Source organism: Actinomadura physcomitrii, assembly GCF_008923205.2.
Taxonomy (GTDB): Bacteria; Actinomycetota; Actinomycetes; order Streptosporangiales; family Streptosporangiaceae; genus Spirillospora; species Spirillospora physcomitrii.
Genome location: NZ_WBMS02000033.1, coordinates 1 through 109,135, shown reverse-complemented (window position 1 = coordinate 109,135; position 109,135 = coordinate 1). Strand labels below are relative to the sequence as shown.

The following is a 109,135-nucleotide window of genomic DNA, read 5'->3' as shown; positions in this document are numbered from 1 at the left end:
CGCCGGCGCCCGGCCGCGCGGCGCCGTCCGCGAGCGGGACGGCGAGCCCGCCGGCGCCCGCGCGGCTCGCGGCCGCGGCGCCCGCGGCGGCGCAGGCCAAGGCCGACGAGCTGGGCCAGGTCCCGGTGATCATGTACCACCGGATCATGGTCAAGCCGCAGCAGTCGCTGGACCGCTCGACCAAGGAGCTGTACGACGAGCTGACGCGGCTCGCCAAGGACGGGTACGTGCCGATCACCGCGGCGGACTTCGTCAAGGGATGGATCGACGTCCCGGCCGGCAAGCACCCCGTCGTGCTCACCTTCGACGACAGCACCCCGGGGCACTTCGGGCTGGACGCGGGGGGCAACCCGAAGCCCGACACGGCGGTGGGCGTCATCGAGCAGGTGGCGCGGGAGAACCCCGGGTTCCGGCCGGTCGCGACGTTCTACCTGAACAAGGACCTGTTCGGGATGAGCGACCTGCAGGCCGCCGCGGGCCTGAAGTGGCTCGCCCAGCACGGGTACGAGATCGCCAACCACACCATGTCGCACCCCGACCTGTCGCACCTGTCCAAGGAGCAGGTGTACAAGGAGATCGGCGGCATGGAGGACGAGATCGTCAAGATGACCGGGACGCACACGACGACGTTCGCGTACCCGTTCGGCGTCGCCCCGCACAAGGCGGCGTGGGCGCAGAAGAAGGACGGCTCGTACGCCTTCCAGGGGATCTTCCTGGCGGGGTGGCGGCCGTCGGTGTCGCCGTTCGACGGGAGGTTCGACCGGTGGGCGATCGACCGGGTACGGTCCGAGGGCAAGATCAAAGAGGACGACTGCAAGCAGTTCTGCTCGACCGCTTGGCTCGATTATCTGGACAAGCACCCCGAGGAGCGGTACACATCTGACGGAGACCCGAACACGGTGACGTTTCCCAATATGTTCGAGGACCGGCTGGGCAAGCCGTACCGGGCCTGGGCGCGGGTCTACTGATGCGGGCCGGCCGGCGGCGTGCCCACCGGATTGACCAGGCGCGCCGCGTCCCATATTCTGATCGCTGCGCTGTGGGCCTGCGCGCGCTTCGGACGGAGCAGGCTCGCGCTCGGTCAGGTCGGCGACATCGGTTCGGTTCACTGACGCGGTCAGCACCGCGTTCCTTCCGGTTCTCGGCAGGGCGGACGGCCCTCCGCGCACAACCCATCACGACTTCCATGTCCGTACCGGAGCCAGCCGACACATGACGAGCAGCACCGAGGCCACCTCGACCACCCCGCAGGTAGCGGTCAACGACATCGGGTCCGAGGAAGCCTTCCTCGCGGCGATCGACGAGACCATCAAGTACTTCAACGACGGCGACATTGTCGAGGGCACTGTCGTCAAGGTCGATCGTGACGAGGTCCTCCTCGACATCGGCTACAAGACCGAGGGCGTCATCCCCTCGCGTGAGCTGTCCATCAAGCACGACGTCGACCCCAACGAGGTCGTCGCCGTGGGCGACCACGTCGAGGCCCTCGTCCTCCAGAAGGAGGACAAGGAAGGCCGTCTGATCCTGTCCAAGAAGCGCGCCCAGTACGAGCGCGCCTGGGGCACGATCGAGAAGATCAAGGACGAGGACGGCATCGTCACCGGCACCGTCATCGAGGTCGTCAAGGGCGGTCTCATCCTCGACATCGGCCTGCGCGGCTTCCTGCCCGCGTCGCTGGTCGAGATGCGCCGCGTCCGCGACCTGCAGCCCTACGTCGGCCGCGAGCTCGAGGCGAAGATCATCGAGCTGGACAAGAACCGCAACAACGTGGTCCTGTCCCGCCGCGCCTGGCTGGAGCAGACGCAGAGCGAGGTCCGCCAGACCTTCCTCAACACCCTGCAGAAGGGCCAGGTCCGCAAGGGCGTCGTCTCCTCGATCGTCAACTTCGGCGCGTTCGTCGACCTCGGCGGCGTCGACGGCCTGGTGCACGTCTCCGAGCTGTCCTGGAAGCACATCGACCACCCGTCCGAGGTCGTCGAGGTCGGCCAGGAGGTCACGGTCGAGGTCCTGGACGTCGACATGGAGCGCGAGCGCGTCTCCCTGTCGCTCAAGGCGACCCAGGAAGACCCGTGGCAGCAGTTCGCCCGCACCCACCAGATCGGGCAGGTCGTGCCGGGCCGCGTCACCAAGCTGGTGCCGTTCGGCGCGTTCGTCCGCGTCGAGGAGGGCATCGAGGGCCTGGTGCACATCTCCGAGCTGGCCGAGCGGCACGTGGAGATCCCCGAGCAGGTCGTCCAGGTCGGCGACGAGATCTTCGTGAAGATCATCGACATCGACCTCGACCGGCGGCGGATCAGCCTGTCGCTCAAGCAGGCCAACGAGGGCGCCGCGGGGATCGAGGAAGAGGACTTCGACCCGACCCTGTACGGCATGCCGGCCGAGTACGACGAGCAGGGCAACTACAAGTACCCCGAGGGCTTCGACGCCGAGACGGGCGAGTGGCTGCCGGGCTTCGACGAGCAGCGCGAGACCTGGGAGCGGCAGTACGCCGAGGCCCGCGCCCGCTTCGACGCGCACCGCAAGCAGATCGAGGAGGCCCGCAAGGCCGAGGCGGAGGCCGAGACCGGCCCCGCGACCGGCGGCGGCGAGACCTCCTACTCCGGCGGCGGCGAGAGCGAGTCGGGCGGCGGCGCGCTGGCGACCGACGAGGCCCTCGCCGCGCTGCGGGAGAAGCTGTCCGGCGGCCAGTGACCGGTCACTGACCCCGCACCGACGGCGGCGGCCCCACGGGCCTGACGACCACGGCCGGAGCGCGATCCCTGGATCGCCTCCGGCCGTGATCGGTTTCCGGGCCCCTGAACCCGGCCGGGCCCGGCGGGGGCGTCCGCGGTGCGGGCGGCGGCCCGACGGGCCGCGTGGCGGGTCTCGCCCGCCCGGCCCGGCGCACCCGCGCCGGGCCGTATGATCGTCCGGCGGGGTGATCGGTTCCGCGCCCGGCGGTTCGGCGCGCACGGCGCCCGCCGGGGCCGTAGAGTCCGCAGGGGCCGCGCAGTGCCGCGTCGCCGTTACCCCCGTAGGTCCGCTCGTCCCCCGGGAGCACTCGTTCAATTGGCCAGCACAGAGGTAGGCACCAAGACCGGCGGCCCGGCAGCGCCGGGACCGTCGATCGTCCCGCAGGGCCCCGCCCGGCTGACGCTCATCGCGATCACGGTCGCGGTGCTCGCGCAGACCCTGCGCTTCTCGCTTCCCCAGCTCGACCACTTCGCCGACGACGCCGGCACCGGCGTGGCCGCGGTCGCCGTGCTGGCGGTCTATCTCGCCGGGTTCGCCGCGCCGCTCGTGCGCCGCGCCGCGGGCCCGAGCGGGCTGCTGCTCGCAGGGGTCGGCGGGCTGTTCGCCGTCCGGCTGCTCGCCCAGGCGATCGGCCCGCAGACCTGGCTGGCGTTCGCCGGCACCGCCATCGGCATGATCGCGGTCGCGGCGCTGTTCGAGGGGGCGCGCGGGCTGTCCGGCGTCGGGTTCGCGACCGCGACCGTCGCGGGCCTGTCCGCCGACACCGCCGTCCGGATGTGCTTCGCCACCTGGGACCCGGTGTGGCGGAGCGGGATCGGGCCGTGGGCGGCGTGCCTGGCGTTCGTGGCGCTCGGCGCCGCCGCCCTCTACCGGGAGCTGTCGTCCGGGCCTGTCGTGGCGCCGGGCCTGTCGTGGCGGGACGCGATGGGCGCCGCCGCGTTGGGGCCGTTCCTCGCGCTGCAGGTGCTGGTGCTGGCCAGCCCCGCGTTCGTCGCCTCGTCCGGCTGGCAGTCGCTGACCGCCGCGCACATCGCGATCGTCGTCGGGCAGGGCCTGGCGCTGGCGTTCCTGGCGTCCGGGCTCGCCGTGCGCGCCGTCCCCGGCGGGGTGTGCGTGCTCGGCGGCACCGTGCTCGGCGTCGGCGCGGGCGCGGTCGCCGGGACGTACGCGGTCACCGGCATCGAGGTGGTGCCGATCGTCGTGCTCGGGCAGGTGCTGTCGGCGTGGCTGCTGGCGGTGGCGTGCCGGGCGCCGCTGCGCCGCGCCGGGACCGGCGGGCCGGTCTGGCGGATCGACGTGGGCGCCGCGCTCGGCGGCTTCCTGATCCTCGTCCTGCTCGTCCCGTACCAGGTGAGCGCCCTGTCGCCGCTGCCGTTCCCGAACAACGTCCTGCCGGGCGTCGCGGGTATCGCGCTCGGCGGGCTCGCCGCCGCCGCGGCGGCCCGCGGCGGCCCGCTGCCCGCGCGGGCGCCGCTGCGCGCCCTGGCCGGCGGCGCCGCCGCGCTCGTCCTGCTGCTCGGCACCGCGGTGTTCACCGTCGCCGCGCCGGACGGGACGGCGAAGGCCGGGCCCGTCCCCGGCCAGGTTCGCCTGCTCAGCTACAACATCGAGGACGCCGTCAACCAGAAGGGCCGCCTCGACCCCGAGGGCGTCGCCCGCACCATCGAGAGGCAGCGCGCCCAGGTCGTCCTGCTGCAGGAGGCGAGCCGCGGGTCGCTGCTGTCGGGCACCGCCGACCTCGGCGTCTACCTGTCGCGGCGGCTCGGCATGAAGCTGATCTGGGGACCGGCGGCCGACGGCCAGTTCGGCAACGCGATCCTGACCTCGCTGCCCGTCCGCAGCTCCGGGACGGGCCGGATGCAGAAGGGCGACTGGTCGCAGATCCGCGGGTACGTGTGGGCGCGGCTGGCCGTCGGCGCGAGCACGATGGACGTGTGGTCGACCCGGCTGCAGGGCGGCGACGGGCAGAGCGGCGAGCGGTCCCGCGAGGTCGCGGCGCTGCTGCGCGCCTGGGGCGGCGCGCCCCGGACCGTCATCGGCGGCGACTTCGGCGCCGGCCCCGGCAGCCCCGAGGTGTCCGACATGACCGACGGAACCGACCTGCGCAACGCCGCGCTCGGCGGCGACGCGTCCCCGACCTCGGCGGACGGCGACCGCACCGACTACGTCTTCGGCTCCGACGGGGTGCTGTTCAGCGACTACGACGTCCCGCGCTCGGGGGCGTCCGGCCACTATCCGGTCGCGGTGACGCTCCGGATCGGGAAGTGAGGCGGCCATGGACGACACGGCGGCGGGCACGGCGGCGGGCACCGCGGCGGTCGAGCCGGCGGTCCCCGCCGACGCGGGCGAGCTGCTGACGCTGCAGCGCGCCGCCTACGTCAGCGAGGCGCAGCTGTACGGCGACCCGTTCATCCCGCCGCTGGTCGAGTCGCTGGAGCAGATGCGCAAGCTGCTGGAGGGCGACGCGGTGGTGCTGAAGGCGGTGCTCGGCGGCCGGATCGCCGGCGCCGTCCGCGCCCAGTTCAGCGACCACACCTGCCTGGTCGGGCGGCTCGTCGTCGCGCCCGACCTGCAGGGCCGCGGGATCGGCGGGCGGCTGATGCGGGCGCTGGAGGAGGCCGTCGCGGGCCGCGCCGACGCGTGCGTGCTGTTCACCGGGCACCTCAGCGAGGGCAACCTGCGCCTGTACCGGCGGCTCGGCTACACCGAGACGCACCGCGAGCGGGTCGCCGCGCACCTGACGCTCGTGCACATGCGCAAGGCCCTCGTGCCCGCCGGGACCCCCTGAGACCCGCGCCCGCTAGGGTGGGCGCGTGCTGAAAGTGGGACTCACCGGCGGAATCGGGTCGGGCAAGAGCGAGGTGTCCGCGCGGCTGGCCGAGCGCGGCGCGGTGGTCATCGACGCGGACAAGATCGCCCGCGAGGTGGTCGAGCCGGGCACCCCGGGCCTCGCCGCGGTCGTCGCCGAGTTCGGCGACGGCGTGCTGCTGCCGTCCGGCGCCCTCGACCGGGAGAAGGTCGGCAGGATCGTGTTCGCCGACGCCGACCGGCTCGCCGCCCTCAACGCGATCGTCCACCCGCTGGTGGGGGAGCGGATGCAGGAGCTGATGGACGCCGCCCCCGCCGACGCGATCGTCGTCTACGACGTCCCGCTGCTGGCCGAGAACGGCCTCGCCGGCGCCTACGACGCGGTGGTGGTCGTGGACGCGCCCGAGGAGACCCAGCTGGACCGCCTCACCTCCCGCCGCGGCATGACCGAGGAGGATGCCCGCGCCCGGATGGCGAACCAGGCCACCCGCGAGCAGCGCCGCGCCGTCGCCACCCACGTCATCGACAACTCCGGCACCCTCGACGACCTGAAGTCCCAGGTCGACGCCCTCTGGGAGACCCTCACCCGCCAGGCCGCCGCCAGTTGATCACCGACGAATAACTGTCGGTGATCAACCGAACGCTCAGGGTGGTCGCGTGTGGGAGACTGGAGACCCGCCGAAGGGCGGTCCCCCACGACGACGAGAGGTAACATGACCATCATGGCTTCGAAGCCCCTCGAACAGGTGACCCTGGCCGACCTGGTCACGAAGGACGATCTGAAGGACCTGGTCACCAAGGATCACCTTGATCGGGAGCTGGGGCTGGTCAGGCAGGAGTTCCGGCAGGAGCTCAGGCAGGAGCTCGGATCGGCCGTCAACCTGATCATGGGCGAGCTCGGGAAGATGGCCGCTCGCCAGGAGGAGATGGCCGGGGTCCTGGCCCGCCTGGTGGCACGGTCGGAAGGCGTCACGCGGTAGTTTTCCGACGCGCACGGCGAGCCCCCTGGAAACCCAGGGGGCTTTCGTAGTGCCTCAGAAGGACGCATCCATGGGGAGCTGGCGGACTTCGGGGAGGTAGGTGTCGAGTTCGCCGGGTTCGAAGCGGCACATGCCGACGGCGTACCAGAACTCGGCGGTGGCGTTGCCCTCCCACTTGTAGCGGCCGTCGGGGGCGAGGGCGGCCCAGCCCTCGGCGAGGCCGAGGAGGGTGGCGCGGCGGGCGGGCGCGGCGCGGTCGGAGACGTCCCACAGGATGACGGCGCCGTCGTCGCCGGCGGTGGCGAGCCGCGTCCCGTCGGGGCTGAACGCCGCCGACCAGACGCGGCGGGTGTGGCCGGTGAGGGTGTGCAGCGGGCGGCCGGTGGCGGGGTCCCACAGCCGGACGACGAGGTCGTCGCCGGCGGTGGCGAGCAGCTCCCCGGACGGGTGGAACGCGGCGGTCCACAGGCGTCCGGCGTGGCCGCGCAGCTCGTGCAGGGCGGCGCCGGACGCCGGGTCCCACAGCCGGGCGGTGCCGTCGTTGCTCGCGCTGGCGAGGACGTCGCCGGACGGCGCGAACGCCACCTGGTAGACGCGGTCGGCGTGGCCGCGCAGGGCCCGGACGAGCGCGCCGGTCCCGGGGTCCCAGAGCCGGACGACGCCGTCGTCGCAGCCGGTCGCGACGGCGCCGCCGCCGGGGTGGAAGGCGATCGAGCGGACCCGGCCGCGGTGGTCGGCGAGGTTGACGGTCTCCCGGCCGGTCGTCCAGTACCAGAGCCGGACGCTGTCGTCGTCGTTGGCGGTGGCGAGGACGTCGCCGGACGGTGCGAACGCCTGCGCCCACACGTGGTCGGTCTCGACGTTCAGCTCGCGCTCGAACGTGCCGGTGCCGGCCTGCCACAGGTGGACGCCGCCGTCGTTGGTGGCGGTGGCGAGCCGGCCGTCGCCGGGCGACCAGGCGGCGGAGGTGAGGTTGTCGGCCACGCCGCGCAGCTCCCGGACCATCCGGCCGGTGCGCGGGTCCCAGAGCCGGACGAGGCCGTCGTTGCCGCCGGCGGCGAGCAGGCCGCCGTCCGGGCTGAACGCGACGCCGGTGACGCGGCGGCCGTGGCCGCGCAGCACGGTGCGGCACTGGCCGGTCTCGGCGTCCCACATCCGGGCGGTGCCGTCGTTGCTGCTGGTGGCGAGCTGCCGGCCGTCGGGGCGGAACGCGAACGGCCAGACGGCGCCGCGGTGCCCGGCGAGCTCGAGGCGCTGCCGGCCGGTCTCGGGGTCCCACAGCCGGACGGACCCGGCGCTGTCGGCGGTGGCGAGCCGGCCGCCGTCGGGGCTGAACGCGGCCTGGTAGATGCCGCCGTCGTGGCCGGACAGGGTGGCGCGGTGCCGGCCGTCCGCCCAGAGCCGGACGGACCCGTCGGTGTCGCCGGTGACGAGGAGGTCGCCGCCCGGGTGGAACGCGATGGCGTAGACGCGGCCGGTGTGGCCGAGCAGTTCCCGCCGGATCTCGCCGGTGCGGATGTCCCAGAGCCGGACGACGCCGGCCTCGTCGCCCGCGGCGAGCACGGAGCCGCCGGGGTGGAACACGGCGCGGAACACCGCGCCGCGGTGGCCGGCCAGCTCGCGGTGCAGCGCGCCGGTGGACAGGTCGAACACCCGCAGGGTGCCGCCCGCGTCGCCGGTGACCATGAGGGAGCCGGCGGGGTCGAACACGGCGGTGTAGACGGGCGCGGTGTGGCCGGCGAGGTCGTGCAGGTGCTCGCCGGTCTCGGCGTCCCAGATCCGGATGGTGCCGTCGGCGGCGCCGGCCGCGACGAGGCTGCCGCCGGCGGGCGCGCGGCCGCCGACGACGACGGGCCACACCCCTTCGGGGTGGACGGTGAGGGTGTGCGCGCACCGGCCGGTGGCGAGGTCCCAGATGCGGACGGTGCCGTCCGCGGAGCCGCTGGCGAGGAGGTTCCCGGCGCGGTCGAACGCGACCGCGTAGGCGCGGTCGCGGTGGCCCTGCAGGGTGCGCAGCGGGGTGCCGGTGACGGCGTCGCAGACGAGCACGCCGCCGTCCTCGCTGCCGACGGCGAGGACGGACCCGCCGGGGCTGTAGGCGAGCGGCTGCGGCAGCCGGCTGGTCTGGAAGTGGAAGCCGTAGGGGACGCCGACGGCGGCGGGCGCGACCTGGATGTCGATGGGGCGGCCGGGGGCGATGGCGGCCTCGCGCAGCTCCGGCGCGGCGGCGATCCGGTCGGGCAGGTCGGCGTCGACGAGCGCGGCGCGGGTCCAGCGGCTGCCCTCGACGGCGGCGTCGCGCAGGTCGGCGCGGGCGAGCCGGGCCCGCGACAGGTCGGCGCCGCGCAGGTCCGCGCCGGTGAGCTTCGCCTCGTCGAGCCGCGCGCCGGCGAGCGAGGCGTCCCGCAGCACCGCGCGGGACAGGTTCGCGCCGACGAGCTGGGCGTCGGTAAGGTCGGCGCCGGTCAGGTCGACCTCGTGCAGGTCGCGGTAGGACAGGTCCTCGCCCTGCAGGCGGGCGCCGCGCAGGTCGGTGCGGGCGGGGGTGCGCAGCCGGGTGGTGACGCGGATGGCGTTGGCGCGGGCGGTGTCGTCGGCGCCGGGGTCGGCGAGGACGCCGGCGGCCCAGTCCTGGCAGGCGCGGGCGTCGGCGAGGTCGCACAGGAAGTCGACGGTGAGCTGGGACAGCGCCCGGCGGCTCAGCGCGGCGGGGACGGCGCCGCGGGCGAACTCGGCGGCGATGTGCCGGGCGACGAGCCACTCCATCACCGAGCCGTGGATGAAGCCGAACAGGCCCTCCTCGGTGCGGACGAGCAGGCTGCCCGCGCCGACCGCGTGCGTCACCTGGTGCGGGGACAGGCGCCCGTCGGCGAGGCCGGTGAGGGTGTCGGCGACGTCGGCGAGCTCGGCGAGGCGCAGGAACTGCTCGTTGCCCTCCCACAGCCGCAGGGCGAGGGTGCCGACCGCCTCCCACATGTCGTCGGCGGCGAGCCCGGACGGCCCGCCGGTGCCGCGGACCCGCTCGGCCTCGTACGCCAGCCACGACGACAGGATCTCGTGGTACAGGTCGGCAGGGCTGACCGTGGTGCGGGCCTGCGCGACGGCGCGGAGCCGGTCCTCGGGGAGGTCGGCGATGAAGCTCAGCATCCGCGGGTTGGACGTCAGCGCGAGGAGCTCCTCGATGCCCGACAGCAGGCCGAGGCGGGCGTCGGCGGCGTCCTCGTCGCCGTACCGGTTCACCAGGTAGGAGCGGACCTGCCGGGGGGTGAACTCCTCCAGTCCGAGGACGCGGCGGTGCGGCAGCACCCCGACCTTCTCGCCGAGCGCGGTCAGCACCTGCGCCTGCGACTTGAAGTGCTGGGTGCGGCTCGCCACGACGATCTTCGCCTTGTCCTGCGCGGCCTGCAGCAGCGTGTCGAGGTGGTCGGCGGCCTGGTCGTAGGTGACGCGGGTGACCAGCTCGTCGAACCCGTCGAACAGCAGCACGATGCGGCCCTGCCGCAGCATGTAGTGGAACGCCTTGAGGTCGATCAGCTCCTCGCCGTGGTTCGCCAGGTGCGCGGCGACGAGGCCGTCCACCGAGTGCGCCTTGTCGAGCGCGCGCAGCTCGATGAGGATCGGGACGACGTGCGGCAGCTCCTCGGGGATGCGGCGGGCCAGCTCGCGCAGCGCGAACGTCTTGCCGCGCCCGAAGTCGCCCAGCAGCAGCAGGAACCGGCCGTGGTCGGCGGCCAGCAGCCGCAGCATCTCGCCGACGACGTCCTCCTCGACGCCGACGCCCTCCGCCGGCGAGCCGCCGTCCGCCGCGTCGCCGGACGGCGTGTCCGGGCGGAAGCGGTCGAGCTCCCGGTACCGCTGCGGGACGTACAGCGACGGCGGGTACAGCCCGCCCGTCGACAGCCGCGCGGTCTGCGCGGACACGTACTCCGACAGGTCGAGCAGCCCCTGGAACTCGGTGAGGCTGCGGACCCGGATGCCGCGGCGCAGCGCGTCCTCGCGCAGCGACCGCGGCGGCACCGGGCCGAGGTAGACCAGCTCCGACCCGTGGTCGGCGCCGTCGGCGTGCACGTGCCGGACGAACGCGTCCACGTCCTCCTCGGTCACCTGCCCGACGTGCGCGCCGATCCGGTACTGCCGGACGAACCCGTCCTCCAGGTGGGTGAGGAGCAGGTGCGGCGCGTCGGCGCGGCCGTCCGCGCGGGGCGGCGGGACGACGCGCCGGATCGTCGCGCGCTCGAACCGGGTCTCGCACGCCTCGGTGAGCCGGTCCAGCAGGCGGGCCGTGGGGTCGGGCGCCGGGTCGGACGGACCGTCCGGGGCCGCGCCGGAGCCGAGCCCCGGGACGGGCCCGGCCGGCCCCGCCGGAGCCGCCGCCTCCTTGGGAGGGAACGTTCCCGCCGCCTTCGACCACGCGATGTCGAGGCGCTCCGGGCCGCGCCTGGCGGCCTCCTCGGGGATCCACCGCTCGAGGCCGTCCGGCCGCAGCACCACGGTCTGGTGCCGGCCGGGCCCGAGCGCCGGGACGGACGGGACGCCCGAGTCGAGCAGCGGCACCGCGCCGAAGTCGGACTCGGTGCCCTGGAAGAACAGGTTGACGTGGCCGCCCAGCAGCGTCTCGACCGTCTCGGGGTCGCGCAGCGCCCCCGGCTCGCCCGCGATCGGCGTGTGCTCGACCGCGCCGAGCCGCAGCCATCCCTCGTCCTCGAAGTGGCGGAGCCGCTCGTTGAACCAGGCCGCCTGCGCCTGCCCGACCCGCCCGTACCGGTCCTCCTCGCGGTGCGACTGCGGCAGCGTGGAGTTGAGCCCGGCCACCACGACCTTCAGGTCGGGGACGGGGAACAGCGTCCACGGCTGCGCGCTGTCGAAGATGAGCGAGTCGAGGCCCTGGTAGAACTCCTTGAACAGGTTCGCGAAGTGCCGCCACTTCGGCCAGTAGGGCGGCTGCGGCTCGATGTCGTCGGCCTCGCAGCTGGAGAAGTACGCCTGGCAGGCCGCCCGGGTCACGTCGTGGGTGCCCGGCACCACCACGACGCGCTGCGCCTCCAGGCCGAGCAGGGCGCGCAGGCTCGTCAGGAACGACAGCGCCTCGGCGAACTCCTTGCGGCTGCCGGAATGGGTGAGGTTGCCGGTGACGACCAGCAGGTCGGGGCGCGGGACGCCGGTGTCGGCGAGCCGGGTCACGTCGCTCCAGATGCGGTCCTGCAGCTCCGCCGCCGTCGTCGGCTCGCCCGGCTCGGCGAGCGTCCGGCCGAACCGCGGCCCGGACACGTGCAGCACGCTCAGCCGCTCGCGGGGCCGCTCCGCGCCGTCCGCGGACGGGAACGCCGGCGCCGCCACGGGCGCGCGGCGCACGGGCCGCTCGCCCGTCGGCTCCGGCCGCCCCGGCTCGCCGCTCTCCACGGGCCCGGTGCCCTCCAGGCGGCCCACGATCGCCGCACGGCCGCCCGCGGCCCCCGGGCCGCCGCCGGGGAACCCCGGCCCGTCCGACGGGCGCGCATGGCCGATCAGCGCCTCCTGGATGCGCCGCATCAGCAGCCCGCGCGCCTCGTCGGGGTCGTCGATCCCGACCAGGTCCACGTAGGTGATCGTCGACAGCAGCCCGTCGATCGGGCAGTCCTCGATCCGGACGGTGACGAGCTTGCGGGCCGGGTCGTCCGGGTCGGCCCGCAGCGCCGCCATCCACTCCAGCCGCCCGTACCGCGAACGCAGGTAATTGCGCGACAGCACCGCCACCACGGCCTTGGCCTCCGACAGCCCCCGGTCCATGAAGTCGATGAAGTTCGTGCCGGGCACGAAGTCCCACGCCTGCATCATCGTCCGGTGCCCGGCCGCCTCCAGCTGCCAGGCGATCCAGGACGCCCACCGCTCGTCGGCGGGGGAGTAGCTGATGAAGAAGTCGGTGGGACGCTCCTGCCGTGGACGGCCGCCGGGGGGAGTCATGCCGCCAGTATCGCGCCTGGGACGCCGGGCGGGTTATGGGATCATGGCGCACGTGTCGCCCCCGTCCGAGACCGTCCGCCGCGCGGCGCGCGCGCTGGGCCTTCTCGACTGGATCCGCATCGGCGTCCTCGCGCTCGGCCTGGCCTTCGTCGCCACCGGGGCGCTGCCCGCCGCGACCGCGCGCTCCAGCGTCGGACGCATCGCGCCGCTGCTGCTGTTCCTGTTCGCCATCATCGTGCTCGCGGAGCTGACCAAGGAGGCCGGCGTCTTCGACGCGATCGCGCAGCGGATGGCGCGCGCCGGCCGGGGCCGCTACGCCGCCCTGTTCCTGCTGTGCGTGGCGTTCGCGTCGGTCAACACGGTCTTTCTCAACCTCGACACGACGGCGGTACTGCTCACCCCGGTCATGCTGGCGCTCGCGGCGCGCGCGCGGATCGCGGCCCTGCCGCTCGCCATGACGACCGTGTGGCTCGCCAACACCGCCAGCCTGCTGCTGCCGGTCTCCAACCTGACGAACCTGCTCGCCGCCGACCGGGTCGCCCTGGAGACCTCCGAGTTCGCCGCGCGCATGTGGCTGCCGCAGGCGGCGGTCCTGGCCGTCACCATGGCGCTGCTGTGGGTGTTCTACTGGCGGCGGAGCATGCGCGGCGAGGACGCCTACGACCCGCCCGAGCCCGTCCCCGTGCGCGACCGGGTGCTGTTCTCCGCGACCGGCGTCGCGTGCCTGCTGTTCATCGGCGCGATCCTGGCGGGCGTCCACACCGGGATCCAGCTCGGCATAGCGACCACCGTCGCCGCCGCCGTGGCCGTCGCCGCGTTCGCCGTCCGGGACCGCTCCGCGCTGCGGCCCGCGCTGATCCCCTGGCAGCTGATGGTGTTCGTCACCGGGCTGTTCCTGGTCGTCCCCACCCTGGAGCGCTACGGGCTCGACGACGCGATGCGCGCGCTCGTCGGCACCGACGACGGCGCCGCGGGAGCGTTCCGCGCCGCGTTCTCGGGGGCGGGCCTGTCGAACGTCCTGAACAACCTGCCCGCCTACGTCGCGGGCGAGTCCGCCGTGCCCGCGGCCAACAAGGACCAGCTGCTGTCGCTGCTCGCCGGCACGAACGTGGGGCCCGTCATCACCCCGTGGGGGTCGCTCGCGACGCTGCTGTGGTTCGAGTGGTGCCGCCGGTGGGACGTCCGGGTCCCGATGCGCAAGTTCGTGCTGACCGGGGCGGCCCTGGCGGTCCTCGGCTGCGCCGCCGCCGTCGGGGCGCTGCTGCTGACCCGCTGACCCGCTGACCCGCACTGGGCGGCCCGCTCAAGGCGCCGGGGCGCTCCCCGCGGCGGTCTCCAGCAGGCGGTCGAGCAGCTCCGGACGCGCCGCGACGAAGCTCAGCTCCGCCGGCGGCCGGTCGATGCCCAGCTCGTAGGGCGCGCCGTCCAGGCGGCGCAGTTCCGCGCCCGCCTCCGCCGCCAGCAGCGCCCCCGCCGGAAGATCCACGATCTCCGGCAGGTAGCCGACGAACCCGTCGATGTCGCCGCGCGCCAGCATCGCCCACCCCACCAGCGGCGCCCACAGCTGCAGCATCCGCGCGCACCCGGCCTCCACCCGCGACCGCAGCCGGAACGCCGCGGCGTCGCCCGGCCCCACCTGGTGCCCTTGCGTCCACGCCAGCACCGGGTTGCTCTCCCGGCCGGGACGGGGACGCTCCGGCAGCGTGAGCGGCGCCCCTCCGGGGCCCTGCGCGCCCCCGCCGTTCAGCGCCGACCACGTGCGTCCCGTCACCGGGTCGTGCACGACGCCCAGCACCGGCTCCCCGCGCGCGCACAACGCCAGGCCGACCGCGTACACCGGCATCCCTATGGCGACGTTGTTGGTGCCGTCCAGAGGATCGACGAGCCACACCATCTCCTCGCCCGGCGCGCCCTCCAGGATCCCGGACTCCTCCGCGATGATGCGGTGCCCCGGATACGACGCGCGCAGCCGCTCCAGGATCAGCGACTCGGCCGCCATGTCCAGCTCCGTCACCACGTCCCCGGCGGTGCCCTTGGGACGGACGTCCACCGGGCCGTCCACCCGGGACCGCAGCAGCGTCCCGGCCGCCTCCGCGGCCTCGACCGCGACCCGGCGCGCCTCGGAGAGATCGACCGGGAGGGCCGGTGACGGGGTTCCGGTTCTCATCGGGGCCTCTCCAGTCGTCGAAGGGCCCGCCTACCGGCGGGCCGAGCGGTGCCGGCGCCCGTACGGGCCGGAGGACGGCGGTTCGTCGTCGGGCAGGGGCGAGGCCCCGGCGCGGCCGGGGTGCGCCGCCGCGATCCGGTGCGCCGAGCGCCGCAGCGCCCGCACCGTGTCGCCGGGATCGCACCGGGAGCGCCGCACCCGGTGCGTCGGGACGTCCAGCGGCCCGAGCGACAGGTCGCCGCCGCCGGGCGTCTGCCGCCCCAGCGCCACCGTCGCCGCGTCCAGGCCGTCCTCGATGAGCGTGCTGTGGAACACCCCGGCGGGCAGCGTGTACGACTCCCCGGTGCGGTGCGTCGTCGAAGGGCCGGGACGGTAGCGGACGGCGCGGCCCGTCGCCCGCAGCTCGTCCACCTCGTCCCGGCTCACCACCTCGAACACCTGCCCGGCCCCGTCCGGCGGCTCGTACGGTGCGGCGCTCGGTGCCGTGCCGGGCGCGTCGAGCACGTCCATCCGGACGTTGCGCACCGTCCCGTACAGGACGAAGCTGAGCAGGTCCCAGCTGTGGCAGTGGACCGGCGACGTCGTCGACGGGACGGGCCGCACCTCCGGCGTCCAGATGTGCAGGCACACGCCGAGGTCGCCGCTGCGCTCCACCGGCAGGCACAGGAAGCCCAGCGGGTGGCGCACCGCCGCGACCGGCGAGCGGCCCGCGACGACATCCGCGAGGATCCGCCCGGCCCACGCCGGCAGCGTCCGCGCGGCCCGGCCGGCGCGGATGTCGCCGCGGATCTCCTCGTACCTCATGCCGTCGGGTGTCCCCTCCCGGGCGGCCGGCGGCGCGGCCCGGTCATTCGTACGGGTCCTTCGCGCGCAGCGCCTTGCGGATGATCTCGATGACGTCCCGGTCGGTGTAGGAGGGCGCCAGCTCGATCCCGATCACCTCGAAGAGCTTGCGGACCTCCTCGACGGTCGGCTCGTCGTCCAGCGGCGCCAGCCGCGCCTGCTCCACCGGGACCCGGCGCGCCTGGTCCAGGCTCATCTGCAGCTCCGCGCTCACCCAGCTGTAGTAGAACTTGTCGCTGTCGACCACCAGCGCCTCGCCGCGCGGGTCGTCGCGGGTCACCACCAGCCGCGTCGACGCCAGGTCGTAGCGCAGCGTCGTCATCGTCTGCGCCAGGCCGATGTCGATGTCGAGCATCCCGAAGCGCTGCTTGTGCCAGCACGCCGCCAGGAGCGTCGCGTACGCCTCCTTCCGGGTGCGCTCCAGCGTCCACTTCTCGCCCGTCGCGTCCGGCGCGTCCGATACCGAGCGCCGGTGCCGCGCGTAGGCCTCGCACACCTCCACGTTGGTGGGGTCGATGATCTCCAGCCGGAACAGCAGCGTGCGGCGGTCCCGGCGGGCGGCCCCGACGCACTCGGGCAGCGTCTTGGCGCGGATGTAGGTCCCGGTGCCGCCCTTGAAGAACCACCGGTCGGTGTCGCGGCGCGCCTCCTCCAGCACGTGCGCGACCTGCCCGCCGCCGATCACCCGCACGACCGCCGTCTCGTCCAGCGCCCGCTTGGTGCCGGTCAGGACGCTCTCGAACCGCTCGATGTGCGCCAGCCGGCCGCTCAGCTCCTCCAGCGTGGCGGAGGACGCCCGCAGCGTGTCGCGGACCTCGGCCTCCACCGGGATGCGCCGGCCCCGGTCGCGCAGCACGGAGGTGGCCAGCAGTGCGATCACCGCGAGGACGGCGCTGTTGGTGATCTCGTCCTCGTGCGGCAGGTTCACCCCGAGCCCGAGCACCGCGACCGTGATCGCCAGCACCAGCGCGATGAAGGCGTCGGCGTTCTTCCCGAGCCAGTTGGCGAAGCGGGTCATCGTCTGAAACGGATCATCGTCTGCGGCATCCCCGTCCTAGTCGGCGCCGTCATCGTAACCACAGCACCGGGACGGCGGGAAAGCCCCGCGGGCGGGGCGTGGCGGGCACCCGCGGGCCACACGCCCGTCACCGGACCCGCCACCGGCGCCCCCACCTGGGCCGGGGCCGGGCGGGGGCCGGGCGGGCGGTTCGGGCCCATTACGGCCGGTTCGGGTTTCCTGGCCTGCCTATAGGCTCGTCGCATGCACCTCCGGGGCTGGTGGTCGGCGGCGTGGCCGACGCGGCGTTCACGCGCGCTGGACGTCACCCTGGCCGTGTCGTTCGCGGTCGTCGACGGCCTCTTCCTCTGGTTCTCCCCGCAGCGCTTCTGGCTGCCGCACACCGTCACGTCGGCGTGCAGCGTGATCCTCGGTCTGAGCATCGTCGTGCGCCGCCGGCACCCGGTCGCGCTGGCGGTCTTCGCGACGGCGTTCAGCGCCGCCACCGGGGGCGGCGCGTTCGTCGTCCTGGTGATCCTCTACTCGCTGGCCGCCTACGCGACGTCCCGCCGGGTCGTCCTGGCGGTCGCGGCCATGAACTACGCCGTCGGCCTCGCCTTCCCCGCGCCGACGGCGAGCACCGACAGCTTCCTCGCCCAGGCGATCTTCGGCATCACGTTCACCGTGGTCCCCGTCCTGCTCGGCCTCTACATGGGGGCGCGCAAGCAGCTCCTGGCCTCCCTCCAGGAGCGCACCGCGCGCCTGGAACGCGAGCAGCACCTCCTCGCGGAGCGCGCGCGGGGGGAGGAACGCACCCGCATCGCCCGCGAGATGCACGACGTGGTCGCCAACCGGATCAGCGTCATGGTCGTCCACGCCGGCGCCCTCAAGGCCGTCGCCGCCCGCGACCCCGGCCGGGCCGCCGAGACCGCCGCCGTCATCGGCGACATGGGCCGGCAGGCCCTGGAGGAGCTGCGGCACGTCATCGGCGTCCTGCGGCAGGGCGAGGAGGCGCTCCCGCAGGAGGCCGTCACCCTCGAGCACGTGCGCGAGCTGGTCGGCCAGTCCGGTGCGGCGGGCCTGCGGGTCGTGCTGTCCGTGCGCGGCGTGGAGCGGCCGATGCCCAGCGCGGTCGGGCGGACGCTCTACCGGCTCGTCCAGGAGGCCCTGACCAACGTGCACAAGCACGCGGGCGCCGCCGACACCCGCGTCGACCTCGGCCTGCTCCCCGAGGCGATCGAGGTGGAGATCGCCAACGACCCGCCCACCGCGCCGCCCGCGCACGACCTGCCGAGCGGCGGGCACGGCCTGGTCGGCCTGCGCGAGCGGGTCACCGCGCTCGGCGGCAGCTTCGAGGCCGGGCCGCGCGGCGGCGGCTACGCCGTCAGCGCCCGCCTCCCGCTCCCCGCCTCCTGACCGTTAAACCGGCCTGACCTGGGGAAATATCGGGCGGTCCGCGATTGTCGTACCTGCTGCATAGAGTGGGCGGCAAGCGAACGCGAGACCAGGGGGAGAGGCGATCATGCGGCCGATCACGGACCTGCGGCGCCGCGTGGCGCCGTTCGAGGTCGTCACCGAGATGACGCCGTCGGGCGACCAGCCGCAGGCGATCGCCGGGCTGGCCGAGCGCGTCGCGCGCGGCGACAAGGACTCGGTGCTGCTCGGCGCCACCGGCACCGGCAAGACCGCCACGATCGCGTGGCTGGTCGAAAAGCTCCAGCGGCCCGTCCTGGTCATGCAGCCGAACAAGACGCTGGCCGCGCAGTTCGCCAACGAGCTGCGCGAGATGATGCCCGGCAACGCCGTCGAGTACTTCGTGTCGTACTACGACTACTACCAGCCCGAGGCGTACATCCCGCAGACCGACACCTACATCGAGAAGGACTCCTCGATCAACGACGAGGTCGACCGGCTGCGGCACTCGGCGACCAACTCGCTGCTCACCCGCCGCGACACCGTCGTCGTCGCGTCGGTGTCCTGCATCTACGGCCTCGGCACCCCGCAGGAGTACGTCGACCGGATGGTCCGGCTGCACGTCGGCCAGGAGATCGACCGCGACGACCTGCTCCGGCAGCTCGTCGGCATGCAGTACACCCGCAACGACCTGGCCTTCACCCGCGGCACGTTCCGGGTCCGCGGCGACACCATCGAGATCATCCCGCAGTACGAGGAGCTCGCCGTCCGGATCGAGATGTTCGGCGACGAGATCGAGAAGCTCGCCACCCTGCACCCGCTCACCGGCGAGGTCATCACCGAGGACGAGGAGCTGTACGTCTTCCCCGCCTCCCACTACGTCGCCGGGCCCGAGCGGATGGAGCGCGCCATTCGCGACATCGAGGCCGAGCTCGAGGTGACCCTCGCCGAGATGGAGCGGCAGGGCAAGATGCTGGAGGCGCAGCGGCTGCGTATGCGCACCACCTACGACATCGAGATGATGCGCCAGGTCGGCACCTGCTCCGGCATCGAGAACTACTCCCGGCACATCGACGGCCGCGGCCCCGGCACCGCGCCCAACACCCTCCTCGACTACTTCCCCGAGGACTTCCTCCTCGTCATCGACGAGTCGCACCAGACCGTCCCGCAGATCGGCGCGATGTACGAGGGCGACGCGTCCCGCAAGCGGATGCTGGTCGAGCACGGGTTCCGGCTCCCGTCCGCGATGGACAACCGGCCGCTGAAGTGGGAGGAGTTCCTCGACCGCATCGGCCAGACCGTCTACCTGTCGGCGACGCCCGGCCCCTACGAGATGAACCGGGTCAAGGGCGAGGTCGTCGAGCAGGTCATCCGGCCCACCGGCCTGATCGACCCGGAGATCGTCGTCAAGCCGACCAAGGGCCAGATCGACGACCTCGTCCACGAGATCCGGCTGCGCACCGACCGCGACGAGCGGGTCCTCGTCACCACCCTCACCAAGAAGATGGCCGAGGACCTCACCGACTACCTCCTCGAACTCGGCGTCCAGGTCCGCTACCTGCACAGCGAGGTCGACACCCTGCGCCGCATCGAGCTGCTGCGCGAGCTGCGCGCCGGCGAGTTCGACGTGCTGGTCGGCATCAACCTGCTGCGCGAGGGCCTCGACCTGCCCGAGGTGTCGCTCGTCTCGATCCTGGACGCCGACAAAGAGGGCTTCCTGCGCTCCGAGACGTCCCTCATCCAGACGATCGGCCGCGCGGCCCGCAACGTGTCCGGCCAGGTGCACATGTACGCCGACACCGTCACCCCGTCGATGGAGCGCGCGATCGACGAGACGAACCGGCGCCGCGCCAAGCAGCAGGCCTACAACACCGAGCACGGCATCGAGCCGACGGCGCTGCGCAAGCGGATCGCCGACATCCTCGACTCCCTCGCCCGTGAGGACGCCGACACCGAGACCCTCATCGGCGGCGCCGGGCGCCAGCAGAGCCGCGGCAAGGCCCCTGTCCCCGGCCTGGCGTCCCGCGCGTCCGCCCGTTCGGGGGAGGTCGGCCGGCACGCCGCCGACCTGGTCGGCGACCGCCCCCGCGAGGAGCTGGAGGGCCTGATCGAGTCGATGACGGCGCAGATGCACCAGGCCGCGGCCGACCTGCAGTTCGAGCTCGCCGCCCGGCTCCGCGACGAGATCAAGGAGCTCAAGCGCGAGCTCCGCGAGATGAAGGAGGCCGGCGTCAAGTGAGGCCGGCGCGTCACCAGTACGGCGTGTACGCCGACTCGTAGGACGAGCCGCCCTCCTCGTGGCGCGCGATCGGCAGAAAGTCGGGGACGGTCCGCGCGGCGGCGGCGCGCAGCCGCGCGAGGGCCTGCTCGACCGGCGGCGGCGTGATGCCGAGGAGGGCGATGAGCGCGTCGCGCTCCTCCCGGTCCTCGGCGTACTCCTCTTCCGGCTCCGCCGCGTCGTGGCCGTACCCGAGGTCGCGCCAGTACGGGTAGGAGGCGACGAGCGCGACGGCCTCGACGAGGTCGGCGGCCATCAGGACGGCCTGCCCTTCCGAGTCGGCGTACAGCACCGGCCGCTCCCCGCCCGGCTTCCCGCACAGGAAGTAGGTGCCGCCCGATCCGTCGCCGGCGACGGGTTCCAGCGGCAGTCCGGTCGGCAGCCGCAGCTCCTCCACCGGGTCGCGCCGCTCGATGTCGAAGTCGGCCGGGAACGCCAGCAGCCCGGCCAGCGCGGGCTCGTTCTCGATCCGGCGCAGAAGATCGTCCGATGCGGTCATGCCGGCACCCTAGCCGCCCGATCCCACGCTCCCGGTCGTCCGGGCCCTCCCGGATGAGCACGCGGCGCGTGGGCGCTATTCGCGGGCCGGTACGAACGCCATCTGCACTTCGTCCGCGCCCGGTCGGCCGGGCTGGGTGGCGCCGGTCCGTGCGAAGCCGTGCCGGGCGTAGAGCCGTTCGGCACGGCGGTTGCCGTCGACGACCCACAGCCGCAGTTCGGCGAGGCCGCGCTCGGCCGTCCAGCCCAGCGCGGCACGGATCAGGAGGTCGCCGACGCCGCGGCCGCGCGCGGCGGGCGCCACCCACATGCCGACCAGTTCGGCCGTGCCGTCCTCGGTGGCGAGGACGGTCACGATGCCGCCCGGGCCGTCCTCGGTCTCGGCCATGAAGGTGTTGCGGGCGGCGAGCCGTTCCTGCCAGACGTCCGGGACGAACGCCTTCTCGCGCGCGAGGGTGGAGCTGAACGCCTCGGGGGAGTCGGCCAGCGCGGTCAGCCGGACGGCCCGGTACAGGGCCCAGTCCTCGACATCCAGCAGCCGTACCATCGTCATGCCCGCCACCGTCGCATCGCCCCGGCCGCCGCGGCAACCCGTTTCCGGCCGGAAAAGGGGAGGCCGTGCACCCGCCGCGCGTCCTAGGCTCGCGGGATGCGGTACGACGTACGGCCCGCGCGGCCCGGTGACCTCGCCGGCCTGCCGGCGATCGAGAACTCCGGCGACCGGCTGTTCCATCCGTTCGGGATCGTGTTCCCGCCCGGGCCGACCATCGCCGAGGAGATGATCGCGAAGGGCGCGGAGTTCCTCGTCGCCGGGGACCCGCCGGTCGGGTTCGCGGCGGTCCGGGAGGTGGACGGCGCGGCGCACCTGGAGCAGATCTCCGTCCACGCGGACCTCACCGGCCGCGGGATCGGCTCCCGGCTGCTGCGCGCGGTGCTGGACGCCGCGGCCCGGCGAGGGTCTCCGGGGGTGAGCCTGCTGACGTTCCGGGACGTCCCGTGGAACGGCCCCTGGTACGCCCGGCACGGCTTCGCCGAACTCCCCGAGGACCGCTGGGGGCCGGGCATCCGGGCCTACTGGGACGCGGAGATCGCGGCCGGCCTGCACGGACTCGGACCGCGCACCGTCATGTGGGCGCCGCTGTCGCCGCCCGGAACCGGATGAGGCGCGGCCGCACGTAGAGTTGTTCTCCGGGAACGCGCGACGCCCCGCCCGCGTCCCAGTTCAAGATCTACAACGTAAAGGCGGACGGCGGGAGGCACCCGGCGTCCCGGTCGCGCGAGGAGAACGATGACCCCCGGGTCCTGGCCGCGTCGGTTGCGGGAGCGTCTCGGCGAGCGGGGGCTCGCCGTCCTCGTCCTGGTGGGGCTGCTGGCACTCGCGGTGGTCCCGCTGGTGGCGCTGCCGGCCGCGCGGTGCAAGGCGTTCGGGAGCGGCTGCCCCCGGCCGAAGCCGCCGGTGCGCGCCGACCCGGTCGTGGCGAAGGCCAAGCAGGTCACGGCGGTCGAGGCGGCCACGCGCGGCGCGTACGTCGCGCTCGGCGACTCCTACTCGGCGGGGGTCGGCGCGGAGGCGACGGTCGCCGACCGCAATCCGCTCAACCGCTGCCGCCGGACGTCGAAGGCGTACTACCACGAGGTCTCGACGGCGTTCCGGTTCGCGAAGGGGTCCTCGTTCTGGGCGTGCTCGGGCGCCACGACGGCCGACGTCCTCAAGGGGCGGTACGGCGAGCCGCCGCAGCTCGACCGCGTCAACGCCGGCACCAGCCTGGTGACGATCAGCATCGGCGGCAACGACGTCGGGTTCTCCAAGGTGCTGGGCGGCTGCGTGATCCACCTGCCGTGGAGCCACAGCTGCACCGGCCAGGGCGCGGACATCGCGGGCCGGATGGCGAAGCTGCGCCGGGACCTGCCCGCCCTGCTGGACAAGATCACCGACCGGGCGCCGTCCGCGCGGGTGATCGTGATGGGGTACCCGAAGGCGTTCTCCGAGGTCACGGGCGTCGGCGGGGACAACATCACGGTGTCGGACCAGCGCTGGCTGAACGCCCGCGCCTACGACCTCGGGCAGCTCGTCCGGCAGTCGGCCGCCGAGGCGGACGCGCGGATCGTGGCGCGGCACGGCCGGGGGAGCGTGGAGTTCGTCGACGCCTACAGCGCGTTCGCCGGCCACGAGGCGGGCAGCGCGGACCCGTACATGAACGGCCTGGCGCTGAACCTGTCGGCGCTGGAGGCCGAGCCGCGCAGCTTCCATCCGACGGCCGCCGGGCAGCACGCGCTCGCGCAGCTGTTCCTCGCGCAGATCCGCAAGGGCCCGGGCCGGCCGCTGTCCTGAAACGGCCACCGCGGAGGGCGCGCTCGACGGCGAGGGCCACGAGGGCAACGCGGTCCTTGAGTCCGTGCGCGGCGAGGACGGGATGATCGTCAAGAGCTACCCGGTCGTCGCGGGCGGCGGCTCCCGGGCGGCGCGGGCGCCGGGCATCCGCTGGCCGCGCTCGCCGAACGGTCCGCCGCGCTGCTCGGCGACGACCCCGCTCGCGGGCTCGCGGCCGTCGACCGCCGGCTGGCCGGGGAGCGGGATCCCTGGGGGCGTGCGGCGCTGCGTCGTCCATGCCGGCGACGCTGCCGCAGCCCGCTCACAGATCGCTCACAGCGGCGGGACGGCCGCCGCTGTGAGCGGCCCGGCCGGACTCAGGACGGGTCGGCGCGGCGGAGGGTCCGCAGTCCCCGGCCGGGCCGCCACAGGTCGACGACCATGGCCGGTCCTTCGATCCGGGTGAGGACGGCCTCCCCGATGTCGGCCGTGAAGAAGTGGGAGTCGGCGAAGGAGTCGGGTGGCTGACCAATGCACCCCTCCTGCACATCGCGTACCCAAGACGCGCCCACCCTGCCATCGGGGTCCGACAATCCGGCCCGGCCGCATGATCGACTCCGCGGAATCGCTTCTTCCGCAGGGGGTAGGGGCAGCGTGAGGGGAGGTGCCGATGACCGTCACAGTGGCCCTCGCGGGGGACACGATGCTCGGACGCGGCGTGGCGGAGCGGATCGCCGCGTCCGGCCCGCACGGCCTGTTCGCCCCGGATGTGCGGGCGGTGTTCGACGAGGCCGATCTCGCCGTGCTGAACCTCGAGTGCTGCGTGTCGTCCCGCGGACGCCCCTGGGACGCGCCGGGCAAGCCGTTCCACTTCCGCGCGCCGCCGGACGCCGTCGAGGCGCTCCTCGACCTCGGGGTCGACTGCGTGACCCTCGCCAACAACCACGCGCTCGACTTCGGACCTGACGCCCTGGAGGACACCCTCGCGCACCTCGGCGCCGCGGGCGTGCGCAGCGTCGGTGCGGGCCCGGGGCTCCGCGAGGCGCGCGCGCCGGTGGTGCTGGAGGCGGGCGGGCTGCGCGTCGCCGTCGCCGGCTTCACCGACCACCCCGCCGACTTCGCCGCCGGGCCCGGCCGGCCGGGCGTCGCGCTCGCCGACCTGGAGCGGGGGGTGCCCGGCTGGCTTCGGGAGGAGATCGGCGCGCTCGCCCGGGAGAACGACGCCGTCCTGGTCATGCCGCACTGGGGTCCGAACATGACCGGCGAACCGCTCCGCTACGTGCGGCGGGCGGCGAAGGAGCTGGTGGAGGCGGGCGCGTCGCTCGTCGCGGGCAGCTCCGCGCACGTCTTCCACGGCGTCGCCTGGCCGGTCCTGTTCGACATGGGCGACCTCATCGACGACTACGTGGTGTCCGACCTGCTGCGCAACGATCTCGGCCTGCTGTTCCTGGTCGCCTTCGGGCCGGACGGGCCGTCCCGCGCCGAGGCCGTCCCGCTGCGCCTGGACTTCGCCCGCACCCGCCTCGCCGGCCCCGCCGACCGGGACTGGATCTTCGACCGGTTCACCGCCGCGTGCGCCGATTTCGGCACCGCCGTCACCGTGGCGGACGGCCGGCTCGTCGTGGCGGCGCCGTCCTAGAGCGGGTTGCCGAGCGGGGGCGGTCAGTCGGCGGAGGTGATGGCGTTGAGGCGCTCGACGGCGCCGGCGAACTCCTCGACCATGTCGTAGACGACCCGGCGGGCCGGTTTGACGGTGTTCATCAGGCCGACGCACTGGCCGACGAAGTAGTTGGCGAGCGCGCGGGCGCCGGGGTTGCCGGACTCGGCGACCTTGGTGATCTGCCGCATCGCGCCCTCGGCGACGATCATCTGCAGCGGCATCCCGAGCGGCCCGGGGCTGCCCGGGCCCTCCCACTCGTCGGTCCAGGCGGACCGGAGCTGGCGGGCGGGCTTGCCGGTGCGGGAGCGGGAGCGGACGGTGTCGCGGGACGTCGCGGCGAGCATCTTCGCCTTGACGGCGGGCGCCGTCTCGGCCTCCTCGGTGGTGAGCCAGACCGACCCGCACCAGACGCCGGACGCGCCGAGTGCGAGCGCGGCGGCCATCTGGCGGCCGGTGGCGATGCCGCCGGCGGCGAGGACGGGCACCGGTGCGACGGTGTCGACGACCTCGGGGACCAGCACCATCGTGGAGATCTCGCCGGTGTGCCCGCCGGCCTCGCCGCCCTGAGCGATGACGAGGTCGACGCCGGCGGCGACCTGGCGGCGGGCGTGCTCGGACGTCCCGACGAGCGCGGCGACCGGGATGCCGGCGGCCTTGGCCTTCTCCACCATGATCGGCGGCGGGGTGCCGAGGGCGCTGGCGATGAGCCGGATCGGGTGCGCGAGGGACACCTCGATCAGCTCGGTCGCGCCCTCCTTGGTGACCTGGGTGCCGCCGCGCGCGTTGGACTGCCTGGCCTTCTCGAAGTCCGGCAGCGGGACGTCGTACTTGCCGAACAGGCCGATGAGGAAGTCCCAGTGCTCCTGCGGGACGGCGGCGAGCATGGTGTCGAGGCCGCCCTCGCCGCGTCCGGCGCGCTCCGCGGACTCGTCGATCCGGCCGGGGACGAGCACGTCGACGCCGTAGGGGCGGCCGCCGACGCGGTCGTCGATCCAGCGCAGCTCCTCCTCCAGCCGGTCGGGGGTGTAGGCGACGGCGCCGAGGACGCCGAAGCCGCCGGCGTTGGTGACGGCGGCGACGACGTCGCGGCAGTGGCTGAAGGCGAACAGCGGGAACTCGATCCCGAACGCGGCGCAGACCTCGGTGTTCATGTCCCCGACGCTAACGGGCCGAACGTCATTCGGTCCAGGGCTCAGCCGGCGGGCCGGAACAGCACGTACGACTCGCCCTCGTCCGGGTGCTCGAAACAGGCCCGCAGCGGCAGCCCCTCGCGCAGGTCGCCGCCGGAGACGCCGTCCAGCCGCGCGTACATCCACGGGCCCTCGGCCAGCTCGACCAGCGCCAGGTGCGCCGGCGGCGGGGCGGTGCCGTCCTCGGCGGGCCGGCCGTGGACGGCGGTCCAGGTCACCAGGGTCGCCTCACCGCTCGCGTCCGCCCAGGCCAGATCCTCCTCGCCGCACTCGGGGCAGCCGCCCGCGTCCGGCGCGTACCAGCGCTCGCACGCCTCGCAGCGCCTGATCACGAGCCGGCCGGCGGCGGTGCCGTCGAAGAACGGGTCGGTGCGGCCGTCGCGCCGCAGGACGCCGATGTCCATCGGTCAGGCTCCCTTCGGGTGCGGGCTGACGATCAGGGTCGAGTGGTGGTCGAGGATGCCGCCGTTGCCGCTGACGAGGACGACGTCGCTGCGCGGCGCCTGCCGCTCCCCGCCGTCGCCGCGCGCCTGGATCACGGCCTCCGACAGCGGGGTGAAGCCCCACATGTAGTACGCCGACAGCTGCCCGCCGCCGGTGTTGGTGGGCAGCGACCCGCCGGGGCCGAGGGCGCCGGACGCGGCGAACGCGCCGCCCTCGCCCTTGGCGCAGAACCCGTAGTCCTCCAGGGACACGAGGACGGTGTAGGTGTAGCAGTCGTACAGCTCGCACACGTCCACGTCGGACGGGGTGATCCCGGCCATCTTCATCGCGGTCGCGCCGGAGGACGCGGCGCCGGTGGTCAGGCCGAAGCCGCTGCCGCGCTCCCTGCGGTGCCCGGGGTGGCCCTGCCCCCATCCCCACAGGTGGACGGGCGGCCGGGCGAGGTCGCGGGCGCGGTCGGCGCTCGTCACGATCACGGCGATCGCGCCGTTGGAGACCAGGCAGCAGTCCAGCAGGTGCAGCGGTTCCGACACCCACCGGGACGCCTGGTGGTCGGCGATGGTGATCGGCTCGCGCATCTGCGCGAGGGGGTTGCGGGCCGCCCACTCGCGCGTCGAGACCGCGATGGCGCCGAGCTGCTCGCTCGTCGTCCCGTACCGGGACATGTGGCGCCGCGCGGCGAGCGCGTAGAAGGAGTTGACGCTGCGCAGGCCGAGGGCCGCCGTCATGCCGCCGTATCCGTACCATTCGCGGGCGCTGCGGTCGTAGGCCGAGCCCGCCGACTGCTTCGGCTTCAGCGGAGCGTCGGCGAACACGCACGCGACCGTGGTCGCGGTGCCGCTCGCGACGGCCATCGCGGCGTGCGCCACCATCGCCCCGGCGGTCGCGCCGAAGGCGTTCATCTGGGTCAGCAGCCGCAGGTCCCGCAGGCCGAGCGTGCCGGCCAGCTCGATCCCGGGCGAGCCGCCCATGCCGTGGCTGACCAGCAGGCCGTCCAGGTCGGACAGGCCGAGGCCGGCGTCGGCCGCGGCGAGCCGCACCGCGTCGGCCGCCAGCCGCCGCGGGCTGCGCCCGTACACCCTGCCGAGCTCGGTCATCCCCAGCCCGGCGATCGCAGCGCTCATCCGTCGCATCCCTCCCCGCATCGTCACCGCCACGGTACCGAACAGCATTCGGTAGGTGGGGCGGCGGGGCGGCCGATCACCGCGAGCGCGCGCGGAACGCGCCCCGGTAGGCCAGCGGCGACGCGCCGACCCGGCGCGCGAAGTGCGCGCGCAGCGTCACCGGCGACCCGAACCCCGCTTCGGCGGCCACCCGCTCGACCGGCAGGTCGGTGTCCTCCAGCAGCTGCTGCGCGCGGCGCACCCGCGCGTGCGACAGCCACTGCTGCGGCGTCGTCCCGGCCTGCTCCCGGAACCGCCGGGTCAGCGTCCGGACGCTGCACGACGCCTGCCGCGCGATGTCGTCCAGCACCAGCGGACGGTGCAGGTTCGCCTCCAGCCACGCCAGCGTCGGCTGCAGCGCCGCCCCGCCGTCCGGCGGCTCGTCGTGCCGGATGAACTGCGCCTGCCCGCCGTCGCGCTGGGGCGGCATGACGATCCGCCGCGCCGTCCGCGCCGCCGTCGCCGAGCCGTGGTCGCGGCGGACGATGTGCAGGCACAGGTCCACGCCCGCCGCGACGCCCGCCGACGTGAGCACCTGCCCGTTGTCGACGTACAGCACGGACGGATCGACCTCCACGCGCGGGTACCGCCGCGCAAGAGCGCGCGCGTAGTGCCAGTGCGTCGTCGCGCGGTGCCCGTCCAGCAGGCCCGCCGCCGCGAGGGCGAACGCGCCGACGCAGATCGACGCGATCCGCGCGCCCCGCGCCGTCGCGGACCGCAGCGCGTCCAGGGCCTCGCCCGGCGGATCGTCCGCGACGCCCTCGTGGCCGGGGACGACGATCGTGTCCGCCGCCGCCAGCGCGTCCAGGCCGTACGGGGCGTCCACCCGCATCCGGCCGAGCGCGGCGGAGGTGCGCGCGCCGCCCGGCGGCGTGCAGACCCGGACGTCGTAGAGCGGGGCGAGGTCCGCCGTGGTCGTCGTCCCGAACACCTGGCCCGGCGTCGCGAGGTCGAACGCGACGACCCCGTCCAGCGCGAGCACCGCGACGACATGAGGTGCAGGCATGGCCAGAACGTAGCGCACATCGGCGGTCCGGACACTGGCCGGGCCACCGGACGGCGGCGGACGATCCTGGCGGAGATCGCCCGCGTCCCCGGGGCGACGGGGACGCGGGCGATGCCGAACGGGACCGGCCGCCGCGGGCCGCGCTCAGGAGGCGAGCACCGCCTGCAGGAAGTCGCGGGTGCGCTGCTCGGCGGGCTCGCCGAAGATCCGGTCCGGCGGGCCCTCCTCGACGATCTGCCCCTGGTCGAACATCAGCACCCGGTTGGAGATGTCCTTGGCGAAGTTCATCTCGTGCGTGACGCACAGCATCGTCAGGTCGCTCTCGCGGGCGATGTCGCGCAGCAGGTCCTGCACGCCGACGACGAGCTCCGGGTCCAGCGCGGAGGTCACCTCGTCCAGCAGCAGCACCTTCGGCTGCATGGCGAGCGCCCGCGCGATCGCGACCCGCTGCTGCTGCCCGCCGGACAGCTGCGAGGGGTGCGCGTTCTCCTTGTCGGAGAGCCCGACCATGTCGAGCAGGCCGCGGGCCCGCTCGACCGCCTCGTCCTTGGACGCCCTGAGCACCCGCACCGGCCCCTCGGTGAGGTTGCGCAGCACGTTCATGTTGGGGAACAGGTTGAACTGCTGGAACACCATGCCGACCTGCTTGCGCATCTCGTGCAGGTGCCGCTGGTTCGCCGGGACGCGGCGGCCCCCCTTGTCCATGTGCCACAGGGTGTCGTCGCCGATCCAGATCAGCCCGTCGTCGAGCTTCTCCAGCGTCATCAGCAGCCGCAGGATCGTGGTCTTGCCCGATCCGGACGGCCCGATCAGCGTCACCCGCTCGCCGGGCTCCACGGCGAAGTCCAGCTCGCGCAGCACGACGTTGGAGCCGAACCGCTTGACGACCTTCTCGAAGCGGATGCCCGGCGCGTCGCCGTGCGGCAGCGCGGCCGCCGCGCCGTCGCCGTCCTCCTCGCGGCCGCCCTTCTTCTCCTTGGAGACGCCCGGGGACTCCTCTTCGGGCGTGGGGGCTTCGGGTGCGGTGTCAGTTGGTGGCATAACGCCTCTCCAGGCGGCGGACGAGAATCGAGGAAATGACGCTGACGACGATGAACAGCACGCCCACGAGCGTGATCGGCTCGAGCATCCGGTAGCTCTCCGTGCCGGCCTTGTACGCCGCGAGCAGCATCTCGGTGACCTGGATGACCAGCAGCTGCGGCGAGTCCTTGAACATCGCGATCAGGTAGTTGCCGAGCGTCGGGATCACCCGGCGGATCGCCTGCGGCAGCACCACGTCCAGCCACACCCGCGAGCGCGGCAGGTTCAGCGCCGTGCACGCCTCCCATTGGCCGCGCGGGATGTCGGAGATCCCCGCCCGGTACACCTCGGCGGTGTAGGTCGAGTAGTGGATCCCGAGGGTGATGACGCCGGCGGTGAGCGGGCCGATCGTCAGCCCCCACGACGGCAGCACGTAGTAGACGAAGAACAGCTGCGGGATCAGCGGCGTCGACCGGACGAACTCGGTCACCCAGCGGACCACGCCGTTGAAGACGCGGCTCGGGGAGCGGCGCAGCAGCGTCCACACCATGCCGAGCAGCAGCGCGATCACGTAGCCGAGGAGCGTCGCGACGACCGTGGTGCGCAGGCCGTCCAGCAGGTCGGGGAGGATGTCCCAGGTGTAGTTCCAGTTCCACTGCATCAGGACGCCGCCTTCACTCCGGGCGCCCCGGCGGCCACCGCCGACAGCGACGGCTCGCGGGACGGGCGGCGGCCGAGCATCCGGTCCACCCGGCGCTCGGCGTAGCGGACCAGCAGCTGCAGGATCTGCGCGATCACGAAGTAGAACACCAGCACCGCGAGGAACGGCGCGACGGTCTCACCCGAGAACCCCTGGACGTTCTTCGACACCTTCGTCAGGTCGACCAGGCCGATCGTGTAGACGATCGCCGACCCCTTCATCAGCTCGATGACGAGGTTGCCGAACGGCGGCAGCATCAGCGCGAACGCCTGCGGCAGCAGGACGCGCCGCATCCGCTGGTAGGGCGTGAAGTTCAGCGCGATCACCGCCTCGACCTGCGCCTTCGGCAGCGAGTTGACCGAGCCGCGCACCACCTCGGCGCCGTAGGCGCCGACGTTCAGCCCGAGCGCGAGGACCGCGCACACCAGCTTGGAGTTGATCTGCACGCCGACCAGCGGCAGCGCGTAGAAGAACCAGTACAGCAGCACGAGCGTCGCGGTGCCGCGGAAGAACTCGACGTAGACGCGGTTCAGCGCGCGCAGCCACATGTGGCGCGAGGTGCCCACCAGCCCGAAGACCAGGGCGAGCACCAGCGCCAGCGCGCAGCCGTAGAGCGTGAGCTGCACGGTCAGCCACGCGCCGTGCAGCCACTGCTCCCGGCTGTCGAATACGACCGACACCGATCAGCCCTGGCAGAACTTGGCCGCCGTGTCGCCCGGGCTCGGCATCTCCGCCTGGCTGAACCCGAACTTCTGCACGATCGGCAGCAGCTGGTTGCCCTTCTCCAGCGCGGCGAGCTGGGCGTTCCAGGCGTTCAGCAGGTCGGAGTCGGCCTTGCGGAACACGAACGCGCCGGCGCCGAGCTGCTCCTTGCCGTCGATGACGGGCGTGAACGCCTCGGTCACCTCGTACTTGCCGTCCTGGTGCTTGGACAGCAGGTCGGCCAGCGAGATGCGGGTCAGCCAGATGCAGTCGATGCGCCCGGACTTCAGGCCCTCGTAGGCGCTGGCCTGGTCCTGGAACGTCTTGATCTTGCCCTTGGGGACGCCGCTGCTCTTGGCGTAGCCCTCCTCGACCGCGCCGGTCAGCACGCCGACCGTCACGCCCGCCTTGGCGGGGGAGGTCTGGTCGGTGAGCTTCTTCGGGTTGCCCTTCGGCACCATGAACGCGCTCTTGGCGACGTACTCGGGGTTGGCGAACGCGGCGGACGCGCACCGCTCGGGGGTGATGAACATGCCGGCGGCGATCGCGTCGAACCGCTTGGCGTTCAGGCCGCCGATCAGGCCGGCGAAGTCGACCTGGACGCCCTCGACCTTGTCGATGCCGAGCTTTTTGAAGATGACGCGGGCCAGCTCCGGCGCCTCGCCGGTCAGCTTGCCGTCCTTGTCGGTGTAGCCGTAGGGGGCCTCGTTGGCGAACCCGACCGTGATCTTGCCGGCCTTCTTCGCCTTGTCGAGGGTGCCGCCGCCGGAGACCTCCTTGTCCGGATCCGTCGTGGAGCAGCCCGCCGCGGCCAGGGGGACGGCGGCGGACAGCAGAACGGCGGTGCGGAGGAAGTCGCGTCTCGAGGAAGTCATCGTTGAACTCCTGCAGGGATGGGGGGTGGCCCGCGCCCGCGGGGGGCCGTGGAGCCCCCCGCGGGCGCGGGCCTTTCGTCGGGGGTATCCAGCTGGGAGCGGGGATCGTGCGGCCGGTTCAGTCGCCGACGGGGGTGAAGTCGCGGGCGCCGATGAACGGCGGACGCGGCGCCGGGGCGGAGAACGGCTCGACGCAGGTGTTCTCCACGCTGTTGAACACGACGAACACGTTGGAGCGGGGGAACGGGGTGATGTTCCCGTTCGAGCCGTGCATGCAGTTGCAGTCGAACATGGTGGCCGAGCCCGCGGGCCCGGTGAACAGCTCGATCCCGTGCTTGTCGGCGAGGATCGACAGGCTGTTCGGGTCGGGGGTGCCGATCTCCTGCCCGCGCAGTGACTCCTTGTAGTGGTCGGCCGGGGTCTCCCCGACACAGGCCACGAACGTCTTGTGCGACCCGGGCATGATCATTAGCCCGCCATTGTGCACGAAATTCTCCGTCAGCGCGATCGATATGCTCACCGCGCGCATCCTCGGCATGCCGTCCTCGGCGTGCCAGGTCTCGAAGTCGGAGTGCCAGTAGAAGTCCTTGCCGGTGAAGCCCGGCTTGTAGTTCACCCGGCTCTGGTGCACGTACACGTCGGAGCCGAGGATCTGCCCCGCCCGGCCGACGACGCGCGGGTCGCGGACGAGCTGCCCGAACACCTCGCTGATCTTGTGCACCTCGAAGATGGACCGGACCTCGTCGGAGCCGCGCTCGGTGACGGTGCGCTCGTCGGCGAGGATCTGCGGGTCGGAGGCCAGCCGGCGCAGCTCGGCGCGGTAGTCCTCCACCTCCTCGGGCGCGAGCAGCTGCTCGACGCTCAGGAAGCCGTCGCGGTCGAAGGAGTCGAGGGTGGCGGCGTCGATGGGGCCGTCGCCGGGACCGCCGTACACGACCGGGTCCTGCCGGTACAGCAGCGCCGCCTCGGCGGCCTTGCGGGTGGGGTAGGCGTCGTCGATCGACGGATGGGACTCGATGATGCTCATGCGTCCTCCTCGGTGAGCAGCGGATAGACCCCGTTCTCGTCATGGACCTCCCGACCGGTGCAGGGGGGATTGAACACGCACACGGTCTTGACGTCCGTGTGGGCGCGAAGGGTGTGGTGCTCGTGCCCGTTGAGCAGGTACATCACGCCCGGCTTGATGTGGTGCTTGTCGCCCGTGTCCTCGTTGGTGAGCTCGCCCTCACCCTCGATGCAGTACACGGCCTCGATGTGGTTGGCGTACCACATCTTCGTCTCGGTGCCCGCGTACAGGATCGTCTCGTGCAGCGAGAACCCCACGCCCTCCTTGGCCAGCACGAAGCGGCGGCTGCACCAGGTCGGCGCCTGCACGTCGCGCTCGGTGCCGATGATCTCGTCAAGGGAGCGAACGATCATGAATTCCTCTTTTCCGGTGTGTTACGCGGCGGCGGCCCGGCGGCCGGGTCAGGCCGACACCTTGCTGCGGACGGCCTCGACGGACTCGGCGATGATCGCCAGGCCATGGGACAGCTCGGTCTCGGTGGTGGTGAGCGGCGGCAGCAGCTTGACGACCTCGCCCTCGGGGCCGGAGGTCTCCATCAGCAGGCCGCGGGCGAACGCCTCGCCGCACACCTCCGCCGCGTCCTCGGGATCCTTCATCACCAGGCCCCACGCGAGACCGCGGCCGCGGACGGAGTCGACGGCGCCGGCGTGCGCGAGCGCGATCTCCTCCAGCGCCGTCTGGACCTGCTGGCCCTTCTTCAGCGTCTGCTTCTCCAAGCCCTCGCCGGTCCAGTAGTCCTGCAGCGCGGCGACGGCGGTGACGAACGCGGGGTTGAAGCCGCGGAAGGTGCCGTTGTGCTCGCCCGGCTCCCACACGTCCAGCTCGCGCTTCATCAGCGTGATCGCGAACGGCAGCCCGTAGCCGCTCAGGGACTTGGACAGGCAGACGATGTCGGGGGTGATCCCGGCGTCCTCGAAGCTGAAGAACGGGCCGGTGCGGCCGCAGCCCATCTGCACGTCGTCGACGATCAGCAGGATGTCGTGCCGGTGGCACAGGTCCTGCAGGCCGCGCAGCCACTCGGCGGTGGCGACGTTGATGCCGCCCTCGCCCTGGACCGTCTCGACGATCACGGCGGCGGGCTTGTCCAGGCCGCTGCCGCTGTCGTCCAGCATCGTGTCGAAGAGCAGGAAGTCGGGGGTGCGGCCGTCGAGGTAGTTGTCGTAGGGCATCGCGACGCCGTGCCCGAGCGGCACGCCGGCGCCCGTGCGCTTCATCGAGTTCCCGGTGACCGCCAGCGCGCCCAGCGTCATGCCGTGGAAGGCGTTGGTGAAGCTGACAACGGTCTCCCGGCCGGTGTACTTGCGCGCCAGTTTCAGCGCCGCCTCGACCGAGTTGTTGCCCGCCGGGCCGGGGAACTGGACCTTGTAGTCGAGCCCGCGCGGCTCCAGCACGTACTCATTGAATCGTTCCAGGAACTCGCGCTTGGCCGTGGTGTACATGTCGAGGCTGTGCACAATGGCGTCGCTCGCGAGATAGTCCATCAGCCGGCGTTTCAGCTGAGGGTTGTTGTGCCCGTAGTTGAGGGTTCCCGCGCCGGCGAAGAAATCAAGGTAGGTGCGGCCGTTCTCATCGGTGATGTGGGAGCCCTGGGCGGTGCTGAACACCGTGGGCCAGCTTCGGCAGTAGCCGCGGACTTCCGATTCCATGCGGGCGAAAACATCCATGTTCTGCCTCCGGCGGGTGTCGGGGGTGAGAGCGGTTCGGGCGGGACGCGGTGCCGGGCGGCACCGGTCGGATGCGTACGGGTCGGAGCGGACTCGGAGCGGACTCGGGCGGACTCGGAGCGGTCCGGCCGGCGGCGGTTCCGCCGGCCGCGGGTCAGGTCGCGGGGCCGAACGGGCCGATCCGGAACAGCACCTCGGGCTCGTGCCCGGCGCCCGGGAAGTGCTCCGGGCCGAACAGCGGCTCGCGGCTCAGGTCGCAGCCGCGGGCCCGGGCGAACGAGGCGAACATCGCCTCCGACGCTGTGTTGTCCGGAGTCACGGTGGCCTCCATGAAGCGGAGGCCGCGGGCCGACAGCCGGTCGCCGAGGCGGTCCAGCATGCGGCGTGCCAATCCCTGCCCCCGATGAGCGTCGTCAACCGCGACCTGCCATACGAAGAACGTGTCGGGGCGGGACGGGCGGACGTAGCCGGTGACGAAACCGCACGGGCGGCCGCCGTCGCGGGCGACCACGGAGGTGTCGGCGAAGTCCCGGCACCAGAGGGCGTAGCTGTACGGCGAATTGACGTCCAGGACCTTGGAGTCCCGGGCGATCCGCCACAGTTCGGGGCCGTCGGTGAGGCTCGGCTCCTGGAGTTGCACGTCCTCGCTCGTCTCGTCCGGATCGGGGCGTCGGGTCGGTGATTCCAGGGATTGCGGTGCCATGTCCAGGCAACTTAGCGAATCTCGCCGGATGATCGTTCCGTAATGTTATCGTCAGGATGTTTAGCCCGGCGAGCAGCGGGTATGGCAATACGCTTGCTAAATTCGGGATAATTTCGGCCGACCGTTCTCGGGGCCATGGCGCGCCATTCCCCGCGTTACGCAGGAGGTACTGGCGATTTTGCGGGCGGGTGCGCGGTGCGCGTTCCTGAACGCAACCTTAATGTTCCGCTCTCGCGTGCAGAGCGGTTTTGTGTATCGGTTGTGTGAGGTAAGTCACTAGGATTCGGTGACAACGCGAGGGGTGCGGTCGGCGTCACGCCGCATCGCGCGAGGTCGGGCCGCCTCGCCGGGTCGTGGGGCGGATGGGGGCCAAGGCGTGGACGCGGGCCCTGGGAGCCCCGGGCACCTCACCTTCAAGGGGGAGGTTGCCTTGCCGCGGGGTAAGGCCGGGTTAACGGCACGGCAAGGATCGGGCCCGTCCGGAAGGGGTTTCGGACGCGGCCGGGACCCCGCGCGCCCGCGGAATCCCGGCCCTTTGCGGTCATGCGCCGGACGCGATTCGAGCGCGTCCGGAAGGCGTTCCGGCCGGGCCGGGAGCGAAGCGGCTCAGCCGGACTCCGCGAAACGGTCGGTCGCCTCGATGAGCCGGTGCAGGATCCCCGGCTCGCTGTAGGCGTGGCCCGCGTCGTCCACGATGTGGAACTCCGCCTCCGGCCACGCACGGTGCAGGTCCCACGCCGTCGCGGCGGGCGTGCACATGTCGTAGCGGCCCTGCACGATCACGGCCGGGATGTGCCGGATCCTGCCGACGTCCCTGATCAGCTGCTCGTCCTCGAAGAACCCCTCGTTCACGAAGTAGTGGTTCTCGATCCGCGCGAACGCCACCGCGTAGTCCGGCTCGCCGAACCCCTCCGCCAGCTCCGGGTCCGGGCGCAGCGTCAGCGTCGAGCCCTCCCACGTCGCCCACGCCTTCGCCGCCGCGACCCGCACGTCCCGGTCGGCGGAGTTGAGCCGCTCGTGGAACGCGGAGATCAGGTCCTCGCGCTCGTCCTCGGGGATCGGCTCGACGTACTTCTCCCACAGGTCGGGGAAGATCAGCGACGCGCCCTCCTGGTAGAACCAGTACAGCTCGAACGGCCGCAGCGTGAAGACGCCGCGCAGCACCATCTCGGTCACCCGCTCCGGATGCGTCTGCGCGTACGCCAGCGCCAGCGCGCTGCCCCAGCTCCCGCCGAACACCAGCCACCGCTCGATGCCGAGGTGCTCGCGCAGCCGCTCCATGTCGGCGACGAGATGCCAGGTGGTGTTCGCCTCCAGCGACACCTCCGGGTCCTTGGCGTGCGGCAGGCTCCGGCCGCAGTTGCGCTGGTCGAACAGCACGATCCGGTACCGCTCCGGGTCGAACTGCCGGCGGTGCGCGGGGCTGCACCCGCCGCCCGGCCCGCCGTGCAGCATCACCGCCGGCTTCCCGTCGGGGTTCCCGCAGACCTCCCAGTGGATCCGGTTGCCGTCGCCGACGTCCAGCAGCCCCGAGTCGTAGGGCTCGATCGGCGGATACAGGGTGCGAAGCTCCATGGTGCGGAATCATCCCACCCGGCGGCCGGGTCCGCGCTTTCCCGCGCGGCGCGGTGTGACCCGTGGCACCGTTGAGGGGGCGGCGGGAGGCCCGCACCGGGTGTGACCAGGCGTGCGAGCCCCGTCCGCACCGAGAGGCGAGCACGAAACTAAACCCCAAACTGGGCAAACGTTCCGCTGGTCGGCACTAGAGTGCCTTCAGTGAGCGGAGCGACGAGCCCTCGGGCGAGGAGTGACGCGAGCGCCATGTCCATGACAGCCCCCGCGGAACACGGCCCCCGTACGGAGCCGTCGGCGAGGAGACGTGTGAGCGAAGTGACGAGCCGCGAGGCGAGGAACGCAGCGACCCGAGCGGGCGTCCCGGCGCACCGCTCGACCGTCTCCGGACCACGAGGCGAGGAGACCAGTGAGTGAGCTGAACGGATCGGGTGGTCCGCGCGGAGTCCCGGACGCGGGTTCTCCCTGGCCCGCGATGGGGCGCGACCCGGGCCGCGGGTCCGACGTGCCCGTGCCCGCCGCCCAGCAGCCGATCCAGATGGCCAAGCCCGAGCAGCCCGGCCAGGGCCCGGCCGCCGGACGCCCCGAGGGCGAGCAGCCCGAGGCCCAGCCGTGGGACATCGTCGAGCGGCTGCGCCAGATGGCCGACCTCATCGGCGACGCGCTCGCCGCCGGCGAGCGCAAGGTCACCGAGGCGCAGACCGAGACCGCCTCGCAGGTCGCGGCGATCCAGGCGGAGAAGGAGTCGGCGCAGCGCGACGCCGCGGCCGCCTGGGGCGAGGTCCAGCGCGCCCGCGGCCAGGCCGAGCAGGCCGACCGCCGCGCGGTCGACGCCGAGCGCCGCGTCACCGAGGCGCAGAACGAGGCCGCCACGCAGGTGGCGGCGGTCCAGGCGGAGAAGGAGTCGGCGCAGCGCGACGCGGCCGCCGCCTGGGGCGAGGTCCAGCGCGCCCGCGGCCAGGCCGAGCAGGCCGACCGCCGCGCCGTGGACGCCGAGCGCAAGGTGGCCGAGGCCGAGCGCCGCGCCGGCGAGGTGCAGAACGAGGCCGTCACCCAGATCGCCGCCCTCCAGCAGGAGAAGGAGGCCGCGCAGCGCGACGCCGCGGCCGCCTGGAACCAGGCGCAGCAGGGCCGCGCTCAGGCCGACCAGGCGCGCGGGCAGGCCGAGCAGGCCCGCGTCCAGGCCGACCAGGCGCGCGCGCAGGCCGAGCAGGCCCGCGCCCAGATGGAGCAGGCGCAGGCCCAGGCCGAGCAGGCCGAACGCCGCGTCGCCGAGGCCGAGGCGACCGTCCGGCAGGCCATCCAGCAGCGCGACGCGATGAGCGAGGCCCGCGACGACGCGCTGCGCGCCGTCGAGGACGCCGTCGGCGGCCGCCGCTCCGCCGAGGCCGAGCGCGACCGGGTCGCCGAGCAGGCCGCCGAGCTGTCGCGGGCGCTGGAGGCCGCGCACGGCGAGCTGTCGGCGCTGCGCTCCAAGGTGACCGACGCGGAGATGACCGCGCAGAACCTGCAGCACGCCGTCGTCGCCGCCGGCAAGGAGGCCGACGAGACGCGCCGCCGTGCGCAGGAGTCCGAGCGCCGCGCCCAGGAGAACGAGCGCCGCGCCCAGGAGGCGGAGCGGCGCGCTCAGGACGCCGAGCGCCGCGCGCAGGAGGCGATCACCCGCGCCGAGGCCGCCGAGGCCGAGCGGCAGCAGGCCCTGGACACCGCCGCGCAGTCGCTGGAGGCCGCCAAGAAGGCCGAACGCGAGCGCGACGCCAGCGCCAAGGCGCGCGAGGCCGCCGACCGCACCCGGGAGGCCGCGGTGCAGTCGCAGGCGCGCGCCGAGTCGGAGCTGACCCTCGCCCGGGGCCGCGCCGACCAGGCCGGCCGCGAGCGCGACAAGGCGGTCGCCGGGATGCGGCAGATGGCCGCCGAGCGCGACGCGGTCGCCGAGAAGCTCGCCGAACGCGACCAGTGGGTCGACCAGCTCGCCCAGGCCGTCACCGAGCAGCGCGCGCAGATCGCCGAGCTGTCGCAGGAGCGCGACGCCGCCCGGCAGGCCGCCGACCAGGCCAGGTCCCTGATCGACGAGCTGACCCGGCAGCTGCGCACCATCATGCCGACCGCGGCGACCCCGCGGATCTGACCGTCCCCCCGGCCCGCGGGCCGGGGGCGCGGGCCTCCCCGTCCCATACCCTCTGACCAGCGGGAGCGGGACACGCCCGGGATGGCGCACCCGTGCCCGGCTGTTATCCTGGTGGCCCGTGGACAGTGCGGTACCGAGCACGTCGGAACGCCGCCTCGCAACGACCACGGGAGCGCCTTCTTGCCTTCGGCAGCCACTGGTAGATCACGTCCTACCAAGCACCTCTTCGTCACCGGCGGTGTCGCCTCCAGCCTCGGCAAGGGACTGACGGCCTCCAGCCTGGGGCGGCTTCTCACCCTTCGCGGGCTGCGGGTCACCATGCAGAAGCTGGACCCCTACCTCAACGTCGACCCCGGCACCATGAACCCGTTCCAGCACGGCGAGGTGTTCGTCACCGACGACGGCGCCGAGACCGACCTGGACATCGGCCACTACGAGCGGTTCCTGGACACCGAGCTGCACGGGTCCGCGAACGTCACCACCGGCCAGGTGTACTCCAACGTGATCGCCAAGGAGCGGCGCGGCGAGTACCTCGGCGACACCGTGCAGGTGATCCCGCACATCACCAACGAGATCAAGGACCGCATCCGCGGGATGGCCGACGACACCGAGGTCGACATCGTCATCACCGAGGTCGGCGGGACCGTCGGCGACATCGAGTCGCTGCCGTTCCTGGAGTCGGTGCGGCAGATCCGGCACGAGATCGGCCGCGACAACTGCTTCTTCCTGCACGTCTCGCTGCTGCCCTACATCGGGCCGTCCGGCGAGCTGAAGACCAAGCCGACGCAGCACTCCGTCGCCGCGCTGCGCTCCATCGGCATCCAGCCCGACGCGATCGTGTGCCGCTCGGACCGGCCGATCACCGACGGGCTCAAGCACAAGATCAGCCTGATGTGCGACGTGGACCGCGAGGCCGTGGTGTCCGCGGTCGACGCCGCGTCCATCTACGACATCCCGAAGGTGCTGCACGCCGAGGGCCTGGACGCCTACGTGGTGCGCCGGCTCGGGCTGCCGTTCCGGGACGTCGACTGGGGCGCCTGGGACCGGCTGCTGCGCCGCGTCCACAAGCCCGCCCGCGAGGTCACGATCGCGCTGGTCGGCAAGTACATCGACCTCCCGGACGCCTACCTGTCGGTGACGGAGGCGCTGCGGCACGGCGGCTTCGGCAACGACGCCAAGGTGCACATCCGCTGGGTGAAGAGCGACGACTGCGCGACGCCCGAGGGCGCCGAGCGCGAGCTCGACGGCGTGGACGGCGTGCTGATCCCCGGCGGCTTCGGCGTCCGCGGCATCGAGGGCAAGCTCGGCGCGATCCGGCACGCCCGCGAGCACCGCGTCCCGCTGCTCGGCATCTGCCTCGGCCTGCAGTGCATGGTCATCGAGGCGGCCCGCGACCTCGGCGGGCTCGCCGGCGCCGGCAGCGCCGAGTTCGACGCCGCGACCGCCCACCCGGTGGTCGCGACCATGGCCGACCAGGTCGACGTGGTCGCCGGCGAGCGCGACATGGGCGGCACGATGCGGCTCGGCCTCTACCCGGCCGACCTCGCCGACGGGTCGGTGGTGCGGGAGCTGTACGGGGAGGCGAAGGTCTCCGAGCGGCACCGGCACCGCTACGAGGTCAACAACGCCTACCGCGGCCGGCTGGAGGAGGCGGGGCTGCGGTTCTCCGGCCTGTCGCCGGACGGCCGGCTCGTCGAGTACGTCGAGCTGCCCCGCGAGACCCACCCGTTCTTCGTCGGCACGCAGGCGCACCCGGAGTTCCGGTCCCGGCCGACCCGTCCGCACCCGCTGTTCACCGGGCTGGTCGCCGCGGCGATCGAGTACGCCGGCGCCCGCGCGGCGGACGCCTCGGACGCGTCGTGAGCGCGGGCCCCCCGCCCGGCGCCCCGTCCGGCCCCGGGCTCGGCCCGGACGACGTCCGCGACCGGCCGGAGCGCTGGAAGGTCGTCGAGGAGTCGACCGCGTTCACCGGGCACGTGTTCAACGTCCGCCGCGACCGGGTCGAGATGCCGGCCGGCCCCGGCGGCGGCACCGAGGTCGTCGGCCGCGACGTCATCGAGCACCTCGGCTCCGTCGGCGTCCTCGCCCTCGACGACCGCGACCGGGTGCTGATGCTGCGCCAGTACCGGCACCCCGTCGAGCGGCTGCTGTGGGAGACCCCGGCCGGGCTCCGCGACGTCGCGGGCGAGCCGCTGCACGTGCTCGCCCAGCGGGAGCTGCTGGAGGAGGCCGGATACCGGGCCGCGCGCTGGGACACCCTCGCCGACGTGTTCCCCTCGTCGGGGATGTCGAACGAGCGCTGCCGGATCTTCCTCGCCCGCGACGTCGCGCCGGTGCCCGCGGAGGAGATCGACTTCGAGCGGGTGCACGAGGAGGCCGACATGCCGGCGGTGTGGGTGCCGCTGGACGAGGCCGTCCGCAAGGTCCTCGCCGGCGACGTGCACAACATGATCGCCTGCGTGGGGATCCTCGCGGTGCACGCGGCGCGCGCCGCCGGCTACCGCGACCTGCGCCCCGTCGACGCCCCGGAGGACTGACGCCGGCCCGTCGCCCTGACGCGGAACGCCCCGCCTCCCGGTACGGGACGGCGGGGCGTTCCGCGTGCCTCGGCCGCGTTCGGACTCGGCGCGCCGCCGGCCCGGAGGGCGCCGGTGCGGAACGCGACACGGCGGCACCGCAGACCCCTGCACGACGGGGCTGGAGGGGGCATGATGGGGCACGCCGCGAACCGCCTCGAGCCGACCCCGACCGAGCCGCCCGACCGCCAGAAGAGGTGCCGCACTGTCCCCGAGCACGACCCGCCGGCCCGCCGAGCGGCCCCCCGTCCAGGACGCCCCGTCCGGCCAGGACGCCGCGCCCGTGCAGGACGCCGCGCCCGTGCAGGACGCCGCGCCCGTGCAGGACGCCGCGCCCGTGCAGGACGCCGCGCCCGTGCAGGACGCAGCGCCCGTGCGGGGCGCCGGCTCCGCGCTCGAGGCGGCGGTGCGCACCTACCTCGGGCACCTGGCCGTCGAGCGGGGCCTCGCCGCCAACACCCTGTCGTCCTACCGCCGCGACCTGCTGCGCTACGTCCGGGTGCAGGACGGCCGGGGCCGCACCGGAGTCGGCGACATCACCGAGGACGACGTCCGCGCGTTCCTCGTGGGCCTGCGGGAAGGCGACGAGGAGCATCCGCCGCTGTCGGCGGGGTCGGCTGCGCGCGCGCTCGTGGCCGTCCGCGGCCTGCACCGGTTCGCGCTCCGCGAGGGCCTCGCGTCCGACGACCCCGCGCACGACGTCAAACCGCCGACCCCGCCGCGCCGGCTCCCCAAGGCCATCACGCTCGAGGAGGTCGAGCGGCTGCTCGCCGCCGCCGCGGGACCGTCCGACGGCGACGCCGGCACCGCCCGCGGCCTGCGCGACCGCGCGCTGCTGGAACTCCTGTACGGGTCCGGCGCCCGGATCTCCGAGGCGGTCGGCCTGGACGTCGACGACCTCGACCTCGCCGACGGGTTCGCCCGCGTGGCCGGCAAGGGCGGCAAGGCCCGGGTCGTCCCGATCGGCGACTACGCGGCGCGGGCCGTCGACGCCTACCTCGTCCGCGCGCGCCCCGAGCTCGCCGGGGCCGGACGCGGCGGCCCCGCGCTGTTCCTGAACGCCCGCGGCGGGCGGCTGTCGCGGCAGGGCGCCTGGATGGTGCTGCGCGCCGCCGCCGACCGGGCCCGCCTCACGCAGGTGTCGCCGCACACGCTGCGGCACTCGTTCGCCACCCACCTGCTGGACGGCGGCGCCGACGTGCGCGTCGTGCAGGAGTTGCTCGGACACGCCTCCGTGACGACCACGCAGGTCTACACTCTGGTGACGGTACAGCTGCTGCGAGAGGTGTACGCCACCTCGCATCCGCGCGCCCGGAGCTGAGCGTGCCGCCGCGCCCGCGGGGACGCGCGGCCGCGGCGCCGACAAATCCCGACACTCGGCGCGCGTCGGCTTGAGACCCGGGGGACCTGGCCCTAGAGTCCCCGTTCTGGACGGCATTCCCGGCCGCCGGGGAGGGATCTGGTGACCAGCACGAACGGCGGGCATGGAGTCCTCTCCTCCGCCACCATAGAGACCGATCCGAGTCGGGCCCTCGGCCCGACTCAGCGACCCGTGCCCGTCTTTCCGGAGCCGGAGCCGCTGGCGGAGCACGGACCCGCCCGCATCGTCGCCATCTGCAACCAGAAGGGCGGCGTCGGCAAGACGACCACGACGATCAACCTGGGCGCCGCGCTCGCCGAGTACGGCCGCCGGGTGCTGCTCGTCGACTTCGACCCGCAGGGCGCCCTGTCGGTCGGCCTCGGCAAGGGCGACCCGCGCCAGCTCGACATGACGATCCACAACCTGCTGCTCGAGCGCGACACCGAGTGGGAGGACGTCGTCCTGGACACCGGCGTCGACGGCATGGACCTGCTGCCGAGCAACATCGACCTGTCCGGCGCCGAGGTCCAGCTCGTGCACGAGGTCGGCCGCGAGTACATCCTGCAGGGCGCGCTGAAGTCCGCCGTCCCGCACTACGACTACATCCTGATCGACTGCCAGCCGTCGCTCGGCCTGCTGACCGTGAACGCGCTGGCCGCCAGCGAGGGCGTGCTGATCCCGCTGGAGTGCGAGTACTTCGCGATGCGCGGCGTCGCGCTGCTGATGGAGACCATCGACAAGGTGCAGGGCCGGATCAACCCGGGCCTGGTGATCGACGGCGTGCTCGGCACCATGTACGACTCGCGGACCCTGCACACCCGCGAGGTCCTCGGCCGCATCGTCGAGGCCTTCGGTGACAAGGTCTTCCACACGGTCATCAACCGCACGGTACGGTTTCCTGACGCGACCGTCGCCGGGGAGCCGATCACGTACTTCGACCCGAACTCGATGGGCGCGAACGCATACCGGGGTCTGGCGCGGGAGGTGCTCGGAAGGTGGGCTCACGTCGGGTAAGGCTGCCCGGTGTCGATGAGATCTTCCGGCCCACCGCGCCGCCGCCCGGCCCCGCCCCCGGCGCGTCCGGGTGCCCGCCCGCACCCGGGCGCGCACGCCCGGAGCACGCCGTGCGGGAGTACGCCGCTCCCGAGCCCGCCGGCGCCGAGCGCGCGGTGCCGGGCACCGGCCCGTCCCGGATCACGGCGCCGGCCGCCGGCCGCCGCCCCACCGGCCGCCAGCGCCACGACTCCAAGATCACCGTGTACATCTCCTCCGACGAGCTGCTCGCCCTCGAGCAGCTGAGGCTGCGGCTGCGCGCCGACCACGCCCTGCCGGTCGACCGGGGCCGGCTGGTCCGCGAGGCCGTCGCGGCGATGATCGGCGACTTCGACGCGCTCGGCGAGCACAGCACGCTCGTCCGGCGCCTGCGCGACACGTCCTGACCGCCACCCCCGCCCGGTAGGGATCACCATGGCCCAGCCCCCCGACGAGCCGCCCGAGCCGCCCGAGCCGTTCCGCCCGCCACCGCCGATCTACGCGCCGCCGCCCGCGGACGACGGCCCGCCGCCCCCGCCGTACGCGCCGCCGCCCCAGGGCGCCCCGCCTTCGGCCGGTGCGCCGCCGCCCGGAGCCGCGCCGACCGCTTACCCGCTGCCGGGCGCCGGCGCGCCGTACGGACCGCCCGCACGGACCTCGAGCCGCACGCCGCTGATCATCGGGGCGGTCGCGGGCGCGTTCGTCCTCGTCCTGCTGGCCGCCGGCGTGGCCGTCTACCTGGCGACGCGCGGCGGCGGCGGGTACGACGGCGGGCCGACCGACCTCCGGCAGCCGCTGACGCTCCAGCAGGTCTCGGCGGTCTCCCAGGCGCCCTGCGCCGCCGGGACGCTGCCGGAGGCGTCCGGGACGTCCTGCTACCGGCTCGCCGCGGGCGGCATGACCGTCCGCCGCGTCGAGCACATGAAGGCCGAGCCGCCGTCCGGCGGGACCACCACGTGGACGATCCGGATCGACCTGACCAAGGCGGACGCGCGGGCCTTCGCCGGCCTCACCGGAGCGGCGGCGCAGCAGCCGGCCGAGACGCCCGGGCAGCGGATCGCGATGGTCGTCGGCGGGCGGGTGCTGTCGGCCCCGGCGGTCACCGACGGCCCGATCACCGGCGGATCCGTGCAGATCAGCGGCGCCTTCACCCGCGCGAAGGCCGAGGACCTCGTCGCCCGGATCACCGGGCGCCGCCCGTCCTGACGCCCGCCCCGCCCGCGCCCGGCGGTCGGGCGCCCGCACCCCGCCGGGCGTGGGACGATGTGGCCGGTGAGCATGTTGCCGGGGAGCACGGAGCGGGCGGCGTCCTCCGCTACGGTGACCGATGTGGAGGAGACGGCGCCGGAGCAGGGCGGGAGCGAGGGCGAGGCGCAGGGCGAGGGCGGGGAGCAGGGCTTCCGCGTCCACCTCGACAACTTCGACGGCCCCTTCGACCTGCTGCTCGGGCTGATCTCCAAGCACAAGCTCGACATCACCGAGGTGTCCCTGCACAAGGTCACCGACGACTTCATCGCCCACATCCGCTCCTACGGCCGGGACTGGGACCTCGACCAGGCCAGCCACTTCCTGCTGGTCGCCGCGACCCTGCTGGACCTGAAGGCGGCGCGGCTGCTGCCGTCCGGCGAGGTCGACGACGAGGAGGACCTGGCCCTGCTGGAGGCCCGCGACCTGCTGTTCGCCCGCCTGCTGCAGTACCGCGCGTACAAGGAGGTCGCGCAGGTGCTCGCCGCCCGGATGGCCGACGCGGCGAAGCGCTTCCCGCGCGTGGTGCCGATGGAGCCGAAGTTCGCCAACCTGCTGCCGGAGGTGCTGCTCGGCCTCGGCCCGGAGGAGTTCGCCCGGCTCGCCGCCAAGGCCCTCACCCCGAAGGCGCCGCCGTCGGTGTCGGTCGAGCACATGTACCAGCCGAAGGCGAGCGTCAAGGAGCAGGCCGCGATCGTCGTGGAGAAGCTGCGGCGGCTCCGCAGGACCACGTTCCGCGTCCTGGCGTCCGACGCCGACGGCACCTACGAGGTCGTCGCGCGGTTCCTGGCGCTGCTGGAGCTGTACCGGGAGCGGGCCGTCGCGTTCGAGCAGCTCGAGCCGCTCGGCGAGCTGCACGTCACGTGGACCGGCACCGACGAGGGCGACGTGGCGGTCGGCGACGACTACGAGGGCTCCCGCGAGGCCCGGGACGCGGCCGAGAAGGACGGGAAGGACGAGGAGGACGATGACTGAGGGACCCGGCCCGGACGTGCCGGAGGAGGCGCCGGGCGGCGACGGCGCCGAGGGGCGGCCGGCCCTGCGCGCGTCGATAGAGGCGATCCTGCTGGTCGTGGACGAGCCGGTCGCGGAGATCACCCTGGCGCAGCTGCTGGAGCGGCCGCGCGGCGAGGTCGCCGCGACGCTGCGGGAGCTGGCCGCGGAATACACCGAGCAGGGCCGGGGGTTCGACCTCAGGGAGGTCGCCGGCGGCTGGCGGTTCTACACCCGGGACGTGTGCGCCCCGGTGGTGGAGCGGTTCGTCACCGACGGCCAGCAGGCCCGGCTGACGCAGGCCGCGCTGGAGACCCTCGCGGTCGTCGCCTACCGGCAGCCGGTGAGCCGGGCGCGGGTGTCGGCGGTCCGCGGCGTCAACAGCGACGGCGTGATGCGGACGCTGACGCTGCGCGGCCTGATCGAGAACGCCGGCCAGGAACCGGAGACCGGCGCGCACCTGTACCGCACCACCGGGTACTTCCTGGAGCGGCTGGGGCTGCGCGACCTCGGCGAGCTGCCGGAGCTGGCCCCCTTCCTCCCCGACGACCTGCCAGAAGACATAGTTGAGGAATCGTGACTGACAACGAGGGCGTGCGGCTGCAGAAGGTGCTGGCCGAAGCCGGGATCGGCAGCCGCCGCCACTGCGAGGAGCTGATCGGCGAGGGCCGGGTGACCGTCGACGGCAAGCGGGTGTTCCGGTTCGGCGAGCGGGTCGACCCGCGGCGGGCCGTGATCCATGTGGACGGCAAGCGGGTCGAGACCCGCGCCGAGATGCGGTACTACATGATCAACAAGCCGCGCGGCGTGGTCAGCACGATGTCGGACGAGCTGGGCCGCAAGTCCCTGGAGGACTACGTGGACGTGCCGGAGCGGCTGTTCCACGTCGGCCGGCTCGACACCGACACCGAGGGCCTGATCCTGCTCACCAACGACGGGGAGCTCGCCCACCGGCTCACCCATCCGAGCTACGGGGTGTTCAAGACCTACCTCGCCGAGATCCACGGGCCGATCCCGCGCGATCTCGGCAAGCGGCTGCGCGCCGGGGTGACGCTGGAGGACGGGCCCGCCAAGGCGGACCGGTTCCGGGTGTTCGACCAGATCGGCAAGCGGGTGCTCGTGGAGATCACCCTGCACGAGGGGCGCAAGCACATCGTGCGGCGGCTGCTGAAGGAGGTCGGGTTCCCGGTCCAGCAGCTGGCCCGCATAGAGTTCGGGCCGATCAGGCTCGGCCAGCTGAAGCCGGGCACGATGCGGGCGCTGACCGTGCAGGAGGTCGGCGAGCTGTACCAGGCGGTCGGGCTGTAGGCCCGGCGATCGGACGGAGAGGGAGCGACGTGGCGGTACGGGCGGTCCGCGGGGCGACGCAGGTGGACGCCGACGACCGGGAGGAGATCCTGGCGGCGACGACCGAGCTGGTGAGCGAGGTGATGAGCCGCAACGGGCTGACCACCGACGATGTGATCAGCGTGCTGTTCACGGCGACGCCGGACCTGACGGCGGAGTTCCCGGCGCTGGCGGCGCGCAAGCTCGGCTTCCAGGAGGTGCCGCTGATGTGCGCGAGCGAGATCGCGGTGCCGCACGCGCTGCCGCGGGTGATCCGGCTGATGGCGCACGTCGCGACGGACCGTCCGCGCGCGGAGGTCCAGCACGTGTACCTGCGCGGCGCGAAGGCGCTCCGGCTGGACATCGCGCAGTAGCGCCCGAGCGTAGCGAGGCATGGACATCGCGCAGTAGCGCCCGACCGTAGCGAGGCATGGGCCGGCGCGGATCGCGCGGATTGGGCGGACGGGGCGCAGTAGGGTGACGGGCGTGGACGAGGACGTGGTGGGCCGCATCGTCGTGGTCGGGACGGGCTTGATCGGCACGTCGATCGCGCTGGCGATGCGCGAGCGCGGCGCGCGGGTGCTGCTGACCGACCGGGACGCGGCGGCGCTCGCGCTGGCGGTGGAGCTGGGCGCGGGGGAGGCGCTGCCGGACGGCGCGTCCGCGGAGCCCGCGGACCTGGCGGTGCTGGCGGTGCCGCCCGCGGCGGTCGCGGTGACGCTGCTGGACGCGCAGAAGCGCGGCCTGGCGACCGCGTACACCGACGTGGCGAGCGTGAAGGCGCTGCCGCTGGCGCAGGCGGCGGAGCTGGGCTGCGACCTGTCGACGTTCGTCGCGGGGCACCCCCTCGCGGGCAGCGAGCGGTCGGGGCCGGGCGCGGCGCGTCCGGACCTGTTCCTCGGCCGCCCGTGGGCCCTGTGCGCGACGCCGGAGGCGGCGCCGGAGACCCGCGCGAAGGTGACGGCGCTGGCGAAGGCGTGCGGCGCGACGCCGGTGGAGGTGGACGCCGCGGACCACGACCGGGCGGTGGCGCTGGTGTCGCACGGCCCGCACGTGGTGTCGGCGGCGGTGGCGGCGCGGTTGACGGGCGCCGACGAGACGGCGCTGGGCCTGGCGGGGCAGGGCGTCCGGGACGTGACGCGGATCGCGGCGAGCGACCCGCGGCTGTGGATCGGGATCCTGTCGGCGAACGCCGAGCCGGTCGCGGACGTGCTGGAGGCGGTCGCGACGGACCTGGCGGTCGCGGCGTCGCTGCTGCGCGACGGCAGCGAGGGCGCGGCGGCGCACGTCGCGGACCTGCTGCTGCGCGGGAACGCGGGCCGGTCCCGGATCCCGGGCAAGCACGGCGGCGGCCAGTCGGCGTACGCGACGGTGCAGGTGGTCATCCCGGACCGGCCGGGGGAGCTGGCGATGATCTTCCAGGCGGCGGGGGTCGCCGGGGTGAACATCGAGGACGTGGCGATCGAGCATTCGCCGGGCCGCCCGCTGGGCGTGCTGGAGCTGGCGGTGGTGCCGGAGGCGGCGGACCGGCTCGCCGCCGAGCTGCGCTCGCGCGGCTGGTCGGTCCCCGGCCGGTAACCGGGGGCCTGCGAACCCGCGGCGGGCCGCGGTGGTGGGCGCGGGCCGGTAGCCTGAAGCGCCGGGCCCGCGAGGGAGACGCTCGCGTTCCGCCGCCCGCCCCGCCCGCCGCCCGCCCGTGCCGGCGGGCGCTTCGATGCCGACGAAAGGGAGCGATCGTGCCGCTCGTCATCGCCATGGACGGACCCTCCGGTTCGGGCAAGTCCAGCGCGTCCAAGGGCGTCGCCCGCGCGCTCGGCCTGCGCTACCTCGACACCGGCGCGATGTACCGCGCGATGACGTGGTGGATGCTGCGCAACGGCGTCCCGGTGGAGGACGCGGACGCGGTCGCGGCCCGCGCGCAGGACCCGGTGCTCGAGTCGGGCACCGATCCTGACGCCCCGTCGATCAGCGTGGACGGGCAGGACGTGTCGGAGCCGATCCGCACCCGCGAGGTGACGAACGCGGTCAGCGCGGTCAGCGCGGTCCCGGCCGTCCGGGCGCGGCTGGTGGCGCTGCAGCGTGAGATCATTTCGGGCGGGGGCATCGTGGTGGAGGGCCGCGACATCGGCACGGTCGTCGCGCCGGACGCGCCGGTCAAGGTGTACCTGACCGCCAGCGAGGAGGTGCGGGCGGCCCGCCGCGCGAAGGACCTCGCGGCGGACCCGGGCGCGTCGGTGACGGTGACGCGGGCCGAGCAGGCGCGCCGCGACCGGCTGGACTCCACCCGGAAGGCGTCGCCGCTGGCGAAGGCGGCGGACGCGCACGAGATCGACTCGACGGAGCTGGGCCTCGCCGAGGTCATCGAGGCGGTCGTCCGCCTCGCCAAAGAGCATGAGTGAGCGGGCGGCCTGACGGCCCCTGTGGGGATATGACTGTGAGCGATTACGAGATCGAGACCGCGGACGTCGTCGAGGACGTCGCCGCCGACGCCGGCCCGGCGCCGGTGGTGGCGGTGGTGGGGCGGCCCAACGTCGGCAAGTCGACGCTGGTGAACCGGATCCTGGGGCGCCGCGAGGCCGTCGTGGAGGACGTGCCGGGGGTCACCCGGGACCGCGTCGCCTACGACGCGACGTGGTCGGGGCGGCGGTTCACCGTCGTCGACACCGGCGGCTGGCTGCCGGACGCGGCCGGGCTGGCCGCCGCGATCGCCGAGCAGGCGCGCCTCGCGGTGGACCTGGCCGACGTGGTGATGTTCGTGGTGGACGCGACGGTGGGCGCGACGGACGTCGACGAGGCCGTGGTGGAGATCCTGCGCCGGTCCGGCAAGCCGGTGGTGCTGGTGGCCAACAAGGTCGACGACGCGGGCACCGAGGCGGACGCGGCGATGCTGTGGTCGCTCGGCATCGGGGAGCCGCATCCGGTGTCGGCGCTGCACGGCCGTGGCAGCGGGGACCTGCTGGACGCGGTGCTGGAGGCGCTGCCGGCGCCGGCGCCGCGCGAGACGTTCGGGGAGCAGGGCGGGCCGACCCGGATCGCGCTGCTGGGCCGGCCGAACGTCGGCAAGTCGAGCCTGCTGAACCGGCTGGCGGGGGAGAACCGGGCGGTGGTGGACGCGGTGGCGGGCACGACCCGCGACCCGGTCGACGAGCTGATCGAGCTGGGCGGCCGGACGTTCCGGTTCATCGACACGGCGGGGATCCGGCGGCGGCACCGGGAGAACCAGGGCGCCGACTTCTACGCGACGCTGCGCACGCAGTCGGCGCTGGAGCGCGCCGAGGTCGCGGTGGTGCTGGTGGACGCGGACGAGCCGCTCGCCGAGCAGGACCTGCGGATCGTCTCGATGGTGATCGACTCGGGCCGGGCGCTGGTCATCGCGTACAACAAGTGGGACCTGCTGGACGAGGAGCGCCGCCACTACCTGGAGCGCGAGATCGACCGGCAGCTGCACAACGCGCGGTGGGCGCCGCGGGTGAACATCTCGGCGAAGACGGGCCGGCACATGGACCGGTTCGTCCCGGCGATCGACACGGCGCTGGACGGCTGGAACACCCGCGTCCCGACGTCGAAGCTGAACCAGTTCTTCGCCGACCTGGTGAACTCGCATCCCCATCCGGTGCGCGGCGGCAAGCAGCCGCGGGTGCTGTTCGCGACGCAGGCGGGGGTGCGGCCGCCGCGGTTCGTGCTGTTCACGTCCGGGTTCCTGGAGGAGGGGTACCGGCGGTTCATCGAGCGCCGGCTGCGCGAGGAGTTCGGGTTCGCCGGGACGCCGCTGGACATCGCGATGAAGATCCGCGAGAAGCGCGGCAAGGCGCGCAAGTAGCCGGTTTTCCCGCCGCGCGGCCCGCCGAGGATCTTTCCCCGGCGGGCCGCGGCATGTCAGGATGCATCCTGCGGGGTGCGGGTAAGTCTTCCATTACTCGTTGATTCCGCAACGAAAGCGTGTTCTAGTCTGGGTGAGCGGTTCTCCCGGACGTTCATGGCGCGGTCGAGGGGTGCGACGTGAAGCTCTTGCTGCTCATTGCCGTTGCGGTCGCCTGCGTGGCGGCCGGCTTCGTCTGGCGCGAGCCGTGGATCGGCGGCGTCGGCCTGCTCGTCGGGTTCGCCGCGATGTTCACCGACCGCGACGACGTGAAGCTGGACGAGGAGAAGGGCAGCTACGAGACGACCAAGTCCGTGCGGAACATGCGCAGCCGGCACCGCTGAGAGGCGTCCCGGGGCGCCGCCGGATCCGCGCGGGACCACGCCCGCGGACCCGGCGCCGACCGTGCCGCTACCGTTCGCCGCCGCCCTGCTCGCCCGCGACCCGCTGATCGCCCGCGACCCGCTGATCGCCTGCGACCCGCTGATCGCCTGCGACCCGCTGATCGCCTGCGACCCGCTGGTCGCCCGGCGGCCGAGGCGCCCCCGGCGGGCCGGGCTCGGCGGGCTGCCCCGGCCCGGCGTTCTCGCGCGCGTAGCGTCCGAACACCAGCGGCTGCGTGGTGCCGGAGGGCTCCCGGCCCGGCTCGTCCGGCGGCACCGTCTCGCGGACCCCGACCACCGCGAACCGGCCGAGGGCGAGCGCGGCGAGGAACACGATGACGGCGCCGAGCCCGGCGAAGCCGGACAGCTGCTCGGCGAGGTGCCGGCCGTCGCCGGTGCCGAGCGGCGCGCCGGCGCCCGGCACGTCCCACAGCGTGGCGAGCGGCCCGCCCACCACGAACCAGGCGCCGCCGAGGACGCCCAGCCACGCGCCGAGGATCGCGACCGCGCGGTGCGCGCTGAACAGCACGATCAGCCCGCCCAGCACGGTGGCGGCCGCGGGGGCGATGCTGAGCTCGAGCCGGTCGGTGTTGTAGACCCAGGTGTCGTCGGGGGCGAACCCGAAGTCGAAGTACGGGCCGGCGAAGGGGAGCAGGCCGCCCCACAGGCCCAGCAGCACCAGCAGGACCCCGCTGAACCCGCCCCTGCTGCGCGGTACTCGCATGGTCCCAGTCATGATCGATCCTCCTGACCGGGCGACGTGTCTGTTTGCGCCCCCTTTACCCGCGGTGCCCGCCTCCACACCGCCCTTTCAGGCCACGGTGCGGGCGTGCTGCTCCGGGTGTTCGGCGTCGATGTGCCAGCTGATCACGCGCACCGGGCGGATCCGGATCAGGTCGTCGCTGAAGAAGCCCTTGCCGAAGTGCATCTCGCCCTTGACCGGCTCCGCCGTCCCGCGGATCTCCACGCCGCGGCCCCAGCCGGGCCGCACCGCGTCCGGGTCGTCGGGCGCCGTCTTGTCGTCCACGACGAACGACACGTGCGGGTTCGCGAGGACGTTGCGGTACTTGCGGCTGGCGGCGTTGTCCGGGCCGCCGATGTCGATCGTCCCGTCGTCGTTCAGCCGGAACCCGACGGGCCGCACCTGCGGGCCGCCGTCCGGGCCGATCGTGGACAGCCGGCCGAGCTCCTGGCCGGCCAGGTACGCGCGCTCCGCAGGGGTGAAAGGGTCGCTCATCGTCGCTCTCCGATCGTCAGTGGTGCTCCCGGAGCCGACGCTAGGACCTCAACCGCGATTCAGGTCAACCGCGGTGCTCTCCGGGGCGGGCGGGGCGCCGGGGGAGGCGGCGTCGCGGAAGGCGGGGGCGAGGCGGCCGTCGAGGGCGTCGCGGACGAAGCGGCCGAGCGCGGCGACCGCCGCCCGGGACTCGGGCAGCAGCGGGCCGAACATCTGGAAGACGTGGATCTGCCGGTCCCACACCTGCAGGGTCGCGGGCACGCCCGCCTCGGCGAGCCGCCGCGCCATCAGCTCCGAGTCGCAGTACAGCAGCTCGGTGGAGCCCGCCGTCAGCAGGACGGGCGGCAGCCCGGCGAGGTCGGCGCGGACGGGGGAGACCGCCGGGTCCTTGAGGTCGAGGTGGCCGAGGAAGGTCTCGACGAGCCTCTCCAGCAGCACGCCCGGGTCGGACGGGTCGAGGCCCATGTTGGCGTGCGCGAGCTTGTCGGTCAGGTCCATGTCGAGCACCGGGGACAGCGCGGCGAGCGCCGCCGGCATCGGCAGCCCCTCGTCGCGGGCGCGCAGCGCGGTGGCGAAGGTGAGGTGCCCGCCCGCCGAGTCGCCCATGATGACGATGTTCGCGGGGTCGACGCCGCGGTCGTCCAGCAGCCAGCGGTAGGCGGTGAGGCAGTCCTCGACCTCCCGCTCGAACGGGACGGCGGGGATCATCCGGTAGTCGACCGACAGCGCGGGCACGCCGGCGGCGGCGCTGAACGAGGCGACCATCCGGCGGTGGGTGTTGAGGCCGCAGCAGACCCAGCCGCCGCCGTGCAGGTACAGGATCACCCGGTCGCGGGCGGACGACGCGCCGGGCCCGCGCACCCATTCCGCGCCGAACCCGTCGAAGCGGACCTTCTCCGTGCGGACGCGGCGCGGCGCCGGGGCCCGGCCCGCGAGCCGGTCGAGGGCCGCCGCGCGCCGCAGCGCGCGGTCGTCGAACGGGAGCGCGGCGGCCTTGGCGAGCCGGGGGCGCAGGAAGCGGCGGATGCCCGCCGAGACGGCGCGGGACCGCAGGCTCGCGGTCCCGTGGCGTTCGATGACCAGGGTCGTCGGGCGTGGCTGCGGCACCGGGTCCTCCTCGCGACGGGGGTGTGAGTCGATGGTGACACCCGGCCGCGGCTCTCCCGAAACCGGGGCGGATGAGGCCCGGCCGTGGCAGATACCAGAGACAACACGCCTAAGGGCTTGCAATATCTGGCCATATCCGGCGATGCAGGTCGAATCTGCGAGGGCTACGATCGTCCCTCGTGACGACGTTCAGGATCAGTGAGGCGGCCGCGCTGCTCGGCGTCAGCGCCGACACCGTCCGGCGCTGGGTCGACGTCGGGCGGCTGCCGGCCGAGCGCGACGAGCACGGCCACCGGCGGGTGCCGGGCGCCGAGCTGGCCGCCTTCGTGCGCGACCAGGCGGGCGGCGGCGCGGCGCCCGAGCCGGGCGAGCGGTTCTCCTCGGCGCGCAACCGGCTGCGCGGGATCGTCACCGAGGTCGTCCGCGACGGCGTGATGGCGCAGGTGGAGATCCAGGCGGGCCCGTTCCGGCTGGTGTCGCTGATGAGCCGCGAGGCGGCCGACGAGCTCGGCCTGCGGGTCGGCGTCGTCGCCGAGGCGGTGGTGAAGTCGACGAACGTCGTCGTCGAGGTGTCCGACCCGGGCTGAACCCCCTTGAGGAGTGACATGTTCAAGCGCACATCGGCGGCCGTGCCCGCCGTGTCCCTGGCGGTGCTGACGGCGCTGGCGGCGGCGGGCTGCGGCGACACCGGCGACGACGAGTCTTCGGGCGGCGGCGGGTCCAAGACCCTCACCGTGTTCGCGGCGGCCTCGCTCACCGAGACGTTCACCGCGCTCGGCAAGACCTTCGAGTCCGCGCATCCGGGGGTGAAGGTCCGGTTCAACTTCGGCGGCAGCGACAGCCTCGCGCAGGGCATCACGCAGGGCGCCCCCGCGGACGTGTTCGCCTCCGCCAGCCCGGCGACGATGAAGACCGTCACCGACGCGGGGGACGCCGACGGGACGCCGCAGGTGTTCACCCGCAACCGGCTGGTCATCGCCGTCCCGCCGAAGAACTCCGGCAAGGTCGCCAAGCTGGCGGACCTGTCGCGGTCTGGGCTCAAGGTCGTGCTCTGCGCGCCGAAGGTGCCGTGCGGCGCGGCGGCGAAGAAGGCGCTCGCGGCGGCGAACGTCAAGGTCGAGCCCGCGTCCGAGGAGAGCGACGTCAAGGCCGTGCTCACCAAGGTCAGCCTGGACGAGGCCGACGCCGGGCTCGTCTACCGCACCGACGCCAAGGCCGCGGCGGGCAAGGTGAAGGCCATCGAGTTCCCCGAGTCGGCGAAGGCCGTCAACGACTATCCGATCGTCGAGGTGAAGAAGGCTCCGCAGGACGCGCTCGCCAAGCAGTTCATCCAGCTCGTCCTCGGGGCGCAGGGCCGGGCGGTGCTCACCGGGGCGGGCTTCGAGGCGCCGTGAGCCGGTCCGGCCGGCCGCCCTGGTTCCTGCTGCTGCCCGCGTTGGCCGGGCTGGCGTTCCTGGTGCTGCCGCTGGCCGGGCTGCTCGCCCGCGCGCCGTGGTCCACCCTCGGCACCCGGCTCGGCCAGGGCCAGGTGCTGGAGGCGCTGCGGCTGTCGCTGCTGAGCGCGACGGTCAGCACCGGCGTGTGCCTGCTGCTCGGCGTGCCGCTGGCCTGGGTGCTGGCGCGGGCGTCGTTCCCCGGCCTGCGGCTCGTCCGGGCGCTGGTCACGGTGCCGCTGGTGCTGCCGCCGGTCGTCGGCGGCGTGGCGCTGCTGCTGGCGCTCGGCCGCCGCGGGCTGGTCGGCGAGTGGCTCGACTCGGCGTTCGGGATCACGCTGCCGTTCACCACCGCCGCGGTGGTGCTCGCCGAGACGTTCGTCGCGATGCCGTTCCTGGTGATCAGCGTGGAGGGGGCGCTGCGCGCCGCCGACCTGCGCTACGAGGAGGCCGCCGCCACCCTCGGCGCCGGCCGCTGGACGATCTTCCGCCGGGTCACGCTGCCGCTGGTGGCGCCGGGCGTCGCGGCCGGCGCGGTGCTGTGCTGGGCGCGGGCCCTCGGCGAGTTCGGCGCGACGATCACCTTCGCGGGCAACTTCCCGGGCCGGACGCAGACGATGCCGCTCGCGGTGTACCTCGCGCTGCAGGACGACCCGCAGGCCGCGATCGTGCTGAGCCTGGTGCTGCTCGCGGTGTCGGTGGCCGTGCTGGCGGCGCTGCGCGACCGCTGGGTCGAGACGTGATCCGGGGGGCGGCGTGAAGGGGCTGGACGCGCGGCTCGTCGTGCGGCGGGCGGCGTTCGAGCTGGACCTCGCGCTCGCCGCCGCGCCCGGCGAGGTCGTGGCGCTGCTCGGGCCGAACGGCGCGGGCAAGAGCACCGCGCTGCGCGCGCTCGCCGGGCTCGTCGCGATGCCGGACGGCCACATCCGGCTGGACGGCACGGACCTGCGCCCGCTGCCCGCCGAGCGCCGCGGCGTCGGCATGGTCTTCCAGGACTACCTGCTGTTCCCGCACCTCAGCGTCCTGGAGAACGTCGCGTTCGGGCCGCGCTGCCAGAACGCCGGACGGCGGGCCGCGCGGCGCCGCGCCGCGCAGTGGCTGGAGCGGGTGGGGCTCGCCGAGTACGCGTCCGCGCGCCCCCGGGCGCTGTCGGGCGGGCAGGCGCAGCGGGTCGCGCTGGCGCGCGCGCTGGCCGTCGAGCCGGGCCTGCTGCTGCTGGACGAGCCGCTCGCCGCGCTCGACGCGCACACCCGGCTGGAGATCCGCGCCGCGCTGCGCCGGCATCTGGCCGGGTTCGAGGGCGCCGCCGTGCTCGTCACCCACGACCCGCTGGACGCGATGGTGCTGGCCGACCGGATCGTCGTGGTGGAGGACGGCCGGCTGGTGCAGGAGGGCACGCCGGCGGAGGTGGCCCGGCGGCCGCGCACGGACTACGTCGCGAGGCTCGTCGGGCTGAACCTGTACCGGGGGAAGGCCGAGGGCGGCACCGTAGTCATCGGCGGCACCGAAGGCGAGCATGCGCTGGACACAGTCGACTCGCTTTCGGGTGAGGTGTTCCTGGCCTTCGCGCCATCGTCGGTCGCGCTGTACCGCACTCGCCCCGACGGCAGCCCGCGCAACCTGTGGCGTGCGCGTGTCGCGGCGGTCGAACGGCACGGGGACCGGGTGCGGGTGCGGTTGTCCGGGCCGCCTTTCGACGCCGTCGCGGACATCACTCCGGCCTCTGTCGCGGAACTGGATTTGTCCGAGGGCAGCACGATATGGGCGGCCGTGAAGGCCACCGAAACCCACGTTTACCCAGCTTGAGCGGGTCCGAGCCGAGGGCGGCGGCGCGCCGCCGTCGGCGCCCGTGCCTCAGTGATATCAATCACAAAACCTGCACGGGAAGGCCCAGAAGGCGACGGGATTGGTCCAGACCAAATGGCAAAAACGTCGGGTCTTGTTCATCATGCAAACATCCTGCGAACAGCTGAAGGAGTTGCCCGTGTCCAACCAGGTCCCCGGCCTCGACCAGGCCCCTACCGGCCACACCGAACTCGTGGAGTGGGTACGCGGGATCGCCGAGCTGACCAAGCCCGACCGCGTCGAGTGGTGCGACGGCTCGGACGAGGAGTGGGAGCGCCTGACCGGCCTCCTCGTCGAGCAGGGCACCCTCACGCGCCTCGACCCGGCCAAACGGCCCAACAGCTTCCACGCCGCCTCCGACCCGACCGACGTCGCCCGCGTCGAGGACCGGACCTTCATCTGCTCCGAGAAGGAGGAGGACGCCGGCCCGACCAACAACTGGGTCGCGCCGGCCGAGATGAAGCAGACCCTCGACGGGCTCTTCGACGGCTGCATGAAGGGCCGCACCATGTACGTGGTGCCGTTCTGCATGGGCCCGCTGGGCGGCAACATCTCCCAGCTCGGCGTCGAGATCACCGACTCCGCCTACGTCGCGGTCTCGATGAAGATCATGACGCGGATGGGCGCGGGCGCCCTGCGGCTGATCGAGGAGCGCGGCACCTTCGTCAAGGCCGTCCACTCGGTGGGCGCGCCGCTGGAGCCGGGGCAGGCCGACGCCAAGTGGCCGTGCAACTCCACCAAGTACATCACCCACTTCCCCGAGACCCGGGAGATCTGGTCCTACGGGTCCGGCTACGGCGGCAACGCCCTGCTGGGCAAGAAGTGCTACGCGCTGCGCATCGCCTCGACGATGGCGCGTGACGAGGGCTGGATGGCCGAGCACATGCTCATCCTGAAGCTCACCCCGCCGGAGGGCGAGACCCGCTACGTCGCCGCCGCCTTCCCGTCGGCGTGCGGCAAGACCAACCTCGCCATGCTCGAGCCGACCGTCCCGGGCTGGAAGGTCGAGACGATCGGCGACGACATCGCCTGGATGCGGTTCGGCGACGACGGCCGGCTCTACGCCATCAACCCCGAGGCCGGCTTCTTCGGCGTCGCGCCCGGCACCGGCGAGAGCACCAACGCCAACGCGGTCAAGACGCTGTGGGGCAACAGCATCTTCACCAACGTCGCGCTCACCGACGACGGCGACGTCTGGTGGGAGGGCCTCACCGACGAGCCGCCCGCGCACCTGACCGACTGGAAGGGCAACGACTGGACGCCCGCGTCCGAGACGCCCGCCGCGCACCCGAACGCCCGCTTCACCACCCCGGCCGGGCAGTGCCCGATCGCGGCGGACGAGTGGGAGGACCCGAAGGGCGTGCCGATCTCGGCGATCCTGTTCGGCGGCCGCCGCGCGTCCGCCGTCCCGCTGGTCACCGAGTCCTTCGACTGGCAGCACGGCGTGTTCCTCGGCGCCAACATCGCGTCCGAGAAGACCGCCGCCGCCGAGGGCACGGTCGGCGAGCTGCGCCGCGACCCGTTCGCCATGCTGCCGTTCTGCGGCTACAACATGGGCGACTACTTCGGCCACTGGCTGGAGATCGGCAAGGCCACCGACGCCGAGAAGCTGCCGCGGATCTACTACGTCAACTGGTTCCGCAAGAACGCCGACGGCAAGTTCATCTGGCCCGGCTTCGGCGAGAACAGCCGCGTGCTGAAGTGGATCGTCGAGCGGCTGAACGGCAAGGCCGACGCCGCCAAGTCCCCGATCGGGCAGCTGCCGACGAGGGAGTCGCTGGACACCTCCGGCCTGCGGATCGACGACGCCGACCTGGAGACGCTGCTGTCGGTCGACAACGAGGTGTGGAAGCAGGAGGCCGCCCTCGTGCCGGAGTTCTTCGAGAAGTTCGGCGACCACATGCCGAAGGCCCTGTGGGACGAGTACCACGACCTGGTGCGCCGCCTGGAGGCCTGATCCGGCACCGCCCGTGCCCGCCCGCCGCGCGGGCACGGGCCCGGTCCGCCCGCTCGCCGAGCTCCCTCCGCGAGCGGGCGCGGGCGTTGACCTCAAGCTTGGTTGAGGTCGCATAGGATCGCGGTATGACGCGCCTCGAGCACCGCAAGCACGAACTGACCGTCGGGCAGCTCGCCGAGCGCAGCGGCGTGGCCGTCTCGGCGCTGCACTTCTACGAGGCCAAGGGGCTGATCCGCAGCCGCCGCACCGCCGGCAACCAGCGCCGCTTCACCCGCGACACGCTGCGCCGCGTCTCGTTCATCAAGGTCTCCCAGCGGGTCGGCATCCCGCTCGCCGACATCAGGGACGCCCTCGCCACGCTCCCCGAGGAGCGCACCCCGACCGTCGCCGACTGGGCACGGCTGTCCGACCTCTGGCGCGCCGACCTCGACGCCCGCATCCGGCAGCTGGAGAGGCTCCGCGACGACCTGACCGAGTGCATCGGCTGCGGCTGCCTGTCGATCAGCAAGTGCGCGCTCGCCAACCCCTACGACCGGCTCGGCGACGAGGGGCCGGGCCCGCGCCGGCTGCTCGTCGACGACCGCGCCGAGCCGCGCAAGGCCCGGCGGGACGACGGCGGCGGCGCGTCCGAGCAGGACTGCGACCCCGGGTCCTGCGCCGCCCGGTCCTGACGCCCGCCCGGCCGAGGCCGGAACCGGCCGCCGCCCGGCCGGATCAGGAGTCGACGGGCCGCGGCTCCCGGCTGTGCGGGTCGATGCGGCGTGGCGCCGGCTCCCGGCCCGCCGGCTGCGTCGGCGCCGGACGCGCCGCGACCTGCTCGATCGGCAGCTCGACCGGCTCGTCCCCGAGCTCGAACTCCTCGCCGTGGTGCCACAGCGTGATGGCCGGGCCGTCCAGCAGCTCGTAGGTGGCCGACTCCCCGGTCACCTCGACCCGCACCCGGCTGCCCCGGTACCGCATCCGGAACGCCAGCCGGCTGATGCCGCCCGGCAGCCGCGGCGCGAACCGCAGCCGCCCGCCGCCCGCCCGCATCCCGCCGAACCCGGCGACGAGCCCGCTCCACGCGCCCGCCATCGACGCGACGTGCAGCCCGTCGCGGGTGTTGCGGTTCAGGTCGTGCAGGTCCATCAGCGAGGTCTCGCCGAGGTAGTCGTGCGCCAGCTCCAGATGCCCGACCTCGGCCGCCACCACCGCCTGCGTCTGCGCCGACAGCGACGAGTCGCGCACCGTCAGGCTCTCGTAGTACTCGAAGTTGCGGGCCTTCTGCTCGTCGGTGAACTGCTCCCCGCACAGGTGCAGGGCCAGGACCAGGTCCGCCTGCTTCACGACCTGCTTGCGGTACAGGTCGAAGTACGGGAAGTTCAGCAGCAGCGGGTAGTGGTCCGGCTTGGTCGCCGCGAAGTCCCAGCGGGCGTGGTTGGTGAAGTTCTCGCTCTGCGGATGGACGCCCAGCCGCTCGTCGTAGGGGATCACCATCGCCGACGCCGCGTCCCGCCACGACGCGGCCTCCTCGGCGTCCACGCCGAGCCGGTCGCACATGTCCGGGTGGCGCATCGCCGTCTCCGCCGCCTCCAGCAGGTTCCGGCGCGCCATCAGGTTGGTGTAGACGTTGTTGTCCACGACCGCGCTGTACTCGTCCGGGCCGGTGACGCCGTCGATGCGGAACACCCCGCCGACGTCGTGGTGGCCGAGGCTGCGCCACAGCCGCGCCGTCTGCACCAGGATCTCCAGCCCGATCTCCCGCTCGAACCGCTCGTCCTGCGTCGCGTCCACGTACCGCGCGACGGCGTCGGAGATGTCGGCGTTGATGTGGAACGCCGCGGTCCCGGCGGGCCAGTAGCCGGAGCACTCGTGGCCGCGGATCGTCCGCCACGGGAACGCGGCGCCGGCAAGCCCGAGCTGGGCGGCCCGCTCGCACGCCAGCGGTAGCGTCATGTGCCGCCAGGCGAGCGCGTCGGCGGCGGCGTCGGGCGCGGTATAGGTCAGCACCGGCAGCACGAACGTCTCGGTGTCCCAGAACGTGTGCCCGTCGTAGCCCGGGCCCGTCAGCCCCTTCGCCGGGATCATGCGGCGTTCTGCGCGCGCGCCCGCCTGCAGTGTGTGGAACAGCCCGAACCGGACCGCCTGCTGGATCTCGGCGTCCCCGTCGACCTCCACGTCCGCGCCGCACCAGAAGTCGTCCAGGAAGTGCCGCTGCTCGGCCAGCAGCCCCTCCCAGCCGGTCTGCCGCGCGCCCGCCAGCGCCCCGACCACCTGGTCGTGCAGCGCCGGCCGGGACCGCTGGCTCGACCACCCGTAGGCCAGGTACTTGATGATCCGCAGCCGCTGCCCCGGCTCCAGCCGCGTCGCGACCGTCAGCCGGCCCACGTCCGGCGAGCTCTCGGTCTCCACCGCCATCGACTCGGGGCCCTCGATGTGGTGCGACATGCCCGCGGCCATCCGCAGCCCGCTCTGCCGCGTCCGGTGCAGCAGCAGCACCTTCGTGCCGTTGGCGACGTGCTCCTCGCTGATCAGCGGATGGTCGAGGATCGCCGACGCGCGCGGGTCCTTGTCGCCGTCCGGCAGCGCCTCGTTGGCGACCAGCTCCGACTGCGCGACGACCCGCATGGACTGGTGCACCGGCTCCACGTCGTAGCAGATCGCCGCGACCGCCCGCTGCGTCAGCGACACCATCCGCGTGGACGTCACCCGGATCCGCTGGTCGGCCGGCGACGTCCACTCCACGTGCCGGGTGAGGGTGCCGGCCCGCATGTCCAGGATCCGCTCGTGGTGGTGGACGCGCCCGTACCGCACGTCCAGCGGCTCGTCGTCCACCAGCAGCCGGATCACCTTGCCGTTGGTGACGTTGATGACCGTCTGCCCCGACTCCGGATAGCCGTAGGCGGTCTCCGCCTGCGGCAGCGGCCGCTGCTCGTAGAACGAGTTCAGGTAGGTGCCCGGCAGGCCGTGCGGCTCCCCCTCGTCGAGGTTGCCGCGCAGGCCGAGATGGCCGTTCGACAACGCGAACACCGACTCGCTCTGCGCCAGCCGGTCCAGCCGCAGCTCCGGTTCGCGGACGCACCACGGCTCCACGGTGAACACGGGCCGGTCGACGCTGGTCTGTCCCTCCGGGTCCGTCACTTGTCCTCCAGCAGTTCGGACAGATCGTTCACCACCACGTCGGCGCCGTGCGCGGCGAGCTCCTTGGCGTGCTCGCCGTCGACCCGGTTGACGCCCACCACGTACGCGAACCCGCCGGCCCGGCCGGCCTGCACGCCCGCGAGCGCGTCCTCGAACACCACGGCCCGGTCCGCGGGCACGTCCAGCTCCTTCGCCCCCGCGAGGAACATGTCCGGCGCGGGCTTGCCCGGCAGGTTCCGCTCCGCCGCGACGACGCCGTCCACCCGCGCGTCGAACAGGTCGGTGATCCCGACCGAGCGCAGCACCTGCACGGTGTTGGCGCTGGAGGACACCACCGCCGTCCGCAGCCCCGCCTTGCGGGCCGCGCGGACGAAGTCGATCGACCCGTCGAAGGTCTCCACGCCCTTCTCCTCGATGATCTTGAGGACGAGGGCGTTCTTGCGGTTGCCGAGGCCGCGCACGGTCGCGTCCTCCGGAGGGTCGTCCGGGGCGCCCTCGGGCAGCGTGATGCCGCGCGACTCCAGGAACGAGCGCGTGCCGTCCTCGCGCTTCTTGCCGTCGACGTAGCGCCCATAGTCCTTCACCGGGTCGAAGGGGACGAACGGCTCGCCCGTCTCCCGCGCGCGTTCGCGCAGGTAGCCGTCGAACATCTCCTTCCAGGCCGCGGCGTGCACCGCCGCGGTGCGGGTAAGCACCCCGTCGAGATCGAACAGACACGCCGCCGCCGCGTCCGGCAGTCCCAGCATCCGCACCCCCTGGATGGACACGATCGGAATCGTTCTCAAGTGCGTCCCGTTCCCGTGCCGGAACAGGACATGCGGGGCCGGCGTTCGAACGGGGGGATCATGATCGTCGTACAACCCCTTGGCCAGGGTGGCACACGAAGAGGAGAGAACCAATGCAAACGGCGCGCATAGGCGTCACGGGGCTCGCGGTGATGGGCCGTAACCTGGCCCGCAACCTCGCCCGGCACGGCCATCCGGTCGCGTTGCACAACCGCACCGCCGCCCGCACGAAGGCGCTGGTGGAGGAGTTCGGCGACGAGGGGGCCTTCCTGCCGGCGGAGACCGCGGAGCAGTTCGTCGCGTCGCTGGAGCGGCCCCGCCGGCTGGTGATCATGGTGAAGGCGGGCGCGCCGACCGACGCGGTCATCGACGAGTTCGCGCCGCTGCTGGAGTCCGGCGACATGATCGTGGACGGCGGCAACGCGCACTTCGCCGACACCCGCCGCCGCGAGGCCGCGCTGCGCGAGCGCGGGATCCACTTCGTCGGCACCGGCATCTCCGGCGGCGAGGAGGGCGCGCTGCACGGCCCGAGCATCATGCCGGGCGGTTCCGCCGAGTCCTACGAGGCGCTCGGCCCGCTGCTGGAGGACATCGCCGCGAACGTCGACGGGACGCCCTGCTGCACCCACGTCGGCCCGGACGGCGCCGGGCACTTCGTGAAGATGGTGCACAACGGCATCGAGTACTCCGACATGCAGCTGATCGCCGAGTCCTACGACCTGCTGCGGCACGCCGCCGGGCTCGCGCCCGCCGAGATCGCCGAGGTGTTCCGCACCTGGAACACCGGCCGGCTGGAGTCCTACCTGATCGAGATCACCGCCGAGGTGCTCGCGCACACCGACGCCGGCACCGGGAAGCCGTTCGTGGACGTGGTGCTCGACCAGGCCGAGCAGAAGGGCACCGGCCGCTGGACCGTCCAGACGGCCCTGGACCTCGGCGTTCCCGTCGGCGGCATCGCCGAGGCGGTGTTCGCCCGGTCCGTCTCCGGCCACGCCGGCCTGCGCGAGGCGTCCCGGAACCTGCCGGGGCCGGCCCGCTCCGCCGTCGCCGGGTCCGGCTTCGCGGACAAGGTCGAGAAGGCCTTGTACGCGTCCAAGATCGTCGCCTACGCGCAGGGCTTCCACGAGATCCAGGCGGGCAGCGCCGAGTACGGCTGGAACATCGACGCCGGCGCGATGGCGGCCATCTGGCGCGGCGGCTGCATCATCCGGGCCCGCTTCCTCGACCGGATCCGCGCCGCCTACGAGGCCGACCCGGCCACGCCGACGCTGCTCACCGACGACCACTTCGCCGAGGCCCTCGGCGACGCCCAGGACGCCTGGCGCGACGTCGTCGCCACCGCCGCCCGCATCGGCGTCCCCGCGCCGGGGTTCTCCACCGCGCTCGCCTACTACGACTCGCTGCGCGCCGACCGCCTGCCGGCCGCGCTCACGCAGGGCCAGCGCGACTTCTTCGGCGCGCACACCTACCGCCGCGTCGACCGGGACGGCTCCTTCCACACCCTCTGGGGCGGCGACCGCACCGAGGCCACGGCCTGACCCGGGACGCCGGCCCGGCGGGAGGCTAGACCCTCGCACCGGGCCGGCGGACCGGGCGCATCGGCGGCCCGTTCACTGCCCGTCGTCGTCCATCTCGACGCCGGCGATCGGGTTGCCGTCCCGCACCCCGCCGCCCTCCCTGGACTCGTAGCCCTCCGCGGCGCTGCCGTTCCCCGGCACGATCCGCTCGTGCGGCAGCTCCTCGCGGCCCGAGCTGGCGCCGGGGCCCCGGTCGGCGGGGTCGCTCTTGGTCTTCTTCGCCATCGCTCTGCCCCCTCGTCTCGCTGTCTCGTCCCGCACGTTGTAACCGAACGGCCGCCGCCTAACCGGCCGCTGGGTAGTGTCGGGCGTGTGCGGATACCGGGAGACGGCGAGATTCGGGCGCTGCACGAGCGGCTGGCGCCGAGCCGGGAGGCGTTCGAACTGGTCTGGACGCACTGCGGGATCGTGTGCCGGATCGCCGAGCAGCTGATGGATGCGGGCGGCCTGGACGTCGACAAGGAGCTGGTGCGGGCCGGGTGCCTGCTGCACGACGTCGGGGTGTACCGGCTGTACGACATCACCGGGGAGCTCGACCACCGGCAGTACGTCCGGCACGGGGTGCTCGGGCACGAGCTGCTGGCGGGGGAGGGGTTCCCCGAGGTGCTCTGCCGGTTCTGCTCGCACCACACCGGCATGGGACTGACCAGGGACGATGTCGAGCGGCAGAACCTGCCCCTGCCTCCCGCCGACTACCTGGCCGAGACCGCCGAGGAGCGGCTCGTGATGTACGCGGACAAGTTCCACAGCAAGACCGACCCGCCCTCGTTCGTCAACGCCTCGTCCTACGCGGTGCACGTGCGGCGGTTCGGCGGCGGCAAGGTCGCGGCGTTCAAGCGGATGCGCGAGGAGTACGGCGAGCCCGATCTCGGGCCCCTGGCGGCCGAATACGGCCACACGCTCGTGTGAGCCCGGGCCGCCGACAAGCGCGGCCGGCCGCCGGGTGGCCGCGCCGCGGCCGGTGGCGCGGGCGGTCCGGAGAAGGGGCAGGATGGAGGAGTGAGTCTGATCGATGAGCTTCCTTCCGGTACCGACGCCGATCCCGATGCGCTGTTCGAGGCGTTCGGGCGATGGGTGGCCGGGCGCGGGATCACGCTGTACCCCGCGCAGGAGGAGGCGCTCATCGAGGTCGTGTCGGGCGCCAACGTGATCCTTTCGACGCCGACCGGGTCGGGCAAGAGCCTGGTGGCAGCGGGGGCGCTGTTCGCGGCGCTCGGCAAGGACCAGGTCGGGTTCTACACCGCGCCGATCAAGGCGCTGGTGTCGGAGAAGTTCTTCGACCTGTGCGAGATGTTCGGCCGGGAGAACGTCGGCATGATGACCGGCGACGCCAGCGTCAACGCGGACGCGCCGATCGTGTGCTGCACCGCCGAGGTGCTGGCCAACATCGCGCTGCGGGACGGCGCCGACGCCGACATCGGCGTGGTGGTGATGGACGAGTTCCACTTCTACGCCGAGCCGGAGCGGGGCTGGGCGTGGCAGATCCCGCTGCTGGAGCTGCCGCAGGCGCAGTTCCTGCTGATGTCGGCGACGCTCGGCGACGTCGGGTTCTTCGAGAAGGACCTGACGCGCCGGACCGGCCGGCCGACGGCGCTGGTGACCTCGGCGGAGCGGCCCGTCCCGCTGATCTACGACTACCGGGTGACGCCGCTGCACGAGACGATCGAGGAGCTGCTCGCGGAGCAGAAGGCGCCAGTCTACCTGGTGCACTTCACCCAGGCGGCGGCGATCGAGCGGGCGCAGTCGCTGATGAGCATCAACGTGTGCACGAAGGCGGAGAAGGCGCGGATCGCCGAGCTGATCGGCGGGTTCCGGTTCACCACGAAGTTCGGGCGGAACCTGTCGCGGTTCGTCCGGCACGGGATCGGGGTGCACCACGCGGGGATGCTGCCGAAGTACCGGCGGCTGGTGGAACGGCTGGCGCAGGCCGGGCTGCTGAAGGTCATCTGCGGCACCGACACGCTGGGCGTCGGGGTGAACGTCCCGATCCGGACGGTGGTGTTCACCGCGCTCAGCAAGTACGACGGGCACCGGGTGCGGCGCCTGCGGGCGCGCGAGTTCCACCAGATCGCCGGGCGGGCCGGGCGCGCCGGGTTCGACACCGTCGGATTCGTGGTCGCGCAGGCCCCCGAGCACGTCGTGGAGAACGAGAAGGCCCTCGCGAAGGCGGGCGACGACCCGAAGAAGCGGCGGAAGGTGCAGCGCAAGAAGCCGCCGGAGGGGTTCGTCGGCTGGGACGAGGAGGTCTTCAAGAAGCTGCAGGACGCCGAGCCGGAGATGCTGCGGTCCCGGTTCCAGGTGTCGCACGCGATGCTGCTGTCGGTGATCGCCCGCCCCGGCAACGCGTTCCAGGCGATGAAGCGGCTGCTGACCGACAACCACGAGGAGCCGTCGGCGCGGCGCCGGCACATCTCCCGGGCCATCGCGATCTACCGGTCGCTGCTGGCCGGCGGGGTGGTGGAGGTGCTGCCGGAGCCGGACGACCTCGGCCGCTACGCGCGGATCACCGTGGACCTGCAGGAGGACTTCGCGCTCAACCAGCCGCTGTCGACGTTCGCGCTGGCCGCCTTCGAGGTGCTGGACCCCTCGTCGCCGTCGTACGCGCTGGACGTGCTGTCGGTGATCGAGGCGACGCTGGACGACCCGCGGCAGATCCTCGCCGCGCAGGTCAACAGGGCGCGCGGCGAGGCCGTCCAGGAGATGAAGGCGGAGGGGATCGAGTACGAGGAGCGGATGGAGCTGCTCCAGGACGTCGACCACCCGAAGCCGCTGGAGGACGAGCTCGACGCCGCGTACGAGATCTACCGGGCCGGGCACCCGTGGGTCGGCGACCATCCGCTGCGGCCGAAGTCGGTCGTCCGGGACATGTACGAGCGGGCGATGACGTTCACCGAGTACATCGGGTTCTACGAGCTGGCGCGGGCCGAGGGGCTCGTGCTGCGGTACCTGTCGGGGGCGTACAAGGCGCTGCAGCAGACCGTCCCCGAGTCGATCAAGACCGACGACCTCATCGACCTGATCGAGTGGCTGGGGGAGCTGGTCCGCCAGGTCGACTCCAGCCTGCTGGACGAGTGGGAGCAGCTCGCCAACCCGGCCGACGAGGACGTGGACGAGCCGATCGAGGACCGGGTCACGAAGGTGACCGCGAACGCGCGGGCGTTCCGGGTCCTGGTCCGCAACGCGCTGTTCCGCCGGGTGGAGCTGGCGGCGCTGGAGCGGTACCGGGAGCTCGGCGAGCTGGATCCCGACTTCGGCGAGGACGCCTGGCGGGAGGCGATGGACGGCTACTTCGGCGAGCACGACGAGCTGCTCACCGGCCCCGACGCGCGCGGCCCGAAGCTGCTGCACATCGAGGAGGTGCCGGACGACGCGCTGTGGCGGGTCCGGCAGGTGTTCGACGACCCGGCGGGCGACCACGACTGGGGGATCTCCGCCGAGGTCGACCTGGCGGGCTCCGACCAGGAGGGCGCGGCGGTCGTCCGGGTCACCGCCGTCGACCGGATGTGACGGGAGGACCGGAGATGGTGCAGGTCGCGGTCGCGCAGTTCGCGCCCGGGCAGGACAAGGACGCCAACCTGGCGTCGATCGGGAAGCTCGCCGCGGAGGCGGCGGGGCGCGGCGCGAGGGTGGTCGTGTTCCCGGAGTTCGCGATGTTCACGGCGCCGCGGCTGGACCGGCGGTTCATCGACGCCGCCGAGCCGCTGGACGGCCCGTTCGCGTCCGGGCTCGGCGAGCTGGCGCGCCGGCACGGCCTGCACCTGGTGGCGGGCGTGAACGAGCGGCTGGACGACCCCGACCGGATCTCCAACACGCTCCTCGCGCTCGGCCCGGACGGCGCCGTCGCCGCGACGTACCGCAAGACGCACCTGTACGACGCGTTCGGGTACAAGGAGTCGGAGGTCGTCCGGCACGGCCCGATCGGCGACCCGGAGACGTTCACCGTCGACGGCCTCCGGTTCGGCATGCAGACCTGCTACGACGTCCGGTTCCCGGAGGTGACGCGGCGGATCGTGGACGCGGGCGCGGACGTGCTGGCGCTGCCCGCCGAGTGGGTGCCGGGGCCGCTCAAGGAGGACCACTGGCGGACGCTGGTGCGGGCCCGCGCGATCGAGAACACGATCTACGTGGCGGCCGCCGACCAGTGCGCGCCGACCGGCGCGGGCACCAGCATGATCGTCGACCCGATGGGCGTCGTCGTCGCGGCGCTCGGGGAGACGACCGGCACGGCGGCGGCCGACGTGTCGCCCGAGCGCGTCGCGGCCGTGCGGGAGAAGAACCCGGCGCTGGCGCTGCGCCGCTTCACCACCGTCCCGCTGGCCTGACCGAGTCCGCCGCGCTCCCGAATCCCCGGCCGGGCTTGACAATGAGTGAGCACCCACTCAAAGTGGAGGAGGACGGACGCGAGCGGAAGGCGGAGACCATGGCAGACCGGCGGTTCCGGTTCGGGCTGATGGCGGGCGGGGCGCGCGACGGCGCCGCGTGGGCGGACCTCGCCCGCCGCGCCGAGGACCTCGGCTACGCGACGCTGCTCACCCCCGACACGACCGGCACGGCGGACCCGGTGGCCTCGCTCGCCGCCGCCGCGGGCGCGACGGAGTCGCTGCGCGTCGGCACGTTCGTGCTCTCCGCGGCGACCCGCCCGGCCGCCATGGTCGCCTGGCAGGCCGCCTCGCTGGCCTTCGCCACCGGCGACCGCTTCGAGCTGGGGATCGGCGCGGGACGGCCCGGCGGGGAGGCCGACGCGGAGCTGTTCGGCGTGCCGTACGGGACGGCCGCCGAGCGCGTCCGCCGGGTCGAGGCGGTCATGGACGCGGTGGCGCACCCGCCGGAAGGGCTGTTCGCCGGGACGGGCCGTCCGCCGCGGGTGCTCGTCGCGGCGTCCCGGCGGCGGATGCTGGAACTCGGCGCGCGGCGGGCCGGCACCGTCGCGTTCGGGGTGCCGCCGCTGACCGGCGACAAGGAGCTGGCGCCGCTCGTCGGCATCGTCCGGGACGCGGCGGGGGACCGGTTCGACGACGTGGAGCTGTGCACGCAGGTCCACGTCGTCGGCGACGAGGTGCCCGGATGGCTCGCGCCGCAGCTGGGCGTCGACGGCGCCGCGATGGCGGCCGCCGGGTCCATCGCGATGCTGACGGGCACCCCGCGCGAGATGGCGGGCACGCTCGCCAGGCGCCGGGACGAGCTGGGCGTGTCGTACGTGTCCGTCCCGTCGGTGTTCGCCGAGGAGTTCGCGCCGGTGGTGGAGCTGCTCGCCGGTCGCTGAGCCCGCCCCCAAGAGGGCCGCGGGGCCGGAACTGTATCGAGCGGGCAACGGTCTCCGGCATTCTCCGTGTGTGAGCGTGCGCGGACCGTGACGATCGGAGCGTGCCCGAATCCCGCGATCTCCCCCCGGCCGGATACACCCGCGCCGCGCCCCGCCCGCCGCTCCGCTCCCGCCTGCTCGGCGCCCGCCTCGTGACCGCCCGGGCTCCGCTCGCCCGGCGGCACCGGGTCCGCTCGTCCATCCCGGCCGTCGCGCTGGCGCTCGTCCTCGCGGCCGGGATCGTCGGCGTGATCGGCTACGGGACGAGGCGCGAACCCCCGGCGCGAAGCCTCACCCCGGACGCGGCGAGCCCGACCGCGCCCGCCCCCGCCGCGTCCGGGAGGTCCGGCGGCGCCGCGGCGGACGCGCCGTCCCCGCCCCCGCTCTCCGGACCGCCCGGCGCGCTGCCGGCCGTGCCCGCGCCGACGCCCGGCCCGGCCGGCGCGGCGGACGACCCGCAGGGAGCGAGACCGGGGGCCGGGCCGTCGGCGTCGCAGGGCGCGCCGGGAGACCGGCCCTCCCCGGTGCCCGTCCGCCCGGCCGCGACCCGCCCGCCGCACTCCGCGAGCCCGCGGCCCCGGCCCGCGCCGCAGCCGCACGTGCCGTCCAAGCCGCGCACCGCCCGTCCGGCCGCGCCCTCGTGGATCGGACCGGAGTGCCGCCGCCGGTTCCCCGCCGACCCGGCCCGCCAGGCCGCCTGCGTCGCCGCCCTGACCAGCTACTACGCGAAATGATCGAAATACGGTGAACCCCGGCGACCCGGGACGGGTCGTATATGACCATGAACCCGAACGACGCCATCGCGACCGCCCTCATCGACGCCTTCGCGCGGCGCGGATACCCGTGCACGCTGCCCGATCCGAACACGCTCGCGGTCACGTTCAAGGACGGCTCGCAGGCGCACGCGGACATCACCGAATGGCGGGCGTACGCCGGCCGGAACTCGCGCGCCGACCTGCCCGCCATCGCCGCGCAGTACGCCGACCGGGCCGTCCAGGCGTTCGAGCGCGGACCCGCCGCCGGGCCCGCCGGAGGCGGCGCGCGGCGCATGCTGGAGGAGGGCAGCCTGCGCGTCCGCCTCTACCCCGAGAGCGCGCTCGACGAGCGGATGCGGGCGGCGCTGCTGACCCGGCCGCTCGCCCCCGGGCTGCTGGAGACGGTCGTGGCCGACCTGCCCGACTCGATCGTCCCGCTGAACCGGTCCGACCTCGGTGACGTGCCCGAGCACGAGGCGTTCGGCGCCGCGCTGGCCCGGTCCGTCGAGGCGGAACCGCACTACGTGCAGGCCACCGACGTCGACGGGGTCAAGATCGCGCACATCGGCGAGCAGCACCGCTACATTGGCGCCCACGCGCACGCGCTGCGCCGCCACTTCCCGGGGCCGCTGCCGTTCGGCGCGCTCGTCGCCTTCCCGCTGCCCGAGTACGTCGCGGTGCACGAGATCGGCACGGACCCGCACCTCGTCCTGGCGCTCAAGACGATGCAGGAGGTCGCGGCGCGGCTCGCCGGGAGCGGGGAGCGGCCGATCAGCCCGCAGGTCTACTGGTGGCGTCCGGGGGAGTACGAGCGGATGGAGGAGCGCGCGGGCTTCTACAGCGGGCGGGTCCCCGACCTGCGGCCGGTCGGGGTCCAGGTCGAGCAGGGCCAGGACGGGCGGCTGAGCGTCGGCCTGGTCGGCGACACGACCGCCGAGCTGGTCCAGGGCTGGGAGGCCGCGCGCGGCTGACCGCCCGGAGGCCGGGGCTCAGGGCGTCCCGAAGACCTTGCCGGGGTTGAAGACGCCCGCCGGGTCCAGCGCGTCCTTCACCGCGTGGTGCATGGCGATCACGGCCGGCTCCAGCTCGGCGTGCAGGCCGCGCCGCTTGAGCAGGCCGACGCCGTGCTCGCCGGTGACGGTCCCGCCGAGGTCGATGGCGTCCGAGACGATCCGGTCGAACGCCCGCTGGGCCCGCACCCGGGCGTCGTCGTCGCCCGCCGGCGCGATGATCAGCGGGTGCAGGTTGCCGTCCCCGGCGTGCGCGATGTTCGCGATGTGCGTGCCGGTGTCGGACGCGGCGGCCTCGATCCGGGTCAGCATCTCCGGGACGAGCGCGCGCGGCACGCACACGTCCTCGGTGAGCAGCGGGCCGAGCCGCTCCAGCGCCGGGTAGGCGAGCCGCCGCGCGGCGAACAGCGCCTCGGCCTCCGCCTCGTCGGACGAGCGGGCGCTCCAGGTCGCGCCCGCCTCCTCGAACAGGGCGACCATCGCGTCGGCCTCCGCCTCGCCCGCCTCCCCGGGCAGGTCGGTGCGGCCGAGGAGCAGGACGTTCGCGTCGGCGGACAGCCCCATGTTCCGCCACGCGTCGACCGCCGCCAGGCAGTGCCGGTCGACCAGCTCCAGCGCGCTCGGCACGATCCCGGCCGCGGTGACCCGGCTGACGGCCTCGCCCGCCTCGCGCAGCGCGTCGAAGTAGCCGACGACGGTGTGCTCGGGAGCGCGGGCGCCGCGCAGCCGCACGGTCACCTCGGTGATCACGCCGAGCGTGCCCTCCGAGCCGACCATCAGCCCGCACAGGTCGTACCCGGCGACGCCTTTGGCGGTGCGGCGGCCGAGCCGCACCACCTCGCCGCGGCCGACCACCGCCTCCATCGCGAGCACGTAGTCGCGGGTCACGCCGTACTTGACGCAGCACAGGCCGCCGGCGTTGGTCGCGACGTTGCCGCCGATCGTGGACCAGGGCGAGCTGGCCGGGTCCGGCGGGTACCACAGGCCGTGCTCGGCGGCGGCGAGCCGCAGCGCGTCGTTGACGACGCCGGGCTGGACGACCGCGAGCCGCTCGGCGGCGTCGATCTCGACGATCTCGTTCATCGCCTCCAGCGACAGCAGCACGCAGCCGTCCAGGGCGTTCGCGCCGCCGGACAGCCCGGTGCCGGCGCCGCGCGGGACGATCGGGACGCGGTGCTCGGCGCAGGCCGCCACCACGGCCCGGACGTCCTCGGTCGATCCGGCGCGGACGAGGGCGGCGGGCGTCCCGTGCGGGGCCCATTCCGCCTCATCGTGCGCGTAGGAGGCGATCACGTCCGGGTCGGTGACGAGCCGGGGCGCGGGGAGGGTGCTGCGGAGGGCGTCCAGAATCTCGGGCATGTCCTCACGTAATCACATGGACGGGCGTCCGCATCAGGCCGCCTCGGTGGTGATCAGCCGGGTGACCTCGGCGCGCAGCGCCGCCGTGTCGGCGCCCGCGGCGGTCGCCAGCCTCGCCGCCGCGAAGCCGTCGTCGTGCAGGATGCCGAGCAGGATGTGGCCGCTGCGGATCTCCTTGTGCTTGAGCCGGACGGCGTGCCGCAGGCTGAGCTGGACGGCCTTCTTCGCCTCCGCGGTGAAGGGGATGTGCCCGCGGGCGTAGCGGTGCAGCTTGCCGGCGGGGACGTCGAGGGCCCCCTCGCCGAACATCTGCTCGGTGGCTTCGCGGACGGCGTCGAGGTCGATGCCGATGCTCCGCAGGGCGCCGGGGTCCAGCGCGTCGCCGGTCTGCCCGGCCGTGATCCGGGCCCGCAGGTCGGCCGCGTCGAGCCCGTGCTCGCGCAGCGCGGCGCCCACGGTGGCGTCGCCCACCAGCCCGACGAGCACGTGCTCGGTGCCGACGTGGTGGTCGCCCAGCATGCGGGCCTCCTCCTGCGCGAGGACGACGACGCGCCGCGCGTCCTTGGTGAAGCGCTCGAACATCTACGTCTCCTTCTGTGCTTTTCCGAGGGGGGACGACCCCCCACGCCCCCCGGCCGACTTCGCCGGAAGGGAAAGGCGGCGCCCGCCGCCGTGCTTCTTGTGGACGGCCTGCCTGCTCACCCCGAGGCAGACCGCGATGTCCTGCCAGGACCAGCCCTGGTCGCGGGCGCTGGCCACCTGCAGCGCCTCCAGCCGTTCGGCCAGCTCGCGCAGCGCCCGGACGGCCCGCAGGCCGACCGCCGGGTCCCTGCTGCTCGCCTCCTGGGCGAGCGTCACTCCATCGCTCATGCATGTCAATGTAGGTTGACACCCTCGGCACTGTCAACCTGTGTTGACATGTGCGCGCGGATCAGGAGAGCTTCAGCAGCGTGGTGAGCAGGTCGTCCAGGCTGACCAGGCCCGCGACCCGCCCGTCCGGGCCGATCGCCAGGCCCAGCTGGCTGTGCCGGGCCCGCAGCGTCGCGACGGCCTCGCCGACCGGCGTGCCCACCGGCATCGCCGGCACCGGATGCGCCAGCTCGCCGGCCGTCGTCGCCCGGCCGCGCGCCCGCGCCAGGTAGGCGTCGCGGACGTGCACCATCCGCGCCTGCTCCCGGCCCGACCCGCGCACCATGATGCGGACCCGGCCGGTCCGCGCGGCGGTGTCGATGACCTCCTGCGGGGACGCCTCCGGCGGCACCGACACGATCCGCGACACCGGCACCACCAGCCCCGACAGCGGAGCGCGCGGCGCGTCCAGCGCGGCGGTCAGCAGGGTCAGGTCGCGCTGCCCGATCAGCCCCAGCCGCCGCGACTCCTCGGCGATGCTGCGCAGCTGCTCCGGCGTCCGCGACACCTCCCGCGTCTCGCCCGGATGCACGCCGGCGGCGCGCAGCAGCAGGGTCGTCGCGCCGTTCAGCGCCGCCAGCACCGGCCGGACGACCGTCGTGAACGCCCGGAACGGCAGCGCCAGCACGGTCGCCGACCGCTCCGGCCCCGCGATCGAGAACGACTTCGGCGCCATCTCCCCGACGACCATGTGCAGGAACGTCACCACGCCGAGCGCGATCACGAACCCGATCGCGTGCGCCACGCCGTCCGACAGGCCCGCCGCGTGGAACAGCGGCGCCAGCGCCTCGGTGAACACCGGCTCGGACACCAGGCCCAGCCCGAGCGAGCACATCGTGATGCCGAGCTGCGCGCCCGCCAGCGTCAGCGACAGCTCGCCGATCCCCGCCACCGCCGCGCCCGCCGCCCGGCTGCCGCGCGCGGCGGCCCGCTCCAGCCGCGGCCGCTTCGCCGCCACCAGCGCGAACTCCGTCGCGACGAAGAACCCGTTGCCGGCCAGCAGCGCCAGCGTCACCGGGACGCCCGAGGTCAGGTTCACCGGTCACCGCCGTTCCGCTCGCCGGGCGCCGTGACGACGGTCCGGATCCGGATCAGCTCCGGCACGTGCCGGTGGACGGTCAGCACCTCCACCACGGCCGTGCGCGGCGGCTCGTCCAGCCGGGTGGGCTCCAGCTCCACCCGCACCACGTCGCCGGGCCGCGCCACCCGGCCGAGCCGCTGAAGCAGCAGGCCCGCGACGGTCTCGTAGTCGCCCTCCGGCAGCGCGATCCCCGTCTCGTGCGCCACCTCGTCCACCCGCAGGCCCGCGTCGGTCGTCCACCACTCGCCGCGCCGGATCGCCAGGTCCTCGCCCGGGTCGTGCTCGTCGGCGATCTCCCCGACCAGCTCCTCCGCCACGTCCTCCCAGGTGATCAGCCCGGCGAAGCCGCCGTACTCGTCGACGACGCACGCCACCGGGACGTCGGCGCCGCGCAGCCGCGCCACCACGTCCGGCAGCGGCAGCGACGACGGCAGCAGCAGCGGCGGCCGGGCGATCTCGCCCACCTCGGTCCGCTCCGACTCCCGCGGGCCGAGCCGGATCAGCTCGTCCAGCCCGACGATCCCGACCACGTCGTCGACCCGCTCCCCGACGACCGGGTAGCGGGAGTGCCCGCTCGCGGTGATGATCTCGCTCAGCTCCGCCGCGCGCGCCGACGCCGGCACCGTCACCACGTCCACCCGCGGCACCATGACCTCCTCGGCGTCCCGCTCGGAGAACGCCAGCGCCCGCTCCAGCAGGTCCGCGTGCGCCTCCTGGAACTGCTCGCCGGACTCGCCGATGATGTGCCCGAGCTCCTCCAGCGTCGCGCCGTGGTGCAGCTCCTCGACCGGCTCGATCCCGACCGCCCGGACGAGGCGGTTCGCCGCCGCGTCGAACAGCCGGATCACCGGCGCCGCCACCGCCAGGTACACCAGCGTCGACCCGGCCAGCCACCGCGCCATCGCCTCCGCCCGCGCCAGCGCCAGGTTCTTCGGGAACAGCTCGCCGAGCACCATCTGCAGCACCGTCGCCAGCACGAACCCGAGCGCGACCGCGACGCCGCCGGACGCGCCGTGCGGCACCCCCGCCGCGTCCAGCACCGGCGCGATCAGGCCGGCGAGGGCCGGCTTGGCGATGAACCCGACCACCAGCGCGGTCACGGTGATGCCGAGCTGCGCGCCCGACAGCATGAACGACAGCCGCTCCATCACCCGGACGGCGCGCGCCGCCGCGCGGTCGCCCTCCGCCGCCCGCTGGTCCAGCAGCGGGCGGTCCGCGGTGACGAACGCGAACTCCTGCGCCACGAAGTAGCCCGTCGCGGCGGTCAGCACCAGGACCGCGAGCAGGCCCAGCGCCCCGTTCACCGGCCCCCCGCACCCTCCGGGGCCGCACCGCCGGCCCGCGGCCCGCTCTGCCCGGGCACCATTCCCCCTCCGCGCGTCCCTGCAAGATCCCTTCTACCCTGCCAGGCGGCGGCACGCGCCGCGAGACCCGCCCGCCCGTCCGGTGCGGCGCCCAGGGTCGTCTAGTGCGCGGTGATGAGGACGACGCCCGCCGCCACCACGCAGGCCGCCGCGAGCCGCCCGGTCCGGCGGCCCCGTGATCAGCCCCAGCGGGATCACCACCGCCGCCTCGCCGAGGCCGATCAGCGCGAACGAGGCCCACCGGTCCGGCGCGCCCTTCGCGATCGCGTTCCAGGTGGCGTGCAGCACTCCGGCGAAGATCACGGCGAGGGCGACGGTCATGCGCCCACCCCACCCTGGAACGGACGCCGCCGGGCAGAGATTTAGGTTCCGGCTCAAGGGTGCGCCGGCCCCGCCGGACGGCCCGAATTTCCCGATCTCGTGACATTCCGGGGATGGCTGGGCACAAGTGATAGCAAGGGAAGGAAGAACGGGCAGATCTCCCGCGGGGCGGCCCCGCCCGGCCCGCAGGACCTCCTGAGGCGGTGGGGAGCGCCGATGAACGATGAGAGCCGTCCCCGTCCGGTGTTCGACCCGGGCATTCCCGTCGCGGACCGCGCCCTGCTCGCCGCGGCCCCGGAGCGGCTGGTCGCGGCGAGCCTGCCGGCGCCCGCGCGCCCGGCCCTGACCGTCGCCACCGTCGTCGCCCGGCTGCTGTGGATCCCGGCGTTCGCCGTCTTCTACGGCGTGCTGCCCGGCGGCTGGCTGCGGGTGTGCTTCCTCGCCTCGCTCGACCAGGACGACCTCGTCGGCGGTGCGATGCGGTGGGGAAGGCTGCCCATCCTGGCGATGATGCTCACCCCGGCGCTGCAGGTCCTCCTGCTGCTGCTCGGGCAGACCGACGTCGCCGTGCTGCTGGCCGCCGCCGGCTTCACCGGCTGGGTCATCGGCGCCCTGCGGCACCTGCGCGAGCCCGCCGCCGCCCGCGCCGCCCGCGAGCACCACGGCCGCTACCTGCTGCCCGCCGACTTCGACCGGCCCGCGGCGCGGCTGCTGATCCGCGCCCAGCGCGCCGTCGACGCCGTCCTCGGCTCCCAGTCGCACCGCGCCGGGCTGCTGGACGACGTCGGCAACACGGTCGTGCTGCCGCGGCAGGAATGGGCGATCGCGGCAACCCTCGCCGAGCACACCCGGCTGCGCCGCGAGCGCGTGCTGCAGCAGCCCGAGCGGCTGTCCGCGCGGGTGCGGGCGCTGCTCGAACCGCAGGACCGCGCGCTCGCGCTGTCGGCGCGGTCCGTCACCGTCCGGATCGAGGCGCTGGAGGCGTACGCACGCCGCGCCGGCGAGGCCGACGACGCCTACCACGAGTCCCGCGTCCTCGCGGCGCTGCCGGAGCAGAACGCCCGCTACCGCGACCTGCTCGCCGGCACGGTCGGCGACGCGATGGCCGGCGCCGAGATCCGCGGCATGGCCGAGGACGCCCGCCGCACCGAACGCGCCCTCCGCGAGCGCGCCGCCGACGAGTCGGCCACGGCCTCGGAGCTCGCCATTCCCGATGACGCCGGACCACCCGCCGGCCCCGCTCCGGCCGGCGGGCCCGAGACGCTCTAGGCGCTCTGCGCCGGCCGGCCCGGGCGGCGTGAGGCCTTCGAGATGATGCGGTCCGCCGTGCGCTGCGTGCCCGCGATGCGGCGGCGCAGCCGCGCCCGGCCCGGGCGCGTCCCGGCAGGGCGCCGCGCGGGTCCCGCCGCCCGGTCGGCCTCCTCGGCCAGCCGGGCCCCCGCCCGGGCCAGCTCGGCCAGCAGCCGGCGCGCGGCACGGCCGTCCCGCTCGTCCAGCGCGCAGCCGTACAGCGCCTCGATCTCGGCTATGCGCGCTCCCAGCCGCAACATCTGATCGCCCACGATGATCACCCCGTCGGTCCAATTGTGGGCGATCCGCGGCGGTTCGCGCACCGCTATTTCCGCCGCCCCGCATTCCGGTCCGTCCGTAACGGCGGGCCCGGTGCGGGGGCGTCAGCTCTCCGCGAGGACGATGACCCGGTCGCGCGCCGACAGCACCAGCGGGGCCGTCTTGTCCGGGTTGAGGACCACCCCGTACCCGGGCGGCTCGTGGTACCGGTCGATCAGCCGGTAGCCGAGCGCGACCTCGCCGCGCCGCCGCGCCGACTCGATCAGCGTCGCGAAGTCGGCGGTGCCGCCCGGCACGAGGTAGTCGCAGGCGGGCTTGAGGTAGATCTCCGACCCGGCCGGGTCGAGCAGGTCGGCGAACACGTCGTACAGGTGCCGGTTCTCGCTCAGCTGGGTCAGCATCAGACTGATCAGCTTGTCGCTGACGACGAAGTCGTCGGCCTTGGTGACCTGCGCGACCTCCCGGTTCGCGTCGTCGTTGATCTCGCTGACGATGGAGAACGGGTCGCCGAGCGCGTCCTCCATGTCGCGCAGGTGCAGCAGCGTCACCAGCGTGCGGGCGTCGGCGTGCTCGCGGTCGAAGCCGGCCTCCGACAGCACGATGACGTGCTGGTAGGAGCCGACGTCCAGGGACTCCAGCGACGGCCGGTCGGTCGGCTCGGCGGGCACGAACCCGACCTTGAGGTTGGCGAACGGGCCGAGCCCGCCGGTCGGGTCCGCGCGCGGCGCGGCCACGGTCAGCGCCGAGCCGGGGGCGAGGAAGTCGTCCAGCAGCTCGATGATCTTCTGGGCGCGGTGGTTCCAGCCGAGCAGCAGGGTGCGCTCGGGCAGCGGCTCCCGCGCGGTCGCCGTGGCGATCGCCCGCTCCCGGACGGGCGGCGGCGGCCCGGACGCGAGCCGGATCAGCAGGTCGTCCTCGGCGAGCACGATGATCTCGTCGTCGGCGCGGACCGGGGTGTCCATCGGCGGGTTCAGCGCGACCGTGCCGTCGCGGTGCCGCAGCCCCGCCGGAACGCCGAGGTCGTAGCGCGACAGCGTCTCGCCGAACGCCAGCCCCGCCAGGGACGGCTCGGCTCGCATGTAGAACTCGTGCCCGGCGAAGTCGAGCAGGTCGGTGCAGACCTGCGACAGGCCGGACTGGCGGTGCGACTGGACGATGAGCCGGATCGCGATGTCGTCGGCGTCGATGACCCATGCGGCCTCGCCGCCCGCCAGCCGGGCCGCGGGCAGGTTCGCCGAGTCGTGCACCGCCGCGACGACGTGCGGCCGGCGCCGCTCCCAGGCGCGCGCGCCGAGCGACAGCAGCACCTTGATGACATGGGTGTCGGCGTCCTCGACCTCCGGCGAGATCACCATGATGGACCGCGCGGTGCCGGGGCTGACCAGCTCCAGGTCGGCGACCTTCAGCGGGTTGCCGGTGCGGCACACGATCCGGGTCCGGCCGAACTCGCCGACCCGCGCCCGGATGGCGTCCTCCATCTCGACCTTGTCGCGGTCGGCGAGGATCGCCACGCACGAGCGCCGCTCGCTCTGGTTGGCCTCCACCAGCTCGGCGACGACCGTGAACACCTGCTCGGACCAGCCGAGCAGCACGGTGTGGCCCTGCTCGACGATCCGCGACCGGCCCTTCCGCAGCTCGGTGATCTTGCCTTCCAGGCCGGTGGTGAGCACGCCGATCAGCGCGCTGACGATGAAGATGCCGCCGACCGTGGCGACCAGCATCAGGCCGAGGAACGCGACGCCGCCGCTGTCGCCGCCCATCGTGCCGGGGTCGAGGGTGCGCAGCAGGCTGCGCCACACCATGCCGGGCCAGTGCCCGTGGCGGTCGCTGTCGCGCGGGGCGAGGACGACCGCGGCCGTCGCCACCACGAGCACCAGCGCCGCCGAGGCGAGCCCCAGCCAGCCGATGAGCGCCGGAGTCCCCTTCGACATCGTCGTGTCGAACCAGTACCGGACACGGTCCCGTCGCGTCGCGTGCTTCAACCCCGCTTGCCCCCCTTTGCCGGCCCCCGGGGCGTCACCCTACCGACATGCGCGGCGATGATGTTCGCCATGCGAAATTCGGGGAATGCCGAGCGAAAGGCGATTTGCCCGGTGTGCACTAATGCGGGAGGGGCCGGAGTGAGAATTTCACTCCGGCCCCTCGGCGCTCCGCCGGAACTCGGCCGGCCGCGCGGGGTGCTAGTGCGCGGCCTCGTACTGCTCGATCACATTGGCGGGGATACGGCCCCGCTCATTGACCTTGATGCCGTGGTTCTTCGCCCACTCGCGAATCTCGGCGGAGCGCTCGCGGCTGCCCGCGGTGCGCGTGCCGCGCGCCTGCCGGCCCGCCGGCTTGCGCGCCTTGCGGGCGCCGGCCACGAACGGCTCCAAACCGTCGCGCAGCTTCGCGGCGTTCTTCTTGCTCAGGTCGATCTCGTAACTGGTGCCATCGAGCGAAAAGCTGACGGTCTCGTCGGCCTCGCCACCGTCGATGTCGTCCACGAGAAGGACTTCGACCTTCTGTGCCATGCGGGGACTCCCTCTAGCTATGCGTCCGGCTTCGCGTCCGGATGAGCGTCGATGAATGCAGCATAGACCTCATCCGATATCTTGCCACGTTCGGACACTTCGACGCCCTCGCGCAATGCCCACTCGCGGACGTCGCCGTTCGTGTAGCCCTTGATCTTCGCCACCCGAGGCCTGCGGCCCTTCCCCGCGGGCTTCACCTCCACGGCGTTCTCGATGAAGGGCGCGAGCGCGTCCAGCATCTCGTTCAGCCGCTTGTAGTTGTCATCGCTCAGGTCGATCGTGAACGTCCGACCCAGGACCTCGAAGTCCCGCTTGGCGACATCGTCGCCTTCGGAGCCGTCGATGTCGTCGACTCGAATGACCTTCTCGGCCATCTGTATCCTGTTTTCCTTCCCCTCGCCTACGCGGCGCACCTGACCGTAGCGGATTCCGGGGCCGGCCATGACGTCGCGGCGCGGCGCGGCACGCGAAAAGGCGCGCCGGATCGGCGCGCCTTCGCCCGGGAGGCCCTCAGGAAGCCGGACGCGCCCGGATCCAGGTGCTGAGCAGCAGCATCATCTCCAGGCGGAGATCGGGGTCCTCGATGTCGAAGTCGAACATCTCGTGGAGTTGCGCGAGCCGGTACCGGACGGTCTGCGGATGCACGCACAGCACCTCGGCGGCGCCCGTGGCGTTGAAGCCGTGCTTCATGCATTCCAGCAGCGTCTCGGCCAGCCGGACGCCCTGCCGCCGGCCGGCGGCCTCCAGCGGGGCCAGCCGCCGCGCCGCCACCAGCGCCGCCAGCGACGCGCCCTCCTGCAGCAGCAGCTCCGGCAGGTGCTCGTCGGCGCGGACGAGCAGCCCACCGCGCCGGGACCCGCGCCCGGCGCCGTTCGCCTTGCCCGCCGCCGCGCCGTTCCCGCCGCGGGCGCGGCGCGGCGCCGGGGGCGCGAGGTCGAGCGCGCGCCGCGCCCACTGCAGCGACGTCCGCGCCTGGTCGGACGGGACGGACGGGCCGACCGCGCCCGTCCAGCCGGCCAGCGTCGCGGTCAGCTCGTCCATCCGGCCGGGGCCGTCCGGGTCCGGCATCACCAGGCAGGGGCGGCCGTGGTCGAGCCCGGTCAGCAGCGACGGCGGCAGCCCGGCGGGGCCCTCGCCGCCGCTGCCCGGGCGCGGCCGCAGCACGATCACCGCGAGCCGGCGCGGCAGCGGCCAGCCCGCCCGGGCGGACTGCTCGGCGACGACCTCGGGCGGCGCGGGCGGGTCCGACAGCAGCAGCGCCAGCAGCCGGCCGCGGCGCTGCTCGCGCTCCCCGGCGGCCTTCTCACGGGCCCGCGCGTAGCCGTGCGCGGCGGCGGAGGCGAGCGCGTCCAGGTAGGCGAAGTTCGCCTCGGCGAGCAGGCTGATCAGGGCGCGCGGGCGGCCGAGCCGCTCCGCCTCGACGGCGAGGTGCCGCCAGGCCAGCCGCGAGGCGACCCGCATCGCGTTCTGCAGGTGCTCCAGGCTGCGCCCCTCGACCGCCTCGCCGTACCCGACGTCGAAGAAGACCTGGTACACCTCCTTCCAGGACGCGTCGGGGTCGGCGATCATCTGCACGAAGTGCTCCATCGCGTGCGCGACGGCGGCCTCGGCGACGCGCACGTAGGCGGTGTCGCTCGGGCGGTCGTACTCCGGGACGTGCCGGAGCACGCCCTTCACCATCGGTCCGAGCAGCTCCGGCAGCCGCGGGCGCATCCAGCGCGCCTCCTCCGCGGGGACGTCGCGCCACGGTTCCTCCGTGAGCCCCTCCATCACCGGTGATCCGGTGTGCGCGTCCTCGTAAGCCGTCGTCATCGCGACACCTCCTCGACCGAACGCCCGTTCGTCTCAACCTAGGCATCCGGGCCGGAGCGCGACACTCATCGGGCCGCACCGCCGGGAGGGGCCGATTGTCAGCCGTTTGACAAGGGTTCGCGCAGGGGCGGCGGCCGTTGCGCGGCGGCGCGGCGGGCGTGCTCAAGTTCGGGTCAAAGCGTGCATGGCAAAGGGTTCGCCGGGTAGCGGCACGACGGAGTGCGATCATCGAGCAGTCACGAGGAGCCGAACCATGGCCAATCCGGCCGGCCACGAGGACCGGAAGCAGGAGCAGCTGGAGCGGCGGCGGGTGAGTCCGGAGGGGGCGGCCGGGCTGACCACCGACCAGGGCGTCCGGGTCGACGACACCGACAACTCGCTGAAGGCGGGCGAGCGCGGCCCGTCGCTGATGGAGGACTTCCACCTCCGCGAGAAGATCACCCACTTCGACCACGAGCGGATCCCCGAGCGGGTCGTGCACGCGCGCGGCTCCGGCGCGTACGGGCACTTCACACTGACCGAGTCGCTGGCCGAGTACACCACCGCCGAGTTCCTGTGCGACACGTCGCTGACGACGCCGGTGTTCGTGCGGTTCTCGACGGTCGCCGGGTCGCGCGGGTCGGCCGACACCGTCCGCGACGTCCGCGGCTTCGCGACCAAGTTCTACACGAACCAGGGCAACTTCGACCTGGTCGGCAACAACATGCCGGTCTTCTTCATCCAGGACGGCATCAAGTTCCCCGACTTCGTGCACGCGGTGAAGCCCGAGCCGCCCAACGAGATCCCGCAGGCGTCGTCGGCGCACGACACGCTGTGGGACTTCGTGCAGCTCCAGCCCGAGACGATGCACATGATGATGTGGCTGATGTCGGACCGGGCGCTGCCGCGCAGCTACGCGATGATGGAGGGATTCGGGGTCCACACGTTCCGGCTCGTCAACGCGGAGGGCCGCGGGACGTTCGTGAAGTTCCACTGGAAGCCGAAGCTCGGCGTCCACTCGCTCGCCTGGGACGAGACGCAGAAGATCGCCGGCAAGGACCCCGACTTCAACCGGCGCGACCTGTGGGACCGCATCGACGCCGGCGACTTCCCCGAGTACGAGCTCGGCGTGCAGCTGGTGCCGGAGGAGGACGAGCACCGGTTCGGCTTCGACCTGCTCGACCCGACCAAGATCATTCCGGAGGAGGAGGTCCCGGTGCGGACGGTCGGCCGGATGGTGCTGGACCGCAACCCCGACAACTTCTTCGCCGAGACCGAGCAGGTCGCCTTCCACCTCGGCAACGTCGTGCCGGGCATCGACTTCACCAACGACCCGCTGCTGCAGGCCCGGCTGTTCTCCTACCTGGACACCCAGCTGATCCGGCTCGGCGGGCCGAACTTCCCGCAGATCCCGGTGAACCAGCCGGTCGCCGACGTCCGCAACCACCAGCGCGACGGCTACCACCAGATGAGGCTGCACCAGGGGCAGGCGAGCTACCACAAGAACTCGCTCGGCGGGGGCTGCCCGGCCGTCGGCGGGCCCGGATCGTTCACCCACTACCAGGAGCGCGTGGACGGCGAGAAGATCCGCAAGCGCAGCGACAGCTTCAAGGACCACTACTCGCAGGCCACGCTGTTCTGGAACAGCATGTCCGACTGGGAGAAGGAGCACATCGTCGGCGCGTTCCGGTTCGAGCTCGGCAAGTGCGAGCACAAGCAGATCCGCGAGGGCGTGGTCGCGCAGCTGAACCACGTCGACCACGGCCTCGCCGTGCAGGTCGCGGAGGGCGTCGGAGTGGAGCCGCCGTCCGACGCCGCGACCGCGAACCACGGCCGGACCTCGCCCGCGCTGAGCCAGGACACCCAGCCGGGCTCGGTCCAGGGCCGCAAGGTCGCGATCCTGGTGGCGGACGGCGTCGACTCGGCGGCCGTCGGCGCGGTCGGCGACGCGCTGGCCGAGGCGGGCGCGGTGTGCGAGGTGCTCGCCGCCAAGGACGGGCACGTCCAGGCCGCCAACGGCGCGCAGGTCACGGTGACCCGCGCGATGCCGACCGTCGCGTCCGTGCTGTACGACGCCGTGCTGGTGCCCGGGGGAGAGGCGAGCGTGCGGACGCTCGCGCAGGACGGCGCCGCGGTGCACTTCGTCGCGGAGGCGTTCGTGCACTGCAAGCCGATCGGCGCGCTGGACGAGGGCGTCGCGCTGCTGGAGCGGGCCGGGATCACCGGCGTGAAGACCTCGCAGGACGGCACCGTCGAGGACGCCGGCGTCGTGACCGGGCGGGGCCCGGGCGGCGGCTTCGGCGCCGCGCTCATCGAGGCGATCGGCGGGCACCGGCACTGGCGGCGGCGCAAGGACCACGTGCCGGCCTGACCGGGCGGCGCGGGCGGGGCCCGGCGCGGTGGCACGCTTCCAGCGGGCGCCGTGCCGGGCCCCGCCGCGGTTGGCCGCATTCTGCCAAATCAATTGTGGGCCATGTCACAGAACGGCGGTGCGCGGGAATGATTGAATGATGATCTGAAAATATATCTTGTGCAAATCCCCGGTTAGAACTCGCGATCCGGCTCGCAAGAATCGCGTGCATTCCACCCGCATTCCGGCTGGAAGAGGCCGGCCCGCCGCCCGCCGGCCGTCGTGACCGTCCGTGCAAGTGGGTCCTGACATGCGGGTTCCGGGCGGCCCGCGGGCCGCCCGGCGGCGTGTCCGGCGCGCCGCTCCTTGCCGGTCTGGGAAGACCCACGCGGCCCGGACTGCCCATGGGTGCAGTTCATACCGGCGCATTTCTGTAGCAAGATGACGGCCGTCTCGCTGGATTTCCTGTGCTTCCGGTAAGGGCCCCGGGCGGCCTTTTTCGCGGCCGCCGGGCAAGGGCATGGGGCCGATTATGGAGGGAGGGCGCATGGCCGCGTCCGTTATGACGGGCGCGCGTGCTGCCGAACGGCGCCCCGGCGGGCGCCGCCGGCTGACCCGGCACCGCCCGAGAACCCCGCGAAATATGAGGAGTCGACACGTGGAAGAAGGAGCGTTCGGCCGGGCCGCGCAGGAGCGGGCCGCCGCCGAGGCCGAGGCCGAGATCGGCCGGCTGTGCGAGCGGCTCGCCGAGGGCCTGGCGATGGGCCTGGACGAGGGCCGCGAGATGGTCGGCGGCGCGATGGCGGAGTTCCTGGTGGACTTCTTCGAGACCGTCCGGGCCAAGGGCTCCCGTCCCGGCGTGCGGGGGATGGTCGCGCTGCCGATGCTGGTGCACGGCGCGGAGGCCGGCGACCCCGCGCCCGCCCGGCCGCTCGCCGTCGTCCACCTGCTGTGGTGGGCGGCGGCCCGCTACCTCGACGACCTCACCGACGCGCCCGGCGCCCCGTCCGCAGGCAACACCGCGGTCGCCAAGCGGGTGCTGACGGCGCTGGCGGTGGGCGGCCAGCTGCCCGCCCGGCTCGTCGCGGACCTGCCGGTGCCCGACGCCGTCCGCTGCGGGCTGGCGGACGAGGTGTCGCGGGCCTGGCTGGACGCGGTGGACGGGCAACTGCGCGACCTCACCGACCGCCCGTCCGCCGCCACGCCCGCGTCGGTGCTGCGCGCCTACGCGGGCAAGACGGGCGCGCCGTACGCGATGGCGGCGGCGTCCGCGGCCCGGCTCGCCGGCGCGGGCGCCGACCGGGCGGGCGGCTGGCGCGCGTTCGGCCGCCGGCTCGGCGTGCTCCGCCAGCTCGTCAACGACCAGCGCGACCTGGCGTCCGGACGGCACGAGGACCTCGCCAACGGCACCGCCACGTACCTGCTGGCGCACCTGCTGTCCGCGCTTCCGGCCGCGCGGCGGCGGGAGGCTCTCGCGCTGCACGCCGGCGCCCGCCACTCGGCGTGCGCGCGCGCAGAGCTCACCGCCTGGATGCTCGACGACGACGTCCTGGACGGTTACGCGGCGTCCGTCGCTCCGCTCGTCGGGCACGCGCACGACCTGCTCGGGCTGCTCGGCGGCGACCCCGCGTTCGTCCGCGGGCTGCACGACCTGGTCGACGAGACCGCCGCGCACCTGCCCGGACCGCGGCTGGCCGTGGCCTAGAGACCGGCGAGGAGGACCCAGCATGACTACGGCCGGCGGACTGCCGGACTTCCTCGCGGCGCAGGGCCCGCGCGTCGCCGCGGCGATCGGCGAGGCGCTCGGCGGCCACCCCGCGCACCAGCCGATCCGGCGCACCGCCGGGCCGCTGTTCGGCGGCCGGGAGGAGACCGCCGCGCGGCTGCTCGCGCTCGTCGCGGCGGGCGGGCCGCTGCCCGCCGACGACCTCGCGCGGTTCCGCGACCTCGGCGTGATGGCGGCGCGGCAGGGCATCCCGCTCGCGGTGCTGTCGGAGGTGTGGGACGGCGCGCTCGCCGCGGCGGCGCGGACCTGCTGGGCGGGCGCGCCCGCCGGCCTGTTCACCGAGCTGGCCGAGGCGACCGGCCGCGCCGCGCGGCTGGCGGGACGGGCCCGGGAGGCGTGCATCCAGGGGTACGCGGACGCGCCGCGCGAGGGCGTCCGATCCCGGCCGCTGCGCCGGCTGCTCGCCGAGACGCTGATCGACGGCGCGCCCGCCGAGGTCATCGCGGACGCCGCCGGTGTCGCGCTCGCGCCCCGCTACCTGGTGCTGCGGTGCGAGGCGCCGGGCCTCGGCGCGGCCGCCGCGGCGCACTGGGCGCGGGCCCGCGAGCACCTGGAGGCGATCGACGGCGTCCTGTACTCCGGCGACCTCGCCGAACTCGTCGCGCTGTTCCCGGCCGGGGACCCGGTGCGCGCCGAGGTGCTGGCCGCCGAGTTCGTGGCCGTCCTCGCCACCTGGACGCGGGGGCCGGTGCACGCCGCCGAGTCCTGCCGGGCCGATCTCGGCGGGATCCCCGACGCGCTGGAGGAGGCGTCCCGGGTGCTGACCGTCGTCAAGGCGATCCCGGACGCCGAGGACCGCCCGTACCGCGCCGACGAGCTGCTCGTCGAGCTGGCGATCCTCGGCCAGCCCGGCATCCGGGAGCGGCTCGCCGCGGTGCTGTCCCCGCTGGACGCCGGCACCGACCTGCGCCGGACCCTGGAGGTGCTGCTCGCCTGCAACCTCGACCGCGAGCGCGCCGCCCGGGAGCTGTGGATCCACCGCCGGACGCTGCACTACCGGCTCGACCGGATCCGGGACCTGTCCGGCATCGACCCGAGCTCCGCGCGCGGCATCCAGCTGTTCCGCGCCGCGCTCACCTCGGCGCGGCTGACGAGCCTCGAACGCGACGGCCGCCGCGCCGAGGAGGCGTCGCTGCCGCCGCCGCTGAGCGCCTGACCCCTCTGATCCGACGCCCCCGCGCTCGCGCTCAACGCGGCGCGGCCGTGGCAGGCCGTCGGCCGCGCCGGGGCCCCACCTGCTGCTCGCCTTCACCGGCTACGCCGTACTCGGGCCGGCCAGATGACGTGCGGCGGCGTCAGGCGAGGCCCATCTCGCGCTTGGCGGCCTCGAACTGCACCGCCATCGCCTCCGACAGCGCCTTCGCGCCCGACAGCGGACGCACCATGACGCAGAACTCGTCGATCAGCCCGTCGTCGTCGTGGTGCAGGAAGTCGCAGCCGTGCACCTCGCGGTCGCCGACCCGCGCCTTGAACACCAGCGCGTGGTCGCGCCCGTCGCCGATCTCCCGGACGTAGCGGAAGTCGGTGAACACGCGGGTCACCGCGCGCAGAATCGCCGACACCACCGGGCGGCCGTCATAGGGCGCGAACGCCACCGGGCTGAGGAACCGCACGTCCTCGGCCAGCAGGTCGGGCAGCGCGTCGAGGTCGCCCTTCTCGATGGCCGCGCGGAAAGGGTGCATCGGGCCTGCCTCCATGCCGGGTCTCGTCGCCGCTCGGTGCCGTCCGCGCTCGCGCGGGTCAGGGCGGCGGGCGGCGGGCGGCGTCCCGTCGAGCCTATTGCGATCTCCGCCGGCGGGCGTGCCCGGGGCACGCCGACCTGACCGGCGTGACTCCTTTTTCTCATCCCTTCGCCTCTATCGGTAAATTTCAGCCTTCGCGGAGAGTGATGCTGGTCTCATTCTCCGTCGCGGGCCGCCGGCCCGGGAATGAAACCGGCTCTCATCGTCTTGATCACGGGGTGCGCCCGCCGCTCGGAGCGGGGCGCCCCCACCCCGCGGCACGGACCGAACCACCTCCCGGAGGCGTACCAGCGTGACCCAGCCCGCCACCGCCCAGCACCCGCGCACGGCCGCTCCCGCCGGTGCCGCGGCCGCCGGCCGCGAACCCGACCTCGGCATGCCCGCCGAGCGCGGCTCGGGCCTGCTGATCGCCGTCCTGGCGTTCGCCGGCATCGTCGTCGCGGTCATGCAGACCCTGCTGATCCCGGTCATCGGGCAGCTGCCGCAGCTGCTGCACACCTCGCTGTCGAACGCGACGTGGGCGATGACCGCCACGCTGCTGTCCGGCGCCGTCGCCACCCCGATCATGGGACGGCTCGGCGACCTGTACGGCAAGAAGCGGATGACGCTCGTCAGCGTCGCCACCGTCGTCGTCGGCTCGCTGGTCGCCGCGGTCAGCTCGCAGCTGCCGCTGGTGGTGGCCGGCCGCGCGATCCAGGGCTTCGCGATGGGCGCGATCCCGCTCGGCATCGGCCTGATGCGCGACTCGCTGCCGAAGGAGCGGCTCGGCTCGGCACTGGCGCTGATGAGCTCCTCGATCGGCGTCGGCGGCGCGCTCGGCCTCCCGCTGGCGGCCTACATCGCCCAGCACTTCAGCTGGCACATGCTCTTCTACTTCGCCGCGGCGCTCGGCGCCGTGTCGTTCGTGCTGGTGACGGTCGCCGTCCCGGAGTCGAAGGTCCGGGCGAAGGGCCGCTTCGACTTCGCCGGGACGGTCGGCCTCACCGCGGGGCTGCTGGCGGTGCTGCTGCCGATCACCAAGGGCGGCGACTGGGGCTGGACGAACCCGCGCACGCTGGGAATCGGCGCGGTGGGCGTCGTGATCCTGGTGCTGTGGGGCGTCGTGGAGCTGCGGCTGCGCGACCCGCTGGTCGACCTGCGCACCACCGCGCGCCGCCAGGTGCTGCTCACCAACCTCGCCGCGATCACCATCGGCGTCTCGTTCTACGCCATGTCGCTGGTGTTCCCGCAGCTGCTGGAGCTGCCCACCGCGACCGGCTACGGCCTCGGGCAGTCGCTGCTGGTCGCCGGGCTCGCGGTGGCCCCGATGGGCATCGCGATGATGCTGGTCTCGCCGCTGTCGGCGCGCATCTCCGCCGCGTTCGGCGCGAAGGTCTCCCTCATCCTCGGCATGCTCGTGATCGGCGGCGGCTACGCCGCGGCGCAGGGCCTGATGAACGCGGTGTGGCAGGTGGCGCTGGTCTCGGCGCTCGTCGGCGTCGGCATCGGGCTGGCCTACTCGGCGCTGCCCACCCTCATCCTCGGCGCCGTCGACCCGTCCGAGAGCGGCGCCGCCAACGGCGTGAACACGCTGATGCGCTCCATCGGCACCTCGGTGTCCAGCGCGCTGCTCGGCACCGTCCTCGCCCGCAACACCGTGCACTTCGCCGGCGCCGAGGTGCCGGACATGACCGGCTTCCGGATCTCGCTCGCGATCGCGACCGGCGCCATCGCGCTCGGCGTCCTGCTCGCGGCCTTCCTGCCGTCCGCGCGCCGTGCGAAGCGGCGCGCCCGGACACCTGACCCGGCCGTGTCCGAGCCCGTGGTCGAGAACGAGGCGCCCGCGCCGGCGCCGAGCCCGGCGGCAGCCGAGCCGACCGTCGCGGGCGGGGGCCCGGCGGTGCGCGGCCGGGTGCTGCGCCCCGACGGGACGCCGCTGCCCGGTGCCACCGTCACCCTGATCGACGCGTCCGGCCGCCAGCTCGGCGTGGTCGCCACCGGTGCGGACGGTGGGTACGCGATCGCCGCGCCCGCGCCCGGCGGCTACGTGCTCGTCGCCTCCGCGCCCGGCCACCAGCCCGAGGCCGCCACGGTCACGGTGCTCGACGGCCCGGCCGCCGCCGACCTGGTGCTCGGCGGCATCGGCGGGCTGGCGGGCACGGTCCGCGACGAGGCGGGCGAGCCCGTCGCCGGCGCCGTCGCGGTCGCCACCGACCAGCGCGGCGAGGTCGTCGGCTCCGGCGTCACCGGCCCGGACGGCGCGTTCGCGCTGGCCGACCTCGCGCCCGGCGGCTACACGCTCACGGTCAGCGCGGCCGGTCACCGGCCCGCGGCCCGCCCGGTGCGGGTCGAGGGCGGCGAGCCGGCAGCGGCGGAGATCGTCCTGCCCGCCGCTCCCGCGCTGCGCGGTACCGTCCGCGGCCGCACCGGCGAGGCCCTCGGCGACGCGCACGTGTCGCTGGTCGACCAGGCCGGGAACGTCGTCGCCACCACCCGCACCGGCCCGGACGGCGGCTACGCGTTCGAGGGCCTCGCCCCCGAGGACTACACGGTCATCGCGTCCGGGTACCCGCCGGTCGCGGTGCCGCTCGACCTGTCCGGGGCCGGGCGCGACGACTTCGACATCGCGCTCACCCACCGCCGGGGCGAGTAGCCGGTCCCGGGGGCGGCGACTCAAGGGCTGCGGCCCGGCGCGTCAGGTGCCGGGCTGCAGCAGCACCTTGATGGCGCCGTCCTGCTTCTTCTGGAACATCTCGTACGCCTCCGGCGCCTTCTCCAGCGGCATGCGGTGCGTGGCGAGGTCCATGACGCCGAGCGGGTCGGCGTCGTCGGTCACCAGCGGCATGATGTCGTCGATCCAGCGCTTGACGTGCGCCTGCCCCATCCGCAGCGCGATGCCCTTGTCGAACATCTGCAGCATCGGCAGCGGGTCGGTCATGCCGCCGTACACGCCGCTCAGCGAGATCGTCCCGCCGCGGCGGACGACCTCGAGCGCCGTCATGAACGCCGCGAGCCGGTCCACCCCCATCCGCTGCATCAGCGGCGCGGCGCTGTTGCCGGGCAGCAGGCCGGTCAGGGTCTGGGCCAGCTTCGCGCCCGGCGAGCCGTGCGCCTCCATCCCGACCGCGTCGATCACCGAGTCGGTGCCGCGCCCGCCGGTGATCTGCCGGACCGCGTCCGGCACGTCGTCGGCCGCGTCGGCGTCGATCACCTCGACGCCGTGCCGGCGGGCCATCTCCAGCCGCTCCGGGACGAGGTCGACGCCGATGGCCCGGTGCCCGAGATGGCGGGCGATCCGCGCCGACATCTGGCCGATCGGGCCGAGGCCGAGCACCGCCACCGAGCCGCCCTCGGGGATCTCCGCCCACTGCACGGCCTGCCAGGCCGTCGGCAGCACGTCGGACAGGTAGACGAACCGCTCGTCCGGCGGCCCCTCCGGCACCTTGATCGGGCCGAAGTGCGCCTGCGGCACCCGCAGGTACTCCGCCTGCCCGCCCGGCACCTGCCCGTACAGCCGGGTGTAGCCGAACAGCGCCGCGCCCATGTTGTGCTCGCGGACCTGCGTCGTCTCGCACTGCGCGTACAACTGCTTCTCGCACATGTGGCAGCGGCCGCAGGAGATGTTGAACGGGATGACGACCCGGTCGCCCGGCTTGACGTGCCGCACCTCCGGGCCGGTCTCCTCGACGATGCCGATCGGCTCGTGGCCGAGCACGTCGCCCTCGCTGAGAAACGGCCCGAGCACCTCGTACAGGTGCAGGTCCGAGCCGCAGATCCCGGACGAGGTGACGCGGATGATCGCGTCGTCCGGCTCCTTGATCGTCGGATCCGGCACGTTCTCGACGCGGACGTCGCGCTTGCCGTGCCAGGTGAGCGCCTTCATCGTGTTCCTCCTAGAGCGGGTCTAGGGCGGGCACTACCCCCGGGGACGGCGGGAAACGTCGGCGGAGGCGGGGCCGACTGGACGGGTGAAATGCGGGTAGCCCACGGCCATGGCATCCCTCCCGGACGGCACCGCCGGCGCGGCGCGCCTGCGCCCGGGCGTCCTCGACATCGGCTCCAACTCGGCCCACCTGCGGATCGCCGACCTCAGCCCGGGGGAGGCGCCCGCGCCGGTGCGGTCGGTGAAGAGCGCCGTCCGGCTCGCCGAGGCGACCGACCGGCACGCCGCATCGACCTCTCCGCGGGTGAGCGCGGCCCTGCTCCCGGGCGCGGGGCCGCGCGCGTGCGGCGAGCGTCCAGGTCAGACGGGCACGTCCGGCGCGGTGCCCGCGTCGCGCTCCACGCCGTCCGCCGGGGAGGCGAGGCCCATGCTCTCGATCTGGCGGGCGAACTCGGCCTGGATCTCCGCGTGCAGGGAGCGGGCCAGCAGCCCCTGCACCGCCTGCATGCCGATCGGCCGCAGCCGCCGGATCACCTCGCCGGCCTCCCGGATGTCGCGGTCGCCGGCCCGCGCGTCCAGCCCCGCGTGCTCCACCGTCAGCCGGACGAACTGGCGGGCGATCGCGTCCACGTCGCCGCGCAGCCGGCCGGCGATCTCGAAGACCGCGTCCAGCTCGATGCCCACCTCGACGAGCTCCGCGCCGACCTCGAGCAGCCGCGGGCTCGGCACCTCGAAGTCCGTGCCGGTCCAGCGGATGAACTCCAGCTCCTCCGCCCGCCGCAGCGTCCATTAACTCATGGACCACGGATTCACGGCACATTCCGCGCGGTCGAGCGGTCCTCAGCCCAGCGCGACGACGGCCTCGGCGGTGTAGGTCAGGAACGTGAACGTCTCCTGCAGGTACAGCCGGACGCTCGTCGCGTCGTGCGAGTCGTAGCCGACCGACAGGTCCTGGCCGACGCGCAGCTCGAAGTCGCCGCCCCGGGTGGACAGCAGGAACGCGCCGGAGATCGCCGGCGCCCAGACGATGTCGCCGCTGACGAGCCGGGCCAGGTGCTCGTGGATCGGGTAGCCGTGGTCGGAGGTCTCGTTCACCGCCGTGTAGGCGTCCGCGCTGAGCGCCAGCGAGTACGGGCCGTCCACCCCGGCCAGCCGCAGCGCCGTCACCGCCCGCGCGACCGCGTTGGGGTAGTCGCGCGGCTCGTCCGGCAGCGCGATCGCCGGGTTGGCCGACGCGGCGCGCAGCCCCTCGATGCCGGCCGCCGCGTACCCCTCGAAGATCGCGCGGTCCTCGGCGCGGGCGATCAGCCGGGCCGCGTCCTTGGCGGGCTGCCAGTCCGGGTCCTTCGCGCCGCGCTCCACGTCGTCGACGTCCTGCCGGGCGACGGTGAACGGCACCCGCAGCTCCACCAGCGGACGGGCCCGCCGCACGTGCGCCCGGACACCCTCGGCGGGCGGCTCCACCGGGTCGAGATGCCCGGTGGTGACGGCCGCGAGCGCGACGCCGCCCGGCTCCGGCACGTCTACCAGCCGCCGCCCGGCGAGGTTGCGGGTGACGGTGCGGCGGATCTCCGCCTCGAGGTCGTCCCATGCGGCGGCGGAGACCGGGGCCAGTTCGCGGTGCAGGTTGTTCACGGTGCGCTCCTCTTGAGATCGCCGATGCCCAGGGATCCGTCGTCGCTGGGAAGCGGTGGCGGGTCGTCGAGAAAGTCGGCCGTCGGGACGTGGAACAGGGTCCCGGTCACGGCGGTCGAGAAGTCGAGCAGCCGGTCGTGCACGCCGGGCGGGTCGCCGAGGAACATGTTCCGCAGCATCTGCTCGGTGACGTCCGGGGTGGCGGAGTAGCCGATGAAGTAGGTGCCGAACTCGCCGTCGCGCAGGTTCCCGAACGGCATGTTGTCGCGCAGGATCTCGCGCTCCTCGCCGTCCGGGCCGGTGATCGAGGTGAGCGCGACGTGCGCGCCGGGCGCCTTCAGGTCGTCGGGGATCTCGATGTCGGACAGCTTGCGGCGGCCGACCGCGTCCTCCTGCCGCTCGACCGTGAGCGCGTTCCACGCCCGCATGTCGTGCAGGTACTTCTGGACGATCACGTAGCTGCCGCCGGCGAACTCCGGGTCCTCGTCGCCGATGACGACGGCGGCGCGAGCGGCCTCGCCGGTGGGGTTCTCGGTGCCGTCGACGAAGCCGAGCAGGTCGCGCTGCTCGAAGTAGCGGAAGCCGTGCACCTCGTCCACGACGGTCACCGCCCCCGCCAGCCGCTCCATGATCTGCGCGGCCAGCTCGAAGCACAGGTCCATCTGGTGCGCGCGGATGTGGAACAGCAGGTCGCCGGGGGTGGCCGGGGCGGTGTGCACGTCGCCGCGCAGCTCGGCGAACGGGTGCAGCTCCGCGGGGCGGGGGCCGGAGAACAGCCGGTCCCAGGCGTCCGAGCCGATGCCGGTGACGCAGGTCAGGCCGCCGCCCGGGACCCGGAAGCCGACCGCGCGGACGAGCCCGGCGAGGTCGGGGAGCAGCTCGGCCACCACGGGCTCGCCGCCGGGGTCGATGGTCACCACGAGGAAGATCGCCGAGCCGGTCAGCGGCCCGAGCACCTCCTGCGACGCGCCGGCGCGCGGGGCGCTCACCGGCGGGCCCGCGCGGGCCGGGACGGGCGTGTCATGGCCGACTCCTGACGTGATCGCGGTCTGCGGATCACCATTATCCGGTGCGGGCCGGGCGGGCGGTACGGCAGGTGTCTGCATTGTCCATGTTTGTCGCGTGACCTGCGGGAAGGGCGGACGGGAACAGGTCCCGCGAGGGAGGAGCAGAGCCATGAGGGCAGTGGTCTGGCACGACGTCGGCGAGATCAGCCTGGACGAGGTGCCCGACCCGGCCGTCCGCGACCCCGAGGACGCGGTCGTCCGGATCACCGCCAGCGCGATCTGCGGGACGGACCTGCACTTCGTCAGGGGCACGATGCCCGGCATGGAACCGGGCACGGTCCTCGGCCACGAGGCCGTCGGCGTCGTCGAGGAGGTCGGCCGGGACGTCCGCAACTTCGTGCCCGGCGACCGCGTCGTCATCCCGTCCACGATCGGCTGCGGCCGGTGCTCGTACTGCCGCGCCGGCTACTACGCGCAGTGCGACGTCGCCAACCCCAACGGCCCGTCCGCCGGCTCGTCGTTCTACGGCGGGCCCCGCTCGACCGGCCCGTTCGACGGCCTGCAGGCCGAGTACGCGCGCGTCCCGTACGCGCACACCAACCTCGTCGCCATCCCGCCGGGCGTCACCGACGAGCAGGCGCTGATGGTCAGCGACATCCTGCCGACCGGCTGGTTCGGCGCGCGGCTCGCCGAGGTCGGGCCCGGCGACACCGTCGCGGTGCTCGGCGCGGGCCCGGTCGGGCAGCTCGCCGTGCTGTCGGCGCGGATCCAGGGCGCGGGCCGGGTGTTCGTCGTGGACGGTCACGCCGACCGCCTGGAGACCGCCCGGCTGCAGAACGCCGAGACGATCGACTTCAACGCCGAGGACCCGGTCGCCGCGGTCACCGCCATGACCGGCGGCATCGGCGCGGACCGCGTGATCGACGCCGTCGGCGTGGACGCCGAGAGCCCGGCGAGCGGCCCCGCCGCCGAGGCGATCACCAGGCAGGACCGGGCCGAGTTCGAGCGCGAGCAGGCGCAGGCCGCGCCGCGCACCGGCCAGGTCGGCGCGCAGTGGCGCCCCGGCGACGCGCCCAGCGAGGCGCTGCGCTGGGCGGTGGACATGGTCGCCAAGGCCGGCACGATCGGGATCGTCGGTGTCTACCCGCCGCACTTCACCAGCTTCCCGCTCGGCCTGGCGATGAACCGGAACCTGACCGTCAAGGCGGGCAACTGCAACCACCGCCGGTACGTGCCGGGGCTGCTCAGCCGCATCGCCAAGGGCGGCGCCGACCCGACCACCATCCTCACCCAGCAGGCCCGCCTGCCCGGGGTCATCGAGGCCTACGAGGCGTTCGACCGGCGCGAGCCCGGCTGGACGAAGGTGGCGCTGGAGGTCGCCGGATGACGGCCGGCCGCGACAGGGGGGAGCACACCATGAGGATCGCCGACACGAGACGGGTCGAGCAGTTGCTGGGGGACCTGGCCTTCCCGGCCAGCAAGGAGGCGATCGTCGAGCACGCGCACGCCGAGCGCCCGCTGAGCGAGGAGGAGCGGGTGCTGTCGTCGCTGCCGCTCGGCACCTACGGCAGCGCGGCGGAGGTGCTGCGCTCGCTGCCGATCGACCCCGACCCAGGCCGCACCCCGGCGGAGCAGGCCTACCAGCGCCGTCACCACAACAAGCCGGGCCTCGCCGAGCACATGCGCGACACCGAGCGCCCGCCCGTCCAGGACGAGCTCGGCGACGAGGGCCCCCACTGGCACCCCTGACCCGCCGCCGACCCGGCGTCAGGAGCCTTTCTTCTTCTCCTTCTCCACTGCGCCGTCGCGCTTCAGGTCGCCCTGCCCGCCGCCGTGGGACTCGGTCTGGTAGTTGAGGTAGAACCGGTTGGTGCGGGTCCGGACCTGGGTGCGGACGCGGCCGGGCGTCGGCAGCGGGATGATGTGGTGCGGGTAGGCCGCGACCAGCTCGCGGGGCTGCCGGGTCCGCAGGATGGCCGCCTCCTCGGGCGCGGACGGCTCGTGCCGCTCGGCGTACCCGCCCTCCGGGGTCAGCGAGATCAGCCCGCTCTCCACACCCTCCTCGCGTTTGCGCAGGTCGCGGCGTTGCAGGCTGAGGCAGACGCGGCGGGCGACGGTGAACGCCAGCACCGGCAGGACGAAGAACCCGACGCGGAAGAACCAGGTCGTCCAGAACAGCGGGATCTTGAAGGTGCTGGACAGGACGTCGTTGCCGCCGGCCGCCCACAGGTCGCCGTACCAGGCGATGACGGCGGCGCCGATCGCCGTCCTCGTCGCGGCGTTGCGCGGCCGGTCGAGCAGGTGGTGGATGCGCTCGTCCCCGGTCGCCCACCGTTCGAAGAACGGGTACAGGGCGATGAGCGTGAAGAACGCCATCGGCAGGACCACGGCGGGCAGCAGCACGTTCCAGCTGATGGTGTGCCCGGCGACGGTCGTCGAGAGCCGTCCCATGATCCGCAGCGAGCCCTCGAGGAACGCGATGTACCAGTCGGGCTGCGACCCGAACGACACCTCGTCCGGGTCGTAGGGCCCGTACAGCCAGACGGGGTTGATCTGCGCGAACGCCGCCAGCCCGGCCAGGGACCCGAAGGTGTAGAGGAAGTAGGCGCCGCTCTGCGCCAGGAAGCTGGGGAACGTCGGCTCGCCCTGCACCGCCTGCTCGCGCCGCCCCCTGCCGGGCCACTGGGTGTGCGTCTGGTGCCAGAGGATCATCAGGTGCGCGGTGATGAGCGCGAGCAGGATCCCGGGGACCAGCAGGATGTGCACGGTGAACAGCCGCGGGATGAAGGTCTCGCTCGCGGGGAACTGCCCGCCGAACATCCAGAACATGAGGTAGGTGCCGACGACCGGGATGGAGAGCACGATGCCCTCGGCGATCCGCAGCCCGGTGCCCGACAGCAGGTCGTCGGGCAGCGAGTAGCCGGCGAACCCCTCCAGTACCGCCAGTACGAACAGGGTGACGCCGATCAGCCAGTTGATCTCGCGCGGCTTGCGGAACGCGCCGGTGAAGAAGATCCGCAGCAGGTGGACGCAGATCGCCGCGAGGAACAGGTTCGCGGCCCAGTGGTGGATCTGCCGCATCAGCAGCCCGCCGCGCACGTCGAACGACAGGTCCAGCGTGGACGCGTACGCCTCGGTCATCCTCACGCCGCGCAGCTGGGCGTAGGAGCCGTCGTAGACGACCTCCGCGCCGCTCGGCCGGAAGAACAGGGTGAGGTAGACGCCGGTGAGGATGAGGATGATGAAGGAGTAGAGCGCGATCTCGCCGAGCAGGAACGACCAGTGCTTCGGGAACGCCTTGCCGAGGTTGGTGCGCAGGAACGCCGTCGAGCCGAGGCGGTCGTTCACCCCGTAGACCAGCTTCCAGCCGGCGGGCATCCGCTGCTTCCCGCCGCCCCGGCCCCGTCCCGCCATCGCGTTCCTCCTGATCATGCGGTCTTTCCGCTGGGCGGGTACCCGAGGGCGGGGCGCACAAACGGCCGGGGCGGCGCGCTCGCCGTCCCGGTGCGGCGGTCAGGCGCTCGCGGCGTACAGCACGTCGCGCAGGCCCGGCATCGTCTCCCGGTCGGTGCGCCACACCAGCCGGAGGCCGAGGTCCGGCGCGTCGAGCGCGAGGCGGGCGAGGGCGCCGGAGTCCAGCCGGTCCCGGACGGCGAACTCCGGCAGCAGCGCGATCCCGAGCCCCCGCTCGGCCCAGGACGCCATGACCGTCACGCCGCCCGCCCGCACCCGCTCCACGACGGACCCGAGGATCCGCTCCCCGGCCAGCCAGAACGAGCACGCCGGCACGTTCACCAGCAGCCGCTCGCCCGCCAGGTCGGCGGCGGCGACCCGCGGCGCGGCGGCGAGCGGGTGGCCGGGCGCGGCGACCAGCGCGAGCGGGACCGGCTCCACGTCGACGAAGCCGAGCGGCGCGGGCGGCGGCGCTAAGCCGAGGCCGCCGAGGCCGGTGCCGGCGTCCAGCAGCAGCGCCTGCTGTGCACCGGTTTCGGCGTGTCGTTCGCGCTCCCGGCGCTGGCGACCCTCGTCGTCACGGCGGCGCCCGAGGGCACCGCCGGCGCCGCCGGGGGACTGCTCAACGCGGCCCGCCAGCTCGGCGCCACCCTCGGCGTCGCGATCATGGGCGCGTTCGCGGCGGTCGGGCACCGCGGCGCCCAGGGGGCCGGGGCCCTGTTCGTCGCCGCCGCCGTCTGCGCGGCCGCGCTCGCGGCGGCCTCCGTCCGGCGGCGCAGGACCTGACCGTCAGGCCCTGACCGTCAGGCCCTGACCGTTAGGCACTGTCGGGACGGGCGGCGTCCGGACGGGGCGGGGGAGGGGCGGCGCCCGGACGGAATGGGTCCGCGCGCGCCGCCTCCAGCCGGCCCCGCACGACGCCGATCTCCGCGCGGAGCCGGTCCGCCGCCCCCGGATCCGGTTCGAGGCCGCCGAAGCCGTCCTCGAGCAGGTCCAGCTCGGCGGTCCGGAGCCGGGCGAGCAGCCGCCGCGGCTCCCCGCGCGGGACGTCCCACCGCTCCTTGCGGCGCCACTTGCGGAAGGCCAGCACCCGGTCCTCGCCCGGGACGAGCACGCCCCGCGCGGTCTCCTCGCGCGCCGCCCGCCGGAACCCGGCCAGGTAGTGCCGCCGCGCCAGCCGGTACGCCGCCACCGCCGCGAGCAGGATCGGCATCCCCTTCACCGGCAGCAGCGCCGCGCCCGGCAGCAGCGGGGAGTCCCACCAGGCGTGCAGCGCCATCGCGAGGACGATCGAGCCGCACGCGAGCGCGGCGGCGCCCCGCGACGCCCGCCCGAGCAGGCAGCCGAGACCGGCGCCGCCGACCGCGGTCATCGCCCAGTGGCTCCACCAGGCGCCGCCGACCACCCGGCCGCCGAAGGTGAACAGCGCCGCGTTCGCGTCCTGCGTCCCGCCGGTCAGCACGATCATGTTCAGCACGTACAGGAAGTTCTCGGCGATCTGGAACCCGAACCCGGCGAGCGCGCCGTAGCCCCAGCCGTCCAGCGGCCCGCGCACCGCGCACGGCACGATCAGCGCCAGCACCGCCACCCCCGCGAGCTTCAGCAGCTCCTCGTCGACCGGCGCGGCGATCGACGCGCCCCAGCCGGCGTTGAACTCCGGCCCGGCGGTCTTGGCGATGATCGCCTGGAACGCGGCGTTGGCCGGCAGCGCGGTGCCGAACGCGGCCAGCCCGCCCCACGCCACCGCGATCAGCGCGTACCCGAGCGGCCGCGGGCGGACCGGATGCAGCCGCCGCAGCGCCCACACCCCCGCCGCGAGCACCGGCGCCAGCAGGACGGCCCCGGTGACCGCGCCCGCCGGGAACTCGCCGATCTGCGCGTCCATGGCGCGCACCGCGATCCAGAGCCCGAGCAGGCACATCACGAGCCACAGCCAGAACGCGGGACGGCGCGTCACGGCGAGATCTCGACGCTGAGGACCATCGCCCGCACCTGGCCCGCGAGGGTCCGGTAGGCGTCCGGCGGGCCGGACGCGGTGACCGCCGCGCCGAGGTCGTCCCTGGTGAACACGGTCGCCGAGCCGACCTTGCCGTTCCCGGCGAGCCCACCGGTCAGCCCGGCCATCCCGTGCCGGGTCGTGACCGCCGACGGGCCGCCCCGCAGCCGCGCCCCGCCCATCGCCACGATGCGGCCGAAGCCGTCCCACAGCCCGCGGTTGTCGAGCGGCCCGAGCGGGACGACGACGTTCAGGTTCACCATGACCTCGTCGCGGGACACCTTGGCGTTGCTGGTCAGCGAGGACCGCGCCTCGTCCAGCACCCAGCCGGCGGCCGGGACCGTGAACGTGACCGGCCGGACGCCCGCCCGCTCGGTCCCGACGGCGATGATCGTGCCCGCCGCCAGCGCCGTACCGCCGCTGCCGAGCGCCTTGTCGACCAGGGGAAGCACGAGGCCGAGGACCAGCAGCACCAGGACGACGAGCCCCGTGCCCCACCATCTCACCCGTGCCACGTGGCCCCCCTGATGCCGTGCGCTGCGGGAAATGCCCCCTCGAACAGGGGCTAAACGAGACCAGGCGGGCGGCGGGCGGGGCGGGTCAGGCCGGTGCGGACCTCCAGCGGGCCGGCGCGGTGAGCGCGCCCGGCAGCCGGGTCGCGGCGTCGCCCCGCGCCGCGTCGGCCTGCGCCTGGGTGAGGAACAGCGCGCCGGTCAGGTCGGCGCCGGACAGGTCGGCGTCCCGCAGGTCCGCGCCCGTCAGGTCGGCGTCCCGCAGGTCCGCCTTCCGCAGGTCCGCCGCGATCAGGTAGGCGCCGCGCAGGTTCGCCCCGCGCAGGTCCGCGCCGCGCAGCCGCGCCCCGATGAGATCGGCGCCCCGGTGGTCGCGCCTGCGCCCCGGCACCCGTCCCCGGACCTCCTCGCTGGCGCGCAGCAGCAGGACGTTCGCCTTCTCCCGCACCGCCGCGACGTCCACGGCGGCGACGTCGTCCGGGCCGCCGCGGGTGAGCGCGTCCGTCTCGTCCAGCGCCTCGCGGATCTCCGGGTGGACGGACGCGGCGCCGGGCATCTCCAGCGCCTCCGCCAGGTACCAGAGCAGTTCGTGCAGCTGCCGCATCACCGGGAACACCCGCAACATCGGCCCCGACACCTCGGGGCCCTGCCGCCAGTCCCGCCCGCCGAAGGTCTCCCGCGACACCTTCTGGCCCGCGCCGAAGCAGTCGAAGACCGTGCACCCCTGGAACCCGCGCTGCCGCAGCTCGGTGTGGATGCCGCAGCGGAAGTCGGCGAGCAGGTTCCGGCACGGCCGACCCGCCTCCTTGTCCACCGCGAAATCGGCCGACTTCGCGAACGGAAGCGCCACGCAGCACAGCCCGAAGCAGGCCGCGCAGTCGGCCTTCAGCGCGCTCTTCTCCACCGCCCGCGAACCCCCCGTCCCGGTCAACGCTCCATTGTCGCGCCCTCGGGACGGTGCCATGACCGGTCCCAGCCCCCGTCGTGGTCGGTCAGGCGGCGTCGTGGAAGACCAGGCCGAGCGTCCGCCGCCGCCCCGACCGGACGACGCTGACCCCGTGCCGGACCGGCGACGCCGACCAGCCGCGCTGCGTCCGCACCGGACGGTCCCGCGTCGTGAAGACCAGGCCGCGGCCCCGGGGGAGCAGTGTCGCGGTGCCCCGCGACTGGGCGCGGGCCCGCTGCTCGACCATCAGGAACTCGCCGCCGGTGTAGTCGGCGCCCGGCTCGTCCAGGCCGATCACGACCTGCAGCGGGAACACCAGATCGCCGTACAGGTCGCGGTGCAGCGCGTTCCAGTCGTCCTTGCCGTAGCGAAGCAGGATCGGCGTCGGCTTCCGCTGACCCGCGGCGTGGCACATGCCGAGCCATTCGCCCAGCGTCTCCGGCCACGGCGCGGGACGGCCGAGCCGCCCCGCCCAGTCGCGGGCGATCGGCAGCAGCCGCGGGTACAGCGCCTCCCGCAGCGCGGCGACGGGCCCCGGGAACGGCTCGGCGAAGTACCGGTACTGGCCCGCGCCGAACCGGTACCGCTCCATGTCGATCGTCGAGCGGAACCGTCCCGCGTCGTCGTACAGGCCGGCGATCTCCGCGCACTCCTCCCCGGTCAGCAGCGGCGGGGTGAGCGCGCAGCCGTTGGCGTCCACCTCCGCGCCGATCGCCGTCCAGTCGCCCTCCGCGACCCTCTCCGCGTGGCCGCCGGCGTTGCCGCCCATGATGCGGGACCCCCTTCGTCGGTTGCGTGCCTTCCCCGGTCAACACCGGGCCGGCCGGGGAGGTTGCACCGCCTGCGGTAGTGTTCCCGGTGTCCGCGACGGACCGACCGAGGAGGTGAGTCCCGTTCCTGCCAGTCCAGTCCGGGTGCTCCCGCCTCGCCCGCGCGCGGCCGCCCGCCGATAGGCGGCCGAGGAGCGCCCGCCGGCATCCCCGAAAGGCGCCATGTCCGTTGATCCTTCACCAGTTCTCCCGCCCGGCTCCGTCGTCTCCGCGCTCCGCGCGGCCGGCTGCGTCTTCGCCGAGGACGAGGCGGAACTGATCCTCTCCACCGCCCGCACGCCGGACGAGGCGGCCGCGATGGTCGAGCGGCGGGCCGCCGGGCTCCCGCTCGAACACGTCCTCGGCTGGGCCGCCTTCCGCGGGCTGCGGATCGCCGTCGGGCCCGGCGTCTTCGTCCCGCGCCGCCGCACCGAGTTCCTCGTCGACCGGGCGGCCCGGCTCCTGCCGCCCCGCCCGGTCGTCGTCGACCTGTGCTGCGGATCCGGCGCGCTCGGCGTCGCGCTCGTCGCCGGCCTGGACGCGTTCGAGCTGCACGCCGCCGACATCGAGCCGGCCGCGGTGCGGTGCGCGCGCCGCAACGTCGTCCCCGCCGGCGGCCGCGTCCACGAGGGCGACCTGTTCGACGCCCTGCCCGCCGGCCTGCGCGGACGGGTCGACGTGCTGCTCGCCAACGTCCCCTACGTGCCGACGGGCGAGGTCGGCCTGCTGCCCGCCGAGGCCCGCGCCCACGAACCGCTCGCCGCCCTCGACGGCGGCGCCGACGGCCTCGACGTGCTGCGGCGCGTGACCGCCGAGGCGCCGCGATGGCTCGCGCCGGGCGGCCACCTGCTGTTCGAGACCGGCGAGCGGCAGGTCGCGGACGCGCTCGACGCCGTCGCCCGCAGCGGCCTCACCGCGTCCGTCGAACGGTCCGGCGAGCACTCCGCCACGGTGATCATCGGCGCGCGTCCCGTGTAGAACGCCACGTGAGGGTATGGGTTCCACCAGGACGACCTGAAGGAGTGGATCCCCATGCGCCGCATCACCGCAGCGCTCAGCGCCATCGCCAGCACGATCGTGGACATCGTGACCCTGCCGTTCCGGGTGCTGGCCCGGCTGCTGACCCCCTCGCGCGGCGGGCGTCCGTCCCGCACCCGCCGGGGCCGGGCCGCCTGACCGCCCATTCCCGGACCGCCCCGGGCCCCTTTTCGGGGGTCCGGGGCGGTCCGCGGTGAAAAGGTGTTGCGCGGTCGTGAAGCATCCCACACCATATGAGTAACGAACCGAAGTTGTTCAATGTATGGGCGCTTTGGGAGAAATGTCGATGCCGGGAGAAGGGCGCGAGAAGTTCGTCGATCCGCTGCGAAGTACCGCGGCCGTCTCGTACACTCGTTCGAGTGAGGTGGAATGGAAAATGGTGCGGCGGCTGTCAGTCGTATGGGCCGCTAGAGGACTTTGCTTGGCGCAGCAAAGAAAAAGAGCTTCGGAGTTCCCGGTGCCGCAAGTGTCATTCGCTTGCACGTCAAAAACATTACTTGGAAAATCGCGACAAGTATATCGCTAAGGCTGCTCGGTGGCGAAAGGAGCGGCTGGCTGAAAATCGAGCGAAGGTAAAGGAGTTTTTGCAGAGCCACTCATGTGTCGATTGCGGGGAAGGTGATTGGCTGGTCCTCGAATTCGATCACCGAGATGGCAAGCGTTCATACGATTTCTGAGATGCTCCCGGAGCGACACTGGCGAGATGTGCTCGCAGAGATTGAGAAGTGTGATGTCAGATGCGCGAACTGCCACCGACGCAAGACCGCTCGAGAGCGAGGGCATTGGCGCCTCCATCCTCTATATGACGTCGGCTCCGAGGAGTGAGGAGGGTGAAAAAGCGAGTTCTGTCTGTAAGTAGGACTCGGTGTGGTTCGGCGAACAGGACAGGCCGCTCTCGTTCAATGGGAGGACTCCGGGCTCTTACCCCGGATATGGAGGTTCGACTCCTCCGGGCGGCACGGCGCGGTACGCGTTTCCCGCGATGCTGGATGGTCTAACGGAAGGACGCGTGGCTCTGAACCACGAAGGTGCAGGTTCGAATCCTGCTCCAGCAGCATGGCCTTTCGCTCATGGGAAAGGCCGATCCCCGGTGGCCCAGTCCGGTGAGGGCACCCGTATGATAAGCGGGCGATCGCTGGTTCGAATCCAGCCCGGGGGACGTGCGGGAACGGCGCGGGGGCGTTTCCGCCGATGACCGGTAGCTCAGCGGGTAGAGCGGCTGTCTTACAAGCAGCGGGTCGCAGGTTCGAATCCTGTCCGGTCAACCGAGGCGCCCGTCAGGGCCGGGCGCCGACGCGGGTCCGCCGGGTCGTCCAGGCGCGGGCCTGCTCGCTGAGCGTGATGCCGAGCCCGGGACGGGCCGGGACGTGCATCCGGCCGCCGCCGATCTCCGGCCGCTCGTCGAACAGCGGGTCCAGCCAGTCGAAGTGCTCCACCCACGGCTCGGACGGGTACGCGGCCGCGAGATGCAGGTGGATCTGCATCGCGAAGTGCGGCGCGAGCTGCAGGTTCCGGTGGTCGGCCAGGACGGCGAGCCTGAGGAACGGCGTGATGCCGCCGATGCGCGGCGCGTCCGGCTGGAGGACGTCGGCGGCGCGCGCGTCGATCAGCGCGCAGTGCTCGGCGACGCTGGTCAGCATCTCGCCGGTCGCGATCGGGGTGTCGAGCGCGCGGGCGAGGTCCGCGTGGCCCTCGGCGTCGTGGGCGTCCAGCGGCTCCTCGATCCAGGTGAGCCCGAAATTCTCCAGCGCGCGGCCCATCCGCAGGGCGGTGGGCCGGTCCCACTGCTGGTTCGCGTCCACCATCAGCGGCACCGCGTCGCCGAGCCGCTCGCGGACGGCGGTGACGCGGCGCAGGTCCTCGGCGCGGTCGGGATGCCCGACCTTGATCTTGACGCCGCCGATCCCGGCCGCCAGCGCCGCCTCCGCGTTGTGGAGGACCTCCTCCAGCGGCGCGTGCAGGAACCCGCCGGAGGTGTCGTAGCAGCGGACGGAGTCGCGGTGCGCGCCGAGCAGCTTGGCCAGCGGCAGGCCCGCCCGCCGGGCCTTCAGGTCCCACAGCGCGATGTCGATCGCGGCGATCGCCTGGACGGCGAGCCCGCCGCGCCCGACCGAGGCGCCCGCCCACGCCAGCTTCGTCCAGATCCGCCCGATGTCGCTGGGGTCCTCGCCGATCAGCGCGGGCGCGATCTCGGCGGCGTGCGCGAACTGGCCGGGCCCGCCGGCCCGCTTGGCGTAGCCGAACCCGATGCCCTCGTGGCCGTCCTCGGTGCCGATCTCGGCGAACAGGAACGCGACCTCGGTCATCGGGCGCTGCCGTCCGGTCAGCACCTTCGCGTCGCTGACCGGGACGGCGAGCGGCAGCGCGACCGAGGACAGCTCGACCCAGGCGACCCGGTCCGGCGTCGCGGCCCCGGCCGCGTCACCCGCGGGGCCGCGCACCTCAGAGCACCTTCTCCAGCAGCGCCGCGAGGTCGGCGAACTCGGCGGCGGTCAGGTCGGTCAGCGGCGGCCGGACGGGCCCGGCGGGCCGTCCGGCGGCGCGCATCCCGGCCTTGACGATGCTGACCGCGTACCCCTTGCCGCGGTTGCGGATCTCGCAGTACGGCAGCACGAACCCGTCCAGGCGGCGCCGCACCTCGTCCCGGTCGCGGGCGCGGACGGCCTTGTAGAACCCGAGCGCGAACTCCGGCGCGAAGTTGAAGATGGCGGAGGAGTAGGTCGTGACGCCCATCTCCAGGTAGGGCAGCGCGAACGTCTCCGCGGTCGGCAGCCCGCCGATGTAGACGAGCCGGTCGCCGAGCCGCGACCGGATCCGCGTCATCAGCTCCAGGTCGCCGACGCCGTCCTTGAATCCGACGAGGTTGGGGCACGCCTCCGCCAGTCGCGCGATGGTGTCGGCCTGGTAGACGGCGTTGGACCGGCTGTAGACGGTCACGCCGAGCCCGGTGGCGTCGCACACCGCGCGGACGTGGGCGGCGAGGCCGTCCTGCGGCGCCTCCGTGAGGTACGGCGGGAACAGCAGGATCCCGCCGGCGCCGGCCCGCTCGGCGTCGCGGGCCATCTCGGCGGCGGTGGCGGTGCCGTACCCGGCGGGCGCGATGAGCGGGACGCGGTCCGGCGCCTCGGCCGCGGCGGCGCGGACGACGCGTCCGACCTCGGCGGGGGTGAGGGAGAAGAACTCGCCGGTGCCGCCCGCCGCGAACAGGCCCGCGACGCCCTCGTGCCCGATGCGCGCGATGTTGGCGCGGTAGGCGTACTCGTCGAAGGACAGGTCGTCGCGGAAGTGGGTGACGGGGAACGACAGCAGCCCGGAGCCGAGCAGCCGGGCGGTCTCGTCGGGCGCGTGCTGGCTCATGGCCCGAGGTTAGGATGGCCGATTGATCCAGGTCCAACACGAATTTCGGATTCACTGATACCCGTAGGGAATCGTTTGTTCACCCTCACCCAGCTCGCGAGCTTCGTCGCCGTCGCCGAGGAGCTGCACTTCGGCCGGGCCGCCGAGCGGCTGCGGATGACGCAACCGCCGCTGAGCCGGCAGATCCAGCTGCTGGAGGGCGAGCTGAAGGTGCGGCTGTTCGACCGGACGAACCGCTCGGTCCGGCTCACCCCGGCGGGCCGCGCGTTCCTGGACGAGGCGCGGCGCCTGCTGCACCAGGCGGAGCACGCCGCGCTGTCGGCGCGGCGCGTGTCGGCGGGGGAGGCGGGGCGGATCGCGGTCGGGTTCACCGCCGCGAGCGCGTACGCGGCGCTCGGCCGGCTGCTGGAGACCGCGCGGTCGGCGCTGCCGGACGTCGAGATCGTCCTGCGCGAGATGGTGACCCGCGACCAGCTGCGGGCCCTCACCGAAGGCGGTCTCGACCTCGGCCTGGTCCGCCCGCCGGTCGCCGCGCCGGAGCTGGCGGAGCGTCCCGCCGACCGCGAGGCGCTGCTGGCCGCCGTGCCGAACGGGCATCCGCTGGCCGCCGGAAGCGGCCCCCTGCCGCTGGACGCCTTCGACGGGCGGCCGCTGATCATGTACTCGCCGGTCGAGGCGCGGTACTTCCACGAGCTGCTGGTCGGGCTGTTCCGGGGGGCGGGCGTCGTCCCGGTGTACGCGCAGTACCTCAGCCAGGTGCACAGCATCCTCGCGCTGGTGGACGGCGGGTGGGGGCTCGCGCTCGTCCCCGAGGCGGCGGCGCGGCTGCGGTACGCGGGCCTGACGTTCCGTGCGCTGGAGCTGCCCGATCCCGCTCCGGTCGAGCTGAGTTTGGCGTGGCGGCGCGGCAGCGACAATCCGGCCCTGGCCAGGCTGCTGGAGCATCTCTGAGCGGACTGTGGCGACGGCCACTTCCGAGGGCCGCGCCTCCGCCTTGACCGGCCGGGGCCCGCTCGCTTATTTTGGCGTCCAAATATTAGTCGTCAAAGTAATGATGTGCGAGCGCCGCCACCCGGAGGAACGATGAGCGACTTTCCCGCGTACGCGCCGTCGGAGGAGCACGAGTTGCTGCGGGCGACGGTGCGTGAGCTGGCGGATGCCAAGATCGCGCCGTTCGCGGCGGAGGTGGACGAGGAGTCGCGCTTCCCCCAGGAGGCCCTCGATGCGCTGGTCGCCAACGACCTGCACGCGGTGCACGTGCCCGAGTCGTACGGGGGTGCGGGTGCGGATGCGCTGGCGACGGTGATCGTGATCGAGGAGGTCGCGCGGGCGTGCGCGTCGTCGTCGCTGATCCCGGCGGTGAACAAGCTGGGCACGGTGCCGGTGCTGCTGTCGGGCTCGCAGGAGCTCAAGGCCAAGTACCTGGCGCCGGTGGCGCGCGGTGAGGCGATGTTCTCCTACGCCCTGTCGGAGGCCGACGCGGGGTCGGACGCGGGCGGGATGAAGACCCGTGCGGTGCGCGATGGGGACGCCTTTGTGCTCAACGGCGCCAAGATGTGGATCACCAACGCGGGTGTGTCGGAGTACTACACCGTGATGGCCGTCACCGACCCGTCGGCCGGTGCCCGCGGGATCTCGGCTTTCGTGGTGGAGAAGTCCGATGCGGGGGTGTCGTTCGGGGCCAAGGAGCGCAAGCTGGGCATCAAGGGGTCGCCGACCCGGCAGGTGATCCTGGAGGACGTGCGGATCCCGGCCGATCGGATGATCGGCGCGGAGGGCACCGGGTTCAAGACGGCGCTGGCCACGCTGGACCACACCCGCATCACCATCGCCGCCCAGGCCCTGGGGATCGCCCAAGGCGCGCTGGACTTCGCACTCGGCTATGTGAAGGAACGCAGGCAGTTCGGTAAGCCGATCTCCGATTTCCAGGGTGTGCAGTTCATGCTGGCGGACATGGCGATGCGGCTGGAGGGGG

Annotated in this window: 102 protein-coding genes and 4 tRNA genes; 56 read left to right on the top strand and 50 right to left on the bottom strand. The window is 73.7% G+C overall.

Annotated features, from left to right (window positions below):
* The 6 genes from F8568_RS32895 to F8568_RS32870 all read left to right on the top strand — a co-directional run.
* On the top strand, nucleotides 1–968 hold a 968-nt coding region (locus F8568_RS32895; protein WP_151597585.1), incomplete at its 5' end, for a polysaccharide deacetylase family protein.
* A 244-nt stretch (nucleotides 969–1,212) separates the two neighbouring features.
* Nucleotides 1,213–2,691 carry a 30S ribosomal protein S1 gene (gene rpsA / locus F8568_RS32890; RefSeq protein ID WP_151597584.1) on the top strand — a complete coding sequence of 493 codons (1,479 nt, stop codon included), beginning with the start codon at nucleotides 1,213–1,215 and terminating at the stop codon, nucleotides 2,689–2,691.
* Nucleotides 2,692–3,048: 357 nt separating this feature from the next.
* Complete coding sequence (locus F8568_RS32885; protein ID WP_151597583.1) at nucleotides 3,049–5,001, top strand: endonuclease/exonuclease/phosphatase family protein; 1,953 nt, start codon at nucleotides 3,049–3,051, stop codon at nucleotides 4,999–5,001.
* 7 nt (nucleotides 5,002–5,008) lie between these two features.
* A complete protein-coding gene (locus F8568_RS32880) occupies nucleotides 5,009–5,521 on the top strand; it encodes a GNAT family N-acetyltransferase (protein ID WP_151597582.1) in 513 nt (170 codons plus the stop codon).
* Between the two features lie 25 nt (nucleotides 5,522–5,546).
* Nucleotides 5,547–6,149, top strand: a complete 603-nt coding sequence (coaE, locus tag F8568_RS32875; protein WP_151597581.1) for a dephospho-CoA kinase — start codon at nucleotides 5,547–5,549, stop codon at nucleotides 6,147–6,149.
* A 114-nt stretch (nucleotides 6,150–6,263) separates the two neighbouring features.
* Nucleotides 6,264–6,521 carry a hypothetical protein gene (locus F8568_RS32870; RefSeq protein WP_151597580.1) on the top strand — a complete coding sequence of 86 codons (258 nt, stop codon included), beginning with the start codon at nucleotides 6,264–6,266 and terminating at the stop codon, nucleotides 6,519–6,521.
* 54 nt (nucleotides 6,522–6,575) lie between these two features.
* Here the strand turns inward: F8568_RS32870 and F8568_RS32865 are convergent, their stop codons facing one another.
* Nucleotides 6,576–12,461 carry a WD40 domain-containing protein gene (locus F8568_RS32865; protein WP_151597579.1) on the bottom strand — a complete coding sequence of 1,962 codons (5,886 nt, stop codon included), beginning with the start codon at nucleotides 12,459–12,461 and terminating at the stop codon, nucleotides 6,576–6,578.
* 52 nt (nucleotides 12,462–12,513) lie between these two features.
* Between F8568_RS32865 and F8568_RS32860 the strand changes: the two genes are divergently transcribed.
* A complete protein-coding gene (locus tag F8568_RS32860) occupies nucleotides 12,514–13,737 on the top strand; it encodes an ArsB/NhaD family transporter (protein WP_328601127.1) in 1,224 nt (407 codons plus the stop codon).
* Nucleotides 13,738–13,764: 27 nt separating this feature from the next.
* Here F8568_RS32860 and F8568_RS32855 read toward each other — a convergent pair whose 3' ends face one another.
* From F8568_RS32855 to F8568_RS32845, 3 genes are read right to left on the bottom strand one after another with little or no spacing between them, the layout of a single operon-like run.
* Complete coding sequence (locus F8568_RS32855) at nucleotides 13,765–14,628, bottom strand: inositol monophosphatase family protein (protein WP_151597577.1); 864 nt, start codon at nucleotides 14,626–14,628, stop codon at nucleotides 13,765–13,767.
* Nucleotides 14,629–14,658: 30 nt separating this feature from the next.
* The gene (locus F8568_RS32850; protein ID WP_202125616.1) at nucleotides 14,659–15,432 is read right to left on the bottom strand and encodes a hypothetical protein; all 774 of its coding nucleotides are present in this window, start codon (nucleotides 15,430–15,432) and stop codon (nucleotides 14,659–14,661) included.
* A gap of 43 nt (nucleotides 15,433–15,475) precedes the next feature.
* Nucleotides 15,476–16,489, bottom strand: a complete 1,014-nt coding sequence (locus F8568_RS32845) for a hypothetical protein (RefSeq protein ID WP_151597576.1) — start codon at nucleotides 16,487–16,489, stop codon at nucleotides 15,476–15,478.
* Between the two features lie 243 nt (nucleotides 16,490–16,732).
* Here F8568_RS32845 and F8568_RS32840 point away from each other — a divergent pair, with 243 nt between their 5' ends.
* On the top strand, nucleotides 16,733–17,884 hold the full coding sequence (locus tag F8568_RS32840) for a sensor histidine kinase (protein ID WP_151597575.1): 1,152 nt from the start codon (nucleotides 16,733–16,735) through the stop codon (nucleotides 17,882–17,884).
* A gap of 106 nt (nucleotides 17,885–17,990) precedes the next feature.
* Entirely contained in the window at nucleotides 17,991–20,120 is a 2,130-nt protein-coding gene (uvrB, locus tag F8568_RS32835) for an excinuclease ABC subunit UvrB (protein WP_151597574.1), read from the top strand.
* 10 nt (nucleotides 20,121–20,130) lie between these two features.
* Here the strand turns inward: uvrB and F8568_RS32830 are convergent, their stop codons facing one another.
* Together F8568_RS32830 and F8568_RS32825 are read right to left on the bottom strand one after the other, a co-directional pair.
* Nucleotides 20,131–20,658: a hypothetical protein gene (locus tag F8568_RS32830; protein WP_151597573.1), complete on the bottom strand. Its 528-nt coding sequence runs from the start codon at nucleotides 20,656–20,658 to the stop codon at nucleotides 20,131–20,133.
* A gap of 75 nt (nucleotides 20,659–20,733) precedes the next feature.
* Nucleotides 20,734–21,210: a GNAT family N-acetyltransferase gene (locus tag F8568_RS32825; RefSeq protein ID WP_160573851.1), complete on the bottom strand. Its 477-nt coding sequence runs from the start codon at nucleotides 21,208–21,210 to the stop codon at nucleotides 20,734–20,736.
* Nucleotides 21,211–21,306: 96 nt separating this feature from the next.
* On the opposite strand from F8568_RS32825, the gene F8568_RS32820 reads away from it, so the two are divergent.
* Together F8568_RS32820 and F8568_RS32815 are read left to right on the top strand one after the other, a co-directional pair.
* Nucleotides 21,307–21,819, top strand: coding sequence for a GNAT family N-acetyltransferase (locus F8568_RS32820; RefSeq protein WP_151597571.1), 513 nt, complete (start codon nucleotides 21,307–21,309; stop codon nucleotides 21,817–21,819).
* Between the two features lie 126 nt (nucleotides 21,820–21,945).
* A complete protein-coding gene (locus F8568_RS32815) occupies nucleotides 21,946–22,989 on the top strand; it encodes an SGNH/GDSL hydrolase family protein (RefSeq protein WP_151597570.1) in 1,044 nt (347 codons plus the stop codon).
* 356 nt (nucleotides 22,990–23,345) lie between these two features.
* On the opposite strand, the gene F8568_RS32810 is transcribed toward F8568_RS32815, so the two are convergent.
* Nucleotides 23,346–23,516 carry a hypothetical protein gene (locus F8568_RS32810; RefSeq protein ID WP_160573850.1) on the bottom strand — a complete coding sequence of 57 codons (171 nt, stop codon included), beginning with the start codon at nucleotides 23,514–23,516 and terminating at the stop codon, nucleotides 23,346–23,348.
* A gap of 122 nt (nucleotides 23,517–23,638) precedes the next feature.
* On the opposite strand from F8568_RS32810, the gene F8568_RS32805 reads away from it, so the two are divergent.
* Complete coding sequence (locus F8568_RS32805) at nucleotides 23,639–24,607, top strand: CapA family protein (protein WP_151597569.1); 969 nt, start codon at nucleotides 23,639–23,641, stop codon at nucleotides 24,605–24,607.
* A gap of 23 nt (nucleotides 24,608–24,630) precedes the next feature.
* Here F8568_RS32805 and F8568_RS32800 read toward each other — a convergent pair whose 3' ends face one another.
* The 13 genes from F8568_RS32800 to pip form a co-directional block, all read right to left on the bottom strand.
* Complete coding sequence (locus tag F8568_RS32800; RefSeq protein WP_151597568.1) at nucleotides 24,631–25,779, bottom strand: NAD(P)H-dependent flavin oxidoreductase; 1,149 nt, start codon at nucleotides 25,777–25,779, stop codon at nucleotides 24,631–24,633.
* A gap of 41 nt (nucleotides 25,780–25,820) precedes the next feature.
* Nucleotides 25,821–26,222, bottom strand: coding sequence for a Zn-ribbon domain-containing OB-fold protein (locus F8568_RS32795; RefSeq protein ID WP_151597567.1), 402 nt, complete (start codon nucleotides 26,220–26,222; stop codon nucleotides 25,821–25,823).
* Between the two features lie 3 nt (nucleotides 26,223–26,225).
* Nucleotides 26,226–27,386 carry a thiolase family protein gene (locus F8568_RS32790; protein ID WP_151597566.1) on the bottom strand — a complete coding sequence of 387 codons (1,161 nt, stop codon included), beginning with the start codon at nucleotides 27,384–27,386 and terminating at the stop codon, nucleotides 26,226–26,228.
* A gap of 76 nt (nucleotides 27,387–27,462) precedes the next feature.
* Complete coding sequence (locus tag F8568_RS32785) at nucleotides 27,463–28,431, bottom strand: GlxA family transcriptional regulator (RefSeq protein ID WP_151597565.1); 969 nt, start codon at nucleotides 28,429–28,431, stop codon at nucleotides 27,463–27,465.
* A 144-nt stretch (nucleotides 28,432–28,575) separates the two neighbouring features.
* Nucleotides 28,576–29,472: an ectoine/hydroxyectoine ABC transporter ATP-binding protein EhuA gene (gene ehuA, locus F8568_RS32780; protein WP_151597564.1), complete on the bottom strand. Its 897-nt coding sequence runs from the start codon at nucleotides 29,470–29,472 to the stop codon at nucleotides 28,576–28,578.
* Entirely contained in the window at nucleotides 29,459–30,112 is a 654-nt protein-coding gene (gene ehuD, locus F8568_RS32775) for an ectoine/hydroxyectoine ABC transporter permease subunit EhuD (protein WP_151597563.1), read from the bottom strand. The genes ehuA and ehuD overlap by 14 nt, the downstream gene beginning before the upstream one ends.
* Nucleotides 30,112–30,831: an ectoine/hydroxyectoine ABC transporter permease subunit EhuC gene (ehuC, locus tag F8568_RS32770; protein WP_151597562.1), complete on the bottom strand. Its 720-nt coding sequence runs from the start codon at nucleotides 30,829–30,831 to the stop codon at nucleotides 30,112–30,114. Before ehuC ends, ehuD begins: the two co-directional genes overlap by 1 nt.
* Nucleotides 30,832–30,834: 3 nt before the next feature.
* On the bottom strand, nucleotides 30,835–31,728 hold the full coding sequence (gene ehuB, locus F8568_RS32765) for an ectoine/hydroxyectoine ABC transporter substrate-binding protein EhuB (RefSeq protein WP_151597561.1): 894 nt from the start codon (nucleotides 31,726–31,728) through the stop codon (nucleotides 30,835–30,837).
* A gap of 118 nt (nucleotides 31,729–31,846) precedes the next feature.
* Nucleotides 31,847–32,755: an ectoine hydroxylase gene (gene thpD / locus F8568_RS32760; protein ID WP_151597560.1), complete on the bottom strand. Its 909-nt coding sequence runs from the start codon at nucleotides 32,753–32,755 to the stop codon at nucleotides 31,847–31,849.
* Nucleotides 32,752–33,147 (bottom strand): ectoine synthase, encoded by a 396-nt coding sequence (locus tag F8568_RS32755; protein WP_151597559.1) that lies wholly within the window; start codon nucleotides 33,145–33,147, stop codon nucleotides 32,752–32,754. Before F8568_RS32755 ends, thpD begins: the two co-directional genes overlap by 4 nt.
* A gap of 48 nt (nucleotides 33,148–33,195) precedes the next feature.
* On the bottom strand, nucleotides 33,196–34,458 hold the full coding sequence (gene ectB / locus F8568_RS32750) for a diaminobutyrate--2-oxoglutarate transaminase (RefSeq protein ID WP_151597558.1): 1,263 nt from the start codon (nucleotides 34,456–34,458) through the stop codon (nucleotides 33,196–33,198).
* A gap of 154 nt (nucleotides 34,459–34,612) precedes the next feature.
* Nucleotides 34,613–35,161 (bottom strand): diaminobutyrate acetyltransferase, encoded by a 549-nt coding sequence (ectA, locus tag F8568_RS32745; RefSeq protein WP_202125615.1) that lies wholly within the window; start codon nucleotides 35,159–35,161, stop codon nucleotides 34,613–34,615.
* Between the two features lie 606 nt (nucleotides 35,162–35,767).
* Nucleotides 35,768–36,736: a prolyl aminopeptidase gene (gene pip / locus F8568_RS32740; protein ID WP_151597557.1), complete on the bottom strand. Its 969-nt coding sequence runs from the start codon at nucleotides 36,734–36,736 to the stop codon at nucleotides 35,768–35,770.
* A 406-nt stretch (nucleotides 36,737–37,142) separates the two neighbouring features.
* Between pip and F8568_RS32735 the strand changes: the two genes are divergently transcribed.
* The 15 genes from F8568_RS32735 to F8568_RS32665 all read left to right on the top strand — a co-directional run bounded on the left by F8568_RS32735 (nucleotide 37,143) and on the right by F8568_RS32665 (nucleotide 51,596).
* The gene (locus F8568_RS32735; protein ID WP_151597556.1) at nucleotides 37,143–38,861 is read left to right on the top strand and encodes a hypothetical protein; all 1,719 of its coding nucleotides are present in this window, start codon (nucleotides 37,143–37,145) and stop codon (nucleotides 38,859–38,861) included.
* A 180-nt stretch (nucleotides 38,862–39,041) separates the two neighbouring features.
* Complete coding sequence (locus F8568_RS32730; protein WP_151597555.1) at nucleotides 39,042–40,724, top strand: CTP synthase; 1,683 nt, start codon at nucleotides 39,042–39,044, stop codon at nucleotides 40,722–40,724.
* Complete coding sequence (locus F8568_RS32725; RefSeq protein ID WP_151597554.1) at nucleotides 40,721–41,398, top strand: NUDIX domain-containing protein; 678 nt, start codon at nucleotides 40,721–40,723, stop codon at nucleotides 41,396–41,398. Before F8568_RS32730 ends, F8568_RS32725 begins: the two co-directional genes overlap by 4 nt.
* Nucleotides 41,399–41,792: 394 nt before the next feature.
* Nucleotides 41,793–42,758 carry a site-specific tyrosine recombinase XerD gene (locus tag F8568_RS32720; protein ID WP_407924502.1) on the top strand — a complete coding sequence of 322 codons (966 nt, stop codon included), beginning with the start codon at nucleotides 41,793–41,795 and terminating at the stop codon, nucleotides 42,756–42,758.
* Nucleotides 42,759–42,944: 186 nt separating this feature from the next.
* Nucleotides 42,945–43,811: a ParA family protein gene (locus F8568_RS32715; RefSeq protein WP_328601128.1), complete on the top strand. Its 867-nt coding sequence runs from the start codon at nucleotides 42,945–42,947 to the stop codon at nucleotides 43,809–43,811.
* Nucleotides 43,793–44,236 (top strand): hypothetical protein, encoded by a 444-nt coding sequence (locus F8568_RS32710; protein WP_151597552.1) that lies wholly within the window; start codon nucleotides 43,793–43,795, stop codon nucleotides 44,234–44,236. The genes F8568_RS32715 and F8568_RS32710 overlap by 19 nt, the downstream gene beginning before the upstream one ends.
* Before the next feature lie 28 nt (nucleotides 44,237–44,264).
* Complete coding sequence (locus F8568_RS32705; RefSeq protein ID WP_151597551.1) at nucleotides 44,265–45,035, top strand: SecDF P1 head subdomain-containing protein; 771 nt, start codon at nucleotides 44,265–44,267, stop codon at nucleotides 45,033–45,035.
* Between the two features lie 72 nt (nucleotides 45,036–45,107).
* Entirely contained in the window at nucleotides 45,108–46,049 is a 942-nt protein-coding gene (locus tag F8568_RS32700; protein ID WP_151597592.1) for a segregation and condensation protein A, read from the top strand.
* A complete protein-coding gene (gene scpB, locus F8568_RS32695; RefSeq protein WP_151597550.1) occupies nucleotides 46,042–46,647 on the top strand; it encodes an SMC-Scp complex subunit ScpB in 606 nt (201 codons plus the stop codon). Before F8568_RS32700 ends, scpB begins: the two co-directional genes overlap by 8 nt.
* Nucleotides 46,644–47,375 (top strand): pseudouridine synthase, encoded by a 732-nt coding sequence (locus F8568_RS32690; RefSeq protein WP_328601126.1) that lies wholly within the window; start codon nucleotides 46,644–46,646, stop codon nucleotides 47,373–47,375. The genes scpB and F8568_RS32690 overlap by 4 nt, the downstream gene beginning before the upstream one ends.
* Nucleotides 47,376–47,404: 29 nt before the next feature.
* Nucleotides 47,405–47,767 carry a chorismate mutase gene (gene aroH / locus F8568_RS32685; RefSeq protein WP_151597548.1) on the top strand — a complete coding sequence of 121 codons (363 nt, stop codon included), beginning with the start codon at nucleotides 47,405–47,407 and terminating at the stop codon, nucleotides 47,765–47,767.
* Nucleotides 47,768–47,870: 103 nt separating this feature from the next.
* On the top strand, nucleotides 47,871–48,971 hold the full coding sequence (locus F8568_RS32680; RefSeq protein ID WP_407924501.1) for a prephenate dehydrogenase: 1,101 nt from the start codon (nucleotides 47,871–47,873) through the stop codon (nucleotides 48,969–48,971).
* A gap of 158 nt (nucleotides 48,972–49,129) precedes the next feature.
* Entirely contained in the window at nucleotides 49,130–49,792 is a 663-nt protein-coding gene (gene cmk / locus F8568_RS32675) for a (d)CMP kinase (protein ID WP_328601124.1), read from the top strand.
* Between the two features lie 35 nt (nucleotides 49,793–49,827).
* On the top strand, nucleotides 49,828–51,213 hold the full coding sequence (der, locus tag F8568_RS32670; RefSeq protein WP_456236965.1) for a ribosome biogenesis GTPase Der: 1,386 nt from the start codon (nucleotides 49,828–49,830) through the stop codon (nucleotides 51,211–51,213).
* Nucleotides 51,214–51,392: 179 nt separating this feature from the next.
* Nucleotides 51,393–51,596 carry a hypothetical protein gene (locus F8568_RS32665; RefSeq protein ID WP_151597546.1) on the top strand — a complete coding sequence of 68 codons (204 nt, stop codon included), beginning with the start codon at nucleotides 51,393–51,395 and terminating at the stop codon, nucleotides 51,594–51,596.
* Between the two features lie 67 nt (nucleotides 51,597–51,663).
* Here F8568_RS32665 and F8568_RS32660 read toward each other — a convergent pair whose 3' ends face one another.
* From F8568_RS32660 to F8568_RS32650, 3 genes are all read right to left on the bottom strand, one after another.
* Nucleotides 51,664–52,371 carry a hypothetical protein gene (locus F8568_RS32660; RefSeq protein ID WP_151597545.1) on the bottom strand — a complete coding sequence of 236 codons (708 nt, stop codon included), beginning with the start codon at nucleotides 52,369–52,371 and terminating at the stop codon, nucleotides 51,664–51,666.
* Between the two features lie 75 nt (nucleotides 52,372–52,446).
* Nucleotides 52,447–52,872 carry a PPOX class F420-dependent oxidoreductase gene (locus F8568_RS32655; RefSeq protein WP_151597544.1) on the bottom strand — a complete coding sequence of 142 codons (426 nt, stop codon included), beginning with the start codon at nucleotides 52,870–52,872 and terminating at the stop codon, nucleotides 52,447–52,449.
* Nucleotides 52,873–52,920: 48 nt separating this feature from the next.
* Nucleotides 52,921–53,979: an alpha/beta hydrolase gene (locus tag F8568_RS32650; RefSeq protein WP_151597543.1), complete on the bottom strand. Its 1,059-nt coding sequence runs from the start codon at nucleotides 53,977–53,979 to the stop codon at nucleotides 52,921–52,923.
* Between the two features lie 179 nt (nucleotides 53,980–54,158).
* On the opposite strand from F8568_RS32650, the gene F8568_RS32645 reads away from it, so the two are divergent.
* The 6 genes from F8568_RS32645 to soxR all read left to right on the top strand — a co-directional run bounded on the left by F8568_RS32645 (nucleotide 54,159) and on the right by soxR (nucleotide 59,885).
* On the top strand, nucleotides 54,159–54,566 hold the full coding sequence (locus F8568_RS32645) for a TOBE domain-containing protein (protein WP_151597542.1): 408 nt from the start codon (nucleotides 54,159–54,161) through the stop codon (nucleotides 54,564–54,566).
* A gap of 18 nt (nucleotides 54,567–54,584) precedes the next feature.
* Nucleotides 54,585–55,373 carry a molybdate ABC transporter substrate-binding protein gene (gene modA, locus F8568_RS32640; protein WP_151597541.1) on the top strand — a complete coding sequence of 263 codons (789 nt, stop codon included), beginning with the start codon at nucleotides 54,585–54,587 and terminating at the stop codon, nucleotides 55,371–55,373.
* Nucleotides 55,370–56,155 carry a molybdate ABC transporter permease subunit gene (gene modB / locus F8568_RS32635; RefSeq protein ID WP_151597540.1) on the top strand — a complete coding sequence of 262 codons (786 nt, stop codon included), beginning with the start codon at nucleotides 55,370–55,372 and terminating at the stop codon, nucleotides 56,153–56,155. Before modA ends, modB begins: the two co-directional genes overlap by 4 nt.
* 13 nt (nucleotides 56,156–56,168) lie before the next feature.
* A complete protein-coding gene (locus tag F8568_RS32630) occupies nucleotides 56,169–57,218 on the top strand; it encodes an ABC transporter ATP-binding protein (RefSeq protein ID WP_151597539.1) in 1,050 nt (349 codons plus the stop codon).
* A 178-nt stretch (nucleotides 57,219–57,396) separates the two neighbouring features.
* Nucleotides 57,397–59,214, top strand: a complete 1,818-nt coding sequence (locus F8568_RS32625) for a phosphoenolpyruvate carboxykinase (GTP) (RefSeq protein WP_328601123.1) — start codon at nucleotides 57,397–57,399, stop codon at nucleotides 59,212–59,214.
* Nucleotides 59,215–59,339: 125 nt separating this feature from the next.
* Nucleotides 59,340–59,885 (top strand): redox-sensitive transcriptional activator SoxR, encoded by a 546-nt coding sequence (gene soxR / locus F8568_RS32620; RefSeq protein WP_151597537.1) that lies wholly within the window; start codon nucleotides 59,340–59,342, stop codon nucleotides 59,883–59,885.
* Between the two features lie 43 nt (nucleotides 59,886–59,928).
* On the opposite strand, the gene F8568_RS32615 is transcribed toward soxR, so the two are convergent.
* Both F8568_RS32615 and F8568_RS32610 read right to left on the bottom strand, forming a co-directional pair.
* The gene (locus F8568_RS32615) at nucleotides 59,929–62,334 is read right to left on the bottom strand and encodes a glycoside hydrolase family 65 protein (RefSeq protein ID WP_151597536.1); all 2,406 of its coding nucleotides are present in this window, start codon (nucleotides 62,332–62,334) and stop codon (nucleotides 59,929–59,931) included.
* A complete protein-coding gene (locus F8568_RS32610; RefSeq protein WP_151597589.1) occupies nucleotides 62,331–63,080 on the bottom strand; it encodes an HAD family hydrolase in 750 nt (249 codons plus the stop codon). The genes F8568_RS32615 and F8568_RS32610 overlap by 4 nt, the downstream gene beginning before the upstream one ends.
* A 152-nt stretch (nucleotides 63,081–63,232) precedes the next feature.
* Between F8568_RS32610 and gndA the strand changes: the two genes are divergently transcribed.
* Complete coding sequence (gene gndA, locus F8568_RS32605; protein WP_151597535.1) at nucleotides 63,233–64,657, top strand: NADP-dependent phosphogluconate dehydrogenase; 1,425 nt, start codon at nucleotides 63,233–63,235, stop codon at nucleotides 64,655–64,657.
* Nucleotides 64,658–64,729: 72 nt separating this feature from the next.
* Here gndA and F8568_RS47145 read toward each other — a convergent pair whose 3' ends face one another.
* Nucleotides 64,730–64,921: a hypothetical protein gene (locus tag F8568_RS47145; RefSeq protein ID WP_151597534.1), complete on the bottom strand. Its 192-nt coding sequence runs from the start codon at nucleotides 64,919–64,921 to the stop codon at nucleotides 64,730–64,732.
* An 87-nt stretch (nucleotides 64,922–65,008) separates the two neighbouring features.
* Between F8568_RS47145 and F8568_RS32600 the strand changes: the two genes are divergently transcribed.
* From F8568_RS32600 to F8568_RS32575, 6 genes are all read left to right on the top strand, one after another.
* Nucleotides 65,009–65,605 carry an HD domain-containing protein gene (locus tag F8568_RS32600; protein WP_151597533.1) on the top strand — a complete coding sequence of 199 codons (597 nt, stop codon included), beginning with the start codon at nucleotides 65,009–65,011 and terminating at the stop codon, nucleotides 65,603–65,605.
* Nucleotides 65,606–65,695: 90 nt separating this feature from the next.
* A complete protein-coding gene (locus tag F8568_RS32595; RefSeq protein ID WP_151597532.1) occupies nucleotides 65,696–68,203 on the top strand; it encodes a DEAD/DEAH box helicase in 2,508 nt (835 codons plus the stop codon).
* A gap of 14 nt (nucleotides 68,204–68,217) precedes the next feature.
* The gene (locus F8568_RS32590) at nucleotides 68,218–69,018 is read left to right on the top strand and encodes a carbon-nitrogen hydrolase family protein (RefSeq protein WP_151597531.1); all 801 of its coding nucleotides are present in this window, start codon (nucleotides 68,218–68,220) and stop codon (nucleotides 69,016–69,018) included.
* Between the two features lie 98 nt (nucleotides 69,019–69,116).
* Nucleotides 69,117–69,959, top strand: coding sequence for an LLM class flavin-dependent oxidoreductase (locus F8568_RS32585; protein WP_151597530.1), 843 nt, complete (start codon nucleotides 69,117–69,119; stop codon nucleotides 69,957–69,959).
* A 101-nt stretch (nucleotides 69,960–70,060) separates the two neighbouring features.
* Nucleotides 70,061–70,732: a hypothetical protein gene (locus tag F8568_RS32580; protein ID WP_151597529.1), complete on the top strand. Its 672-nt coding sequence runs from the start codon at nucleotides 70,061–70,063 to the stop codon at nucleotides 70,730–70,732.
* Nucleotides 70,733–70,779: 47 nt separating this feature from the next.
* Complete coding sequence (locus F8568_RS32575; protein ID WP_151597528.1) at nucleotides 70,780–71,724, top strand: hypothetical protein; 945 nt, start codon at nucleotides 70,780–70,782, stop codon at nucleotides 71,722–71,724.
* An 18-nt stretch (nucleotides 71,725–71,742) separates the two neighbouring features.
* On the opposite strand, the gene F8568_RS32570 is transcribed toward F8568_RS32575, so the two are convergent.
* From F8568_RS32570 to F8568_RS32545, 6 genes are all read right to left on the bottom strand, one after another.
* Complete coding sequence (locus F8568_RS32570) at nucleotides 71,743–73,122, bottom strand: FAD-binding oxidoreductase (protein WP_151597527.1); 1,380 nt, start codon at nucleotides 73,120–73,122, stop codon at nucleotides 71,743–71,745.
* A 33-nt stretch (nucleotides 73,123–73,155) separates the two neighbouring features.
* A complete protein-coding gene (locus F8568_RS32565) occupies nucleotides 73,156–73,704 on the bottom strand; it encodes a Clp protease N-terminal domain-containing protein (RefSeq protein WP_151597526.1) in 549 nt (182 codons plus the stop codon).
* Complete coding sequence (locus F8568_RS32560; protein ID WP_236009733.1) at nucleotides 73,705–73,992, bottom strand: RNA polymerase subunit sigma-70; 288 nt, start codon at nucleotides 73,990–73,992, stop codon at nucleotides 73,705–73,707.
* A 61-nt stretch (nucleotides 73,993–74,053) separates the two neighbouring features.
* Nucleotides 74,054–75,070: a CNNM domain-containing protein gene (locus tag F8568_RS32555; protein ID WP_151597525.1), complete on the bottom strand. Its 1,017-nt coding sequence runs from the start codon at nucleotides 75,068–75,070 to the stop codon at nucleotides 74,054–74,056.
* Nucleotides 75,067–76,416: a hemolysin family protein gene (locus F8568_RS32550; protein WP_151597524.1), complete on the bottom strand. Its 1,350-nt coding sequence runs from the start codon at nucleotides 76,414–76,416 to the stop codon at nucleotides 75,067–75,069. The genes F8568_RS32555 and F8568_RS32550 overlap by 4 nt, the downstream gene beginning before the upstream one ends.
* A gap of 93 nt (nucleotides 76,417–76,509) precedes the next feature.
* Complete coding sequence (locus F8568_RS32545) at nucleotides 76,510–76,797, bottom strand: hypothetical protein (protein WP_151597523.1); 288 nt, start codon at nucleotides 76,795–76,797, stop codon at nucleotides 76,510–76,512.
* A gap of 216 nt (nucleotides 76,798–77,013) precedes the next feature.
* Between F8568_RS32545 and F8568_RS32540 the strand changes: the two genes are divergently transcribed.
* Nucleotides 77,014–78,066 carry a hypothetical protein gene (locus tag F8568_RS32540; protein WP_151597522.1) on the top strand — a complete coding sequence of 351 codons (1,053 nt, stop codon included), beginning with the start codon at nucleotides 77,014–77,016 and terminating at the stop codon, nucleotides 78,064–78,066.
* On the opposite strand, the gene F8568_RS32535 is transcribed toward F8568_RS32540, so the two are convergent.
* From F8568_RS32535 to F8568_RS32515, 5 genes are all read right to left on the bottom strand, one after another.
* A complete protein-coding gene (locus F8568_RS32535; RefSeq protein WP_151597521.1) occupies nucleotides 78,063–78,359 on the bottom strand; it encodes a hypothetical protein in 297 nt (98 codons plus the stop codon). The genes F8568_RS32540 and F8568_RS32535 overlap by 4 nt on opposite strands.
* A gap of 111 nt (nucleotides 78,360–78,470) precedes the next feature.
* On the bottom strand, nucleotides 78,471–80,348 hold the full coding sequence (locus F8568_RS32530) for a CASTOR/POLLUX-related putative ion channel (protein WP_328601122.1): 1,878 nt from the start codon (nucleotides 80,346–80,348) through the stop codon (nucleotides 78,471–78,473).
* Nucleotides 80,349–80,546: 198 nt separating this feature from the next.
* The gene (locus tag F8568_RS32525) at nucleotides 80,547–80,876 is read right to left on the bottom strand and encodes a histone-like nucleoid-structuring protein Lsr2 (protein WP_151547238.1); all 330 of its coding nucleotides are present in this window, start codon (nucleotides 80,874–80,876) and stop codon (nucleotides 80,547–80,549) included.
* Nucleotides 80,877–80,893: 17 nt separating this feature from the next.
* Entirely contained in the window at nucleotides 80,894–81,250 is a 357-nt protein-coding gene (locus F8568_RS32520) for a histone-like nucleoid-structuring protein Lsr2 (protein ID WP_151597520.1), read from the bottom strand.
* Nucleotides 81,251–81,386: 136 nt separating this feature from the next.
* Nucleotides 81,387–82,688 (bottom strand): PucR family transcriptional regulator, encoded by a 1,302-nt coding sequence (locus F8568_RS32515; RefSeq protein WP_151597519.1) that lies wholly within the window; start codon nucleotides 82,686–82,688, stop codon nucleotides 81,387–81,389.
* 253 nt (nucleotides 82,689–82,941) lie between these two features.
* On the opposite strand from F8568_RS32515, the gene F8568_RS32510 reads away from it, so the two are divergent.
* The 3 genes from F8568_RS32510 to F8568_RS32500 all read left to right on the top strand — a co-directional run bounded on the left by F8568_RS32510 (nucleotide 82,942) and on the right by F8568_RS32500 (nucleotide 87,959).
* Complete coding sequence (locus F8568_RS32510; RefSeq protein ID WP_151597518.1) at nucleotides 82,942–85,038, top strand: catalase; 2,097 nt, start codon at nucleotides 82,942–82,944, stop codon at nucleotides 85,036–85,038.
* Nucleotides 85,039–85,675: 637 nt separating this feature from the next.
* On the top strand, nucleotides 85,676–86,722 hold the full coding sequence (locus F8568_RS32505) for a polyprenyl synthetase family protein (RefSeq protein ID WP_160573849.1): 1,047 nt from the start codon (nucleotides 85,676–85,678) through the stop codon (nucleotides 86,720–86,722).
* A gap of 22 nt (nucleotides 86,723–86,744) precedes the next feature.
* Entirely contained in the window at nucleotides 86,745–87,959 is a 1,215-nt protein-coding gene (locus F8568_RS32500) for a PucR family transcriptional regulator (protein WP_151597516.1), read from the top strand.
* A 139-nt stretch (nucleotides 87,960–88,098) separates the two neighbouring features.
* On the opposite strand, the gene F8568_RS32495 is transcribed toward F8568_RS32500, so the two are convergent.
* Entirely contained in the window at nucleotides 88,099–88,485 is a 387-nt protein-coding gene (locus F8568_RS32495; RefSeq protein ID WP_151597515.1) for a nuclear transport factor 2 family protein, read from the bottom strand.
* Nucleotides 88,486–88,837: 352 nt separating this feature from the next.
* Between F8568_RS32495 and F8568_RS32490 the strand changes: the two genes are divergently transcribed.
* Complete coding sequence (locus F8568_RS32490; RefSeq protein ID WP_202125614.1) at nucleotides 88,838–91,177, top strand: MFS transporter; 2,340 nt, start codon at nucleotides 88,838–88,840, stop codon at nucleotides 91,175–91,177.
* A 42-nt stretch (nucleotides 91,178–91,219) separates the two neighbouring features.
* Here F8568_RS32490 and F8568_RS32485 read toward each other — a convergent pair whose 3' ends face one another.
* The 4 genes from F8568_RS32485 to F8568_RS32470 form a co-directional block, all read right to left on the bottom strand.
* Nucleotides 91,220–92,407 (bottom strand): zinc-dependent alcohol dehydrogenase, encoded by a 1,188-nt coding sequence (locus tag F8568_RS32485; RefSeq protein ID WP_151597514.1) that lies wholly within the window; start codon nucleotides 92,405–92,407, stop codon nucleotides 91,220–91,222.
* A gap of 360 nt (nucleotides 92,408–92,767) precedes the next feature.
* Nucleotides 92,768–93,136: a MerR family transcriptional regulator gene (locus tag F8568_RS32480; RefSeq protein ID WP_160573848.1), complete on the bottom strand. Its 369-nt coding sequence runs from the start codon at nucleotides 93,134–93,136 to the stop codon at nucleotides 92,768–92,770.
* A 111-nt stretch (nucleotides 93,137–93,247) separates the two neighbouring features.
* Nucleotides 93,248–94,042: a family 1 encapsulin nanocompartment shell protein gene (locus F8568_RS32475; RefSeq protein ID WP_151597512.1), complete on the bottom strand. Its 795-nt coding sequence runs from the start codon at nucleotides 94,040–94,042 to the stop codon at nucleotides 93,248–93,250.
* Entirely contained in the window at nucleotides 94,039–95,148 is a 1,110-nt protein-coding gene (locus tag F8568_RS32470) for a Dyp-type peroxidase (protein ID WP_151597511.1), read from the bottom strand. The genes F8568_RS32475 and F8568_RS32470 overlap by 4 nt, the downstream gene beginning before the upstream one ends.
* 70 nt (nucleotides 95,149–95,218) lie before the next feature.
* Between F8568_RS32470 and F8568_RS32465 the strand changes: the two genes are divergently transcribed.
* Both F8568_RS32465 and F8568_RS32460 read left to right on the top strand, forming a co-directional pair.
* Nucleotides 95,219–96,436 (top strand): zinc-dependent alcohol dehydrogenase, encoded by a 1,218-nt coding sequence (locus tag F8568_RS32465; RefSeq protein WP_151597510.1) that lies wholly within the window; start codon nucleotides 95,219–95,221, stop codon nucleotides 96,434–96,436.
* A 29-nt stretch (nucleotides 96,437–96,465) separates the two neighbouring features.
* Complete coding sequence (locus tag F8568_RS32460; RefSeq protein WP_160573847.1) at nucleotides 96,466–96,798, top strand: DUF2795 domain-containing protein; 333 nt, start codon at nucleotides 96,466–96,468, stop codon at nucleotides 96,796–96,798.
* Between the two features lie 18 nt (nucleotides 96,799–96,816).
* On the opposite strand, the gene qcrB is transcribed toward F8568_RS32460, so the two are convergent.
* Together qcrB and F8568_RS32450 are read right to left on the bottom strand one after the other, a co-directional pair.
* Nucleotides 96,817–98,463: a cytochrome bc1 complex cytochrome b subunit gene (gene qcrB, locus F8568_RS32455; RefSeq protein WP_236009732.1), complete on the bottom strand. Its 1,647-nt coding sequence runs from the start codon at nucleotides 98,461–98,463 to the stop codon at nucleotides 96,817–96,819.
* 99 nt (nucleotides 98,464–98,562) lie between these two features.
* Complete coding sequence (locus tag F8568_RS32450; protein WP_236009735.1) at nucleotides 98,563–99,012, bottom strand: substrate-binding domain-containing protein; 450 nt, start codon at nucleotides 99,010–99,012, stop codon at nucleotides 98,563–98,565.
* A 30-nt stretch (nucleotides 99,013–99,042) separates the two neighbouring features.
* Between F8568_RS32450 and F8568_RS48875 the strand changes: the two genes are divergently transcribed.
* The gene (locus tag F8568_RS48875) at nucleotides 99,043–99,288 is read left to right on the top strand and encodes a hypothetical protein (protein ID WP_236009746.1); all 246 of its coding nucleotides are present in this window, start codon (nucleotides 99,043–99,045) and stop codon (nucleotides 99,286–99,288) included.
* A 31-nt stretch (nucleotides 99,289–99,319) separates the two neighbouring features.
* On the opposite strand, the gene F8568_RS32445 is transcribed toward F8568_RS48875, so the two are convergent.
* The 4 genes from F8568_RS32445 to F8568_RS32430 all read right to left on the bottom strand — a co-directional run bounded on the left by F8568_RS32445 (nucleotide 99,320) and on the right by F8568_RS32430 (nucleotide 102,725).
* Nucleotides 99,320–100,459 (bottom strand): PrsW family intramembrane metalloprotease, encoded by a 1,140-nt coding sequence (locus F8568_RS32445; RefSeq protein ID WP_160573846.1) that lies wholly within the window; start codon nucleotides 100,457–100,459, stop codon nucleotides 99,320–99,322.
* Nucleotides 100,456–101,013, bottom strand: coding sequence for a hypothetical protein (locus tag F8568_RS32440; protein WP_160573845.1), 558 nt, complete (start codon nucleotides 101,011–101,013; stop codon nucleotides 100,456–100,458). Before F8568_RS32440 ends, F8568_RS32445 begins: the two co-directional genes overlap by 4 nt.
* 85 nt (nucleotides 101,014–101,098) lie before the next feature.
* Complete coding sequence (locus tag F8568_RS32435) at nucleotides 101,099–101,941, bottom strand: pentapeptide repeat-containing protein (protein ID WP_236009731.1); 843 nt, start codon at nucleotides 101,939–101,941, stop codon at nucleotides 101,099–101,101.
* 61 nt (nucleotides 101,942–102,002) lie between these two features.
* Nucleotides 102,003–102,725 carry a 2OG-Fe(II) oxygenase gene (locus F8568_RS32430; protein ID WP_151597505.1) on the bottom strand — a complete coding sequence of 241 codons (723 nt, stop codon included), beginning with the start codon at nucleotides 102,723–102,725 and terminating at the stop codon, nucleotides 102,003–102,005.
* A 223-nt stretch (nucleotides 102,726–102,948) separates the two neighbouring features.
* On the opposite strand from F8568_RS32430, the gene F8568_RS32425 reads away from it, so the two are divergent.
* From F8568_RS32425 to F8568_RS32405, 6 genes are all read left to right on the top strand, one after another.
* Nucleotides 102,949–103,743, top strand: a complete 795-nt coding sequence (locus F8568_RS32425; RefSeq protein WP_151597504.1) for a putative protein N(5)-glutamine methyltransferase — start codon at nucleotides 102,949–102,951, stop codon at nucleotides 103,741–103,743.
* 54 nt (nucleotides 103,744–103,797) lie between these two features.
* Nucleotides 103,798–103,941, top strand: a complete 144-nt coding sequence (locus tag F8568_RS47140; RefSeq protein WP_202125613.1) for an LPFR motif small protein — start codon at nucleotides 103,798–103,800, stop codon at nucleotides 103,939–103,941.
* A gap of 750 nt (nucleotides 103,942–104,691) precedes the next feature.
* Nucleotides 104,692–104,762 (top strand) — tRNA-Lys (locus F8568_RS32420).
* Between the two features lie 24 nt (nucleotides 104,763–104,786).
* Nucleotides 104,787–104,858 (top strand) — tRNA-Gln (locus F8568_RS32415).
* Between the two features lie 29 nt (nucleotides 104,859–104,887).
* Nucleotides 104,888–104,962: transfer RNA gene (locus F8568_RS32410), tRNA-Ile, on the top strand.
* Between the two features lie 33 nt (nucleotides 104,963–104,995).
* Nucleotides 104,996–105,068, top strand: a tRNA-Val gene (locus tag F8568_RS32405).
* 12 nt (nucleotides 105,069–105,080) lie between these two features.
* On the opposite strand, the gene F8568_RS32400 is transcribed toward F8568_RS32405, so the two are convergent.
* Both F8568_RS32400 and kdgD read right to left on the bottom strand, forming a co-directional pair.
* Nucleotides 105,081–106,244: an L-talarate/galactarate dehydratase gene (locus F8568_RS32400; protein WP_151597503.1), complete on the bottom strand. Its 1,164-nt coding sequence runs from the start codon at nucleotides 106,242–106,244 to the stop codon at nucleotides 105,081–105,083.
* A 1-nt stretch (nucleotide 106,245) separates the two neighbouring features.
* Nucleotides 106,246–107,160, bottom strand: a complete 915-nt coding sequence (gene kdgD, locus F8568_RS32395) for a 5-dehydro-4-deoxyglucarate dehydratase (protein WP_151597502.1) — start codon at nucleotides 107,158–107,160, stop codon at nucleotides 106,246–106,248.
* Nucleotides 107,161–107,235: 75 nt separating this feature from the next.
* On the opposite strand from kdgD, the gene F8568_RS32390 reads away from it, so the two are divergent.
* The gene (locus tag F8568_RS32390) at nucleotides 107,236–108,111 is read left to right on the top strand and encodes a LysR substrate-binding domain-containing protein (protein ID WP_151597501.1); all 876 of its coding nucleotides are present in this window, start codon (nucleotides 107,236–107,238) and stop codon (nucleotides 108,109–108,111) included.
* A gap of 132 nt (nucleotides 108,112–108,243) precedes the next feature.
* A partial coding sequence (locus F8568_RS32385; RefSeq protein WP_151597500.1) for an acyl-CoA dehydrogenase family protein occupies nucleotides 108,244–109,135 on the top strand: 892 nt, incomplete at its 3' end.

What these genes read in the sequence shown, in the direction of transcription:
- rpsA (WP_151597584.1), top strand. Translation starts at nt 1,213, where the DNA reads ATGACGAGCAGCACCGAGGCCACCTCGACCACCCCGCAGGTAGCGGTC.
- F8568_RS32880 (WP_151597582.1), top strand. Translation starts at nt 5,009, where the DNA reads ATGGACGACACGGCGGCGGGCACGGCGGCGGGCACCGCGGCGGTCGAG.
- F8568_RS32870 (WP_151597580.1), top strand. Translation starts at nt 6,264, where the DNA reads ATGGCTTCGAAGCCCCTCGAACAGGTGACCCTGGCCGACCTGGTCACG.
- F8568_RS32865 (WP_151597579.1), bottom strand. Translation starts at nt 12,461, where the DNA reads ATGACTCCCCCCGGCGGCCGTCCACGGCAGGAGCGTCCCACCGACTTC.
- F8568_RS32855 (WP_151597577.1), bottom strand. Translation starts at nt 14,628, where the DNA reads ATGAGAACCGGAACCCCGTCACCGGCCCTCCCGGTCGATCTCTCCGAG.
- F8568_RS32850 (WP_202125616.1), bottom strand. Translation starts at nt 15,432, where the DNA reads ATGAGGTACGAGGAGATCCGCGGCGACATCCGCGCCGGCCGGGCCGCG.
- F8568_RS32845 (WP_151597576.1), bottom strand. Translation starts at nt 16,489, where the DNA reads ATGACCCGCTTCGCCAACTGGCTCGGGAAGAACGCCGACGCCTTCATC.
- F8568_RS32840 (WP_151597575.1), top strand. Translation starts at nt 16,733, where the DNA reads ATGCACCTCCGGGGCTGGTGGTCGGCGGCGTGGCCGACGCGGCGTTCA.
- uvrB (WP_151597574.1), top strand. Translation starts at nt 17,991, where the DNA reads ATGCGGCCGATCACGGACCTGCGGCGCCGCGTGGCGCCGTTCGAGGTC.
- F8568_RS32830 (WP_151597573.1), bottom strand. Translation starts at nt 20,658, where the DNA reads ATGACCGCATCGGACGATCTTCTGCGCCGGATCGAGAACGAGCCCGCG.
- F8568_RS32825 (WP_160573851.1), bottom strand. Translation starts at nt 21,210, where the DNA reads ATGACGATGGTACGGCTGCTGGATGTCGAGGACTGGGCCCTGTACCGG.
- F8568_RS32820 (WP_151597571.1), top strand. Translation starts at nt 21,307, where the DNA reads ATGCGGTACGACGTACGGCCCGCGCGGCCCGGTGACCTCGCCGGCCTG.
- F8568_RS32815 (WP_151597570.1), top strand. Translation starts at nt 21,946, where the DNA reads ATGACCCCCGGGTCCTGGCCGCGTCGGTTGCGGGAGCGTCTCGGCGAG.
- F8568_RS32805 (WP_151597569.1), top strand. Translation starts at nt 23,639, where the DNA reads ATGACCGTCACAGTGGCCCTCGCGGGGGACACGATGCTCGGACGCGGC.
- F8568_RS32800 (WP_151597568.1), bottom strand. Translation starts at nt 25,779, where the DNA reads ATGAACACCGAGGTCTGCGCCGCGTTCGGGATCGAGTTCCCGCTGTTC.
- F8568_RS32795 (WP_151597567.1), bottom strand. Translation starts at nt 26,222, where the DNA reads ATGGACATCGGCGTCCTGCGGCGCGACGGCCGCACCGACCCGTTCTTC.
- F8568_RS32790 (WP_151597566.1), bottom strand. Translation starts at nt 27,386, where the DNA reads ATGAGCGCTGCGATCGCCGGGCTGGGGATGACCGAGCTCGGCAGGGTG.
- F8568_RS32785 (WP_151597565.1), bottom strand. Translation starts at nt 28,431, where the DNA reads ATGCCTGCACCTCATGTCGTCGCGGTGCTCGCGCTGGACGGGGTCGTC.
- ehuA (WP_151597564.1), bottom strand. Translation starts at nt 29,472, where the DNA reads ATGCCACCAACTGACACCGCACCCGAAGCCCCCACGCCCGAAGAGGAG.
- ehuD (WP_151597563.1), bottom strand. Translation starts at nt 30,112, where the DNA reads ATGCAGTGGAACTGGAACTACACCTGGGACATCCTCCCCGACCTGCTG.
- ehuB (WP_151597561.1), bottom strand. Translation starts at nt 31,728, where the DNA reads ATGACTTCCTCGAGACGCGACTTCCTCCGCACCGCCGTTCTGCTGTCC.
- thpD (WP_151597560.1), bottom strand. Translation starts at nt 32,755, where the DNA reads ATGAGCATCATCGAGTCCCATCCGTCGATCGACGACGCCTACCCCACC.
- F8568_RS32755 (WP_151597559.1), bottom strand. Translation starts at nt 33,147, where the DNA reads ATGATCGTTCGCTCCCTTGACGAGATCATCGGCACCGAGCGCGACGTG.
- ectB (WP_151597558.1), bottom strand. Translation starts at nt 34,458, where the DNA reads ATGGATGTTTTCGCCCGCATGGAATCGGAAGTCCGCGGCTACTGCCGA.
- ectA (WP_202125615.1), bottom strand. Translation starts at nt 35,161, where the DNA reads ATGGCACCGCAATCCCTGGAATCACCGACCCGACGCCCCGATCCGGAC.
- pip (WP_151597557.1), bottom strand. Translation starts at nt 36,736, where the DNA reads ATGGAGCTTCGCACCCTGTATCCGCCGATCGAGCCCTACGACTCGGGG.
- F8568_RS32705 (WP_151597551.1), top strand. Translation starts at nt 44,265, where the DNA reads ATGGCCCAGCCCCCCGACGAGCCGCCCGAGCCGCCCGAGCCGTTCCGC.
- F8568_RS32700 (WP_151597592.1), top strand. Translation starts at nt 45,108, where the DNA reads ATGTTGCCGGGGAGCACGGAGCGGGCGGCGTCCTCCGCTACGGTGACC.
- scpB (WP_151597550.1), top strand. Translation starts at nt 46,042, where the DNA reads ATGACTGAGGGACCCGGCCCGGACGTGCCGGAGGAGGCGCCGGGCGGC.
- F8568_RS32660 (WP_151597545.1), bottom strand. Translation starts at nt 52,371, where the DNA reads ATGACTGGGACCATGCGAGTACCGCGCAGCAGGGGCGGGTTCAGCGGG.
- F8568_RS32655 (WP_151597544.1), bottom strand. Translation starts at nt 52,872, where the DNA reads ATGAGCGACCCTTTCACCCCTGCGGAGCGCGCGTACCTGGCCGGCCAG.
- modA (WP_151597541.1), top strand. Translation starts at nt 54,585, where the DNA reads ATGTTCAAGCGCACATCGGCGGCCGTGCCCGCCGTGTCCCTGGCGGTG.
- soxR (WP_151597537.1), top strand. Translation starts at nt 59,340, where the DNA reads ATGACGCGCCTCGAGCACCGCAAGCACGAACTGACCGTCGGGCAGCTC.
- F8568_RS32610 (WP_151597589.1), bottom strand. Translation starts at nt 63,080, where the DNA reads ATGCTGGGACTGCCGGACGCGGCGGCGGCGTGTCTGTTCGATCTCGAC.
- gndA (WP_151597535.1), top strand. Translation starts at nt 63,233, where the DNA reads ATGCAAACGGCGCGCATAGGCGTCACGGGGCTCGCGGTGATGGGCCGT.
- F8568_RS47145 (WP_151597534.1), bottom strand. Translation starts at nt 64,921, where the DNA reads ATGGCGAAGAAGACCAAGAGCGACCCCGCCGACCGGGGCCCCGGCGCC.
- F8568_RS32590 (WP_151597531.1), top strand. Translation starts at nt 68,218, where the DNA reads ATGGTGCAGGTCGCGGTCGCGCAGTTCGCGCCCGGGCAGGACAAGGAC.
- F8568_RS32585 (WP_151597530.1), top strand. Translation starts at nt 69,117, where the DNA reads ATGGCAGACCGGCGGTTCCGGTTCGGGCTGATGGCGGGCGGGGCGCGC.
- F8568_RS32575 (WP_151597528.1), top strand. Translation starts at nt 70,780, where the DNA reads ATGAACCCGAACGACGCCATCGCGACCGCCCTCATCGACGCCTTCGCG.
- F8568_RS32570 (WP_151597527.1), bottom strand. Translation starts at nt 73,122, where the DNA reads ATGCCCGAGATTCTGGACGCCCTCCGCAGCACCCTCCCCGCGCCCCGG.
- F8568_RS32565 (WP_151597526.1), bottom strand. Translation starts at nt 73,704, where the DNA reads ATGTTCGAGCGCTTCACCAAGGACGCGCGGCGCGTCGTCGTCCTCGCG.
- F8568_RS32560 (WP_236009733.1), bottom strand. Translation starts at nt 73,992, where the DNA reads ATGAGCGATGGAGTGACGCTCGCCCAGGAGGCGAGCAGCAGGGACCCG.
- F8568_RS32545 (WP_151597523.1), bottom strand. Translation starts at nt 76,797, where the DNA reads ATGACCGTCGCCCTCGCCGTGATCTTCGCCGGAGTGCTGCACGCCACC.
- F8568_RS32540 (WP_151597522.1), top strand. Translation starts at nt 77,014, where the DNA reads ATGAACGATGAGAGCCGTCCCCGTCCGGTGTTCGACCCGGGCATTCCC.
- F8568_RS32525 (WP_151547238.1), bottom strand. Translation starts at nt 80,876, where the DNA reads ATGGCACAGAAGGTCGAAGTCCTTCTCGTGGACGACATCGACGGTGGC.
- F8568_RS32520 (WP_151597520.1), bottom strand. Translation starts at nt 81,250, where the DNA reads ATGGCCGAGAAGGTCATTCGAGTCGACGACATCGACGGCTCCGAAGGC.
- F8568_RS32515 (WP_151597519.1), bottom strand. Translation starts at nt 82,688, where the DNA reads ATGACGACGGCTTACGAGGACGCGCACACCGGATCACCGGTGATGGAG.
- F8568_RS32510 (WP_151597518.1), top strand. Translation starts at nt 82,942, where the DNA reads ATGGCCAATCCGGCCGGCCACGAGGACCGGAAGCAGGAGCAGCTGGAG.
- F8568_RS32500 (WP_151597516.1), top strand. Translation starts at nt 86,745, where the DNA reads ATGACTACGGCCGGCGGACTGCCGGACTTCCTCGCGGCGCAGGGCCCG.
- F8568_RS32495 (WP_151597515.1), bottom strand. Translation starts at nt 88,485, where the DNA reads ATGCACCCTTTCCGCGCGGCCATCGAGAAGGGCGACCTCGACGCGCTG.
- F8568_RS32485 (WP_151597514.1), bottom strand. Translation starts at nt 92,407, where the DNA reads ATGAAGGCGCTCACCTGGCACGGCAAGCGCGACGTCCGCGTCGAGAAC.
- F8568_RS32470 (WP_151597511.1), bottom strand. Translation starts at nt 95,148, where the DNA reads ATGCAGACACCTGCCGTACCGCCCGCCCGGCCCGCACCGGATAATGGT.
- F8568_RS32465 (WP_151597510.1), top strand. Translation starts at nt 95,219, where the DNA reads ATGAGGGCAGTGGTCTGGCACGACGTCGGCGAGATCAGCCTGGACGAG.
- F8568_RS32460 (WP_160573847.1), top strand. Translation starts at nt 96,466, where the DNA reads ATGAGGATCGCCGACACGAGACGGGTCGAGCAGTTGCTGGGGGACCTG.
- qcrB (WP_236009732.1), bottom strand. Translation starts at nt 98,463, where the DNA reads ATGGCGGGACGGGGCCGGGGCGGCGGGAAGCAGCGGATGCCCGCCGGC.
- F8568_RS32430 (WP_151597505.1), bottom strand. Translation starts at nt 102,725, where the DNA reads ATGGGCGGCAACGCCGGCGGCCACGCGGAGAGGGTCGCGGAGGGCGAC.
- F8568_RS32425 (WP_151597504.1), top strand. Translation starts at nt 102,949, where the DNA reads ATGTCCGTTGATCCTTCACCAGTTCTCCCGCCCGGCTCCGTCGTCTCC.
- F8568_RS47140 (WP_202125613.1), top strand. Translation starts at nt 103,798, where the DNA reads ATGCGCCGCATCACCGCAGCGCTCAGCGCCATCGCCAGCACGATCGTG.
- kdgD (WP_151597502.1), bottom strand. Translation starts at nt 107,160, where the DNA reads ATGAGCCAGCACGCGCCCGACGAGACCGCCCGGCTGCTCGGCTCCGGG.